The sequence below is a fragment of the Fibrella forsythiae genome (genome assembly GCF_017353175.1).
GTDB lineage: Bacteria > Bacteroidota > Bacteroidia > Cytophagales > Spirosomataceae > Fibrella > Fibrella forsythiae.
This window is the reverse complement of sequence record NZ_JAFMYW010000009.1, coordinates 57,672-173,014: the sequence shown is the minus strand read 5'-3', so window position 1 is coordinate 173,014 and position 115,343 is coordinate 57,672. Positions and strand designations below refer to the sequence as shown.

91 protein-coding genes (2 of these 91 cut by a window edge) are annotated in these 115,343 nt (G+C 54.0%); 52 read left to right on the top strand and 39 right to left on the bottom strand.

The window, feature by feature from the left end; all coding sequences use genetic code 11:
- From J2I46_RS25230 to J2I46_RS25220, 3 genes are all read left to right on the top strand, one after another.
- On the top strand, nt 1-1,500 hold the 3' portion of the coding sequence (locus J2I46_RS25230; protein ID WP_207331863.1) for a glycoside hydrolase family 3 protein. 852 nt of this gene lie to the left of the window's left edge; only the last 1,500 of its 2,352 coding nucleotides appear in the window; its start codon lies off the left edge, out of view; its stop codon occupies nt 1,498-1,500.
- Nucleotides 1,501-1,799: 299 nt separating this feature from the next.
- On the top strand, nt 1,800-2,672 hold the full coding sequence (locus J2I46_RS25225; protein WP_207331862.1) for a TolB family protein: 873 nt from the start codon (nt 1,800-1,802) through the stop codon (nt 2,670-2,672).
- Nucleotides 2,673-2,746: 74 nt separating this feature from the next.
- Nucleotides 2,747-3,580: an ion transporter gene (locus J2I46_RS25220; RefSeq protein ID WP_207331861.1), complete on the top strand. Its 834-nt coding sequence runs from the start codon at nt 2,747-2,749 to the stop codon at nt 3,578-3,580.
- Nucleotides 3,581-3,637: 57 nt separating this feature from the next.
- Here J2I46_RS25220 and J2I46_RS25215 read toward each other — a convergent pair whose 3' ends face one another.
- The 5 genes from J2I46_RS25215 to J2I46_RS25195 form a co-directional block, all read right to left on the bottom strand.
- Nucleotides 3,638-4,555 carry an EamA family transporter gene (locus tag J2I46_RS25215; protein ID WP_207331860.1) on the bottom strand — a complete coding sequence of 306 codons (918 nt, stop codon included), beginning with the start codon at nt 4,553-4,555 and terminating at the stop codon, nt 3,638-3,640.
- Nucleotides 4,556-4,632: 77 nt separating this feature from the next.
- Nucleotides 4,633-5,583, bottom strand: a complete 951-nt coding sequence (locus J2I46_RS25210; RefSeq protein WP_207331859.1) for a helix-turn-helix domain-containing protein — start codon at nt 5,581-5,583, stop codon at nt 4,633-4,635.
- Nucleotides 5,584-5,810: 227 nt separating this feature from the next.
- On the bottom strand, nt 5,811-6,953 hold the full coding sequence (locus tag J2I46_RS25205) for a TlpA disulfide reductase family protein (protein ID WP_207331858.1): 1,143 nt from the start codon (nt 6,951-6,953) through the stop codon (nt 5,811-5,813).
- Nucleotides 6,954-7,144: 191 nt separating this feature from the next.
- Entirely contained in the window at nt 7,145-8,005 is an 861-nt protein-coding gene (locus J2I46_RS25200; protein WP_207331857.1) for an oxidoreductase, read from the bottom strand.
- Nucleotides 8,006-8,087: 82 nt separating this feature from the next.
- Nucleotides 8,088-8,990, bottom strand: coding sequence for a helix-turn-helix domain-containing protein (locus J2I46_RS25195; protein WP_207331856.1), 903 nt, complete (start codon nt 8,988-8,990; stop codon nt 8,088-8,090).
- A gap of 466 nt (nt 8,991-9,456) precedes the next feature.
- On the opposite strand from J2I46_RS25195, the gene J2I46_RS25190 reads away from it, so the two are divergent.
- The 6 genes from J2I46_RS25190 (at nt 9,457) to J2I46_RS25165 (ending at nt 19,101) form a co-directional block, all read left to right on the top strand.
- Nucleotides 9,457-9,648, top strand: a complete 192-nt coding sequence (locus J2I46_RS25190) for a hypothetical protein (RefSeq protein WP_207331855.1) — start codon at nt 9,457-9,459, stop codon at nt 9,646-9,648.
- Between the two features lie 9 nt (nt 9,649-9,657).
- A complete protein-coding gene (locus J2I46_RS25185) occupies nt 9,658-10,437 on the top strand; it encodes an NIPSNAP family protein (protein WP_207331854.1) in 780 nt (259 codons plus the stop codon).
- A gap of 102 nt (nt 10,438-10,539) precedes the next feature.
- The gene (locus tag J2I46_RS25180) at nt 10,540-12,357 is read left to right on the top strand and encodes a glycoside hydrolase family 9 protein (protein WP_207331853.1); all 1,818 of its coding nucleotides are present in this window, start codon (nt 10,540-10,542) and stop codon (nt 12,355-12,357) included.
- A gap of 202 nt (nt 12,358-12,559) precedes the next feature.
- Complete coding sequence (locus J2I46_RS25175; RefSeq protein WP_207331852.1) at nt 12,560-14,509, top strand: sialate O-acetylesterase; 1,950 nt, start codon at nt 12,560-12,562, stop codon at nt 14,507-14,509.
- A 73-nt stretch (nt 14,510-14,582) separates the two neighbouring features.
- A complete protein-coding gene (locus J2I46_RS25170) occupies nt 14,583-17,810 on the top strand; it encodes a PQQ-dependent sugar dehydrogenase (RefSeq protein ID WP_207331851.1) in 3,228 nt (1,075 codons plus the stop codon).
- Between the two features lie 145 nt (nt 17,811-17,955).
- The gene (locus J2I46_RS25165; RefSeq protein ID WP_207331850.1) at nt 17,956-19,101 is read left to right on the top strand and encodes a glycoside hydrolase family 26 protein; all 1,146 of its coding nucleotides are present in this window, start codon (nt 17,956-17,958) and stop codon (nt 19,099-19,101) included.
- A gap of 9 nt (nt 19,102-19,110) precedes the next feature.
- Here the strand turns inward: J2I46_RS25165 and J2I46_RS25160 are convergent, their stop codons facing one another.
- Nucleotides 19,111-19,719: a HupE/UreJ family protein gene (locus tag J2I46_RS25160; RefSeq protein ID WP_207331849.1), complete on the bottom strand. Its 609-nt coding sequence runs from the start codon at nt 19,717-19,719 to the stop codon at nt 19,111-19,113.
- 77 nt (nt 19,720-19,796) lie between these two features.
- Here J2I46_RS25160 and J2I46_RS25155 point away from each other — a divergent pair, with 77 nt between their 5' ends.
- The 3 genes from J2I46_RS25155 (at nt 19,797) to J2I46_RS25145 (ending at nt 22,687) form a co-directional block, all read left to right on the top strand.
- Nucleotides 19,797-20,627 carry a 4-(cytidine 5'-diphospho)-2-C-methyl-D-erythritol kinase gene (locus J2I46_RS25155; protein ID WP_207331848.1) on the top strand — a complete coding sequence of 277 codons (831 nt, stop codon included), beginning with the start codon at nt 19,797-19,799 and terminating at the stop codon, nt 20,625-20,627.
- Between the two features lie 109 nt (nt 20,628-20,736).
- On the top strand, nt 20,737-21,336 hold the full coding sequence (locus J2I46_RS25150; protein WP_207331847.1) for a cytochrome c oxidase subunit 3: 600 nt from the start codon (nt 20,737-20,739) through the stop codon (nt 21,334-21,336).
- 157 nt (nt 21,337-21,493) lie between these two features.
- The gene (locus J2I46_RS25145; protein WP_207331846.1) at nt 21,494-22,687 is read left to right on the top strand and encodes a putative sugar nucleotidyl transferase; all 1,194 of its coding nucleotides are present in this window, start codon (nt 21,494-21,496) and stop codon (nt 22,685-22,687) included.
- Here the strand turns inward: J2I46_RS25145 and J2I46_RS25140 are convergent.
- Entirely contained in the window at nt 22,640-24,142 is a 1,503-nt protein-coding gene (locus J2I46_RS25140; RefSeq protein ID WP_207331845.1) for a lipopolysaccharide biosynthesis protein, read from the bottom strand. The two genes, J2I46_RS25145 and J2I46_RS25140, sit on opposite strands and share 48 nt — an antisense overlap.
- 166 nt (nt 24,143-24,308) lie before the next feature.
- Between J2I46_RS25140 and J2I46_RS25135 the strand changes: the two genes are divergently transcribed.
- The 4 genes from J2I46_RS25135 to J2I46_RS25120 all read left to right on the top strand — a co-directional run bounded on the left by J2I46_RS25135 (nt 24,309) and on the right by J2I46_RS25120 (nt 31,798).
- A complete protein-coding gene (locus J2I46_RS25135; protein ID WP_207331844.1) occupies nt 24,309-24,899 on the top strand; it encodes a YdeI/OmpD-associated family protein in 591 nt (196 codons plus the stop codon).
- A 72-nt stretch (nt 24,900-24,971) separates the two neighbouring features.
- Nucleotides 24,972-25,820, top strand: a complete 849-nt coding sequence (prmA, locus tag J2I46_RS25130; protein ID WP_207331843.1) for a 50S ribosomal protein L11 methyltransferase — start codon at nt 24,972-24,974, stop codon at nt 25,818-25,820.
- 130 nt (nt 25,821-25,950) lie between these two features.
- Nucleotides 25,951-31,122, top strand: coding sequence for a hypothetical protein (locus J2I46_RS25125; RefSeq protein WP_207331842.1), 5,172 nt, complete (start codon nt 25,951-25,953; stop codon nt 31,120-31,122).
- A 79-nt stretch (nt 31,123-31,201) separates the two neighbouring features.
- Nucleotides 31,202-31,798: a 3-keto-disaccharide hydrolase gene (locus J2I46_RS25120; RefSeq protein ID WP_207331841.1), complete on the top strand. Its 597-nt coding sequence runs from the start codon at nt 31,202-31,204 to the stop codon at nt 31,796-31,798.
- A 47-nt stretch (nt 31,799-31,845) separates the two neighbouring features.
- Here J2I46_RS25120 and J2I46_RS25115 read toward each other — a convergent pair whose 3' ends face one another.
- Nucleotides 31,846-36,048: a response regulator gene (locus J2I46_RS25115; RefSeq protein ID WP_207331840.1), complete on the bottom strand. Its 4,203-nt coding sequence runs from the start codon at nt 36,046-36,048 to the stop codon at nt 31,846-31,848.
- Nucleotides 36,049-36,359: 311 nt separating this feature from the next.
- Here J2I46_RS25115 and J2I46_RS25110 point away from each other — a divergent pair, with 311 nt between their 5' ends.
- On the top strand, nt 36,360-36,929 hold the full coding sequence (locus tag J2I46_RS25110) for an RNA polymerase sigma factor (protein WP_207331839.1): 570 nt from the start codon (nt 36,360-36,362) through the stop codon (nt 36,927-36,929).
- Between the two features lie 10 nt (nt 36,930-36,939).
- On the opposite strand, the gene J2I46_RS25105 is transcribed toward J2I46_RS25110, so the two are convergent.
- On the bottom strand, nt 36,940-38,067 hold the full coding sequence (locus J2I46_RS25105; protein ID WP_207331838.1) for an SMP-30/gluconolactonase/LRE family protein: 1,128 nt from the start codon (nt 38,065-38,067) through the stop codon (nt 36,940-36,942).
- Nucleotides 38,068-38,153: 86 nt separating this feature from the next.
- A complete protein-coding gene (locus tag J2I46_RS25100) occupies nt 38,154-38,645 on the bottom strand; it encodes a VOC family protein (RefSeq protein ID WP_207331837.1) in 492 nt (163 codons plus the stop codon).
- A 100-nt stretch (nt 38,646-38,745) separates the two neighbouring features.
- Here J2I46_RS25100 and J2I46_RS25095 point away from each other — a divergent pair, with 100 nt between their 5' ends.
- Both J2I46_RS25095 and J2I46_RS25090 read left to right on the top strand, forming a co-directional pair.
- On the top strand, nt 38,746-39,648 hold the full coding sequence (locus J2I46_RS25095; protein WP_207331836.1) for a DnaJ C-terminal domain-containing protein: 903 nt from the start codon (nt 38,746-38,748) through the stop codon (nt 39,646-39,648).
- 11 nt (nt 39,649-39,659) lie between these two features.
- Nucleotides 39,660-39,950, top strand: a complete 291-nt coding sequence (locus J2I46_RS25090; protein ID WP_207331835.1) for a chaperone modulator CbpM — start codon at nt 39,660-39,662, stop codon at nt 39,948-39,950.
- Here the strand turns inward: J2I46_RS25090 and J2I46_RS25085 are convergent.
- On the bottom strand, nt 39,941-42,091 hold the full coding sequence (locus J2I46_RS25085) for a molybdopterin-dependent oxidoreductase (RefSeq protein WP_207331834.1): 2,151 nt from the start codon (nt 42,089-42,091) through the stop codon (nt 39,941-39,943). The two genes, J2I46_RS25090 and J2I46_RS25085, sit on opposite strands and share 10 nt — an antisense overlap.
- Before the next feature lie 235 nt (nt 42,092-42,326).
- The gene (gene tssD / locus J2I46_RS25080) at nt 42,327-42,761 is read right to left on the bottom strand and encodes a type VI secretion system tube protein TssD (RefSeq protein WP_207331833.1); all 435 of its coding nucleotides are present in this window, start codon (nt 42,759-42,761) and stop codon (nt 42,327-42,329) included.
- Between the two features lie 80 nt (nt 42,762-42,841).
- Here tssD and J2I46_RS25075 point away from each other — a divergent pair, with 80 nt between their 5' ends.
- From J2I46_RS25075 to J2I46_RS25065, 3 genes are all read left to right on the top strand, one after another.
- Entirely contained in the window at nt 42,842-43,297 is a 456-nt protein-coding gene (locus J2I46_RS25075; RefSeq protein ID WP_229379942.1) for a hypothetical protein, read from the top strand.
- Between the two features lie 90 nt (nt 43,298-43,387).
- A complete protein-coding gene (locus J2I46_RS25070; RefSeq protein ID WP_207331832.1) occupies nt 43,388-47,662 on the top strand; it encodes a CusA/CzcA family heavy metal efflux RND transporter in 4,275 nt (1,424 codons plus the stop codon).
- A gap of 257 nt (nt 47,663-47,919) precedes the next feature.
- Nucleotides 47,920-48,810: a cation diffusion facilitator family transporter gene (locus J2I46_RS25065; protein WP_207331831.1), complete on the top strand. Its 891-nt coding sequence runs from the start codon at nt 47,920-47,922 to the stop codon at nt 48,808-48,810.
- Between the two features lie 125 nt (nt 48,811-48,935).
- Here the strand turns inward: J2I46_RS25065 and dnaG are convergent, their stop codons facing one another.
- A complete protein-coding gene (dnaG, locus tag J2I46_RS25060) occupies nt 48,936-51,098 on the bottom strand; it encodes a DNA primase (RefSeq protein ID WP_207331830.1) in 2,163 nt (720 codons plus the stop codon).
- A gap of 261 nt (nt 51,099-51,359) precedes the next feature.
- Between dnaG and lacZ the strand changes: the two genes are divergently transcribed.
- Nucleotides 51,360-54,635, top strand: a complete 3,276-nt coding sequence (gene lacZ, locus J2I46_RS25055) for a beta-galactosidase, LacZ type (protein WP_207331829.1) — start codon at nt 51,360-51,362, stop codon at nt 54,633-54,635.
- Nucleotides 54,636-54,757: 122 nt separating this feature from the next.
- Entirely contained in the window at nt 54,758-56,269 is a 1,512-nt protein-coding gene (locus J2I46_RS25050) for an amidase (protein ID WP_207331828.1), read from the top strand.
- On the opposite strand, the gene J2I46_RS25045 is transcribed toward J2I46_RS25050, so the two are convergent.
- The 13 genes from J2I46_RS25045 to J2I46_RS24985 all read right to left on the bottom strand — a co-directional run bounded on the left by J2I46_RS25045 (nt 56,261) and on the right by J2I46_RS24985 (nt 67,711).
- Nucleotides 56,261-56,479: a VF530 family protein gene (locus tag J2I46_RS25045; protein WP_207331827.1), complete on the bottom strand. Its 219-nt coding sequence runs from the start codon at nt 56,477-56,479 to the stop codon at nt 56,261-56,263. The genes J2I46_RS25050 and J2I46_RS25045 overlap by 9 nt on opposite strands.
- Nucleotides 56,480-56,778: 299 nt before the next feature.
- On the bottom strand, nt 56,779-57,891 hold the full coding sequence (locus J2I46_RS25040; RefSeq protein ID WP_207331826.1) for a serine hydrolase domain-containing protein: 1,113 nt from the start codon (nt 57,889-57,891) through the stop codon (nt 56,779-56,781).
- A gap of 4 nt (nt 57,892-57,895) precedes the next feature.
- A complete protein-coding gene (locus J2I46_RS25035; protein WP_207331825.1) occupies nt 57,896-59,032 on the bottom strand; it encodes a 5-(carboxyamino)imidazole ribonucleotide synthase in 1,137 nt (378 codons plus the stop codon).
- 97 nt (nt 59,033-59,129) lie between these two features.
- Nucleotides 59,130-60,713: an L-aspartate oxidase gene (gene nadB / locus J2I46_RS25030; RefSeq protein ID WP_207331824.1), complete on the bottom strand. Its 1,584-nt coding sequence runs from the start codon at nt 60,711-60,713 to the stop codon at nt 59,130-59,132.
- Nucleotides 60,714-60,780: 67 nt separating this feature from the next.
- Nucleotides 60,781-61,047, bottom strand: a complete 267-nt coding sequence (locus J2I46_RS25025) for a type II toxin-antitoxin system RelE family toxin (RefSeq protein ID WP_310589080.1) — start codon at nt 61,045-61,047, stop codon at nt 60,781-60,783.
- Nucleotides 61,037-61,264, bottom strand: coding sequence for a hypothetical protein (locus J2I46_RS25020; RefSeq protein WP_207331823.1), 228 nt, complete (start codon nt 61,262-61,264; stop codon nt 61,037-61,039). Before J2I46_RS25020 ends, J2I46_RS25025 begins: the two co-directional genes overlap by 11 nt.
- A gap of 19 nt (nt 61,265-61,283) precedes the next feature.
- Entirely contained in the window at nt 61,284-62,285 is a 1,002-nt protein-coding gene (gene nadA, locus J2I46_RS25015; protein WP_207331822.1) for a quinolinate synthase NadA, read from the bottom strand.
- A gap of 74 nt (nt 62,286-62,359) precedes the next feature.
- Complete coding sequence (locus J2I46_RS25010; protein ID WP_207331821.1) at nt 62,360-63,019, bottom strand: Uma2 family endonuclease; 660 nt, start codon at nt 63,017-63,019, stop codon at nt 62,360-62,362.
- A gap of 76 nt (nt 63,020-63,095) precedes the next feature.
- On the bottom strand, nt 63,096-63,929 hold the full coding sequence (nadC, locus tag J2I46_RS25005) for a carboxylating nicotinate-nucleotide diphosphorylase (protein ID WP_207331820.1): 834 nt from the start codon (nt 63,927-63,929) through the stop codon (nt 63,096-63,098).
- A gap of 121 nt (nt 63,930-64,050) precedes the next feature.
- Nucleotides 64,051-65,082 carry a galactitol-1-phosphate 5-dehydrogenase gene (locus J2I46_RS25000; protein ID WP_207331819.1) on the bottom strand — a complete coding sequence of 344 codons (1,032 nt, stop codon included), beginning with the start codon at nt 65,080-65,082 and terminating at the stop codon, nt 64,051-64,053.
- Nucleotides 65,083-65,196: 114 nt separating this feature from the next.
- On the bottom strand, nt 65,197-66,789 hold the full coding sequence (locus J2I46_RS24995; RefSeq protein ID WP_207331818.1) for an McrB family protein: 1,593 nt from the start codon (nt 66,787-66,789) through the stop codon (nt 65,197-65,199).
- Between the two features lie 78 nt (nt 66,790-66,867).
- A complete protein-coding gene (locus J2I46_RS24990) occupies nt 66,868-67,296 on the bottom strand; it encodes a putative toxin-antitoxin system toxin component, PIN family (RefSeq protein WP_207331817.1) in 429 nt (142 codons plus the stop codon).
- Between the two features lie 49 nt (nt 67,297-67,345).
- Nucleotides 67,346-67,711, bottom strand: coding sequence for a hypothetical protein (locus J2I46_RS24985; RefSeq protein ID WP_207331816.1), 366 nt, complete (start codon nt 67,709-67,711; stop codon nt 67,346-67,348).
- A gap of 6 nt (nt 67,712-67,717) precedes the next feature.
- On the opposite strand from J2I46_RS24985, the gene J2I46_RS24980 reads away from it, so the two are divergent.
- The 8 genes from J2I46_RS24980 (at nt 67,718) to J2I46_RS24945 (ending at nt 75,112) form a co-directional block, all read left to right on the top strand.
- Complete coding sequence (locus tag J2I46_RS24980; RefSeq protein WP_207331815.1) at nt 67,718-69,250, top strand: capsule assembly Wzi family protein; 1,533 nt, start codon at nt 67,718-67,720, stop codon at nt 69,248-69,250.
- A 232-nt stretch (nt 69,251-69,482) separates the two neighbouring features.
- Nucleotides 69,483-71,051, top strand: coding sequence for a DUF4394 domain-containing protein (locus J2I46_RS24975; RefSeq protein ID WP_207331814.1), 1,569 nt, complete (start codon nt 69,483-69,485; stop codon nt 71,049-71,051).
- Between the two features lie 176 nt (nt 71,052-71,227).
- Nucleotides 71,228-71,671, top strand: a complete 444-nt coding sequence (locus J2I46_RS24970; RefSeq protein WP_207331813.1) for a MarR family winged helix-turn-helix transcriptional regulator — start codon at nt 71,228-71,230, stop codon at nt 71,669-71,671.
- Nucleotides 71,672-71,675: 4 nt separating this feature from the next.
- A complete protein-coding gene (locus J2I46_RS24965; RefSeq protein ID WP_207331812.1) occupies nt 71,676-72,119 on the top strand; it encodes an organic hydroperoxide resistance protein in 444 nt (147 codons plus the stop codon).
- On the top strand, nt 72,116-73,114 hold the full coding sequence (locus J2I46_RS24960; protein WP_207331811.1) for an NADP-dependent oxidoreductase: 999 nt from the start codon (nt 72,116-72,118) through the stop codon (nt 73,112-73,114). Before J2I46_RS24965 ends, J2I46_RS24960 begins: the two co-directional genes overlap by 4 nt.
- A gap of 176 nt (nt 73,115-73,290) precedes the next feature.
- A complete protein-coding gene (locus J2I46_RS24955) occupies nt 73,291-74,055 on the top strand; it encodes a DUF4145 domain-containing protein (RefSeq protein ID WP_207331810.1) in 765 nt (254 codons plus the stop codon).
- An 83-nt stretch (nt 74,056-74,138) separates the two neighbouring features.
- A complete protein-coding gene (locus J2I46_RS24950) occupies nt 74,139-74,711 on the top strand; it encodes a hypothetical protein (protein ID WP_207331809.1) in 573 nt (190 codons plus the stop codon).
- Between the two features lie 152 nt (nt 74,712-74,863).
- Entirely contained in the window at nt 74,864-75,112 is a 249-nt protein-coding gene (locus J2I46_RS24945) for a hypothetical protein (protein WP_207331808.1), read from the top strand.
- 104 nt (nt 75,113-75,216) lie between these two features.
- On the opposite strand, the gene J2I46_RS24940 is transcribed toward J2I46_RS24945, so the two are convergent.
- The 4 genes from J2I46_RS24940 to carB form a co-directional block, all read right to left on the bottom strand.
- Nucleotides 75,217-75,624 (bottom strand): pyridoxamine 5'-phosphate oxidase family protein, encoded by a 408-nt coding sequence (locus J2I46_RS24940; RefSeq protein WP_207331807.1) that lies wholly within the window; start codon nt 75,622-75,624, stop codon nt 75,217-75,219.
- A 272-nt stretch (nt 75,625-75,896) separates the two neighbouring features.
- Entirely contained in the window at nt 75,897-76,235 is a 339-nt protein-coding gene (locus tag J2I46_RS24935) for a DUF6169 family protein (protein WP_207331806.1), read from the bottom strand.
- 163 nt (nt 76,236-76,398) lie between these two features.
- Nucleotides 76,399-76,584 (bottom strand): hypothetical protein, encoded by a 186-nt coding sequence (locus tag J2I46_RS24930; protein WP_207331805.1) that lies wholly within the window; start codon nt 76,582-76,584, stop codon nt 76,399-76,401.
- Nucleotides 76,585-76,709: 125 nt separating this feature from the next.
- Nucleotides 76,710-79,583 (bottom strand): carbamoyl-phosphate synthase large subunit, encoded by a 2,874-nt coding sequence (carB, locus tag J2I46_RS24925; protein ID WP_207331804.1) that lies wholly within the window; start codon nt 79,581-79,583, stop codon nt 76,710-76,712.
- A 405-nt stretch (nt 79,584-79,988) separates the two neighbouring features.
- On the opposite strand from carB, the gene J2I46_RS24920 reads away from it, so the two are divergent.
- Nucleotides 79,989-80,834, top strand: a complete 846-nt coding sequence (locus J2I46_RS24920) for an alpha-1,2-fucosyltransferase (RefSeq protein ID WP_207331803.1) — start codon at nt 79,989-79,991, stop codon at nt 80,832-80,834.
- Nucleotides 80,835-80,844: 10 nt separating this feature from the next.
- Here J2I46_RS24920 and J2I46_RS24915 read toward each other — a convergent pair whose 3' ends face one another.
- The gene (locus J2I46_RS24915) at nt 80,845-81,645 is read right to left on the bottom strand and encodes a hypothetical protein (RefSeq protein WP_229379941.1); all 801 of its coding nucleotides are present in this window, start codon (nt 81,643-81,645) and stop codon (nt 80,845-80,847) included.
- A gap of 230 nt (nt 81,646-81,875) precedes the next feature.
- On the opposite strand from J2I46_RS24915, the gene J2I46_RS24910 reads away from it, so the two are divergent.
- The 4 genes from J2I46_RS24910 (at nt 81,876) to J2I46_RS24895 (ending at nt 88,183) form a co-directional block, all read left to right on the top strand.
- Nucleotides 81,876-83,060 carry a CaiB/BaiF CoA transferase family protein gene (locus tag J2I46_RS24910; protein ID WP_207331802.1) on the top strand — a complete coding sequence of 395 codons (1,185 nt, stop codon included), beginning with the start codon at nt 81,876-81,878 and terminating at the stop codon, nt 83,058-83,060.
- Nucleotides 83,061-83,417: 357 nt separating this feature from the next.
- On the top strand, nt 83,418-85,064 hold the full coding sequence (locus tag J2I46_RS24905; protein ID WP_229379940.1) for a T9SS type B sorting domain-containing protein: 1,647 nt from the start codon (nt 83,418-83,420) through the stop codon (nt 85,062-85,064).
- 100 nt (nt 85,065-85,164) lie between these two features.
- Complete coding sequence (locus J2I46_RS24900; RefSeq protein ID WP_207331800.1) at nt 85,165-87,648, top strand: OmpA family protein; 2,484 nt, start codon at nt 85,165-85,167, stop codon at nt 87,646-87,648.
- Nucleotides 87,649-87,910: 262 nt separating this feature from the next.
- A complete protein-coding gene (locus J2I46_RS24895; RefSeq protein WP_262898054.1) occupies nt 87,911-88,183 on the top strand; it encodes a DUF3784 domain-containing protein in 273 nt (90 codons plus the stop codon).
- A 112-nt stretch (nt 88,184-88,295) separates the two neighbouring features.
- Here the strand turns inward: J2I46_RS24895 and J2I46_RS24890 are convergent, their stop codons facing one another.
- A complete protein-coding gene (locus J2I46_RS24890; protein ID WP_207331798.1) occupies nt 88,296-89,564 on the bottom strand; it encodes a DNA polymerase Y family protein in 1,269 nt (422 codons plus the stop codon).
- A gap of 122 nt (nt 89,565-89,686) precedes the next feature.
- Between J2I46_RS24890 and J2I46_RS24885 the strand changes: the two genes are divergently transcribed.
- Nucleotides 89,687-90,403, top strand: coding sequence for a LexA family transcriptional regulator (locus J2I46_RS24885; protein WP_207331797.1), 717 nt, complete (start codon nt 89,687-89,689; stop codon nt 90,401-90,403).
- Between the two features lie 91 nt (nt 90,404-90,494).
- Here the strand turns inward: J2I46_RS24885 and J2I46_RS24880 are convergent, their stop codons facing one another.
- On the bottom strand, nt 90,495-91,148 hold the full coding sequence (locus J2I46_RS24880; RefSeq protein WP_207331796.1) for a hypothetical protein: 654 nt from the start codon (nt 91,146-91,148) through the stop codon (nt 90,495-90,497).
- A gap of 93 nt (nt 91,149-91,241) precedes the next feature.
- Between J2I46_RS24880 and J2I46_RS24875 the strand changes: the two genes are divergently transcribed.
- Complete coding sequence (locus J2I46_RS24875; protein ID WP_207331795.1) at nt 91,242-92,369, top strand: lactonase family protein; 1,128 nt, start codon at nt 91,242-91,244, stop codon at nt 92,367-92,369.
- Nucleotides 92,370-92,432: 63 nt separating this feature from the next.
- Here J2I46_RS24875 and J2I46_RS24870 read toward each other — a convergent pair whose 3' ends face one another.
- From J2I46_RS24870 to J2I46_RS24860, 3 genes are read right to left on the bottom strand one after another with little or no spacing between them, the layout of a single operon-like run.
- Entirely contained in the window at nt 92,433-92,840 is a 408-nt protein-coding gene (locus tag J2I46_RS24870; protein WP_229379939.1) for a hypothetical protein, read from the bottom strand.
- Nucleotides 92,841-92,876: 36 nt separating this feature from the next.
- A complete protein-coding gene (locus tag J2I46_RS24865) occupies nt 92,877-93,683 on the bottom strand; it encodes a PD-(D/E)XK nuclease-like domain-containing protein (RefSeq protein WP_310589079.1) in 807 nt (268 codons plus the stop codon).
- A 55-nt stretch (nt 93,684-93,738) separates the two neighbouring features.
- Nucleotides 93,739-94,386: a hypothetical protein gene (locus tag J2I46_RS24860; RefSeq protein WP_207331794.1), complete on the bottom strand. Its 648-nt coding sequence runs from the start codon at nt 94,384-94,386 to the stop codon at nt 93,739-93,741.
- 383 nt (nt 94,387-94,769) lie between these two features.
- Here J2I46_RS24860 and J2I46_RS24855 point away from each other — a divergent pair, with 383 nt between their 5' ends.
- From J2I46_RS24855 to J2I46_RS24845, 3 genes are all read left to right on the top strand, one after another.
- The gene (locus tag J2I46_RS24855) at nt 94,770-95,237 is read left to right on the top strand and encodes a hypothetical protein (protein WP_207331793.1); all 468 of its coding nucleotides are present in this window, start codon (nt 94,770-94,772) and stop codon (nt 95,235-95,237) included.
- Nucleotides 95,238-95,396: 159 nt separating this feature from the next.
- Nucleotides 95,397-96,152 carry a 3-keto-disaccharide hydrolase gene (locus J2I46_RS24850; protein WP_229379938.1) on the top strand — a complete coding sequence of 252 codons (756 nt, stop codon included), beginning with the start codon at nt 95,397-95,399 and terminating at the stop codon, nt 96,150-96,152.
- Nucleotides 96,153-96,258: 106 nt separating this feature from the next.
- Nucleotides 96,259-97,146, top strand: a complete 888-nt coding sequence (locus tag J2I46_RS24845) for a hydroxypyruvate isomerase family protein (protein ID WP_207331792.1) — start codon at nt 96,259-96,261, stop codon at nt 97,144-97,146.
- Nucleotides 97,147-97,279: 133 nt separating this feature from the next.
- Here J2I46_RS24845 and J2I46_RS24840 read toward each other — a convergent pair whose 3' ends face one another.
- Nucleotides 97,280-99,973, bottom strand: coding sequence for an alpha-amylase domain-containing protein (locus J2I46_RS24840; RefSeq protein ID WP_207331791.1), 2,694 nt, complete (start codon nt 99,971-99,973; stop codon nt 97,280-97,282).
- Nucleotides 99,974-100,186: 213 nt separating this feature from the next.
- Between J2I46_RS24840 and J2I46_RS24835 the strand changes: the two genes are divergently transcribed.
- From J2I46_RS24835 to J2I46_RS24815, 5 genes are all read left to right on the top strand, one after another.
- Entirely contained in the window at nt 100,187-103,267 is a 3,081-nt protein-coding gene (locus tag J2I46_RS24835) for a sensor histidine kinase (protein ID WP_207331790.1), read from the top strand.
- A complete protein-coding gene (locus J2I46_RS24830) occupies nt 103,260-104,099 on the top strand; it encodes a LytR/AlgR family response regulator transcription factor (RefSeq protein WP_207331789.1) in 840 nt (279 codons plus the stop codon). The genes J2I46_RS24835 and J2I46_RS24830 overlap by 8 nt, the downstream gene beginning before the upstream one ends.
- A gap of 153 nt (nt 104,100-104,252) precedes the next feature.
- Complete coding sequence (locus J2I46_RS24825; protein WP_207331788.1) at nt 104,253-104,792, top strand: hypothetical protein; 540 nt, start codon at nt 104,253-104,255, stop codon at nt 104,790-104,792.
- Between the two features lie 24 nt (nt 104,793-104,816).
- Nucleotides 104,817-107,384 carry a hypothetical protein gene (locus tag J2I46_RS24820; protein WP_207331787.1) on the top strand — a complete coding sequence of 856 codons (2,568 nt, stop codon included), beginning with the start codon at nt 104,817-104,819 and terminating at the stop codon, nt 107,382-107,384.
- An 8-nt stretch (nt 107,385-107,392) separates the two neighbouring features.
- On the top strand, nt 107,393-109,654 hold the full coding sequence (locus tag J2I46_RS24815) for a LamG-like jellyroll fold domain-containing protein (RefSeq protein WP_207331786.1): 2,262 nt from the start codon (nt 107,393-107,395) through the stop codon (nt 109,652-109,654).
- A gap of 104 nt (nt 109,655-109,758) precedes the next feature.
- Here the strand turns inward: J2I46_RS24815 and J2I46_RS24810 are convergent, their stop codons facing one another.
- Complete coding sequence (locus J2I46_RS24810) at nt 109,759-110,421, bottom strand: phosphatidylserine decarboxylase family protein (RefSeq protein ID WP_207331785.1); 663 nt, start codon at nt 110,419-110,421, stop codon at nt 109,759-109,761.
- A 152-nt stretch (nt 110,422-110,573) separates the two neighbouring features.
- Between J2I46_RS24810 and J2I46_RS24805 the strand changes: the two genes are divergently transcribed.
- The 5 genes from J2I46_RS24805 to J2I46_RS24785 all read left to right on the top strand — a co-directional run bounded on the left by J2I46_RS24805 (nt 110,574) and on the right by J2I46_RS24785 (nt 115,136).
- Nucleotides 110,574-110,969: an HIT family protein gene (locus J2I46_RS24805; protein ID WP_207331784.1), complete on the top strand. Its 396-nt coding sequence runs from the start codon at nt 110,574-110,576 to the stop codon at nt 110,967-110,969.
- 138 nt (nt 110,970-111,107) lie between these two features.
- A complete protein-coding gene (locus J2I46_RS24800) occupies nt 111,108-112,280 on the top strand; it encodes an SDR family NAD(P)-dependent oxidoreductase (RefSeq protein ID WP_207331783.1) in 1,173 nt (390 codons plus the stop codon).
- A 436-nt stretch (nt 112,281-112,716) separates the two neighbouring features.
- Nucleotides 112,717-114,138: an APC family permease gene (locus J2I46_RS24795; protein ID WP_207331782.1), complete on the top strand. Its 1,422-nt coding sequence runs from the start codon at nt 112,717-112,719 to the stop codon at nt 114,136-114,138.
- A gap of 270 nt (nt 114,139-114,408) precedes the next feature.
- Nucleotides 114,409-114,732 (top strand): hypothetical protein, encoded by a 324-nt coding sequence (locus tag J2I46_RS24790; protein ID WP_207331781.1) that lies wholly within the window; start codon nt 114,409-114,411, stop codon nt 114,730-114,732.
- Nucleotides 114,729-115,136, top strand: a complete 408-nt coding sequence (locus tag J2I46_RS24785; RefSeq protein WP_207331780.1) for a hypothetical protein — start codon at nt 114,729-114,731, stop codon at nt 115,134-115,136. The genes J2I46_RS24790 and J2I46_RS24785 overlap by 4 nt, the downstream gene beginning before the upstream one ends.
- A 162-nt stretch (nt 115,137-115,298) precedes the next feature.
- On the opposite strand, the gene J2I46_RS24780 is transcribed toward J2I46_RS24785, so the two are convergent.
- A protein-coding gene (locus J2I46_RS24780) for a flavin-containing monooxygenase (protein ID WP_207331779.1) crosses the window boundary here: on the bottom strand, nt 115,299-115,343 show its final stretch. It continues 1,431 nt past the right edge of the window; the window shows 45 of its 1,476 coding nt (coding positions 1,432-1,476); its start codon lies off the right edge, out of view; it ends in the stop codon at nt 115,299-115,301.

The following is a 115,343-nucleotide window of genomic DNA, read 5'->3' as shown; positions in this document are numbered from 1 at the left end:
ACGGGTAGCAACGAGATCAAGGACGGCTGGGGCTATACGAGCGTCAACGCGATGGTGAAACACTGGCCGGGTGGCGGCTCGGGCGAGGCCGGTCGCGATGCCCACTATGGCTATGGCAAATACGCGGTCTATCCAGGCAACAATTTCGCCACGCATTTCCTGCCGTTTACCGAAGGCGCGTTCAAACTGGCAGGCAAAACGAGCATGGCCTCGGCCGTGATGCCGTATTACACGATCTCGCTGGGTCAGGATAAAAAGAACGGCGAAAACGTGGGCAACAGCTACAACAAATACATCATTACCGACCTGCTGCGCACTAAATACGGCTACAACGGCGTGGTCTGCACCGACTGGAACATCACTGCCGACGAAACGGCCGTCGATGTGTTCCTGACCGGTAAATCGTGGGGCGTCGAGAAGTTATCGGTGGCCGAACGTCACTACAAAATCCTGATGGCGGGGGCCGATCAGTTTGGCGGCAACAACGATGCCACGCCGGTGATTGCTGCCTACCAGATGGGTGTGAAAGACCTCGGTGAAAAGGCCATGCGCACCCGGATGGAACAATCGGCGGTGCGGTTACTGACCAATATTTTCCGCGTGGGGCTGTTCGAGAATCCGTACCTGAATGCCGAGACGACAGCTGGTATCGTTGGTAAGCCGGCGTTTATGGATGCGGGTTATCAGGCGCAGTTGAAGTCGGTGGTGATGCTGAAAAACAAAGGCAACGCCCTGCCCCTCACGAAAGGCAAAACAGTGTATATCCCGAAACGCTTCACGCCTGCCGGCCGCAATTTCCTCGGTATGAACACGCCGGAGAAGCTCGAATACCCGGTCAATCTGGCCATTGTGAAGAAGTACTTCACGGTGACCGACAACCCAGACGAAGCGGATTACGCGCTGGCGTTCATCCGCAGCCCGGATTCGGGTGGCGGTTACAGCAGTGCCGACGCCAAAGCGGGCGGCAATGGGTACGTACCCATCAGCCTGCAATACGGCGACTACACAGCCCAGGGTACGCGCAACCCAAGCCTCGGCGGTGGCGATCCGCTGGAGAAGTTCACCAACCGCAGCTACGACGGCAAAACGAACAAGACCATCAATAGTAGCGACCTGACGATGGTAACCGAGACCTACGCCAAGATGAAAGGTAAGCCGGTGATTGTGGCCGTTCAGATGAGTAACCCCACGATTTTCAGCGAATTCGATAAGCAATCGAACGCGATTCTGGCCCATTTCAGCGTGCAGGATCAGGCGCTCATGGACATTCTGACGGGGGTAGTCGAACCATCGGGCCTGCTACCGATGCAAATGCCTGCCGACATGAAAACGGTGGAAGCACAAGCTGAGGACGTACCCAGAGACATGAAATGCTATGTCGACTCGGAGGGCAATACCTACGATTTCGCCTTTGGCCTGAACTGGAAAGGCGTCATCCACGACAGCCGGACCGCCACGTACAAGAAAGACACGCAGAAAGCGAAACTAGCCAGCAAATAAACGCAGGTACGTTGCTTATCGAAAAGCCGCGCCGGTCGACCCCAGCGCGGCTTTTTTGGTTGTGCGTATGGCTTCGCGCTACGTGTCCTTCGACTACGCGTCCCGGACAGGCTCAGGGTGACAATCCTATTCAAGTTCGTCATCAACATTTGGATGTGAGGTGTAACCCTGAGCCTGTCCGGGACGCGTAGTCGAAGGGTACGCAGCGCGAAGCAACGCACGCAAAAGCAACCTAAAGCGCGAAGCCTATCCACGGAACCACATTCCTCCTACCTTTAACTAATCGCATCATCACGCACATGAAAACAACCTGCTTCACCCTGCTGCTCTGGTTGACCATAACAGCGGCACATGCCCAAAACGGGACGGAGGTATATCTGCTCGACCTGTCTGAAAAAGCCGGAAACGTCACGCTGTCGAATCCGCGCAACGTGTCGAACAAACCGGGATACGACAATCAGCCGTTTTTTCACCCGACAAAGCCGCTGCTGTATTACACCGCTATGATGCCCGAGGGGCAGACCGATATCTGGTCGTATGACCTGCGCAAAGCGACGCGAACACCCGTCACGCTCACGCCCGATTCGGAGTTTTCGCCGACGGTACTACCCGACCAAACGCATCTGTCGTGCATTGTGCAGCGCAAAGCCAACGGCGATCAGGATCTGGTCAGTTACGATCTGACTGACACCGAGAAGACGGAGTCACTGCTGGAATCGAAGAAGACGGGGAAGATCGGCTATCAGGCGTGGCTCAACGCTGATGAAGCGGTGGTATTCGTCTTGGGTACGCCCAACACGATGCATTACCTGAACCGGAAAACAGGCCGCGACACGGTCATCGCGGGCCAGATCGGCCGTTCACTGCACCGCGTTCCGGGGCAGCGGGCGTTCAGTTTCGTGCAGCAGGTGGGCGACGCGTGGCTCGTCCGGTCATACGATCCTGTCCGGAATCAGGTGAGTGATATTGCCACGAGTGAGACAACGTCCGAGCATTACAACGCCTGGCTGGCCAGCGGCACGTTGCTCGAAAGTCGGGGTTCTGAACTGTGGGCCTTTTCGCCAAAAACAAAGCAGTGGAAAGCCATAACCCTACCCGCTGACCTACCCCGCAAGAAGCTCTCCCGCATTGCCGTACACGGCAATCACCTGGCGGTGGTCGTTGATGAATAGATTGGCTAGGTGCATTGCGCAAAACCTTAGGTCTGGCATTTCAGGTTACTAGTAGCAAGCAATCATTACTATGTATGTCTCCCTCTACGCCTGAAAAACCACGAACTGGCTGGCGCACTCGTTTACACGAAGTCATTTTCGAAGCCGATACCGCCGCCGGAAAAGCCTTCGATATTGGGCTGATTGCCAGCATTCTGCTCAGCGTTACCACCGTAATGCTGGAAAGCGTGCCGAGCATCAGAACTGGCTACGGCGACGTACTGACCCGGATAGAATGGTTCTTTACGATCCTGTTTACCATCGAATACCTGCTACGGTTGGTAAGCGTTGAAAAACCGCTTCGCTACACCACCAGTTTCTTCGGCTTTGTCGACATACTGGCGCTCCTGCCAACGTACCTGAGCCTGTTTCTACCTGGTACGCAATACCTGTTCACCATCCGAATTCTACGATTACTACGCGTTTTCAGGATTCTAAAACTGTCAGAATACCTGTCGGAGGCCAGCACCCTGATGGGGGCGCTACACGCAAGCCGCCGGAAAATCAGCGTATTCATCCTGACGGTTCTCCTGTTGGTGGTCATCATCGGCTCCATGATGTACATCGTGGAAGGCGAAGAACACGGTTTCGACAGTATTCCGACCAGTATTTACTGGGCTATCGTCACGCTCACTACCGTTGGCTACGGCGACCTGTCGCCACAAACGCCGCTGGGTAAAACTCTGGCGTCGCTGGTGATGATTATGGGGTATGGTATCATTGCCGTACCAACCGGCATTGTGACCGCCGAGCTGTCGCAGGTTGCCCTGAAGTCGAAGCAGGTCACCTCTCAGGCGTGTCCCAACTGTAGCCAATACGGACACGACGCCGATGCCCTTTTCTGCAAGTATTGTGGTAGTCATTTGTGATCTGATAGCATACCAAAAGCGTTGAAAATCAACAGCTGGCGAGTAACCAGGAAGTGATTATTTATTGCCAGCTCGCTTGATCAACAGCACGGCCGCCAGAATGATCAGGGTAGCAGTACCAATGATGATCGTCAAGGGTTCGTTACCCAACCACCAGCCCAGAATTAGCGCGATAATAGGGTTCACGTACGCATAGGTACCCACCAGCGCCGGGGGCTGCACCTGCAACAACCACAGGTAAGCGGTATGGGCCACCAGCGTACCAAACGTGATCAGGTAAAGCAGCGACAACCAGGACGAGGTAGAGACCTGCTGCACCGAGAAGCCATGCCATTCGCCCACCAGGCCACTCACTGTCACCAGCAAGCTACCACCGACCAGCATTTGCATACCCATGCGGATAGGCACGCTGACGTCTGTATTACGGTCCCGGTATAGCATAGTGCCCACCGCCCAGCTCAGCGACGCAATCAATAGTGCGCCCATGCCGAGGATATAGGTCGACTGGTGGCCCGTTTCCATAGTTGTTTGGTAACTCCCCCAGGAAATCAAGCCCACGCCGACAAGGCCCGCCAGAATACCGCCACTCAGCGACCAGTTTTGCAGCAGTTGTGTCCGTTGCTGCTGGTCGAAAAGAACGAGCCAGATAGGCGTTGTCGCAAAAACGACCGATGTGACGCCCGACGGCACGTATTGCTCGGCCCAGCTAATCGCTCCGTAGTCAACCAGGATCATCAGCACGCCCGCCAATCCGGCCCAGGCCCATTGCTGACGGGAAGGGAACTGCCGACTACGCATCAGGCCAAATCCGAAGATGAGTAGTCCGGCAATAACGAACCGGGTGCCCATCATCAGAAAAGGCGGCAGCGTTTTTACGGCCCAGGAAATAGCCAGGTACGTTGACCCCCAGATCAGGTAGATGGCCGCAAAGGCAAGCAGAATCAGAACACGGTTATTGGCGGATGTTGCTTTCATCGATTGACGAACCGACTCGCTATTGAGTACGGACAGCCAAAAGTAAAGAGCCTGCCTACGGGGAAGCTATGCCAAAATCACTTATTCGCGAATTGCTGGCGATACGCTGATGGGGTTAACGCGAAAGCCGATTTAAAGCGTCGTCCGAAGGCGCTGTGATCGTCGAATCCCTGTTCCAGCGCTATTTCGTGAACCGGTCGTTCGGTAACCAGCAAATTATCCCGCGCCCGTTCCAACCGCCGCCTGACCAGATACTGATGCGGTGAACAGTGGAAAAGCGCTTTAAAATGACGCAGCAAATGGTTTTTCGACAGCATCGCCGTTTGGGCAATATCGTCGAGCTGAATTATTGTGGCTGCCTGATCATCGATGTATTCCCTGGCCAGGTGTAAACGCCGGTACAGCTCCAGGCGAGTTGCCATTTTTACGCAGGCCAACGAGCGAAGATTGCGGGTCAGCTTTGACTGGTACGTATTCAGCAACAACGCCAGCAGGTGATGCAGGTATTCTTCCTGTTCAGCTTGCGTGAGCGATACGCCTTCCAGTCTTGTTTTGAACGCCGTTACCGCCTCACTGAACGACGCCTGCGCCTGATAAACCTGCTCAAAAAACCAGATCGACTGGTCACTTTTATACGTTGGATTATCCAGCAATACCGCATCGGGCGTGGTATACGCGGCAACAACCTGGTTAAAGAAGAGAGGATCAACGTAGATCGTAAACGAGTTGACCCAGTCGTTCGATTGAATGCTGCTGGCGTGCGGCTGATTCGTGTTGACCACCAAAAACTGATTCCCTCTGACAGGAATCTTGTTTTTATTCACCCAATAATATTCGACCCCGCCGAACGCAAACTTCAGAGAGAACCGGTCGGCATGCATGGGCCAGCTACACAGCTTACTGACCGAGTTGATAATGGTATTTCCGCCGCCCTGCGCTTTCAGGGCCGTGAATTCGCCAACCGACTGTTCGTGCGTGTCAATGACCGACTGGATATACATGGCGTCGACGCGTTTGTTTCTGATCAAATCAGGATACGGTGACCAACGTACCCAGCTATAGCGAGAACCATGGCCGTTATCAATCGGCTTCAATAATTAGGTTAGAAAGGGCCGACACGTTAGTGAATCCCGATTTACATGCTGACAAAAAAAGCGGTCACACAACCTGATACAGTTGCGTGACCGCTTTTTTTGTCATCCCGACGGCAGGAGCGGTTCGCCGTTGCGGGATGACAAAAAAAGGATGAAAACTGCTAGGGTTTAGCCTGGAGCAGTTCGCCGAGTTTTTTGCCCAGTTCTTCGCCCCGGATATTTTTCGCCAGGATCTTGCCGTCGGGGCCGATCAGGAAGTTCTGCGGAATGGCGCGCACCCCGTAGAGTTTGGCCACGTCGTTTTCCCAGTATTTCAGGTCAGACACCTGCGTCCACTCCAGGCCGTCTTTATGAATGGCTTTCAACCAGGCTTCTTTCGCATTGGGACGGTCGAGCGACACGCCGAGTACGGTGAAGTTTTTATCTTTAAACTGGTGGAAGTTCTTCACTACGTTCGGGTTTTCCTGCCGGCAGGGTCCGCACCAGCTGGCCCAGAAATCGACCAGCACGTATTTGCCCTTGAAATCGCTTAGCGCTACGGCTTTACCCAGTGTATCGGCCTGCGTGAATGCAGGGGCCATAGCACCTACAGACGTTGCCTTGATCGAGGCCAGCACTTTGGCATACTCCTGCCCTGCTTTGCTGGTTTTAACCTTGTCTGACAGGCCATCGAATACGGGGCCCACTTCAGCATATTCCGGCGCATAACCACCGTAGGACTTTATGGCGTCGAGGCTGACCTGGCTGTTCGGATTGGCCTTGATGAATGCTGCCTGTATTTTTTTCTGATCACCCTCCAGCGCTTCGTACCGCTTTTCGATACCGTCGCTAAACGCCTTGTCTTTACGCTGCTCGGGCGTAGCCGCCTGGTACTCTTTCATGAGCGCGGTCATCTGATCGGTCGCTGGCTTCAGCGCAGCCTTCAGCTTCTGCTCGTCGGCGTTCAGCGGCGTACCGCTCACGACGGCGTGCAGGGCCGAATCGGGGCTACTCACCGAAATAGTACCCGGTTCCAGGTACACGCTGAGGCCGTTGGCGCCGGTCATCTTTTTCATCCCCACGCCCTGATGGTCGATCAGGAGCATCGCTTTGATCGGGTCAGCTACGGTGCCGGAAAACGTAAAGGTGCCGTTCTTGATGTCGGCCGAATCCAGTTTAACTGCCCCCGCCTCAACGGTACGCAGGTAGGCTTTGGCGGGTGTGTTGTATGGGCCTACTTTACCGGTCAGTTTGTAGGCACCCGTTTGTGCAAAGCCCGCCAGCGGCAGTATAGCGCAGGCCAGCGAGAGTCCGAAGTTTTTCACAATCGTTTCGTGGTTGATTCAACGTAATAATAACGGTTGATTCTGACTGGTTTAGTAGTTCGGCCAACTTTTTATGCGACACAGTTCCCCACAGGTCCTTTCCTGACTTCCTTTTCCGATTATAGCCAACTACATTGGCGTAGCCCTTACGGAACTACGCCAGGGCAGACAATACCACAGGGCCTCGTTGTTTATTGAGCAGCAGCCTGCACATTGAAACCGGTTGACACGGTCATTTCTTTCCAGTTTTCCAGATCCTGCTGAACAGCCTGAATCTTGGCCTGAGCCAACTCGTACGCATCCTGACCCAGGAATAAATGCAGAGGCGGAGTAGGTACGCTGGCAATATCAATCAGGGCAACAACGGCTTTCTCCGGATCGCCGGGTTGGTTGCCATTGATGTCGGCCTGATGCGCCTGCTGCGTAGCCCGAACGGCCTGGTACGCGTCGATCTGGCGGGAAGGTACACCCAATGAACTGGCCGACAGGAAATCAGTGCGGAAGTAGCCGGGCGACACGATGGTTACGTTGACACCAAACGCGCTGGCCTCGGCTGCCAGCGATTCCGAGAAGCCTTCAACCGCAAACTTGGTGGCGCAGTAGATGCCAAATCCGGGGAAGGCACCGGTGAAACCGCCAATCGATGAGATGTTGATGATATGACCTGACTGCTGGGCGCGCAGGTGCGGCATCACCTGCCGAATGACGTTGAGCGAGCCAAACACGTTAACATCGAAGTTTTCGCGCGCTTCCTGGTCGGTGAGTTCCTCCAGACTGCCCAGTAGGCCGTAGCCCGCATTGTTGACCACGACGTCAATTCGACCAAACTGCGCTATGGCTGCCTGAACGGCCTGCTCAACACTGGCTTCCGTTTTCAGATCGACAGCCAACGGCAAAAACTTGTCGGTGTCGACACCGGCGGCCCGCTGCAGTTCGTCCACGTTTCTTGATGTAGCGACGACCTGGGCTCCCTGGGCCAGTAACTGTTTAACAAGTGAAAGGCCAAGCCCCTTTGAAGCACCCGTAACAAACCAAACTTTTTGCGTATCCATAATTTTGCTGATTTAACGAGGGCAAAATTAGGGTGGCCTGCAGGGGCCGCACTTACCACTTTCAAACGGTTACTTACCAAATTCAACCATTTCGAAAGGCAGAGGGCGTAAGATGGGTTCTTTTCTTGAAGAAATAATTGAAATGAGCAGGCTCGTCGAAACCCAGGCTGTAGCCGATCTCGGAAACAGTCCAGTCGGTATGCTTTAATAATGCTTTGGCTTCAGTGGCCAGCCGTTCGGCGATATGATCGGTCGTGGTTTTGCCGGTAGTCTCCCGAATAGACCGATTCAGGTGGTTGACATGAACCGACAGATTCTGGGCGAAATCACTGGCCGAGCGAAGTTTGAACCGTTGCGAAGGCGACTCAATCGGAAACTGCCGCTCCAGTAATTCGGTAAAAACGGCGGTTATTCTGGATTTGGCATCTACATGCTGATGCACCGTTTCGGAGGGATGCATTTTCAGCGCGTAATGAATCAGTTCGGATACGTAGTTACGCAGCAGGTCATATTTGAACTGATAATCAGAATTGATCTCGTCAAGCATTTTGTCAAATAACTGACTAACATACTGATTCTGCGTTTCATTCAGCGTATAAGCAGGCCGGCCACCTATGGCAAAGAGGGGTAAGTCATTGATATTCCCCCGTAGCTGTTCCGTAAAAAAGGCTTCCTTGAAAATGCAGAAGTAGCCCGTTGGCTGATCAGACAGCGTTTCAAAGGTGTAGGGAATTTGCGGATTGAAAAACATCAGCGTCGGATTACTGGCCCTGATACTTTTGTCGGCGTAATGGTATACGCTCTCCCCACGAATGAGCGAAACTTTATAAAACTCCCGCCGACTATACTGGATCGGGACTGAATGCGGACCAACGCAGTCTTCCAGCCGAAACACATTGAAGTGGCCGATATCCCGTTGCAGATTGGCGGGTAACCAGTTGAGTTTCTCTTTGTAGAATGCTTCGAGCGTCTGCGTTTTCTCCATAAGCCAAAGTTACGTAATTCAAACCAGGCCAGCCAAACCCGTCTCGCTCCTGATCTTCACAACCCTGGGTGCCAGGATCAACAGTTCATGTTGCGCTACTGCCTCTGTTGCCAAAGATCGACACCTGCTTTGTGTGGGTACGTCAGCAAGTTGGCGGCCGCCGACCAATTGACGTTTTACTCTACCGTTTCATGCCTGTTTTCAGGATCAGCGGGAAGGCAATGGCTTGATCGGCACTCCACATGCCGCTTTTTTCAACAAACTACTTAAGCCTTGCGCATCCCCTTACGCCAGGCGGAGCTTCGTTCCCCGAAATCAGCAGCTTAGGGTTTTCCCTTGATTTTGGCAGAACTAGGGTTTACGGTATGAACTTAACCCTAAATCAGTCCTATTTTTGCTATTAATAATTCTATATCAATTAGTTACGAAGCCGATCAGCTGCTTTGTTCCGCTCAACCAGTGCTTCATGAACTGCCTTCTTCCGCCCGTTCAACCTCCTGGTGCAGCCATGACGGCCATGGGCATGCAGACTGGTGTACCGGCTATGATTTCCTACGGCTACAGGTTGAGTATACAGGCAGTTATGGCGGTCTTTTGCTGGTCTACGAAACGAAACCCACCGCATTGGCAGGGTACCCAGACTGGTTACGCCGTATAGTTACAATCCATGAAAAGAAGACAATTTGTAGCGGCCTCTCTGGCTGCTTCCGCAACCCTGACCACGGGTCAGGTTCAGGCAACCACTGCGCCGAATGCGCCACAAAAGCAGGTACTCGAATTAAGGGTCTACGAATTTCGGTTCAACCTGTCACAGGCTAATCTGGAAAGCTATCTGAAAGAAGGCCTGATACCAGCTCTGAACCGGCTCGGCGTAAAAAACGTGGGCGTGTTTGGCGAAATGGGTAAGCCTGAGCCAGCCAAAACCTACGTGCTGATTCCGCATGCCTCGTGGGAGGCCTACGGTAGCTCAGCCACCCGGCTATCAGCCGATTCGTCGTATGCGCAGGTACGTGCCAAATACGATGCCTTGCCACCCGAAAAAGCACCTTACGTCCGTTACTCGACCACGATTCTGAATGCGTTTGATGCCTTACCCGCCATCGTGATTCCCAAACAGGAGAGCCGCATTTTTGAATTACGTACCTACGAAGGCTACTCGGAAGATGCCGTTCGTAGAAAAGTGAAAATGTTTAACGTAGACGAGCTGCCCGTCTTTTACAAGACGAAACTCAACCCCGTGTTTTTCGGCGAAGTCGTTGCGGGTGGCAATATGCCCTGCCTGACCTATATGCTTACGTTCAAAGACATGGCCGAACGCGACGCCAACTGGAAAGAATTTGGCAATAACCCTGACTGGAAACGCATGTCGGCCGCGGCAGAATATGCTAATACCGTTTCACAAATTGTCCGGGTTTTTCTGGAGCCTCTCCCCTACTCGCAGGTGTAGGGCCTGACCTGGTCGACCAACATGTGCTTTCTGATCAGAGACGAACTCCCGTCGACCAGGTCAACACCACTTGCATACCAAAACACCTCTACAACCTGACGAATGAATCAATCAGTGACTTTTCTCCGCAACCAGCTCCTGATCGGCTGTTTGTTTGTTGCCCAGCAAATCAACGCGCAGCCAACAGCCGCTACCGGGTCGTCTGATCGCGTTCGACTGAACCAGATCGGGTTTTACCCGAATGCGGCCAAAGTAGCCATCATCGTAGACGAACAGGGAGGCTCGGCCCAACCCTTCCAGGTGACGACTCCCGACGGCAAAAAAGTGCTGTTCGCTGGTATGCTGAGCGAGCCACGTAAAAATGCCATTTCCGGCAAGATGGCGCGCACGGCCGATTTTTCTGCCCTCCGCACCACAGGTACATATGTAGTGAACGTACCTGGCCTGGGCCACTCGTACCCGTTTACAATTAAGCCATCTGTTCATCACGACGTGGCAGTTGGTGCGCTTAAAGGCTTTTACTATCAACGCGCTTCGACCGAGTTGCCGGAGAACTATGCCGGGCAATGGCATCGGCCAGCCGGGCACCCCGACAACCGCGTGCTGATTCACCCGTCGGCAGCGTCGGCCAGCCGTCCGGCCGGTACGGTGATCTCGTCGCCCTGGGGTTGGTACGATGCGGGCGATTACAACAAGTACATCGTCAACTCGGGCATTTCGATGGGTACGTTGCTGTCGCTCTACGAAGACTTTCCCGACTATTGCAAGACCCTGACGACCAACATTCCCGAGAGCAAAAACAAGCTCCCCGATCTGCTCGACGAGTCGCTCTGGAACCTGCGCTGGATGATGACCATGCAGGACCCGGCCGACGGAGGCGTGTACCACAAGCTGACCAACGCCAAATTCGATGGCATGGAGATGCCCGACAAGGTAAAGCCCACCGAGCGGTATGTCGTGCAGAAAAGCGTAACTGCCGCCCTTGACTTTGCCGCGGTGATGGCGCAATCGGCCCGGGTTTTCAAGGCATATAACCGCGAGCTTCCCGGCCTGGCTGATTCCTGCAAAGCTGCCGCGGTGAACGCCTGGAAGTGGGCCAAACAGAATCCCAACGCACTATATAATCAGGATGCGATGAACAAGGAGTTCGAACCCGACGTGGTGACCGGCACCTACGGCGACCGCGACGCCAGTGACGAATGGATCTGGGCCGCTGCCGAATTGTACCTGACCACCAAAGACGACACGTATTACACCGCCGTCAACTTGTTCCCCGACGATAAAACGCCGCTGCCTTCCTGGCCGCAGGTACGTACCCTGGCGTATTACTCGCTGGCCCGCCTGAGCGATCAGCTAACGCCACGCGGCAAGCAGGATATGCCCAAGTTGAAAAGCCACATCACCCAATTGGCCGATCAGTTCCGGCAGGACGTTGATAAACAGGCTTTTCAAACGCCAATGGGCAAAACGGCCAGCGACTATATCTGGGGCAGCAGCGCTGTTGCAGCCAATCAGGGCATCGCACTGATCCAGGCATACCGGCTTACGAACGACGAAACGTACCTGAATGCGGCGCTCGCCAACATGGATTACCTGCTGGGTCGCAACGCCGTTGGGTATTCGTTTGTGACGGGCTTCGGTAGCAAAACAACCATGCACCCGCATCACCGCCCCTCCGTGGCTGATGGCATCGAGGCGCCCGTTCCGGGCCTGTTGTCGGGTGGCACCAACGCCAACGCCGCGCGTCAGGACAAATGCGCCGGCTACACGACAACCATCGCCGACGAAGTCTATCTCGACAACGACTGTTCGTACGCCTCCAACGAAATCGCCATCAACTGGAACGCACCGCTTGTCTACCTGGCAAACGCGCTGGAAGCGTTGCAAAGTAAGGTGGGCGGTAGTACGGCGAAGAAATAGGCTTTTGCTGTTGACGCGCTGTGCAGTGAGTTGCTGACGCGTGGCCCTTCGACTCCGCTCAGGGTGACAATCTCACTCAAGGTCGTCATGAACATACCTGGGTTTCCTGTCACCCTGAGCGGAGTCGAAGGGACACGCGTCAGCAACTCACTGCGCACTACACAGCACGTGAAAGTATACAGACGATACCCCATTCCCCGAAATGAAAACCCGTTTTCCCCTCTTCCTTTTTCTCCTCATCAGCGGAGCCGCCTTTGGCCAGGTACGTATGGCACGGTTGTTTACCGACCACGTAGTGCTGCAACGGCAAAAACCGATTCCGGTCTGGGGATGGGCCAAGCCGCGTGAAGCCGTGACCGTGACGATGGCCGGACAAAAACAGCAGGCCAAAGCCGACGATTCTGGTAAATGGCTGGTCCGGTTTGCGCCCCTCGAAGCGGGTGGTCCGCATACGCTGGCAGCAACGGCTAAATCGGGTTCGGCCACGGCGGGCGACGTGCTGATTGGCGAGGTGTGGCTGTGTTCGGGCCAGTCGAACATGGAGTGGACGGTGAAGCAGTCGGATAACTTCGCGAAAGAAAAAAAGAACGCCAATTTCCCGCAGATCCGCCACCTCCGGGTCGATCATGAGCTGGCTTTGACACCACAGCAGGAGTTGAAAGCGGGAGCCTGGCAACTGGCCTCGGCCGAAACCGTGGGCGACTTTACGGCGGTCGGCTTTTTCTTCGCCCGTGAACTGTACCAGAAGCTGAACATCCCGATCGGGCTGGTGCACTCGTCGTGGGGAGGTTCGCAGGTAGAAGGCTGGATCAGCAAAGAAGGCATGATGAGCAACGACGAGCTTCGGCCCACGATCCAGAACCTGCCCACCAACTGGTCCGCCGCCGACAGCATTATTGACCTGAAGCTTCGCAAGAACCTGCAGGTACCCACCAACCTGACCGCCGCCGATGAAGCCAAGTACCTCGACCCCAGCTACACGTTTGCGGGCTGGCGTAAATCAGATGCCATTGGTCAGTGGGAATGGAAAGACATGCGCGGCTTCATGGGACAGGGCTACATGGCTAAAATCGTGACGCTTCCAGAGGAAATGGCGACCGAACAGACGACCCTGGCGCTGGCCGAAAACGACAGCCCCACCAGGGTTTACATCAACGGAAAGCTGGTATCGGAGGGTACCGTTCAGGGTGTGCGGAAGCTGACCATTCCGGCAGGTACGTGGAAAGCCGGTGAGAACAAAATCGTGGTAAAGCTGGGCAACATGGCTAACCCGAACTGGTACGGCGTGGGTCTGAAAGGATCGGCCGCCGACCTGTATGTTGAAGACCCGTTGCAACGGATCAGCCTGGGCGGCGAGTGGCGCCTGATGCCCTCCTTTGCCGAAAAGCACGAGTACAAACGGTTCATGAACAACGTAGCCATCAGTATCTACAACGCCATGATTGCTCCGCTGGAGCCGATGGCGATGCGCGGCGTATTGTGGTATCAGGGCGAAACCAACGCGGGCCGATCGTATCAGTACCGGCAATCGTTTCCACTGCTGATCACCGACTGGCGGAAGAAATTCGGTCAGGATATGTCGTTCTACTTTGTCCAGCTAACGGAATACGGAGCGAACAACAGCAGCAATCAGGGCAGCGGCTGGGCCGAACTGCGCGAAGCCCAGACCATGACGCTGAGCCTGCCCAAAACCGGTATGGCCGTGATCACCGACGTGGGTAACCCGAAAGATATTCACCCCACCAACAAGCAGGACGTTGGCCACCGCCTGGCCCTGAACGCCCTGAAGCTCGATTATGGGCAGAACATCAATTACAGCTCGCCCATGTACGAAGGCGTGACGTTCGATGGTAATAAAGCTACCGTCACGTTCAAGCATGTGGGCAATGGGCTGATGGCAAAAGACAAATACGGGTACGTAAGAGGCTTCGAGATTGCCGGCGAGGATAAAGTTTTTCACTACGCCACGGCTGCGATCCAGGGCAATACCGTTATCATATCAAGCCCGAAGGTGCCAAAACCTGTTTCCGTACGGTATGCCTGGTCTGATTCGCCGGATGACGCCAATCTGTTCAGTTCAGACGGCCTGCCCGCCAACTCGTTCCGCACCGATACCTGGCCCGGCGTAACGGCTAATGCCAGGTTTGATTAAGACCGTTGTCACTCGCCACAGGCAAGCGACAACGATAAACCGCGTAAATACAACCAACTTCCCTGTCAACTTTATGACTACTAGTAAAGACTCATTTCGTCCATTTATCGCCTCAGCGTTCAGCGCGTTGCTGCTTGTGCTGCTGATGAGCTGGACCAGCAAAAAGACCGACAAGGTGCTGATCTTCTCGAAAAACGTGGATAATCAGCAGGCGGCGGCAGCGGCGGCAGGTACGTTGATGACCCTTGCCGAGAAAGCAGGCATCGACGTCGACACCACGACCAACGGCGACTATATCACGGAAGATTCGCTGAAGAACTACCGGGCCATTATTCTGCTGAACACATCGGAAGATGTGCTCTTCACGAACCAGCAGGCCGACATTGAACGCTTCGTGCAGGCGGGTGGCGGACTGGGCTTCATCAACACCCCCGGTTTCACGAAATACCAATGGGCCTGGTACCAGGATATGCTGGCGGCCAACCAGATTCAGCCCTCGAAAGCCCCGTTCTCTATCGGCAAACCGTTCGACGGGGGCCGTGTGTTCTATATGGCAACGGGCGCCAACGGCTTTGCCGATGAGAGTCTGGCGAAGTCATTGGTAGAGGGAGTCAAATTCATTCAGGAAGGCTCGGCGCTGAACTACCGCGCCGCCCATTCGAACCGCGTGCCGGAGGAAAACCGCTTTACGTCGACCATTCTCGAATCGTTCATGGACGAGCCGATCGAGATGGAAGTGCTGTCTGACGGACGGGTGCTGTTCGTGGAGCGCAAAGGCATGATCAAACTGTATGACCCAACGGCTAAGGCGACGAAGACGATCAATAAGCTGCCCGTTCATATCACCGGTAACTACGAAGACGGCCTGCTGGGCATGGAACTCGACCCCAAATTCGACCAGAACCACTACGTCTACCTGTACTATTCGCCAGTTGGCTCGAAGCCCGTGCAGAACCTGTCGCGATTCGTCTTCACCGGCGACAGCCTGAACATGAGTTCAGAGAAGGTGGTGATGCAGGTGCCCGTTCAGCGCGAAACCTGCTGCCATTCGGCGGGTAATGTCTACTTCGGACCAGACGGAAACCTCTATCTGTCGACCGGCGACAACACCAGTTCGAAAGAATCGGATGGTTTTTCGCCGCTCGACGAACGTCCGGGACGTGCGCCGTTTGATTCGCAGAAATCGTCAGGCAACGCCAATGATATGCGCGGCAAAATCCTGCGTATCCATGTCGAAAACGATGGTTCGTATACCATTCCAGATGGCAACCTGTTCCCGAAAGACGGGTCGCAGGGCAAGCCTGAAATTTATGTGATGGGTGCCCGCAACCCGTATCGGATCTGGGTCGACAAGCGCGGCTTCCTGTACTGGGGCGACGTTGGACCTGATGGCGGCGTGGCTAGTGAACGTGGTCCAAAAAGCCAGGACGAGTGGAATCAGGCGCGTAAACCGGGCAACTTCGGCTGGCCGTATTTCGTGGGCGATAACAAACCGTACGCCAAATTCGACTTCGCCACCAATAAGACCGGTGCGCTCTACAACCCCGATCAACCCATCAACGATTCGCCGAACAACACCGGCACCAAGAACCTGCCCCCCGCGCAGAAAGCCATGATCTGGTATCCGTACGACAAATCGAACGAGTTCCCGATGCTGGGCACCGGGTCACGGTCAGCCATGGCCGGGCCGTTTTATTACGCCAATGAGTACAAGTCGGCGGTGAAATTGCCAGCCTATTATACCAACAAGCAGTTCATCTACGAATGGGCCCGCAACTGGATCAAGGTGCTGACCTATGCCGACAACGGTGACCTGAAACAGATCGAATCGTTCCTGCCTACTTCGTTCGTGTCGAAGCCTATCGACATGAAATTCGGCAAAGACGGAGCCATGTATGTGCTGGCTTACGGCATGAACTACTTCGCCCGCAACCCCGATTCGCAGCTGATCCGCATTGAATACACGGAAGGCAACCGCCGCCCGGTGGCAAAAGTAAACGTCTCGAAAACGGTTGGTGCGGCTCCGTTAACGGCAGTGCTATCAGCCAAAGAGTCGTTCGATTATGACCGGGGCGATAAGCTAACGTACCTGTGGGAGTCGGGCAACGGCCAGAAATCAACGGCGGTGGCACCCTCGTTCACCTACGCTAAACCGGGCGTGTACAAGCCGAAACTGACGGTTACCGACGCCGAAGGACAAAAGGCTACGACGGAACTGACCATCAAAGTAGGCAACGAAATGCCGCAGGTCGACGTGGCGGTGAAAGGGAACCGCAGCTTCTACTTCGACAAAACGCCACTGGCCTACACCGTATCGGTGAAAGACAAAGAAGATGGTACGCTGGCCAAAGGCATCACGCCGAAGCAGGTGAAATTCGCGGTGGATTACCTCGCCGAAGGCAAAGACCTGGCCCTGTTGACGTCGAACCAAAATGGCGATGGCTCAGTGAAAAACCTGCGCGGCAAAGAGTTGCTGAACAACAGCGATTGCAAAGCCTGCCATGCTATGAGTGCCAAATCAATCGGCCCCGCGCTGATGGAGGTGTCGAAGCGCTATCATCCGGCGGGTGAATCGGCGGTGGATATGCTGGCGAAGAAGATCATTACGGGTGGTAACGGTAACTGGGGCAAGAACGTGATGTCGGCGCACCCCCAGCATACTGAAGCCGAAACGGGCGAAATGGTCCGGTACATCCTGTCGCTAACCGATGCAGCCCCGAAGAGCCTGCCTTTGCAGGGAACGTACCCACTGACGCAGCACTCGGGCGGCAACGAAACAGGCAGCTACGTCATTTCGGCGAGCTACACGGATAAAGGCAACCCGGTTACCGGTCCGCTGACGGGTCGTAAACTGATGATCCTGCGGAACCCACGCGTACAGGCCGAAGCGTATGAACTGGGCACGGGCGTTGACCGGAAACATCAGGACGGCAGCACCCAAAGCTGGATCGGCGACATTAAAGACGGTTCGTTTATCGCCTTCAAAGGCATCGACCTGACTACTATCGGCGCGCTGGATATCAGTGCCGCCACGGTAGCGTCGCGTGGCGGCCGCATCGAGATACGTACCCAGTCGCCAGCGGGTAAGATATTAGGCACGGCGACCGTATCAGCGGCCAATTCTCCATCGGGTGTGAAGGGTCCGGGCTGGCAAACCGTAACGGCACCGATTGCTCCTACCAGCGGGGTGCAGGACATTTACCTCGTCTTCCGCAACGATGAGGTCAAAGACAAAAACATGCTCCTCGTCGACTGGATTCTGTTCAAGAAAGACAATTCCTCGTCGGTGTCGGGGCGGTAGTAAGTCCTTTTGTCATCCCGAATAATGAGGGATCGTGGCGTTCCTCGCGAATGTGCTTGGCACTATTGATCAGAACGCCACGGTCCCTCATTATTCGGGATGACAAAAAAATCAACGTCACTAAAAACTTCCTCTTTATCAATCAATGCGTGCCCTCCTCTTTACTCAACTTGCCTTACTCGTAACCATCATTAGCCAGGCGGCGCCGAAGCCCAAACTCATTGATCAGAACGCGACGACGGAAACGAAAGCACTGTATCACAACCTGGGCAAGCTAGCCCGGAAGCACATCATGTTCGGGCATCAGCACGCCACCGAATACGGCCACGGCTGGACGGGCGACGCCAATCGCTCTGATGTAAAATCGGTGAGTGGGTCGCACCCGGCGGTGATTGGCGTTGATTTCAGCGGGTTATCCGGTCGGCCAGCGGAAGCGATTGAGCGCACGAAAGCATCGTTACGGAAAGACATCGCCGCCACCTATGACCGGGGTGGGGTGACGACAGTGGCCTGGCATTTCGCGAACCCTGTGACGCCGAAAACGGGTTTTTACTGGAAAGATTCGGTGTCGGCTCCGGCTGTGCCTGACCTTATTCCGGGTGGGTCGCACCACCCACAGTACAAGGACATTCTGAAAACGGTAGCTGACCTGGCCAACACGACAAAAGGGGCTGACGGCAAGCTGGTTCCGATGCTGTTCCGGCCTTATCACGAATTCGACGGCGGCTGGTTCTGGTGGGGCAAACCACACTGCTCGAAAGAAGAGTTCACGGCACTCTGGCGCTTTACGGTAACGTACCTGCGCGACAGCCTGCAGGTGCATAACTTCATCTACACGTTCTCGCCCGACTGCCTGTTTCGCACCGAAGCACAATACCTGGACCGTTACCCCGGCGATGAGTGGGTCGATATGGTAGGCGTTGATAACTACGCCGATTTCGGACGAAACGGCCAATACAACATAGAGGCGGGCATTACCAAGCTCAAGATCGTGTCGGACTACGCCGAAAAAGCAGGTAAACTAGCCGCCTTCACCGAAACCGGGCTGGAGTCGATTCCCAACACAACCTGGTGGACTAACACGTTGCTCAAAGCCCTGAAAGCGGAAAAAATGAAGCTGGCGTATGTGCTCGTTTGGCGAAATGATACGCGCAGCCCAACACACTTTTACGCCCCCTACCCCGGCCAGGCCAGCGTAGCCGACTTCATGCAGTTTTATCAGGATCCGTACACGCTGTTCGAGGCCGACCTGCATCATGTGTACCGCCGCAAGAAGCTGCTTTTCTTTTAGTTTCCCGCCCTACTTAGCAACGAGTGGGTTGTTGATGATAAGCGAAATAGCCATACCGGCCACAATACCCGACACAATCAACGTCCAGCGGAGGCGGCTACTCTGGATAATGTTTAACACCAGGTACGTTATAGAGAGTACGATACCAACGATGACCAGTTGCCCGAGTTCAAGGCCGATATTGAACGCCAGCAATGGCTTGATGATGTCGGCTTCGCGACCAAGCAGACTTCGCAGGTAATTTGAAAATCCCATACCGTGAATTAGGCCAAAAGCGAGCGCCAGCGCGTACCGCCACGGCTGTTTCTCTTTCCGGCTCATGGCCAGCGAGCGCGATTTAGGTTCCTGGTAGAAGAAGTTGGTGATGGCTGTGATCAGAATGGTGACCGGAATGAGCAGTTCGATCAGCGCCGTCCTGTAGGTGATCAGGTTCAGCGTGGCCAGCGCCAGCGTAATCGAGTGCCCGATGGTGAAGGCTGTGACCAGAATGAGCACCTGCCGCCATTGTCCCAGTGTATACACGGCGCAAAGGGCGATAACGAACAAAATATGGTCGTAACCGCTGGGATCGGTGATGTGATCGAAACCGAGGCGGAGATAGATAAAGAAGTCGCTCATACCGGCAAAGGTATACACCGGCGGCACAGGGCCAAACTGCCCGAAAAAGACCCGCGTTCCTGCCTTATCTTCGCCCTATGATTGCCTTTCCTGCCTGTAAAATCAACATTGGTCTGCAACTGACCGAACGTCGGCCCGACGGCTTTCACAACCTGCTGTCGGCATTTTACCCCGTTGGCTGGTCTGATGCGCTGGAAATCATTCCTGCCTCGACATTCGCCTTCAGTACCAGCGGCTTGCCCATTCCGGGCCGGGCCGCCGACGATTCGGATGCTGTATTGGCCAATAACCTGTGTGTGCGGGCCTACGAACTGCTTCGGGCCGATCATGCTCTGCCGCCGGTTCAGATGCATTTGCATAAAGTTGTTCCCATCGGTGCGGGCCTCGGCGGTGGCTCGGCCGATGCTGCAGCCACGATCAACCTGCTCAATACCCAATTTGAGTTGAACCTGACGGTCGATCAGCGCGAAGCGTACGCCCGGAAACTGGGCAGCGACTGCGCTTTTTTTATTCAGAACCGTCCACAGTACTGCGTTGAGAAAGGGGATGTGTTTGACGAAATTGCCCTTGACCTGACGGGTTATTATAGCCTGCTCGTATACCCCGATCTGGCTATTTCAACCGCCGAGGCCTATGCCGGTGTAACACCCCGCCAGCCTGCCATACCGCTCCGTACCTTGCTGGAAAGGCCAATCGAGACGTGGCGGGGCAACGTTCACAATGATTTCGAGGATAGTTTATTCCCAAAGTACCCCATCCTGGCCAGCATAAAACAGCATCTGTATGATCTGGGAGCTATTTATGCCAGCATGAGCGGCAGCGGTTCAACGGTCTACGGCATTTTTTCGGCACCACCGGAGAGAAGTGATGTTTTTTCGCGTTATACGGTCTGGAGTGATAAATTATAAATAGTTTGCTGTTTACTGTTTACTGTTTTCCGCTGCTCTGCTCAAAACACAAGTGTTATAGACAGCAGAGCAGCGGAAAACAGTAAACAGTAAACAGCAAACAGACAATATGAGTCGACTGACAAAGCGGCGGGAGCCGTTCCGGTTTATGGTGTGGCTGGGTATTGGGGGTAGCGTATTGCTGTTCACGGTCCTGCTGGGAATATACATTGTTCGGCAAACCGGTCCCGGCTGGTCTGATGTCGCCCTGCCCAACGTGTTCGTAATGAGTACGCTGGTTATTCTGTTGAGCAGCCTCACACTACATAACGCCAACCGGGCATTCAGGCACGAACAGTTTTCGGTGTACCGGATCAACATGGCAACGACGCTGGTGTTGGGTACGTTATTTATTCTTCTACAGGGCTGGGGCTGGCGACAGATGGCCCGGGCGGGGGTTGGTCTGGAAGGGAACCCCGCCGGCGGTTTTGTCTATATCATCTCCGGGCTTCACCTGCTGCACATCCTGATCGGTCTGATCTTCATTACCATTACGCTGCTCGAAGCACTGCGCCGACGCGCCTACGTCGAATCATTTGTTTACAGCGTCAACCCGCCTAATCAGCTAAAAATCAAGCTCGTCACCCTCTACTGGCATTTCGTCGATGTGCTATGGGTCGTTCTGTTTGTCTTCCTCCTCTTCCACCACCGCGTCGACTGGCGCTTGTAATGGCTGTTTTGATAGGGGTTGATCTGTTTGATCCCTTGGTAGATGTGTAGGGGCAACCACGATAGGTTGCCCCTACACATCTACCAAGGGATATTTGATTAATCAACACAGAAACTAACTAGGTCAAGGAAAGCAGCGTCGCCTGTATCTTTGCCCTATGAATTATATTCTCTTCGATGAGCCAACCATTCGGACGGCTTTACTGCCTTTTACCTTTACCCGACCGGTAGCTGATATTCGTATGGGTATCTGGACCATTACCGAAAAATGGGAAAATTGGCTGAAAAACCCGGTTTCTCACCTGACAGAGTCTTACCTACAACCAAAATTCCCTCACGTTGCGGGCACGGATAACCTGTACATCAACGGGGCTGTTTGTCCAACAGATGCACTGGTCGCTGCCATTCGAACCCTGACCGACGGGCAGGCGCTACTCACTACAGATCAGACCCTGATTGCCGTTCGCACCAGTTACAACCTCGATAAAGCACCCAACGCAACCGGTTTTTTTCCTGTCCCAACGCCCGAAACGCCTGTTATCCTGCGGCAATTACCCGACATATTCGCCTTGAATGGCGATCAGATTCGGGCCGATTTTGCCAGGATAACAGCCGGACGTACCTCTGCCCCGATGACCGACCCGCATACGGCGGTATACGGAGCCGAAAATCTATTTATTGAGGAAGGTGCCACGATCCGGGCGTCGGTATTGAATGCCGAAGGCGGACCGATCTATATTGGTAAAAACGCCACCATTAGCGAAGGTACCACCATGATCGGGCCGTTTGCCCTGTGCGATAATTCGACGGTGAACTGGGGCGGCAAAATGCGGAGCAACACCACCATCGGTCCATTTTGCAAAGTGGGCGGCGAAGTGGGCAACTCCGTTTTCTTCGGTTACAGCAACAAAGCGCACGACGGTTTTTTGGGCAACTCAGTCATTGGCGAATGGTGTAATCTGGGGGCCAACGTGAATAACTCGAACCTGAAAAACGACTACACCAACGTAAAGCTACACAGCTACGCTACCGATCAGCTGGAAGATACGGGGCGGCTGTTTTGCGGACTGATGATGGGCGATTTTACTAAATCAGGTATCAGTACGCTGTTTAATACCGGCACCGTGGTGGGTGTCAACGTGAACGTGTTTGGGGCGGGGTTTCAGCCCAAGCATATTCCCTCCTTTTCGTGGGGTGGTGCTGCCGAAGGCTTTTCCGATTACCGCCTCGACAAAGCCATGTACGTGGCCCGCGAAACGGTTGGCCGACGTGGATTACCCTTCGGGTTGGCGGAGGAAGCACTGTTAACGGCGGTTTATGAGGCCACGCGAGGCCCACAAACGAACCAGTAAGGCGTTCAGGTCGGGGTATAGGCGAAGAGCCAGCAACGTACCCAGATACACCACCACAATACCGGCCGACCGTGCAGCAATATCTGTGATGACAAGTACCTTACTCCCAGCTAGATAAGGTGGTAGCGAAGCCAACAACCAAACCGCAGCGCCGAGCACTACCACCGCACCATTACGCCAGCTAAACGGCTGAAAACCAAATACGTACCAGACAAATCCGGTTCGGGCGGCGTTGAACAGCACCGTAGCTATAACTGCCCCAATGGCCGCCCCTTCTATACCGTAAGCACGTATCAGGCTTGGCGTGATGGCAATCGTGATGATCACCATACCAATGTTAAACGCCGAATCCCAGGCGTACCGTCGCGACGTACCCAGAATTTGCCCGTTAACGCCCGTTGCCATGTCGACCAGTTTGCCGAATCCCAGCCAGAGAATGACAAAGTAGCCCGCTTCATAAGCAGGTTTTAAAAATTGGAAAATATTGGGCAGGTTGGCGGCGATGCCTACGAAAGCGAGACAGCCAATGACCAGTTGGCTGAGACAACTTTTTTGATAGACCGACCGAATCGTGGCCATGTTGTTAGTCTTCCACGCATCAGCAATCACCACCCCCGACACCTTGTAAAGCATTGTAGCCGGGGCCGCAATAACCGACCCGAATGCAGCACTGATCCCGTAAACACCGGTGCTCGACAAGCCTTTCATCTCGTTTATCATCAGTTTATCCACATGTTGGATAACCTGTGTTGATAACCCCGTCATCAGGGTGAGTCCGGCGTAGCGAAACAGCGACCGCCGCAAATCGGGTGGAAAGTTGAGGTGGCGGGGCGCCAGCATGAAGTGCCCATCACGGATCAGGCTGGCCATCATGAGCAGCAACGAAATCAGGTACGAACTCAGCCAGCCAGCCAGCATCATGGGGAAACTGATCAGCCCCTGCCAGTAGGCGAGCACAACGCCAAGAAAGATAAACCGCTGTAAAAAATCCTTCAGGAACGTACCCGTTACGCTGTCGTAGAGCAGGCGGGCGTAATTGTCGAACAGGTTGAAAAACAGGGTGGCGAAGGTCAGCGGCAACAGCAATAGGTAGTACTCTGAAAATAGGGCCGACTTCGCCTGATTATCCGCCTGAATCTGGTCTTTAAACACCAGCACGGCTGCTGTTGCCAGAGAAAAGCCAATGATGGACAGGCTCAGCGACAGCAGCAAAAAGCCACCGTGGCCGCGCTCGTAGTTTCGGAAATACGGAAAATACCGGCCACCAGCTCCGTTAATACCCAGATTGGCAAATTGCGTCAGGATGATGGCGTAGCTCATCAACAACTGAATGAGGCCATTCTGGTCCGGTTCCAGCACGGTGGGTAGTAACAGCCCGGTCGTTAGAAACCCGACAAGGATACCCGCGTAGGAGAAGCCGGTTCCAAGTATAGTCTGGCGTTGAATTGAACCCATTAATGGAGGAAGGGGGAAAGGGAGGAAAGGGGAAAGGGAGGAAGTGGGAAAGGGGAATGCTCTGCCTAAGGCGACTATATGATTAAGCGAACCATTTCCCTTTCTTCCATTCTCCCTTTCCTCCTTCCTTTCCGTAAATTAACGGCAAAACAACGTACCTATACCAATGGTCCATACAGACGGGGTTCCGATCGTTGCCATTCATAGCCGGGCCGAATGGCGCAACTGGCTGATGGCCAACCACGCCAGCTCGAAAGGTGTGTGGCTGATGAGCTACAAGGCAGCCACCGGCAAACCCACCATCACCTACGCCGAAAGCGTTCTGGAAGCGCTCTGTTTCGGCTGGATCGACAGCAAACCTAATAAATTCGACGACGAGCGATCGCTCCTCTACTATTGCCCCCGCAAACCGCGCAGCAACTGGAGCGGCCTGAACAAGGTCCGCGTGGCCCAACTGATCGAGCAGGGGCTGATGACACCCGCCGGGCAGCGCATGATCGATCTAGCCAAAGAAACCGGCACCTGGACCGCCCTCGACGAGGTAGAAGCGGTGATCATTCCTGCCGATTTGCAGGCAGCCCTGGCCGCTACTCCCCCGGCCGAAAAACACTTTTCCGCGTTCCCTAAATCAGTAAAGCAGGGTATTCTGCAATGGATTTTGACGGCCAAACGTCCCGAAACCCGCGCTAACCGGATTTTGGAAACGGCCACGCTGGCCGCGCAGAATATTCGCGCCAATCAGTTCGTCAAGAAATAATTACTAAGCGCAGGCGGTTACGCTTCTGGCGCTCAAATCGGTTGGTTCTGCTCATCACCGTACCTTTACGGTATGAACTACATCGAACTACAGCTTACGCTTTCGCCCGACTTTGCCGACATCCTTACTGCCGAGCTGGGCGAACTTGGTTTTGAGTCATTTACTGAGACCGACGAGGGCCTGAACGCTTACATTCCTGAGGACGATTTCGACGCCGACGAAGTGGCCGAACTGATTGCTCGTTATCAGGCGCAAACGGCAATAGCCTATACCGTTACTTCGTTAGAAAAGAAGAACTGGAACGCCGAATGGGAACAAAACTACCAGCCCATCGAAGTCGTTACAGAAACAGCGTCGGGACCCGAATCGGTACGGGTGCGGGCGTCATTCCACGAACCAGACAACGCGTTTACGTATGACCTGCTGATCAACCCGAAAATGTCGTTCGGAACAGGGCACCACGAAACAACCCACATGATGATGCAACACCAGCTTGGCCTCGATCATGCCGGAAAAACGGTGCTCGATGTGGGAAGCGGAACCGGCATTCTGGCGATCCTGGCGGTGAAACTCGGCGCAACCGACGCGCTGGCGTTCGACATTGAAGAGTGGGCGGTAGAGAATGCCATCGAGAATGCGGCGCTGAACCACTGCCCCCAGGTACGTGTCTTTGGCGGCACCATCGAAGGCGTGCCAGCCAACGAGCGGTTCGATATCGTATTGGCAAACATTAACCGAAACGTATTGCTGGCCGAAATACCAGCCTATGTTTCTCATTTACAAGAAGGTGGCCAGTTGCTGGTGAGTGGCTTTTACGAACATGATGCACCCGACATTATCCGGAAAGCGGTTGAATCGGGCTTATCGATAGGTACCCAACTGACGCGCAACCAATGGGCGTCGGTGCTGTTTATGAAATAGTCGTTATGCTACGTTGTCAGTAAGCAGTCATTTGTCGCGAAACACCGAATGACAATCAACTACGGCACCGCGTAACGACCACCTAATGACAGCGTAGCATAATGACGCCACGCACAATGACTTTTTCACAATGAAGCGAATAGCCTGTTTACTCTGCTTACTACTGCCTTTGCTGGGGCAGGCCCAGAACGTAAAACTGTCGGACAAAGCAGACCAGTTTCTACCCGACCTGCAAAAGCTGATGGCCACCGGTGGGCCAGCGACGTTGCAGGTCGAGAAGGATTTTGAATCGCTCTGGGGCGAATCAACACTGACGGCGTCGCAACGCGACCGGCTCGTGGCGCTTTGCCGACAGATGAACCAGAAACGCTATCAGCCTGCGGCTCATTTTTCGCCGCTGCTCGCTTCACTGTATCATATTGTTTACACGGCCAAGCCAGCCGTGAACGCCCCCGATATTGATAACCTGCTGACGGTGGCCGCAAAGCAATTTGCCCTGAACGACCCGAAAGCGTTTGCCCGCGTGATGGACGCCGCTCGCGCGTTTCTGCAACATCGCGAGCTATACGCAGCCAAATTCAACAAGACGTTCCTGCTCGGTGGTACGTTCTCCTTCCGCTGGATCGACAAAGCAGGCGCCACCGCGCCCGAGGGCACCACAGGTACGTCGCCTGCCACGTCGGAAACGGCAACCGTAGCGGCGTCTTCCAACTTCGACGGATGGGATGCCCCCGTGGGCATTGATACGACCAGACCCAGAGAGATTGGCGTGCTGTATAAACCCATTCAGCGACGCCCCATTCCGGCGGCAACGGGGGCAGTTGTTACGCTCAACAATGCGTTTCTGGCCATTGTGGCCAACGGCGATTCGGCCCTGGTAAACAGCACCTCGGGCGATTTCATCCTGAAAGAGGGTATCTGGGTAGGTAAAGGCGGTACGTTCTCCTGGGCCCTGCAGGGGCGCGAAGACAGGTACGTTACCCTCACCAACTACAGCATGGTAGTGATGAACCCACGCCTCCAGGCCGACGACGTAAGCCTGACGATGGAGAAAGGGGCCAAACCCATTCTGGGAGTGTTTGAATACCTCAGCAAAAAACGGTTCAGCAACGTACCTGACCAGTATCCGCGCTTTGCCTCGTACCGAAACAACGAAGTCATTCCCGGCCTTGGCTCGGGCATCACGTATAAGGGCGGCCTGGCGCTGGCTGGTCTGCAACTGGTTGGGGCCTCGGCCGATGGGCAACCTGCCCTGCTTACTGTGGCCGATCGGGCGGGCAAGACCGTTTTTAAAGCCATTAGCCGCAAATTCGAGTTTCGCGATTCGTTGATCACCGCGCCGGTGGCGCAGTTTACGGGCTACATCGACTCGGCCGATTCAATAACCCACCCGGCTGTTCAGTTCAAATTCGACAAGACCATGCGTGTGGCGTCGCTCAGCCGCATTGATCGCACGGGCTATGGGCGCGTACCGTTCTCCGACACGTATCATAAGTTTTTCATTCAGCCCGAAGTAGTTCGCTGGGACGTACCCAAACAGAAGGTCGATTTTTACCAGATCGGGGCCAAGCGCGAAGTCCCCGTCCGGCTCGAATCATTCGATTATTTCCAGCCACAACGTTACTCCGACATTGCCACCGACTACGGTTTCCACCCGTTGCAGATCATCGGCAACTACATCACCAAAACAAAACAGCAGTCGTTCCTTGATGATGACATTGTTCGGTCGGTGCCCAATGTGAATGCACAGGCCTTGCGCGGATCATTGGGGCGGATGCTGCTGGAAGGCTATCTGGAACAGGACGAACGCACGAAAATGCTGCGCCTGAGCCGCAAGGGAGCGCTGTATATCCTGGCCTACAACGAGAAACGCGACTACGATAATTTCGAGGTCAAGTCATTCTTCAACAGTAACGACTCGGTTCATAACGCCACCATTGATCTGGGCAGCAAGGAAAAATTCCTGACGGTTCGGGGCGTCGATCGGTTCACGATCAGTGATTCGCTGAAGCTATACGGCATGCCAAGCAACAAAACACTGCGCATTGGCAAAGGCCGGTCGCTGGTGTTTACGGGGCAGATGAAATCGGGGAATATGCGCTACAATGGCATCGACCTGGCGTTTGATTACGACAAGTTCGCGCTGAACATGAACAAGATCGAGTCGATCACCTTTACGCCGCAAAAACTGGCCGATCAGGGGCGCACCGACGAGATTGGCGGCGACATCAAGTACGAAAAACCGGGCTCCGTTTTCTTCGCCACCGCCGATAACAAGTCGGGGAAAGTGAAAGGGAAGAAGACCACGCAGCGGCTGGTGATGCCCGAAGGCATGACCGTGTACTTCGACCAGGAGGAGCGCGGCGACCGGCGGTATAATCGGAAGGTATTCTTCAAGATTCCGGCCATTGATAACGACAGCGTGGGTAAAGGTGATATTTCGTTCGTAGGTACGTTCCACTCCGACGGCATTTTCCCGCCCTTCCAGACCGAGCTGAAAACCATGCCCGACCAGACGTTGGGCTTCACGCACAAGGCAGCAACGTACCCACTCTACGGCGTACCGGCCTCGACAGTGAAGCTAACGGGCGAACTGATCATGGATAAAACCGGGCTTCACGCGCCGGGCGAGTTGGTGCATTTGGCCGCGACCTTGTCGAACAAAGAGATCTTATTTATGCCCGACTCACTGGTGGCTAGCGGCGAAACGGGGCAGATCGTAGAAGCACAGGCAACGAAAGTGGCGGTGGCCAAACCAAAGAAAGGCCAGAAGGTGGTAGCGCAGGCGGCTCCGTCGCAAACCTATTATCCTAACGTAGCCCTGGCTAATTTCGGGATGAAGTGGTGGCCCAAGGCAGATAGCATGGTCATCAACACGCAGAAGAACAGCTTCACCTTTTTCAACGGCACTACCAAACTGGAAGGCAACCTGCTGTTACGAGCTACGGGTCTGTATGGAAACGGCCTGCTGACCCGAACCGACTCGGAAGTGCAATCAGAAAGCATCAAGTTTGGGAAAGATGGCTTCCAGGCCGATAATGCCAAGCTTAAAATCCAGTCGATGGCCGATATCAAGGGTATTGCGCCAAAGCCCGTCTTGCTCGGTAATGGTATCGACGTTGATTTCGATCAGGTAAAAGGCATTGTCGATCTGGCCATTAACCGCGATAACCGGGCCATTGACGATACGCTGAGTTCGAGCATGGAATTTCCATACGCCGCTTACCGCACCAACATCAGCAAGGCGCAGTGGAACATGAAGGGCAAAACGATTGCCATGAAAGGCGACGTAAAAACCTCCACATTTACAGCGACCGGCGAAGAGCAGGAAGGACTGACCTTCAACGCAGGCGCGGGTTTGTATGACGTCGACAAAATGACGCTGAACATCAGCGGCGTGTCGTACATCAACTCGGCCGATGCGCGTATTTATCCCGAGAAAGGGCTGGTGACCATCCGGCGCAACGGCGATATGCAACCGTTCAAAAATGCCCGGCTGGAGCTCGACACCGTTTCGTTGTTCCACCGCCTGCGAAATGGTAACATCCAGATCGCGTCGCGTACCCGTTTCTCCGGCGATGCCACGTACCTTTTTGCCAAAGCGAAAGGTGATACATCGGCAATTAAAATGGGCAGTTTCGAGTTTAAAGAAGCCGCCAAAGTGGCAGCTGCACCGGGTAAGTCAGTTGGAAAGACGACGGGCAAGAAAAAAGCGTCTGCTGCCAGCACACAGCCGCTGACCACGTACTACACCGTGGCCCGCGCCGATATTGACGAGAACGATAAGCTGATGCTGACCTCGAAAATGCAGTTCAAAGGCGACATTCAGATGAAGGCTCCCGAAAAGGATCTTGGTCTGGATGGTTTCGTGAAACCACTCCTGAAAAAACGACTCGACCTTGTCAGTGGCTGGATTCCGTTCAAGGCCAACGTGGTTGAAACAATCGACATCCCGGTTGATGATAAGCTCAGGAATGAAGGCGGGCAGTTGCTGGTTGCCGGTATTCAGAGTCGCTTCGGCAGCCCCGGCATTTACCCGTCGTTCCTGTCGCCCAAAGAAGACAACCGCGACGATGATATCTTCCGGGCAACGGGCGTCATGCGCTACGACGAGAAAGAGAAAACCTTCGTGATTGGTCCGAAAGTGGGCACCGAAGGGCTGAATGACGATTTCGAGAGCAATTTCCTGTTCAACGACGACAAAGGCATTATGACCTTCCGGGGGGCCATGAACCTGATGAGCAGCAAGCCAAACACATACCTGCTCGCCAGTGGGTCGGCCCGGGTCAACGTAGACAGCGCCGCCTACCGGATCAATGCGCTGCTGGCCATGACGTTTGCCGTACCGGAGCAGATCAACGCGGCCATTGCGGCCAAGCTGGTAGAGGGCAACCTGGAAGAACAAAACAGCGAAGCAGCCGACGACGACCTGAACCGACTGTCAGACAAGTTACTGCCATTGCTTGGTCAGAAAGCGGTAGATGACTATCGGAACAAAGCGCAAAACCAGCATGTATCGCTGGCGCTGGCATCGCCGAAACTGAATTCTGCGCTGGTGCTGGCCAATACAAACCTCCGCTGGTCTGAGAAGTTCAACGCTTTCTACAGCATTGGCAAACTGGGTGTATCGAATCTGCAAAATGTGGACATCAACGCCCAGATGGACGGGTATATCGAAATCCGTAAAGGAGGCAACGGTGATGAGTTGAGCCTGTATATGGCCGCTTCCGATGAGGTGTGGGCCTTTTACGATTACCACCCAACGGGCAATGGCGGCGCGGGACAACTGGCAATTATTACATCAGACCAAGAGACAAACGACAAGCTCACGGCCCTGCTCAACAATAACAAAAGCAAGTCGCTCCTGTCTATTGTTCCAGCTACTGAAGACGAGAAAGCCCTGTTTGTAGAGCGTTATGAGTCGCAGTATCGCGTGCGGACGAAACCGGCAGCTAAAAAACCTGTGGCCAAAACACCGGCCAAGCCAACTGCCGCCGAGACAGCCGTTGCCAAAGAAGCCGATGGTTTTGGTGGTGACGAAGAGGCGGCGCCCGTAGCAAAACCGGCTAAGGGGGTAAAAGCGACCAAACCAACCTCGAACCGCGCGACAGCAAAAGCAACCGATCCGGCCAAAGACGTAAGCACAGATGATGCCGAACCAGCTGTCAAAAAGCCGACAGTGGCTAAAGGCAAATCCGCAGCGAAAACCGATACGACTAAAAAAGCACCGGTGGTTGCCAAGAAGGAACCAGTGAAGAAAGAGCCGAAAAAAGATAAAGAAGACGAAAAAGAAGGCTTCTGAGTAGGCCGTTCAGGGTCTGACGTTTTAGGGTTGGGTGGCCGAAAAGGAAGGGCACTCAACCCTAAAACAAACTCATATTATGATTCGATTCTTCGTTGCATTTCTCGTCTCGGGCCTGTTTTTGGCCATGGCTCCGGCTAAAAAAGTAACGCTCTTCAACGGCAAAGACCTAACAGGCTGGAAGATCTACGGTACCGAAAAATGGTATGTGGCCGATGGTGAACTGATCTGCGAAAGCGGCCCTGACAAGCAATACGGCTACCTGGCCACCGAGCAAACCTACAAGGATTTCGATCTGTCGGTGCAGTTCAGGCAGGAAGCCAACGGCAATAGCGGCGTCTTTTTTCGGTCATCGATCGAAGGCACCAAGATCAGCGGCTGGCAGGTTGAAGTAGCCCCTAAAGACCATGATACCGGCGGCGTTTACGAATCATACGGCCGGGGCTGGCTGGAACAGATTCCACCCGAAAAAGAAACAATTCTGAAACCAGGCGAGTGGAACACGCTCCGCATGCGCGTGCAGGGCGACCACGTACAAACGTACCTGAACGGCAAACCAATGGTTGATATGCACGATGCTAAAATCGGCGCGGCCAACGGGTCCATTGCGCTCCAGATTCACGATGGTGGCGGTATCAAAGTACGCTGGCGGAAACTGGTGCTGAAGCAACTATAGGTATTTGTTAGGTAGTCATTTGCTGCGCTGTCATTAAATGACTACCGCTAAGCTTCGTTCTGTTCGCTGATGCGCAGGCTTGGATATATACCAAAACGCTGTTGATATAGCCGGGAGAAATACGATACCTTCTGAAAACCTACTCGGTGCGCCACTTCCTTAACGGTCTTATAGCGACTTTCCTCAATCCATTCGTAGGCCGTTTGTAGCCTCACTTCCTGCACAAACTGAATAGGTGACAAACCAGTTAACGTCTTAAGGCGACGATAAAACTGGCGTTGGCTCATGTTGGCGGCCTCAGCCAAATCAGTCACCTGAAACCGATTATCGGTCAGTCGGGCTACTACCTGCTGCTGAATATCCTGTAGCCAGGTCTCATCGGGCGGAGTTACGTTCGTTTCGTCAGGCTCGTCGCTTTCCAGCTCCTGAACGGGAGGCGTAATCCAGAAAGCGCGTTCATGGGCGCGATCAAGCAGGTTTTGAATGCGCGTCAGGAGTTCGTCTTCGTCGAATGGCTTAGTCAGGTAATCGGCCACGCCTAATTGGAGGGCGCGCAGACGGATCTCCTGACTAAACCGGGCGGTGAGCATAATAACCGGAACTGGTCGCCATGTGGGCTGACTGCGTACTGTTTCCAGCAGTGTCATACCGTCCATTTCAGGCATCATCATGTCTGTCAGAATAAGATCCGGTAGTGAATCAACCGTTTGTTCCTCCAGCCACTTCAGCGCTTCGAACCCATTACGGCACCAGTGATAGTTATACTGGGGAGTCAGCAGCATCTGAACGTAGCTGGCCATATCCGGATTGTCCTCCACAAGCAATATCATCTCCCGCTTCACCGATGGCTCTATCAGTTCAACTTGCGAAGCACCTGTATACTGAGTATCAACTTGATAATCAGAGCTTATATCAGGCAATAAGGCGGCTAGTTTGGGATAGGTAACCGTAAAGGTGCTCCCTTTATCCAGCACACTATCGATGAGCAGTTCACCCTGCCACAATTGGCAATATTCGTGGCAAATGGCCAATCCAATACCCGTACCGCCCTGCAACGGCGCGTTTGGCCTACCCGACTGGTAGTAACGCTCAATCACATGAGGCAGGTCATCGGGGTGGATACCGCAGCCGGTATCGGCCACAGACAAACGTACCTGATTACCGGCTTCAATCAGCCGAATCGTGATTGTTCCCCCTCTGGGTGTAAAGCGCAGGGCATTCGCTACGAGATTACGGATCACCGTTTCGAGCTTGGGTACGTCGAGCAGCATACCAATGGGCCGGTCAAGCCCCACGATATCCAGTCTGATGCCGGCAAAACTCGCCTGGGTATTAAACGCCGTCACTGTTCGGGCAACCACGGCTCGCAGGTCGGCCGGTTGCGAGTCGAGTTGTAGTTGACCTGCTTCGAGCTTACCTAGCCCGAGCAGGTCATTAACCAGTTCCTGAAGCCGCCGGGCGTTTCGTTCCATGGTTGCCAGCAACTGTTCAGTTGTTGTATCGGCGGTTCGTTTACTCAGGTACGTTAGCGGGCCAAGCAGCAGGGTCAGCGGCGTACGGAACTCGTGGGTGACGTTGGCAAAGAATCGCGATTTAAGGGTAGCATTTTCCCGTAGTTCAGCCGCCTGTTGCTCAATAATGGCTTTATCTTCCTCGATCCGAGCCGTTCGGTTGGCCACTTCCGCTTCCAGTCGAATAGTTTCCCGCACCAGCAGCCGGTTCCGCCAGCGGAATAGGGCTACCGTTCCGCCGACAATGGTAAACAGGCAAAGGAGCATGAACCACTGGCGTTTATACAGGGGCGGCTGCACGACCACCGGTATCGACAGGGTATTGGAAACCCACTGACCGTTAATACTCTGCATGCGAACCTCGAGTTGATAACTCCCCGACGGCAAACCGTTGATTCGCAGGTCATTCTGTTTTTGGGTTGCCCAGGCATCCTGCCAGCCATGTATACGATACCACAGCCTGGTCTGTCCCAGGTAGCAGTAATCGAGCAAAGCGAAAGACAGCAGGAAAGCCCGGCTCGACGAGGCGATCTGAACCGGCTGGCCTGCCTGATAGTCGTCCAGGTGATTTTCCATAATTCCAGTCTGGCCATTGAGTTGCTGAAACTGGGTGATAACCAGGGGCGCATTGGTGGAAGCACTAGTCTGAATTTGATTAGGCCAGAACGCCGTAATACCGTTTAGTCCGCCTAAAAACAACCGCCCATCAGGTGCCTGATAATTCGCAGTAAAATTAAATTCCTCATGCGTGATTCCGTCTTTGGGCAGGTATGTCCGGAAACGCTCGCTCCGCTTATCGAAACTCACCAGACCGTAGTCGGTGGTAAACCAGAGTCGATTTTTGTTGCGCCGGAGCTTCGGGTTAGGGTGATCGGTGTATAAGCAATAGAGAGTAGCGTTCAGCAATCCGCTTGCCTGCGTATACTGCTTGTAGCGCCCTATAGCCCGTTCCCATCGTATTAGCCCGCCCCCCCGCGTAGCCAGCCAGTAAACACCCGGCTGGTCAGGATCAATATGAACGTAGGTGATATGGTTGAACGGCAGGTACCGGGGCGCTGCCTGCTCTGTACTGTACCGGGCCGCTATGCCCCGCAGGGTATCGAGCAAATACAGGCCTGACGAAGCCGCTACCCATATCCCACCAGCCCGACGATCCGGGAAGAAGCCATTGACCCGGTTCTCGGCCAGTTCCGGCCAGCTGTTGTATTTGGTGAATAGCTGGTTTTTTTTCCGGGATACATCGAAGTAACTGATGCCCTGTTCGTAGCCTATCCACAGGTTACGCCTTCCGTCAACGCTGATCGCCCAGCATTCATTTTGCTCACCCCGCAGCGGATACTGTACAACCGTTTTCGTAGCTGGCCTCACAAGCGAAAGCATTGACCGGGCCATCCAGAGGCTATCTTTTCCGGCAACGACTATCGGGTGCTGGTAGAATAAGTTCGTTTGCTGGTTCTGTTTGCCAGATAAGGTTGTCTTACGCGCACCGGTGGTCAGATCAATCATCCAGTTGTTGGCCGCATTGACCAGGAGCGAATTGCCCACCTGCACGATACCGCGGGTGGCTACATCGGAATACCCGATCGAGCCCGGAATATTGTAGAAGTAGTGGCTAAATCGATTTGGAGTCAGAGAGAGCAGCAAAACGCCGTTATTAGACCCTACCCACACCCCCCCGGTCCGGTCTACGAGCAAACTACCCAAGAAGAGGATTTTCGCCACAGGAAAATCAGAGGCAGTCAGGTTATACACAACACCTTTTGTAGGGTGCCAGGCAAACAGGGTGCCTTTACCAAAGATCCAGAACAGATCGTGATACGCATCATACACCACCCGTGCACTCCTCAGCAAGGCTGAAGCGGGCTCACCTTCGGTTAGCGCAAAAAACGGGCTTTGGGGGAAGTGGATAGGTATGTTTGCCAGCTGATTGTTCGCATCAAGCCGATACAAGTAGCCCGAGAGTAGTTGGTTCGTCACCTGCGGAAGCTGGTCGGGGGCTTCCGTTCCCTGATATTCATGGTAGAAATAGCTATTTCCCTGGGCATCGGTACAAACCGGTCGAAGTGCTTTGGGAAACGGAATCGTTCGTTGTACCCTTCCCTGCGAATCCAGTTCGATGAGCGAGTGATGAACTCGGTTGGTGTCACGCACCGATAGCAGCAGTGATCCTTTCTGGGTACTGCCAACATGGGCCAGCCTGCTTGCCGCAGGCAATGAATAAATGTCTGTTAAGACTGGTTTATCATCGTGGCGATATACATGGCCCTTTTCCTGATACACGATTAAACGACTCCCCTTCGCAACGGGTATGCCCCGCTGCCCAATGGGTTCGGCCGGGTAAAAATGCCCCTTCCCATCGGCGGAACGCGTACGTATGGTAAACAGAACAAGCTGTTTCTTCTCAGGGATCCATTGTTCTATCCATTGATCCAGGAATGAATGCGATTTAAAGAACCAGAGCCTGCTTGTCTGATCAGAACTGATTCTTTCGATAAAAAAAGGCATTTGTTTCCGCGATGCGCGTGCGTAGTCGGGCAATGGCCAGAAGCGGCTACCATCAAACCGGTAGGCATTGTTGAGGGTACCGATCCAGATGAATCCCTGCGCATCCTGCTCAAGACGTGTAACTGATCGGTTAGGCAATCCGTGTTCAACGGAAAAATGACGTACCTGTACCGAATAAGATGGGTTATCCGGGCGCAACTCCGCTACAACATGGCCAGTAGTATGTTGAGCCATGCCAGTACGTAGGTTGGTCAGACAAACCAACATAACCAGCCATTGACGGATGTATGTATTCAATCGATTTCCTATCTGGTGCTTTTCAGGGTGTAAAAATACCTAATAAGATAACCAGACCAATTATTTTGGCCAATTCGGGGCCTATGTTGGCCAAAATGGGTACGTCTCCTCTATCGTACTTTGTGAACAAGAACCTGAATCAGCCGCCTTATTTCATAAACTATATCACCACGTATTAACTAAAAACGGCAAGGCTTTGCTTCATTTCATCAATAGCTACTGTTTACGCTTGTATGTCCACCGTAAAAATGACAATCCAACTTTCTGATCAGGAGCTGATTAACCGTTTTGTTATCACCGAAGACCACCAATATTTCACACAATTGTATACCCGTCATCGCCAGCGGGTGTACCAAACCTGCCTGCAGTACACGGGTAACCCAGACGACTCTGACGACTTTGTACAGGAGATTTTTCTCCGTTTGATGAAGAAACTAGGCAGCTACAGGGGCGACGCCCTCTTCACTACCTGGCTCCGTACCATCACCACCAATTACTACCTGGATCAGCTCCGCAAGCGCAAGCGTGAGCAGGCCTTATGGTGCAGCTATGAACTCGAATTAACGGTAGGCCCCAAGTGGGCAACCATCGCCGACGACTCGTACACCCACACCCACACCTATGAGCGAACGCTCAAACAATTGCCCGTGATGCAGCGCGAATTATTGTACAGCAAATATGAAGCGGGTATATCGATCAATGCTATTGCTGTCCGGCAGGGCTTAACGCCAAGCGCAGTTAAAATGCGCATCAAGCGGGCTCGTGAAATGGCTAAGCACCTGCACAAAAAACTACAGGAGGAAGAAGACTACCTGTAACTGACCGGGCCTACTTCAGGTCGATATACGACATGGTATGCACTTCGTCGGCATTCCTGTTGACAAACTTCTTTTCAGGCTTATCGTAATTACTGATGTACAGCCGCCTTCCTTTCAGCAATACTTCGGCTGGCTGGTCAAGACGGCCATCTTTCCCGTCAGTGTTGCCATTTTGCGCCAGGGTATTTAGCGTACCGTCGGCCAGATTAATGGTCATGATGGCGTTGTCGCGGGAGTTACAGAAATACATGGTGTTGGTGGCCCGGTCAATGATCAGGCCATCAACGCAGTTATTGGGTTTGTTTACCTTCAGCACTTCTTTCGACGCAAATGTCCCGTCAGCTTTCAGCGTCACTTTATACAGCGTACCGTCGCCAAAGGACCCTGTATACAAATTTCCCTGGCTATCGTAGTCCATACCATCGGCACCGTTGTCAAGGCCTGTCTCGTTCACTTTCGTCGTGAACGTTGTCAGTACGTGCGGGTCCATGGTTTTGGGTTTCAGCATAATGGGCGAACCTGACGCAGCTTTGGTCAGCTCATCGAGTGTGAAACGGAATATAGCGCTCCCGGTTGTATCGGTCGGCATATCCCACTGGCTGTCAGTCAGGTACAGCGTATTTCCTTTCCAGACCACGGCATTACCCAGAGCCAACCCCGTTACCACGGGTTTAATGGGGCCTGCTTTACCACCTTTCATACTGATACACATCAGCCGCGACTTATACTCCTTGCTGTTTTCGTACTGGTTTTCGGCATAATACAGATTACCGTCGGGGCCGAATGCCAGATCCATCGGGCAGGCGTGTTTGGTATCGGGCTGGGCAGGCAGGTCGCTGACAAACTGCACCGAATCACCCACTATTTTCAGCAACACGCCTGGGTACGTATTGTCGGCCAGGTTAGGCACAGATAGGTACACGGTGCCGTCGGGTGCCAGCGCCAGCCCATCGGGGGTATTGTATTTATCGGGAAGAGTAGCCAGCAACACCGGATTACCTACTGAGGCAACTGTCTCTTCGGTAGGGTTGGCAGCCGTTGCCGTAGTGTCGCCTGACGTAGTAGCGTCCGATTTTTTTTGCTGGCAACCGGTCATCAGGCTCATGCCAAGACATCCTAAAAGAAAATAGCGAATCATGTTTACGTTGAGTTTGTCGATCAGGTCGTAAACAGCCTGCGTTCTGCTTTGTTGAAAAGCCTTAGGAACAGGGCATAATCGGGTGATTATGATGCCGCTTCGGCCAGTAGCCCATGCAGATCAAGTGATCGGGTATACATCTCGATCTGTCCGTCGGCCGTTAGTGGCCATTGCTCGCGCGGGCGATCCCAGTACAGTTCGACCCCATTCTGGTCGGGATCGTTCAGGTAAATGGCCTCCGATACGCCGTGATCAGACGCCCCGGTGATGGGGTATTTCGCCTCGATCAGCCGTTGAAGGGCTATAGCCAGATCGCGGCGGGTGGGGTACAGAATAGCGGTGTGAAATAGCCCCGCTGCCCGGACGGGTGCCGGAGGCCCCCCTTTACTTTGCCAGGTATTAAGGCCAATATGATGGTGGTATCCACCCGCCGAGACAAACGCCGCCTGATCGCCATACATGGTTATCAATTCAAAACCCAGCAAGTCGCGGTAAAAGGCCAATGCCCGGTCCAGATCGGCTACTTTCAGGTGAATGTGCCCAATGCGTGTTTGAGCGGGAATAGTGTATGGAGTCATAACAATCCGGTAACCTTCAGTGAGCCAATTACGTTTCTAGGATGATTGGTTATCATTACGCTATGACCATTTAACCCATTTATACACTCTTCTAGAAGCAATGGATTATATAGATTACTATAACGTGCTGGGGGTTTCCAGGACAGCCACGGATGAGGAAATAAAAAAAGCATACCGTAAGCTGGCCCGAAAGCTGCACCCCGACCTGAACCCCAACGACCCGGAGGCCAGCAAAAAGTTTCAGCAGCTCAACGAAGCCAACGAAGTACTAAGCGACCCGGACAAACGCAAGAAGTACGACCAGTATGGCAAAGACTGGCAGCATGCCGAACAGTTTGAGCAGGCCCGTCAGCAACAGCGTTCGTACCAGCAGGCGAGCGGCGCTGGCGCAGGGTACAGCTATGCCGGCGGCTTTGGCGATGATAGTTTCTCTGATTTCTTCTCGTCGATGTTTGGATCAGACAGTGGCACTGGCGGCGGTCGTCGGCAGGCCAGATACCGCGGCCAGGATTATGAAGCGGAATTCCGGCTGAACCTGCGCGATGCCTACACCACGCATAAGCAATCGATGACGGTTGGCGGCAAGACTATCGGCATTACCATTTACGCAGGTATTGAAAACGGACAGAAGATAAAGCTGTCGGGCTACGGTGCTCCCGGTGTGAACGGCGGACCAAATGGCGACCTGTATATAACCTTCACCGTTGATGATGACCCGCGCTACAAACGGCAGGGAAATGACCTGCATGTAACGGAAGAAATTGACCTGCAAACGGCCCTGCTCGGTGGCGATAAGATCGTGGAAACGCTGTCGGGGCAGGTGAAAGTACCCGTAAAACCAGAAACGCAGCCCGGCACCAAGGTTCGTCTGAAAGGCAAAGGATTCCCGGTTTACCGGCAGGAAAATGCCTTTGGCGATTTGTACGTGCAATGGCAGGTGAAACTCCCGACCAACCTGACCGACGAGCAAAAAGACCTGATCCGTGAAGCTCTAACCCGTTAACCGACCTGATTATGCCGACCAATGACCTGATTCCGACCAACGATTTCTGCGTCTACCATCACGTCGAAATCACCTTTCTATACAACCTTGCCAACCGTGGTCTGATCGATATTGTTACCAACGAACAGGCCACGTACGTACCTGTCCATCAATTGACTCGACTGGAGAAAATGGTGCGCCTCCATCAGGATCTGGCCATCCACCCCGATGATCTGGATGTAGTCTCGAACCTGCTGGAGCAGATAGAGCAGCTTCAACGTCAGCTTACCGGCCTTCAGAATCGGCTGCATTTTTACGAATAAACGGGCATGACCCCTTCCACCCGAACCGGCACGCCCGACAGTGCGGCATTGCCCGTCAGCACATCGGCAAACGCTTCGTCGGTTAGGTCGTTGACACTGGCTCCAGCGTGTTGCCGGGCAGTGTTCATACGGGTGCCGGGGCGGTTATGGCCGTAGCCGTGCGGCATACACACAACACCGGGCATAATGTCGGGCGTAACGTCGGCGGGCAGTTCGACCTCGCCTACGCGTGAACGTACCCGGACGGTCTGACCGGTAATGATGCCCAGACGGGCGGCATCGTCCGGGTGGAGCATCAAGGTGCACCGGTTGCGGCCTTTCACCAGCACGTGCGCATTGTGCATCCATGAATTATTGTCGCGCAGGTGACGGCGACTGATCAGAAGCAACTGATCATCACCGGCAGGTACGTGCCTGTCGAGTACGCGCCGGGTACGTTCCAGATCGGCCAGGAACACGGCTGGTGCGGCATTGATCCGGTTATCAGGCGTTTGCAACCGGCCAGGCAACTGTGATTGAAGTGGCCCCAGATCGATACCGTGCGGATTCTCACGCAGTTGGTCGAGGCTCAGGCCGGTGTTGGCGTAGGGGCCAAAGCGCAGGCCCATATCGATGGTTTTGGCGGGGTTCTGCAGTTTCCATTCGTCGCGGGGGATGCCGCTCAAGCGGAGACGCAGGTTCTCGAAAATTTCCCAGTCGTACAGCGTACCGGCGGATTTCGGAACCATCGGTTCTGAATAACGGGCTGTGTTCCGAATGGCCAGTACGTGAAACGTGAGGTCATAATTAGCCGTTTCAACACCGGTCAGTGGCGGCAGAATATAGTCGGCGTGCCGGGTGGTTTCGTTCATGTAAATATCCACCGATACCATGACATCGAGACCGGACAGAGCCTTATCGAGGCGGCGGCCGTTGGGCGTCGACAGTACCGGGTTACCACAACTGGTCACTAGTGCCCGCAATTGCCCATCGCCGGGCGTTTCGGCTTCTTCAGCCAGGCAGGCCACCGGCAATTCGCCCATAAATTCAGCTTTGCCACTCACCCGACTCTGAAATCGATTGAACTTGTTGTACACAGACCGAGCTGCGCCGGGTCGTGAAGCCAGCGAATCAATGGCCGGTGAGGTAAACATCATACCGCCCGGCTCGTCGAGGTGGCCTGTCAGCAGGTTCAGCATGTTGATCAGCCACAGACACAACCCGCCAAACTCCTGCGTCGACACCCCTACCCGGCCATACAGTGCGGCGCGCGGCGTACCGGCAAACTCGCGGGTCAGGCGGCGCAACGTATCGGGTTCTATCTTCGTCAACGCGGCTACCCGTTCGGGCGTGTACCCGGCAACGGCATCGCGCAATGCGTCGAGGTTATCAGTGATGCCGGACAGGCGACCGGGGTTGACCAGGTTTTCGGCAAACAACACCTGCGTCATAGCCAGCAGCATGAACACATCGGTACCGGGGCGGATAAACTGATGTTCATCAGCCCGTTGTGCTGTTTCCGTACGGCGCGGATCAATGACCACCACCCGACCGCCGCGCTGCTGAATGGCCCGCAACCGGGTCGATACGTCGGGTGCGGTCATGATACTACCGTTCGACGCAATCGGGTTTCCGCCCATGATGAGCCAGAAATCGGCATGGTCAATATCAGGTACGGGCATCAGCAGCGGATGGCCAAACAGTTGCCAGGCCGCAAAATGGTGCGGAAACTGATCGACCGACGAGGCCGAAAATACCGTTCGTGTACCCAGCGCTTTCACAAAACCGGGCATACTCAGAAACGAACCGGAATTATGAACCGTTGGGTTACCCGCATAGACGCCAATGGCGTTGGGGCCGTAGGTGTCACGTACCTGGCGCAACCGGTCGGCCACTTCGTCGAGTGCCTGCTCCCAGTCAATCTCCTGCCAGTCGGTGCCAACCCGTTTCATGGGGCGCCGCAACCGGTCTTTATCGTCGTAAATATCTTTCAGGGCTACCGCTTTCGGACAGATATGTCCCCGACTAAACGGATCGGCCGGGTCACCGGCAATGCTGACAATTTCGCCGTTGCGGTGCGTGATGGTGAGGCCGCAAATGGCCTCACATAAATTACAGGCACGGTAATGCGTTTGCAACGATTCATCATTACGGGCAGACATGATTCAGGGTGGTTTGTTGTAGCCGTGGAAGGTACAAAAAAGGCCTAAGCCAATGCCCATCGTGACGCTAACTTTATGGTCCCAGTCAGGCAGAACGGTATGTTGACCCACCGGTTACATCGCCGATCGTCGGGCCTGGCTCCGCTACATCCGGCCCCGCGTGAAAGACGGTGCCGAATAGGCCCGGTTCTCTATCGGCAACTGAGGGCGCGGCTTTCTGAACCGATACGTCTTGTCAGGCAAAGCTTTGACCTGCACCGTGACTTTCCAGCGGCCAGTTGTTGTCGTGCACGATCACGCCTACCGCTACCCGTTGCGGGCTCAGCCGTACCTGCAGTTGCAAACTTCCACCGCCGTTGTTGCCCGGCATGAAAACGGTTTGCAGGCCTACGCAATAGGCATTGAAAAACGATATGGTCTTCAGTGTAGCCCGGGGGGCATCCTGCATGAGAATGATGCGACCGTCTTCCTGCATGGTGGGCGAGAACATCCATTGCAGCAGGAAAGGCTTGTCGGAACCGGGCGCGCTCATGACGCACTCGATGGTGCCACCAAGTGTGGGCGAGGCCGGTCGACCCAGCGAATCGGTTTCCTGATGCATGCTCAGGTCGTACCGCAAAAGCGGATACTGTTCACCTTTCACTTCCAGAAATGCAGAAAAAGACGCCATACCCGTTTGTGTATCCGTTGAGAAGCAATCGCACGATTTCCCAACGACGCTAGATAGTCAATTGTTGCCATTTAATCTATATGCTTACAAGTCTGATTGAGCAATCGGTAGGTACGTTCCCGCTTACGCTGTACTTTTGCAACATGAAATCCGCGTTGGCTCTTTTTCTGGGGGTACTTATGCTGGCCGGCAGTCTATTTCCGCAGACCGACGTGGAAGAAGTCTTTAAAATACCCGGCCTGGTATCTCATTACCAGATGCACAAGCAGGCGGCAGGTGCTGATTTCAATTTCTGGCAGTTTCTGGACCTGCATTACAACACGGCGTCTAAGCACGCCCAAACACCACATGAGGGCACCAAACTGCCCATGTACAATCACCTTTCGGTAGGTTTCGTCTTCATCATTTCGCAATTACACTGGCTCCCCTCAGCTTATTCGGGCCTGATTCTGCACGTACCTACCCGGTTCTCCTACGAGAATCTGTACTCCTTCCAGTCAGCATCCTGGCTGTTTCAACCGCCCCGGTTAGGGTAACTCCCCGTTTCGATTAATAGGCCATGCTGACCTGCGTTTCTGATGCGGGCTCGGCTTGCTGGCCTTTATCTGTCAACGAGTTATCCGATTATGCTGCAAAAAATCATTCAGTTCAGCGTCCATCAGAAATTGATGGTGGCGCTGGGTGTTGTGGCGTTGATTGCCTGGGGAAGTTATGCCCTGCGCCAACTGCCCATCGACGCCATTCCCGACATTACCAACAATCAGGTTCAGGTCATTACGCAGGTACCGTCGCTGGCCGCGCAGGAAACCGAACAGTTCGTCACCTTCCCCCTCGAATCGACGCTCAGGAACGTACCTGGCGTCACCGAAATCCGGTCTATTTCCCGTTTTGGGCTGTCGGTCATCACCGTAGTGTTCGACGACGAGACGCCTACTTTTCAGGCCCGGCAACTGGTTACCGAACAACTCAAAGCCGCCGAAGCCGAACTAACCGCCGGGACGCCGCAGCTGGCCCCGATCACCACAGGACTCGGCGAAATTTACCAGTACGTGATCCGGCCTAAAGACGGTTTCGAGACCAAGTATTCGGCCACCGAACTACGCACGATACAGGACTGGATCGTAAAGCGGCAACTGGCGGGCGTACCCGGCGTGGTAGAGGTCAGCAGCCTGGGTGGTTACCTGAAGGAATACGAAGTACAGATCGACCCCGAGCGGCTGCGGGGCATGAACACCACCCTGACCGAGGTGGTCGACGCGCTATCGGCCAACAACGCGAACACAGGCGGCAGCTACATCGAAAAGGGGCCGGAAGCGTTCTTCATTCGTGGCGAAGGCACGGTGAAAACGCCCACCGAAATTGGGCAGATCGTGGTCAGAAACGAAGGGCCAACGCCTATTCTGGTGCGCGATGTGGCGCGGGTCGACATTGGCCACGCGGTGCGCTATGGGGCCATGACCCGCAACGGCCACGGTGAAGTCGTGGGTGGTATCGTGCTGATGCTCAAAGGTGCCTCGTCAGAGAAAACGATCGAAGGCGTGAAGACGCGCATTGCCGAGATCCAGAAAAGCCTGCCACCGGGTCTTACTATCGAGCCCTTTCTGGACCGTAAAGTGCTCATCGACAAGGCTATTCATACCGTAGCCAAGAACCTGCTCGAAGGCGGGCTGATCGTGATGGCCGTGTTGCTGCTGCTCCTGGGCAACTGGCGGGCGGGGCTGGTGGTGGCGTCGGTCATTCCGCTGTGTATGCTGTTTGCCCTGGGTATGATGCACGTCTTCGGCGTATCGGCCAACCTGATGAGCCTAGGGGCTATCGACTTCGGCCTGCTGGTCGACGGGGCGGTGATCATCGTGGAAAGCATGATTTTCCAGATCGTGCATACGCAGGCGGCACGTACCCAGTCGATGGACGAGATCGCGCTGGACTCGTCGAATCGGCTGATGCGGTCGGCCCTGTTTGGTCAGCTTATCATCCTGATCGTGTACGTGCCGATTCTGTCGCTGACGGGAATCGAAGGCAAGATGTTCCGGCCCATGGCCCTGACGGTTGGCTTTGCCATTGTGGGAGCCATGCTCCTGTGCGTCACCTACGTACCCATGATGGCCGCCACGCTGCTGCGGAAAGACATCAGGGAAGAAGGCACACTGGCCGACCGGATCATGAAATTCCTGTACCGGCTGTATGCGCCCCTGCTCAACGGAGCCCTGCGCTGGCGGAAGACCGTGTTGGCGGCTTCGGTAGCATTGCTGGCCGGGGCCGTCTGGCTGTTTACCACAATGGGCGGCGAGTTTATTCCCAACCTCGACGAAGGCGATATTGCCATCAGCCTCACGCTGAAACCAGGCTCGTCGCTCTCACAAACGGTGGAAACGACCCGCCGTATCGAAACGATCCTCAAAAACGGCTTTCCCGAAGTCAATCAGGTCATTTCCAAGATCGGTACCGCCGAAATACCGACCGATCCCATGCCCATCGAAGCGGCCGACGTGATGGTGCTGCTGAAAGAACCCGGCGACTGGACCACGGCGAAGACAAAGGAAGAACTGATTCAGAAGATGGAACGGGCACTCAGCGTATTGCCCGGCCTGAACCTGGAGTTTACGCAACCCATTCAACTGAGGTTCAACGAGTTGATGACCGGCGTGAAGTCAGACATTGCCGTGAAGATCTACGGCGAAGACCTGGGTACGTTGTTTACCAAAGCGAATCAGGCGGCGGCGAAACTGAAATCGATTCCCGGCGTGGGCGATCTGAAAGTAGAACAGATCAGCGGACTGCCCCAGATGCTGGTGTCGTATAATCGGGCGCGACTGGCGCAGTACGGTATGTCGGTCGCGAGCCTGAACCGCATTCTGAAAACGGCCTTTGCGGGCGAAACCGCCGGGGTTGTCTTCGAAGGCGAAAAGCGGTTCGACCTCGTCGTGCGCCTCGACAGCACTTACCGGCAGGACATCGACAACATCCGGCAGCTGTACGTCGACCTGCCAAACGGGCAGCAGGTGCCGCTGGAACAACTGGCTAGCATCCGTTATCAGGACGCTCCCATGCAGATCTCACGCGATAACGCTCGTCGGCGTATCACCATCGGGATTAACGTGCGGGGGCGGGATGTGGAGAGTCTGGTTGGTGAGATGAAGGCGGTGCTCGAAAAAGACGTTCCCTTGCCGGCCGGTTACAGCTACACCTTTGGCGGGCAGTTCGAGAACCTGGTGAAGGCTAAAGAGCGGCTGGGCGTGGCGGTCCCGCTGGCGCTGGTGCTGATTGGCCTGCTCCTGTTTTTCACCTTCGGCTCGTTCTCGCAGGCGCTCATGATCTTCACGGCCATTCCACTCTCAGCCATTGGCGGGGTGCTGGCGCTCTGGCTACGTAGCATGCCGTTCAGTATTTCGGCGGGTGTGGGCTTCATTGCGCTGTTCGGCATCGCCGTACTCAACGGTATTGTCTTAATCAGCTATTTCAATCAGCTTGAATCAGAAGGCGTTGCCAATGTTCTGGAGCGCGTAAAACAAGGCACAGCGGTCCGTTTTCGGCCGGTAGTGATGACAGCCGCAGTAGCCTCAATGGGCTTTTTACCCATGGCGCTCTCAACTTCTGCCGGGGCTGAAGTCCAAAAACCCCTCGCTACCGTGGTTATCGGCGGACTGGTATCGGCCACGCTACTGACGCTGGTTGTCTTGCCGCTGCTCTATAGTCTGGTAGCAGCCCGAACCCGTAAAACTCAACAAAACATGACACCAACTCTGGCACAAACCCTAACGGCGCTTCTGGTCATCACCGGGCTATTGGGCTGCTCATCGACACCCGAAAAAACAAAGGAAACTACGGCAACAGCCCCGTCGAAAGCGGCTGGTGCGGTCACAATCAGCGAAGCCCAGTTCCGGGAAACGGGCATTCAATTGGGTGGACCCGACACGCTCACGCTGGGCGAAACCATTCAGGCCACAGGCAAGCTCGAAGCCCCGCCCGACCAGTGGGCCATTATCAGCGCGCCTATGGGCGGTTTTGTGCGATCGGCAAAACTGGTGGAGGGTGATTTTGTGAGAAAAGGTCAGGTGCTTGCCGTGCTGGAACACCCCGATTACGTGAAACTTCAACAGGAATATTTGCAGGCTATTGCCCGCAGTCAGTTTGAACGGCAGGAACTGGAACGGCAGACAGAGTTGAACCGGGAAGAGTTTGGTGCCAAGCGAAAACTACAGCAATCGACGGCAGACGTTGAATCGACGCGGGCGTTGCTGACCTCACTGGAAGCGCAACTGGCGCAGCTACACATTCCGTTGGAATCGCTACGCAAAGGGCATATCAGCCGGACAATTCCCTTGCTGGCCCCCATCAGTGGGTACGTCGATAAAGTAAACCTACGGCTTGGCCAGTTCGTGGGTACCACCGACATGCTGGTGGAGATTGTGGGTAAAGAGCATCTATACCTTGAATTACGGGTCTTCGAAAGTGATATCCGGCAGATTCGGGAAGGGCAGCAGGTACGTTTCACCGTGCCTCAACAACAGACTGGTGAGATGAAAGCAACGGTCTACCGCGTTGGTCAGGCGTTCGATGCGCAAAGCAAAACCATACTTGTCCACGCCAACCTGACCGCCGGCCAGTATGATCGCCTCTTTGCGGGTTCCTACGTGCGCGCCACGATCCTGGCCTCCCCCCGGCAGGTGGTTGCCCTACCCGACGATGCCTTGGTAAAAGAGGGCAACCAGACGTTTGTCTACGTTCGTGAGCCGGGCAGCGCGTCGGGTACGTACCGATTCGGTATGGTCCCGGTACGTACGGGAATAACCCAAAACCACCGAACGGAAGTTACATTACCAGCCACCCTTAATCCGTCGGCTATTGTTCGGCAAGGTGCCTATTTCATTAGCGCCGAGCGGGTTAAAACGGCGGGGTGATGCGTGGGTCGGTTGGCTTCGCGAGCCAGGTTGCTGACGCGTGGCCCTTCGACAGGCTCGGCGCCCCCGGCTCAAGGTGACACCGGGGTGGCGGACCACTCCCACCCAAGTTGGTCATCAACAGTCGGATGTGTATTGTCACCCTGAGCTTGTCGAAGGGCTTACAGCGCGAAGCAGTGCACAACAACGCGAAACCACACACAGAAGCACAAACATCAACACATACTCCACGTCAATTCACACAAAAACTCAACAAAATGGAAGCACCCATTAAACCACATCAGGCTGAGCGGGGCCAGAAATCAACGCTGGTAGGCATTGCCGTGAATATCGGGCTGGTGCTGGTGAAAGGAACCGCCGGGTGGCTGGGCAACTCCTACGCCCTCATCGCCGACGCTATGGAATCGGGCACCGATATTGTCACCTCGATCTTTGTCTGGTTTGGCCTACGTACCGCCGCTAAAGCACCCGATGAAGATCACCCTTATGGCCACGGAAAAGCCGAACCCATGGCGGCGATCGTAGTGGCTATGGCGCTGGTAGGCGCGGCTATTCTAATTGCCGTACAAAGCATCAAAAACATTCAGATTCCGCACGAAACACCCGCACCGTTCACGCTGGCGGTGCTGGCGGGTGTTGTGGTTGTGAAAGAAGTGCTGTTCCGGCGCGTTGCCAAAGTGGGAGCTGAAGTAGAAAGCAGCGCCGTGAAAGCCGACGCCTGGCACCATCGCAGCGACGCCATCACGTCGTTGACGGCTTTCGTCGGCATTAGTATCGCTCTGATTGGTGGACCAGGTTACGAAAGCGCCGACGACTGGGCGGCGTTGCTGGCCTCGGGCTTTATCGTGTTCAACGCGTATCTCATCTTCCGCCCTTCCTTCGGCGAAATCATGGACGAAGCGCCCGCCGGCGATTGGCGCAATGAACTGGCAACCATTGCCATATCGGTGCCCCAGGTACGTGGCATCGATAAATACCGCGTTCGCAAAACGGGCTTCGAGTATTTCGTCGATCTTCACGTACAGGTGCCCGGCGACCTGACCGTGAAGCAGGGGCATGATATTGCTCACGCCGTAAAAGCCGCCATTCTCGAAGCGAAACCTGCCGTGTACGACGTGCTTGTGCATATCGAACCGGTTAAGGTGTAGCGAACCGTGATTGTTGTGCTGTGTTTGCGCTTTAGAGAATTGCTTCGCGCTTGTGGCCCTTCGACTCCGCTCAGGGTGACAAGCGCGAAGCAATTCTCTAAAGCGCCAGCTCCGCGCAGCTAACTCTACCCCGAAATAACCGTACCTAACAACCGGGCAATTTCTACGTCGACGCGTTTGAAGTGCATGTAATCGGCCATGAGCTGATCCGATTCGGCGGGGTCTTTAACGGTTCGGATCTTTTGCAATAGGTCGTGCATCCGCTCTTCGGCGATCAGCTTTTTCAGGCGGAGAATGTTCCCGTAGGCTGCTTCGGCCAGTACGCCGATATCTTCTTCTGAGGGCACAAAAATGTGGAACTTATCCTGCCACTGATTACTGATTTCGTATCGTTGCGTAGTCAAGCTAATTGCCTGGTATTGAAGCCCATTCGACTGCTGACTGGTCATGGGAGCTTCGCTGACGTTCGGGCGCTGATGCATAAAATCCTCGGCGGTCAGCGTTTCGCCCCGACTGAACGCTTCGCGGTAGAGCGTCAGAATCAGGTCGTAAGGTGCGTGCTGGAAATCGATGTCGCTCAGCTCACTCAGGATATAGTGGCAGAGCGTAATGCCCGGTTCCAGTTCGCGGGTGCCATAGTTCATCAGCAGCCGAATACATTCTTCTTCCTGATATGCCAGCGGTGGCCGGGCAGCATCCGGTGTTTTGAGACTTGGCGTAGGTTTGGCCCCGCTGGCTCCGGACGACGTTTGGCCTGCTCCCGGCTGATCAGCAGGTACGTTTTCCTCTCTGGGCGCGGGCGAAATACCGGCTTCGTCGAGGAAATCGTTGAAGAAATCGTCGGGCGGGAAATCATGGGGGCCGGGTCGGTTTTGGGCTGGCGCAGCACTACGCTGGGTTGTGTTGCCACCATCACGCGCGGCGTTGCGGGCGTCGCGTTCCTGCTGCCGTTCGTAGTCCTTGACCTGCGTGTCGTGCTGTTTACGGATCAGGCGGTTGCTTTCCGAAATCAGCGTTTGCTCATCGACACTCAGTTGGCGGGCCGTGCTCTGAAAAAAGACCTGCCGTTTGATCGGGTCGGGAATACGGGTAATGCTACCCACAATTTCCGTGATCACCTCCGCGCGTTTGAACGGATTGTCGCCCGCATCTTTCAGCAGCGCTGCCGTTTTAAACGCAATGAAATCCTGCGTATGCTGACTCAGGTACGCCTTGAACGCTTCGGCGCCCACTTTGCGGACGTAGCTGTCGGGGTCGTCGCCATTGGGGAACGTGGCCACGCTGACGTTCAGGCCCTCTTCCAGCACCATATCGAGCCCGCGCAGGGCCGCTTTCACACCCGCCGCATCGCCATCGTACAGAATAGTGACGTTCTGTGTGAACCGGCTGATGAGCCGAATTTGCTCGATGGTCAGGGACGTACCTGACGAGGCCACCACGTTTTTTATCCCCGCCTGATACAGCGAAATCACGTCGGTATAGCCTTCTGTCAGGTAGCAAACGTCTTCCTGCCGAATGGTCTGTTTGGCCTGAAAGATGCCGTACAGCACCTGACTTTTGTGATAGGCTTCCGTTTCGGGTGAATTGAGGTACTTCGGCGCTTTCGGGTCGACTTTCAGAATACGCGCCCCAAACGCAATAACCCGGCCCGACACGTTATGGATCGGGAACATGACCCGCCCCCGAAACCGGTCGAAAACCTTTCCACTTTCTTCCCGCGTAACGGTCAGGCCCGCCTTGCTAAGCAATTCAGGATTGTAGCCTTTGGTCTGTGCATCGTTGAGCAGCGCGTCCCACTGGTCGGGGCTGTAGCCAAGGTCGAAAGCGGCAATGGTGGGGTCGGAGAAACCCCGTTCACGAAAGTAGCTCAGGCCAATACCACGCCCTTCGTCGGTTTTCAGCATGTGATCCTGAAAGAACGTCTTGGCATAGTTAAGAACGATATACAGACTTTCGCGCTCGGTGTGCTTTAGTTGTTCTTCGGGCGTAACCTCCTGCTCCTCAATCTCGATGTTGTATTTTTTGGCCAGATACCGAAGCGCTTCGCCGTAACCCAGGTTCTCCACATCCATCACAAACCGGACGGAGTCACCCGCTTTCCCGCAGCCAAAGCACTTATAAATCTGCCGCGCCGGATTGACGTTAAGCGAGGGTGATTTCTCGTTATGGAACGGACAACAGGCTATGTAGTTACTCCCACGCCGTTTCAACGACACAAAATCGCCCACCACTTCCAATATATCGGCAGCCTGCCGAATTCGCTCGACGGTCTCTTCAGGAATACGCATAGACGAAGATACAAGTCGTAAGTCAGAAAAGCTGGGGAGTTTCCCCTCACCGCAGCGGCGGACCGTCCCCAACCCCCTCTCCCACGTTGGGAGAGGGGAGTTGCTGTAGCGTAGCGCTGCTAATCGGCGAAGCTGCTGTAGGGTAACTCCCCTCTCCCAACGTGGGAGAGGGGCTGGGGGTGAGGGGAAACTTCCCGACTTATGACTCTTATTCCTATCTTCCCGCTTTGTTACTGGATTGCCTAACCTATACCATTATTCATGAGTAATTTCTCCCTCCGTATACCTGGCGTCGCTTTAATTTGGCTGACGCTACAAGCGGGCGTGCTTCTGGCGCAAACAGCCGACGTGCCTTTTTACGAGAACCCGAGAGTATTCAGTCAGAACACCGAAACGCCGCACACCACGATCTGGCCGTTCGCTACGGAGCAGCAAGCCGTAGCGAATGACCGGGGTACGTCGCCACGTATTCAGTCGCTGAACGGGGTCTGGAAATTCAAATGGGTTAAAAACCCGAAACTCGTAACGGCCGATTTCAGCGCCCCGGCCACCCGCGATCAGGAGTGGGATAACCTGCCCGTACCGTCGAACTGGCAGGTGGTGGGGGCCCGCGAAGGACGCGCGTATGACCGGCCCATTTTCACCAACATCATTCATCCGTTTCCGGCCAAGCCACCGCTTATTCTGGCCGACACCAATGCCGTTGGCCTGTACCGGAAACGCTTTACCATCCCGGCCGATTGGGCCGACCGCGAAACGTTTCTGCACTTTGCGGGTGTACAGTCTACCTGCCGGGTTTTTCTGAACGGCAGGTACGTTGGTTACCACGAAGACAGCATGACGCCCGCCGAATTCCGGATTACCGACGCCCTACAGGCTGGCGAGAACATACTGGCGGTAGAGGTCATCAACTGGTCTGACGCGAGTTACCTTGAAGATCAGGATTTCTGGCGCTTATCGGGCATTTTCCGGGATGTGCTGCTTATTAGCCGACCGAAGCTTCACCTGCGCGACGTGCAGTTGATCACCGATCTGGATGAGCCTGCCTATAAGAGCGGTACGCTTAAAATGACGGCTTACGTGCGTAATCTGGTCAGTCAGCAGATGCCTCGGTACCGACTCAAAACTACGCTCTATGACCCAAAACAGCGAGTTGTCTTTACTGAAACACTCGGATCAGAAACGGCAGTAGGCTCTGAGCAGGAAGGTATTTTCCGATTTAGCAAAGCCGTAACGGAGCCGCTGTTATGGTCGGCAGAGGTGCCGAATCTGTACACGATGACACTGCAATTGCTGAACCCGGATGGTCAACCAATGGAAGCGGTCAGTCAGAAAATCGGGTTCAGAGAGATGGTGATGCGGGGCGGGCAACTGCTTATCAACGGGCAGCCGGTCACGTTCAAAGGCGTGAACCGCCACGAATTTGACCCCAACACGGGCCGCGTCATCAATCGCGAGAGCATGATCCGCGATATCAAGCTGATGAAGCAATACAACATCAACGCCGTGCGGACGAGCCATTACCCGAACGTGACCGACTGGTATGACCTCTGCGACGAATATGGCCTGTACGTGATCGACGAAGCCAACATTGAAAGCCACGACCTCTGGCAAAAAGGCTATGACATTGCTGACAAGCCCGAATGGCGCGACGCCTTCGTGGCGCGGGGACGGGCCCTGGTGGAGCGCGACAAGAACCACCCGTCGATCGTGATCTGGTCGCTGGGCAACGAAACGGGGATGGGTCAGAACTTCACGGACATGGCCACGATCATTAAACTGGTTGACCCTACGCGTCCCATTCACTACGAAGGCCGCAAGCCCTATACCCAGAACACACTCAGCAGCTTCGATATCATTGCCACCATGTACCCATCGGTCGACGAGATGGTGAAGCTAATGGAAAAAGACCCCACGCGCCCCGTAATCGTTTGCGAATACGCGCACGCGATGGGCAACAGCGTGGGCAACCTGAAAGACTACTGGAACGCCATCGACAAGTACCCGCGCCTACAGGGCGGTTTCATCTGGGACTGGGTCGATCAGGGTCTGAACCTCCGCGATAAGCAGGGAAATTCATACGTCGACCATATTAACTACATCGACGGGGCCAACGCCTGCGACGGGCTGGTGAATCCCGACCGGACACCACAGCCGGAGTTGAATGAGGTGAAACGGGCTTACAGCTACGTGAAGTTCATCCTGCCCGAACCACTCTCGGCCACGCAGACGAAGGTGAATCTGAAGAATACCTACGATTTTCAGTCGCTCGATAACCTGAAACTCGTCTGCAAACTGATGCGCAACGGCGAACTAGTGCAGCAGGGAACGGTTCCCACCTTAACTGCCCGCGCCGGACAGACCATTCAGGTAACGGTGCCCTATAGCATTCCGACCGTTCGGGAGCCGGGCAGCGAGTATTTTCTGGTGCTGAGCCTGCAATTGAAAGAAGCTACGCCCTGGGCCGCCGCTGGTCATGAAGTAGCCGCCGACCAATTTCCCATTCAAACTGACATTCCAATGCCGCCGGTTGTTGGCGTATCGCGCATTCCGGCGTTGAAATCGGCCCCAACCGCCACCGGGCTATCCATACAGGGCACCGATTTCGGATTGCTATTCAACAAAACCACGGGTGGTATCAGCCAGTGGCTCTTCAAAGGGAAAGACCTGCTGGCAGGCCAGAAAGAGGCTGCGGGTGGTTTATTAACCCCTGATTTCTACCGCGTTCCGACGGATAATGACGAGGGTGGTGGCGCGGCGTCGTTTGCCAGCCGCTGGCGGAAAGCAGGGGTCGATCAGCCAACAGTGACGCCAGTTGATATGCGCGTCGACAAGCTGGGGACGCAACGGGTGCGGGTTACGTGTGTCAACGACCTGCAGATGACAGGCGGCACCATTCGCCAAACAATTGAATACCTGGTTTACGGAACCGGCGACGTACTGGTATCGACAACCTGCACGGCAGGTACGTTGGCAGCAGGCACAGGCCTACCGCCCCTGGCCCGCGTAGGTATGCAACTCAGCCTGCCCGCCAGCATGACCTCGCTAACCTGGTATGGACGGGGTCCGTTCGAGAGTTATCAGGACCGGAAAGACGCCGCGTTTGTGGGGCTCTATTCGGGCTCCGTGGCTGACCAGTTTTTTCCGTACACGATGGCGCAGGAAAACGGCAATAAAACAGACGTTCGCTGGGCGCACCTCACCGACGGGGGCAATCCGGCAACGGGGCTGCTCATCATGGCCGAACCCAGTAACAACGGACCGGGCCTGTTGAACATCAACGCCCGCGATTATACCGACGGAGCCCTACTGACGGCCAAAAATCCGCACGCGCAGGCTGTAGAGCATGGTAACACAACGGTAGTCAATATCGATTTCCAGCAAATGGGCCTCGGTGGCGACGATAGCTGGTCGCCACGTACCCACGCCGAGTATCAGCTACCCGCCAGCCGAACCTACACCTACAGTTTCCGCCTCCGCCCCACCGATTCACGCATTGATCGTAAATCGGTCATTAACATGGTCTTACCGAGGTAATCAGTTTACTGTTTTCTGTCTACTGTTTTCTGTTGCGCTGCTGGTTAGCGACACGCGATATAGCAACGCAACAGAAAACAGCAAACAGAAAACAGTAAACTATAAAACTGTAAACTTGCACTATGACTTCTGCCGAATACCGCCAACAGGACGCTTTAGGCCTTGCCGATCTGGTTCGGAAGGGCGACGTTACGCCGCTCGAACTGCTCGACGCCGCCATTGCGCAGGCGGAAGTACAGAACCCGGCCATCAATGCTGTTGTAACGCCGCTGTACGAGCAGGGGCGACGAATGCTCGACCAGTTGCCTGATGGCGAAACGGCGAATGGTATGCCGTTCCGCGGAGTGCCTTTTCTGCTAAAGGACCTGGAACTGGAATGGGCCGGAACCCCCATGAAATCAGGCTGCAAAGGTTACGCTGGGTACGTGTCTACGGCCGATAGTTATGCCGTAGCAAAGTACAAAAAGGCGGGTCTGATCTTTTTCGGCAAAACCAACACACCCGAATTCGGGCTGACACCCTATACCGAATCGCAGTTGTATGGCCCAGCCCGTAACCCCTGGAATCTGGCTTATTCGCCGGGTGGCAGTAGTGGCGGTTCGGCGGCAGCGGTGGCGGCAGGCATTGTCCCGGCGGCATCAGCCAGCGATGGCGGCGGCAGCATTCGTATTCCAGCGTCGTGCTGCGGTTTGTTTGGCCTGATGCCGTCGCGGGGTCGGGCGTCGCTGGGCCCCGGTTTTGGCGAAATGTGGCAGGGCGCCGTACGAAGCCACGTGGTGTCGCGTACCGTTCGCGATAGCGCCGCTTTTCTGGACGTGATTGCAGGTACGTCGCCGGGCGATCCGTATACGATGGGTACGTCGAGCGAGTCGTTCCTGAGTCAGGTGGGAAAGCAGCCGGGCAACCTGCGGATTGCACTGACCACGCAACATCCATTTCCAAGTCAGCAGACTCATGCCGAATGCGTCATGGCCGTTCAGAAAACAGCCAGGCTGCTCGAAAGCCTGGGGCATACGGTCGAAGAAATTGCCCTGCCGTATGACCATACCGTGCTAAGCGACATGTACCTGACGATGGTGCTGGGCGAAACTGGTGCAACCATCCGCGAACTGACCGACTACCTGAAACGCCCTGCCCGCCGCGACGATATGGAGATGAACACGTGGGCATTGGCTCAAATTTCGGAAGCCTATTCGGCCGCGGATTTTGCCTATCAGAAGCGCAAGTGGAACACCCTGGCCCGCCGGATGGGACAACTGCACGAAACTCACGACCTGCTACTAATGCCCACGCTCTCGCGCCCACCTATTCGCATCGGTGAGTTGCAGAATACGCCCGCCGAGAATCAGTTGATGAAGCTAGTCGATGCCGTGGGTGGCCTGAAGCTGTTGAAAGGCAGCAAGCAGATTGACCAACTGGCCGAAAAATCGTTTGGCTACATTCCCTTCCCTCCCATTGCCAACATAACGGGCCAGCCGTCGATGTCGGTACCGCTACACCAGTCGGCCGATGGCTTGCCCGTTGGGTCTATGCTCACCGCTGCACTGGGTAACGAAGCACTTCTGTTCCAGGTGGCGGCGCAGTTGGAGCAAGCACAGCCCTGGGCGGGCAACTGGCCGACAAGTCTAGCGTAAGCTCTTCAGGTACAGCCCTTCCACCCGTTGCCGGGCCCAGTCTGTCTTGCGCAGAAACGTCAGGCTCGATTTTATGCTGGGGTTATTCTTGAAGCAGTTGATCGGAATCCGTTCGGCCAGTTCGTCCCAGCCATAGCGCTCAACGAGGTGCTCGAGAATAGTGGCCAGTGTGAGGCCGTGAAGGGGGTTATTGGGTTGCGATTCAGGCATAAGGATCTGATAAAGTTGAGAGCGATGTTGCCCCCATGTATAGTTTCTCGGCGATGTACATTACTGCTTGCAGACCTCTGTTGCCTCCATTAATTAGTGAACAGAAGGTTACGTTATCTGGTACAGTGATCGGCCCGGTTAATCACCCCGGCCACGTCCGATCGGCTGGATGTCTCTTCTATGCCCGAAGATACGTCGTCGTCTAAGGCCGCATTTTGGACAGATCACAGGCTTATTCGGCTTACCAGCACCCGGAGCGGAGTTGAGGAGGAAAGCAACCTGGCTCCCCCAGCCGCCCCCTACAGTTTCCCAACGAATTGGTCCAGGAAGGCTTTGGCGAAGGCAGAGGCGCGCAGGTCTTTCTGGAGTTTCGGGTTGGTTCTGAAAAAATCGAATCTGGCATAGAACGGGCTATTAAGATGCTGCGAATTGGCGAGGATGATGAACGTCAGGTCTTTTTCCGGCACCTTTATCAGCAACGACGAATTGCCGGTCCACAAGCCCGTGTGCCAGAGCAGCTTAACGCCTTTTTGGTGTTGCATAAACCACCCGAGGCCATACGGCAGCGTTTTGCCTTTCGGCGAAACTGCGGCCGTAAACATACGCTTCCAGGTATCGGGCTTAAGAAAGAGCCCATCATCAATGGCGGTTGCGTATATGGCCAGGTCAGCCACGCACGACATCAATCCCGCCGAGGGGCCGAAATAGGTGGGGTATGCCACAGAAACGAGTTGGTTATTCTGCCAGTCATACGGTTTAGCCACGCGCTTCTCGAAAGCGGCCCGGTCGTAGCCCATTAGTGCAAAATCAACAGTGTCGGCCAGGTTAGGGGCCGTGTGTTGCAAACGAAGCGGGAGCAGTATATTTCGGGTTAACAGTTGCCCAAAAGTTTGGCCCGAACTCTGTTCGATCACCTGTTTTAACTGACCGAACATATCGCCGTTGTAGATAAAGCTGTAGCCCGGCCTGAAGCCGTTCAAACTATGACCCTGTGCCGTATGGGTAAGCAGATGCCGGACTTTAATGCGCGGATCATTGCCCCAGCGAGCGCCGAGGTTGATACCGTATTTCGTTACCGGATCGTCCAGACTCACCTTTCCCGCTTCAACCAGTTGCATCAGAACGAGAGCCCCGAAGGTTTTAGTGACCGACGCCAGATGATACACCGTATGCTCATCCGGCACAATCCTGTTGGCTACATCGGCGTAACCCAGTCCTTTGTGCCAGACCAATTTCCGGCCATGTACAACGCCTACCGATAGCGACGGAATGTGATACTGCTGGCGAAGCCGGTCGAGTTTTGCAGCAAAGGCTGTTGTATCTGACAGGTCGATGGTCGTGACCTGAGCGGTGGCTGACAGGGAAACCGTCAGCGTATACAGCCAATGAACCAGACAGGCCACCGTTTTCATACCCCTATACAGTCACGACCCGAATGCTTTTCTGAACCAGATCGGCCTTTTCGCGAAGCCCTTCCAGCGAAGTGTCCAGCACCGTTACATGGCCCATTTTGCGACCGGGGCGGGTTTGGGCTTTGCCGTAGAAAAACGGCGAAACACCTGGCATAGCCAGCAACGTACCCAGCCCCTCGTAGTGCGCCGGACCCGTGTGGCCGGCTTCGCCCAGCAGGTTCACCATGGCAGCGGGGCCGTGGGCGGTTGTGTCGCCAAGCGGTAAGTTCAGAATGGCCCGCCAGTGCTGCTCAAACTGCGAGGTGCGGTTGGCCCGGATGGTGTGGTGACCACTGTTGTGTGGGCGCGGCGCCACTTCGTTGATCAGCACGTTGCCCTGCTTATCCAGAAACAGCTCCACGGCCAGCAGGCCTACGATGCCGTAGGCGTTGGCTACTTGTTGAGCGATGGTCTGCGCCTGTTGCTCTACGTCGGCCGAAATATCGGCAGGGGCAAACAGATACTCGACCAGATTCAGCTCGGGGTGAAACACCATCTCGACCGTTGGGAAGGTACGTACCTCGCCGCGGGCGTTGCGGGCCACGATCACGGCCAGCTCTTTCTCGAAATCAACGGCTTTCTCCAGCACGCCCGGCGCATCAAAGGCTTTGTCGGCATCGGCGGCGGTGGCAATACGCTGTACACCACGACCATCGTACCCGTCGCGACCCAGTTTATGGAAAGCGGGTAGCAGATCGGGTTGTTCGGCCACAAGTTGGGCCACGTCGGCGCGATCTTGGGTCAGTACGAAGTCGGCGGTGGGAAGGTTATGGTCGCGGTAAAACTGTTTCTGGGTACGTTTATCCTGAATCTGCCGGATCACCGACGGCTGTGGATACACGCGTTTCCCTTCGCGTTCCAGCGCTTCCAGCGCATCAACGTTTACTTTCTCGATCTCGATCGTCAGCACATCTACCGCCTGCCCAAACTGGTAAACAGTGTCATAGTCCGTTAGCGAGCCGACGGTAAATTGCGTGCAGAGGTCTTTGCAGGATGCTTGTGGATCAGGGTCGAGGCAATGAATGACCAGATTCCAGTCGATACCCGCCTGGATAAGCATCAGGCCCAACTGCCCCCCGCCGAGAATGCCAATTTTCGTCATAATAAATAGAGTTTCCAGTTTCCAGTTTCAGGTTTCAAGCGGAGCACCGCAGCGGCGGACCGCTTGAAACCTGAAACTGGAAACTGGAAACTGGAAACTATTTCAAATTGTCAATATTGTAATGCAGGCCCCGGTTGTCTCGGCGGGCCATGGCGGCTTTGATCACCAGGTATGCTACCTCGATCATGTTGCGAAGTTCGGTGATCGGCACCGATACTTTCGACTGACGGTACAACTCTTCGTGTTCAATATAGAGCAGTTCCAGCCGGTCCATTGCCCGTTTCAGACGCCGGTTCGAGCGCACAATGCCCACGTAGTTCGACATGATCGCCTCCAGTTCGCGCTTGATTTCTGTAACGAGAACAAGCTCTTCGGGATGCGTGGTGCCACTATCGTCCCAGGCGGGGATGTCTTCGTGTATGGTCGTCCGCTCAAACTCCTCGACTGATTTCAGGAACGCCCGGTGGCCAAACACAATGGCTTCGAGCAGGGAGTTCGACGCTAGTCGGTTGGCCCCGTGCAGGCCCGTGCAGGCACATTCGCCCACGGCGTAAAGGTGATGAATGTTCGTGCGCCCGAACTCGTCGACCCGCACGCCGCCGCACATGTAATGCTGGGCAGGAACAACGGGGATAAAGTCTTTCCGGATATCGATGCCGAGCCTGTCTTTGCAGTAGGCCGTAATGTTCGGAAAATGCTCAATGAACTTCTCGTAATCGCAGTGGGTCACGTCGATGTATACGTGTTGCGAGCCGGATTTTTTCATTTCCGAGTCAATGGCGCGGGCCACGATATCCCGTGGTGCGAGCGACAGGCGCGGATCGTAATTCTCCATAAAGGTTTCGCCCTTTATGTTTTTCAGAATACCGCCAAAGCCGCGTACTGCCTCCGAAATCAGAAAATTGGGTTTTTTACCCGGTTCATACAGCGCCGTGGGGTGGAATTGAATAAACTCCATGTCCTTGCAGATTCCCTTCGAGCGGTAGGTCATCGCGATACCGTCGCCGGTGGCAATGACCGGGTTGGTTGTGTTAGCGTATACCTGCCCGATACCGCCCGTAGCGACCATCGTTGTGCGCGCTAAAAACCGGTCTACCTTTCCCGTGTTGGTATCGAGCACATAGGCACCGAAGCACTCGTTGTTGCTGTCGTAGCGATGAACGGTTTCACCCAGGTGGTGGCGCGTGATGAGGTCAACGGCGAAATAATGCGTAAATACCTCAATGCTTGGGTACTTCTTTACTGTATCGAGCAGGGCGCGCTCAATTTCAGCACCGGTCACATCTTTGAAGTGCAGGATCCGGAAATCAGAATGGCCGCCTTCTTTGGCCAGATCATAGTCGCCATCATCTTCCTTGTCGAAGCGGGTGCCGTAGTCGATCAGCTCCTGAATCCGTTCGGGGGCTTCGCGCACCACAATTTCAACGATGTGGCGATCGCTCAGGAAATCGCCGGCCACCATCGTATCGTCGATGTGCTTCTCGAACGTATCGTCTTTCGACCACACGCCCGCAATGCCGCCCTGCGCGTATTTGGTGTTCGTTTCGTCGGCCTGCACTTTCGTGATCACACCGATGCGGATGGGTTGGCTCAACTCATCATAATGACGGGCCAGCTTGGTGGCGTAACTAAGCCCCGCAATGCCGGAGCCGATAATAAGGTAGTCGAATTGATGGGGCATATTGGGTTAGGGTATATTCTGTCTACGAGCATTCAAGTCGTTGGCGGAGATCGTGTCTGCTTCGCTCTTATCGTACATCGGCCAGCAGATAAACCACCTCGTCAATTATTTTGACGCACGAAATGACTCTTGCACCCCCGCTTTTGCCTTTACTTTTGCTTTTTATAGCCAGACGAATCTTGTAGCAACCCTGCCCTAACGACTCACCTTGTTGAGGGTCGTTGCTTAATGAGTCAATTAGTGCAGCCAAATCATCTTTAAAAGAGGCGTATTTTTTTCCAAGTCGCTTTGCATCCCGCAACGCATCTGGGGTCGCGATGACTTCATAGCTCATTCAATAATTCGCGAGTTGATATCAGCTTTATTTTTCCTTCCTGATGAAGCTGCACATCCTTCAGACCCTTCTCAATACTATCCAGAATTTCGCGCTTCTGCATCTGTTTCGGCGTTTCTTGGCTAATTACCTCGAATTTGATTTTCGTTCGTTTCAAAAATTGCTCCACGAACTGCTGTTCGTCGGCATTTCGTGGTCTTATCTGCAATGTGCTCATGGCAAACTTGGTTTAAACGTTATTTACTCATCTCCAGCATCCGCAGTACCGAGGCTTCGGCTTTTACGCGGACATCCTCAGGTACGTGAATTTCGGGGAGTTCGTAATACAGCGTGTTGTACAGCTTTTCGAGCGTGTTCATCTTCATGTACGGGCACTCCGAGCAGGCGCAGGTATTGTTCTCGTTGGCCGGTGCCGGAATGATCTTTTTGTCAGGAACCGCCTGCCGCATCTTGTGCAGAATACCGGCTTCCGTACCTACGATAAATTCCGTTTCGGGCTGCTCGACCACATAGTTCAACAGCGCAGTAGTTGACCCTACGTAGTCGGCGTGAATCAGAATATGCTCCTGACATTCGGGGTGGGCGATGAACTTGGCATTAGGGTATTTGGTGCGCAGGTCGTTCAGTTTTTCCAGCGAAATGTCGATGTGCACGATGCAGGCACCGTCCCACAAGACCATATCGCGGCCCGTCTTTTTCGAGACGAAACGGCCCAGATTGGCATCGGGGGCGAAGATGATCTTCTGATCGGCGGGCAGGCTCTGCACGATCTTCAGCGCGTTCGACGACGTGACGATAATATCAGACAGCGCCTTGATCTCGGCCGAACAGTTGATGTACGACAGCACGATATGGTCGGGGTACTGCGCCTTGAATTCGGCGAACTTATCAGCAGGAGCCGAGTCGGCCAGAGAGCAGCCCGCATTCATGTCGGGGATAACCACCTTCTTATGCGGCGACAGGATTTTGGCGGTTTCGCCCATGAAATGCACGCCGCAAAAGACGATCATATCAGCCTCCGTAGCGGCCGCCTGCTGACTCAAGCCAAGGCTATCGCCCACGAAATCGGCCAGGTCCTGAATGTCTTCGTCGACGTAGTAGTGGGCCAGGATGACGGCATTCTTCTCCTGCTTCATCCGCCGGATACCGTCGATCAGTTCCTGCTTATCTTTTGGTGCCGACCGGCTAACGTACCCGATCTGGCGAACCTCTTCTTCAATAGTGAGTGGCATTGTCATAGTCTGACGAACGTATAATGAACAATGTAAAATGTATAATGACGCATCCCGGCGGATGGCAATAGAACTCTGCGCTATCCAAGTAATGACCGAAGAGCGGAAACTTTGGCTTCAGTGTCAAAAAGTGCTTTAACGGGAATTGTAAATTTGGGCAGCACCGCACTGCTTACTGACTGCCCAATTCGGAACGTACCCAGTGCGGCGTATTCTTGCGTGTCAGCGTCAATACCGAACGGTTCAATAGTTTGCCGGGTAGGGTCAATAATCCAGTATTCAGTCACGCCGTGGGCAGCATAGTCTTCAAATTTCACGTTCCGATCGTTTTTCTTCGTACTTTCTGAGAGCACCTCAACGATTAAATCCGGCGCGGGGTAGTACAATAATTCGGGCGTGAGCGTGGCCGCTTTCGCAGGGCCGAAATAGCAAATGTCTGGCTCGTAACTATTGCGGGTTAACTCGACCAACGCTTTTTCAACGACTACAATACCTACCTGGTTACTGGTTACAAACATGTCCAGCAACGTACCCAGCGCCATGACAGCAGCATTCTGCCGGTGTAGCGCTGGCGAATGCACCACGATTTCTCCGTTGATGAATTCGGTTTTCATATCTTCATCCATCCATTCGTAGAATGCGCGACGGCGGTTCTGTTCTTCGTTCAGAATCGCCTGCACCTGTTGAATAATTCGGGGTGCCTGCGACGATTCCAGTAATTGAGCGGCTAGTTCAGTCATGGTAGTGAGAAGGAATGAACAGTAAACAATGGAAAACGAATAATGGCTCCGTACCTGGAATCAGGACGGTCTTTGACTAATACGCCTTCAAACTTAGATCCAGGCTCTTCACGTGGTGCGTCAGCGCGCCCGACGAGATGTAATCGACACCGGTTTCGGCGTAAGCGCGGAGGTTGTCCATGTTGATACCACCCGAGGCTTCAGTGATGACCCGCCCGTTGATGAGCCGGACCATGTCGCGGAGGTCGGCGGGGGCGAAATTGTCGAGCAGCATCCGGGTCAGGTGACCAACGGCAAGGGCTTCTTCCACTTCGGCGCGGTTGCGAACCTCCACTTCGATGGGCAGCTTCCGACCCGTATCGGCCAGGTACGTTACCGCCTGCTGCACGGCTTTGGTCAGGCTACCGGCATAATCGACGTGGTTGTCTTTGATCAGGATCATGTCATACAACCCGAACCGGTGATTGACGCCGCCGCCAATTTTCACGGCCATTTTCTCGCAGATACGGAAGTTGGGTGTGGTTTTGCGGGTGTCGAGCAGCTTGCAACGCGTGCCCTCCAGCACCTGCACCATCTTCCGCGTTTGGGTGGCAATACCGCTCATTCGCTGCATGCAGTTCAGCACCAGCCGTTCGGCGGTCAGAATGTTGCGGGCGTTACCAGCCACCGTCAGTACAATGTCGCCGGGTTTGATGGGGTCACCGTCGCGCATCAGCACATCGACCTGAAAGGCGGGGTCTACTTCCTGAAAAATGGCAAGCGCAACTTCCACACCGGCCAGAATGCCGGCTTCTTTCACTAATAATCGGGCGCGTTTCTGTGCATCGGCGGGAATGGTGCTGAGCGAGGTATGGTCGCCGTCGCCAACATCTTCAGCCAGCGCTAGTCGTATGAATTCGGGTAGTGTCATTTTATGAAGTTTCAAGTTTCAGGTTTCAAGTTTCAAGTGCTTTGCTCATCAACCAATCTGGTAATCGAGCAAAGCACTTGAAACTTGAAACCTGAAACTTGAAACTATTTTTTCCGCCAAATTACGGTTTCAGTACGACTTTAATTAATCCTTTCTCTTTTGCATAAAGGCGGCTGAACCAGTCGGCGCCTTCGGTAAGCGGCGCTTCGGCGCTGAGAATGGCTTCGACATTTATTTTTCCGCTCGAGATCAAACTCAGGGCCGCTTCGTATTCGCCGTTAATGGCGCACGACCCCTGCAGCCGTAACTGCTGCGTCACGATGGCCTGTAAGGGTATTTCTATTTTAGGACTCAGGTTGCCAACCAGCGTAATGGTGGCTCCTTTCCGGACGCAGCTGATGGCGGTCTGCACGGTTGGCGCAATGCCCACCACTTCAAATGCGACATCGGCACCACGCCCGTGAGTAAGGGCCTGTACCTGCTTAGGTACGTTGTCAGAATCAGCCCGGAAGGCGTGGGTAGCACCGAGTTGTTGCGCCAATGCCAGCCGGTCATCATCGAGGTCGATGGCGATGATCTGCCCGCAACCAGCCAGCTTCAGCGCCTGAATCACGAACAAACCGATCATGCCTGCACCTACCACTACGGCCGAATCGTTGACCTGAATGGGTGTCAGGCTCAACGCGTGCAATGCCACAGCCACAGGCTCGACTAATGCCGCCTGCGTGAAACTGACGCCTTCGGGAATGGCGTAAAGGATATGCTGCGGCACCGTGACAAACTCTGCAAACGCGCCGTTCCGGTGGAATTGCGGGGTAGAAACCCCCACCACTTCGCGGCCGTCAGACAGGTTATACATCCCCCGGCGGCTATACCAGTCATCGAGTTTATAGACGGTCGAATCGAAGGTGACGCGGTCGCCCACGGCCCATTCGCGCACGTCGTCACCGATCTCGGCGATGATGCCGGAAGCTTCGTGGCCCATGACAATGGGCGGAATGCGGCGACCGGTGCTGCCATCCATGCCGTGCACGTCGGAACCGCAGATGCCTACGGCCTGCACGCGAATCAGCACATCAGTAGGGCCGGGTTTAGGGTTAGCTACGTCCTGTAGCTCGAAATGGTTGTATTCAGTTAAAACGAGCGCTTTCATGGAACAAAGAGTGAAAGAGATAAAGAGCGAAAGAGTGCTTTCACGCGTGCATTGCTTACGCGCTACGTACTCGAAGCAGCAACTACATAACCATAAACCGGATTGGTTTGGCTTTTACCCTCGCTGATAAATTCGGGAGAAGGCCTCGGCAGGAATCTGACCGAACGTACCTGAGAGCAGGTTCGGGTTCAACTCGTAGGTGGTTACGTCGGGCTGTTCGTCGGGCGATTCGCCGAAAAGGTCGCGCTCCATCGGGGCCGAATACTGCTTTTTCGTCCAGACAAGGCGTTGATCGGGTGTTTTGCCCCAGGCGCGGTTATCGCCCAGCACGAGCTGAATCTTCCGCCAGTCGTCGTAGAAATATTCCTGGAGCAGGGGGATGATTTTGTCGCGGAAAACGAGGCACAGGTCCGCGTGGGTTTCGATGCCCATCAGGTAGGCGTGGCCGATGAGGTGATCGCGGTCGAACAGGTATTCGATGCGTTCGTTCATCACCTTTAGCAACGTACCTAGCTCAATGCTGTCTACTTTCCCCAGCAGATCGTACTGCGGGGCCATTTCCTGAAACGAAAAGCGGCGGCGAAGGGCCACGTCGAGCAGGGCTATGCTGCGGTCGGCGGTGTTCATCGTGCCCAGCACATAGAGATTGGCCGGCACGCCGAAACGATCCTGCGAGTAAGGAAGGGTGAGCCAAAGTTCGTCTGTTGCGCCAAGGCGTTTGCTGGGTTCGAGCAGCGAAATCAGATCGCCGAGTACCTTCGCTACGTTGGCCCGGTTTATTTCGTCGACCAGCAGTACGTGGGCGGGGGCACTGGCCAGCTTCCGTTGCCGACGGTCGGGCTGGTCGTTCAGGCAGTCGGCCATGGTGCCGTAACCTGCTTTCTGAATCGCCGTCAGACAGGCCCGGTAGAAAATGCCTTTCCTGATTTTGTAGCTCACCTGATTACCCAGCACTTCGGGCCGGATTCCCTCCACAAATTCCTCGTAGCCATATGATGGGTGGAACGTCACCACGTCATGGTCAAACGCGTGCATGAGCTGGCGGGCGCGGTATGTTTTGCCCGTACCGGGCGGGCCGTATAGGATCAGGTTCGTCGGAAAGTCGGGCCGGGCGGGTACGTAGGCTACCTCATCTTCGGCTACCGCGTCGGCGTTATCGCCATGAATGCGTCCGTAGGCAAGATCGGGGTTTTCGGCTACCCGCAACAGATCGGTCAGGAAGCCTTCGTTTTCGGCGGCGGCAAAAATATCGGCGTTATGGCGGGCCACATGCGGACCCCGTTTGGCCGTTTCGACCAGTTCGAGCAGGCAGTCTTCCCAACAACGGCGCAGCGTCTGGTTATAGAGCAAATGCGCGTTGCTATGCCCAACGATCACCGATACGTAATCCGCTTTTTCGGTGATGGGCGCAAAATCGACCTCTGTTATTGACCGCAGCGTTTCCTGCGCATCGCGTTTGACGGTGAGCCAGTATTCAGCCTCGCCGTTGCGGGGCCTGTGCAGGCGGAGGGCCAGGAAAAAGTTAACATCGGCCGAAATGGCTTTGCGGTCTTTACGTACCGAAAACGACAGACGGGGATCGCCGTTGGGTAAGTTGACAATGTCGATCAGTTCTTTCAGTAGCCCAAAAAAACGCCGTACGGCTTCGGGTTGGCCGATTTCGCGTATACGATCAATCAGGATTTGGGATGGTTGTTCAGCAATCATGCCTGACTAAGATACGCAGTATTGGTCAAATGTCTGCGTGTTTGTTGGCACCAAAACCAGTAGACGTTCAGACTGGAGTCAGGCGATGTATTGCTCGTAAAAGGCGCGTGGGCTTATAATCTCCGTATTGCCGATCCGTTTCAGCGGCAGCAGGTGCTTTTCGTCGTTGGTGATCAGTAAGTTCGCGTTAATGAACAAGGCAGCTCGAAGCACGTTATTATCGTCAGGGTCAACCGAGTCGGTGGGGAGCCGATTGGTGGGGTCAACAACAACATGGCGCTCTCGTATTGCCTGGCTGATTCGCTGACGACGTTCGGCATGGTACTTAAACTTATTCTCCATTTTTTCGTCCAGCTCACTCAGTATCCACTCTGAAGTGTACAGATCGGCATACAGAACGCAGAAATCGTAAACTTTTGCGGAAAATCCCGGGAAGACGAACGTAGAGATCAGTACGTTCGTATCAAACACTATCCGTGTCTCGAAGTCAATGATGGAAGGCTGCAAGTGAGGGCACTACAGTTTGTTACTCTTGTAGAGAGCGCAGAGGAAGGTATTACGAAATTTCTCGAAAGATGTCCTCCTCAGACAAGAAACCAGCAGATGCAGCTGTCCCTCTCAGATCTTGCCGTAACTGATTGACGGTTTCGATATGAAGGTAATTTTTCACGATTTGGTTAATCAACTGTTCCGACGACATATTTAATGTGCTTGAAGTTGTCTCCAAATTTTTGAGAACAGTTTCGTCAAACTCAACAGTAATGCTCATCAGCTTATCAATGCTCTTGTTGTAAAGTAAATATCCATCTTTCAAACGCAAATTCCAATCAAACAGTTGTATCTGCTTCGCTGAACGTACCTGGGTATCTTTCTCAAAACCAGTCACCTTTATTTTGCGTAGTATAGAGGCCACATTCAACATCACTCGATGCGATATTATTTACTCACGTTTCTTCTCATACAGATTATACAGAGTTTTTGCCCGTTGCGGGCGCAACCTGCCGATAGTCTGGCAAAGGGACGTATCGGCGGTGTTGCCGAAGTTGGATGTCTAATCAGTAGCATCGCGCAAACGCCGTTCTGGCTGCGCACGAATCAATACGGCATTGTACCACTGGGTGGATCGGCAGGTACGTTGCGGGCTAGTGCGTTTCGGGATTATGGGTCCAAATCAACGCGGCGTTCAATGTCGAGTGGCAAACCATCGCGGTTCGATTGGGGGTTTGGGCTGGCTGTTGTCGGCAACACCGGGCCGGTCGATTTACTGAACACAAACCTGAATGATGCCCGGCAGGTATTGTGGCCGGAGGTATTTGCCAAGGTGCGATTCGGACAATTCGAACTGTTTGCCGGTCGGCGGCGCGAAGTATACGGGCTGGGCGATACCACGCTGACATCGGGTTTTGTGGCCTGGTCGGGCAATGCCATTCCGTTTCCGAAAGTGCAGCTGCACACGCCCAATTTTGTGCCGGTAAAGTGGTTGCGCAATTCGGTGGCGTTTCGGGCGGGTTATGCGCATGGCTGGTTCACGCAACCCAACATTCAGGGAGCCATGCTCCACCAGAAATACCTGTACCTCCGCTTCGGAAAGCCAACCGCCAAACTAACCTTCACGACCGGTCTGAACCATCAGGCACAGTGGGGTGGCCGGGCCGACTACCTGCGCAATACGATTTATTCGGTTGATGGACAACTGCCCAATACACTTCGGGACTATGTAGCCGTGATACTGGCCCGTTATCCTGATGCGTTTGCCAATGATCGGTTTACGGAGTTCGACGGCTCCAATCGGGTAGGAAATCACGTAGGCAGTATCGATTTCGCTTTCGACTGGAAAGGCGCACGGCATAGCTGGCAACTTTATCACCAGCACATTTATGAAGACGCGTCAGGGATTGCCTTCCAGAATGTACCCGACGGACTAACCGGCCTGCGCTGGCTGAACCGAAAGCCGGACCCAGGTACGTTCCGCCTGACACGGGTAGTAGTTGAATGGCTAACTACGACCGATCAGTCAGGGGATACGTTCGATTTTAAACGACGGTTTCAGGGGCGGGACAATTACTTCAACCATGGTCAATATGTGCAGGGCTGGAGTTATCAGGGCCGTACTATCGGTACGCCGTTCGTTGCCCCCCGAACAACGTTTACTCAGGCTGTAAACGCGAATGAGGGCGGTGGCTTTTTCCCGAATAACCGGCTCGTGATGTGGTATGCCGGGGCTGAAGCGCTGGTTGGGAAAACAATTCGGCTAACAGCCCGGCTGGCCTGGAGCCGCAATTTCGGCGGGTACGATCAGCCGTTTCCGGTTGTTTACCAGCAAACATCGGCTATGCTGGCAGGTCAGGGGCGCTTACCCCGGCTGCCAAACGTGTGGCTTACGGCGTCACTGGCTTTGGATAAGGGCGAGCTGTACCCCGACGCGGTGGGTGGCTTCGTCAGTTTGCAAAAACGGTGGTAAGTGTATAGAGTACGCTTCTAAAACAGAAGTTAAACGTTGATGAGGAGCGCTTTTGTCATCCCTCCTGTCGTCGGGATGACAAAAATGGCTCGTTCCGATCAGTGTTCTCCACCCGTTTAATCAGTTCTTTAATTTTATTTTAATCTGGCAAATCCAGGCGGCTGGGTACGTCGTATGAATGAAGTCGGCAGTAGCCGAGCGGCATTTTCATTTAGACACAAACTCAACCGCTATGTTTTTCAATCGCTTACCCATCAAATCGTTTGTGGCGGGCCTTGCCCTGCTCGTAACCGTTACCAGTTGCGATCACCGCACCGAACCTGATCCGGCTACGCTGCCCGACCAGATCGTTTATGCACTGAATAGCTCGAACCAGTTGCTGCAGCTGAACATCCGAAGCTCGAACACGCCCATCGCTACGACAACCATTACCGGCGTAGACTCACCAAATGGCGAACGGATCGTATCGATCGACTTTCGGCCGGCTACGGGTCAGCTGTATGGGGTGAGTAACATGAGCCGCATTTTTGTGATCAACACCATGACCGCCGTGGCCCGTCCGTTGACCACAACGGCGTTCTCACCCGCCATTTCAGGTAACATCGTTTCTATCGATTTCAACCCAACCGTCGACCGTATCCGGTTGGTAACCAACACTGGTCAGGACTTGCGCCTGAACCCCGAGACAGGTGCCGTAGTGGCTACCGATGGAAACATCAACGGCGTTACGGGCGCTGCCGTAGCTGGTGTTGCCTATACGAATAACGTGGCTGGGGCTACGACCACAACACTGTACGACATTGATCCAGCCACCGATCGTCTGTACATCCAGAATCCGCCCAACGCCGGTACGCTGATCGACGTGGGCCCCCTTGGCCTGAACATCACCGATGCAGTTGGCTTCGATATCTCTTCGACCGACAACACACAGGGCTTAGCTGCCGTACGGTTCAACGGCGCGTCTGAATTGCAGCAGATCAACCTCACAACGGGTCGTTTGCAGAAACTGGGGAATCTGCCCGGTACCATCATCGGACTGGCTATTCCAACCTCTCCCGTTGCCTACGCTATCGACGGCGGAACGAACAACCTGCTCATTTTCAATCCAATGAATCCGAGTGTTGTAACAACCAAGACGCTGACTGGCTTGCAGGCGGGCGAGACGATCCTGGGTATGGATGCACGGCCGCTAAATGGTCAACTGTTCATGCTTGGCAGCACTAGCCGCCTGTATGTAGTGGGTGTGAATGCAACAAACGCCTGGACTGCAACACAGGTTGGAATGACAGGTAGTTTTACCTTGTCGGGAACAGATTTCGGTTTTGATTTCAACCCCACTGTCGACCGCATCCGGGTAGTGAGCAATACGGGTCAGAACCTACGGCTGAACCCCACGGTCATGCCTACTGAAAGTGCGCTGGCTGCCACTGATGGCACGTTGACCTTTGCGCCATCGTCAGGAACGCCTAACGTATCGGCAAGTGCTTACACGAACAACTTCGCGGGCGCAACTACTACAACGCTGTACGATATTGATGTTCGCACGGGCGGCGCGATGCTGTATCGGCAAGTGCCACCTAATGACGGTGTACTGGTAAACGTTGGCTCACTGGGCGTTGATGTAGACGGTGTAAACGGTTTTGATATTGGCGGTACAACCGGTGCTGCTTACGCGTTACTCCGGTCGGCTGGCGTTACGAAAGTGTACCTGATCAACCTGACAACGGGTGCCGCCACGGCTGGCGCGTCGATACCAGGTAGCCCGGCTCCGCGTGGCTTCACGCTGGGGTTAGGCTTCTAACGACTAGATAACGTACCTAAAAAGGCCGGTACTGATCCTGATAAGGATTAGTACCGGCCTTTTTATTTATGAATAACTTGTTAACAATCAGGATCTTGTGAATAAATGTGGTTTTGCATCGAAACTTTGTTTTTACTTATCTGTTTATTATATTGCACACAATACAATTGTGGTAAATGAAAAAACTACTGCTACAAAATCAGCTCTGTTTTCCGCTCTATGCTTTATCGCGGCAGGTGACGGCAGTATATCGGCCATTACTCGACAAGCTGGAATTGACGTATCCGCAGTACTTGGTTATGCTGGTGCTGTGGGAAGCCGACAACAAAACGGTGGGTGAACTTGGCGACAAACTGCTGCTGGATTCAGGTACGTTGACGCCCCTGCTGAAACGGCTGGAGCAGAAAAAGCTTATTACGCGCCAACGCAATCCGGCCGACGAGCGGCAAGTGACGATCACGCTCACCGAAGCTGGTCGTGACCTTCAGGCATTGGCCGCCGATATTCCGACGCAGTTGCAGGCCAGTTTTCAGATAGACGATCAGCAGGCCATTCAGTTGCGCCAACAGCTCACTACCCTTTTACAGCAACTTTCACCAACAAACGAGAGTAATCAATAAGACCATGTTTCAATCCTTGTATACTGCCCAGGCTACGGCCACTGGCGGCCGCGACGGCCATGTAACCTCATCTGACCAAGTACTGAACCTCGACGTTCGCGTTCCTCGCGAAATGGGTGGCTCGGGCGGCGCCTATACCAATCCTGAACAGCTATTCGCCGCCGGTTACGCGGCCTGTTTCGACAGCGCCCTGAACATGATTGCCCGAATGACGAAAGTAAAAACCGGGACTACTACCGTAACGGCCGATGTCAGCATTGGCAAGCTGGAATTGGGTGGTTTCGGGTTGGCCGTGGCGCTCAACGTGAACGTACCTGAGGTTGAGCAGGCCATTGCTGAAGAGTTGGTCAACAAGGCGCATCAGGTTTGCCCGTACTCGAACGCCACGCGCGGCAACATTGATGTAACATTGACCGTAACAAACCACGCGGCTGCGGTACAGGCATGAGTGATCAGCAAATAGTGCTGGCATCACGTCCCAAGGGGATGCCTGATGCGTCAACGTTCCGGGTCGAGGTCCTCGCGTTGCCTGACCTGAACGAAGGCGATGTGTTGATCGAACCGACCTACTTCTCCGTTGACCCCTACATGCGTGGCCGGATGAACGCCGGCAAATCGTATATCCCCCCGTTTGAAGTAGGCCAGCCATTGGCCGGTGGTGCGGTGGCTAACGTTGTCGACAGTAAGTTCGACGGACTTAAGGCCGGTGATCTGGTAACGGGGAGCCTTCCCTGGGCCACTCGGTCGGTGTTGCCGGGCAAAAGCCTGAAAAAGATCGACGCCAGTCTGGCGCCACCAAGCTATTACCTGGGTATTCTGGGCATGCCCGGCCTGACGGCCTATTTCGGTCTGCTCGACATTGGCAATCCGCAACCTGGCGAAACGGTCGTTGTATCGGGCGCTGCCGGTGCGGTGGGAATCATCGTCGGACAGATCGCCAAGATCAAAGGTTGCCGCGTGGTGGGCATTGCCGGATCGGATGATAAAATAGCCCTGCTGAAAAACGAGTTCGGGTTCGATGCCGTAGTGAACTATAAAACGGCTGGTAATCTGGTCGATGCCATTGCCGAAGCCTGCCCGAACGGCGTCGACGTATATTTCGACAATGTAGGCGGCGAGGTGTCGGATGCGGTCATCAGGAATCTCAATTTCCACGCCCGGATTCCGCTTTGCGGTCAGATTGCCCTTTACAACGAAACCGATGTACCCATGGGACCGCGTATTCAGCCCATGTTGCTGACACGCAGTGTGTTGATGAAAGGCTTTACCATTGGTAATTACCAGCCCCGTTTTGGCGAAGGCATGAAGCAACTGGCGGCTTGGGTTGGCGAAGGAAAACTGCACTACAAAGAAACCACAGTGAAAGGCTTCGATAAGCTACCGGAAGCGATGCTTGGCCTCTTTTCGGGACAGAACACCGGAAAAATGATCGTTGAAGTATAACACCTGTCTGATCATATGATTTGAAAAGGCCAGTTTGCGAAAGCAGACTGGCCTTTTCACTGTACCATCTTTTCTGCAAAATAGGTACGATTTTGGCTAGTTAGGCTATATAGTAAATAGATTTAAGTATGTTAATTTGCCGTACGTAATCTTGTTACTTCAGCCTTTCTCCGCGCATGTTAAGACATATACCTCAACAGTGTTATGTTGTCCAAACCATCAAAGACAATTATAACCTGCCTGTCTCGATCGATACTACGTGTCCACACTGCCGCAGGCGGGTCAATCTGTCATTGCCGTGGGATAATCCGAAGACATATGTCGTTGAGCATTGCCAGGCCCATTGCCCAGCCTGCCAGAAATCAGCTACACTTATTCTGATGACCGATAGCACCACGGATAAGGGGGTGCGGTCGGGGAACCTGTTCATCACGCCCAACGACGATATTCGGCAACCGCTGACTGGCGTGGCCGAAACGAACAAAATAGAAGAAGGCCTGAAACGGGCTTATTTCTCGACCATCAATGTGCTGAATGCGCAGGAGTGGACGGCCACCACCATTTTGTCGCGGCGCGTATTGGAGGGCATAACCAAATCGGTTATTGCTGAAGAACACAAGAATAAAAACCTGCCCACCCAAATTCGGGCCTTGCTGACTCAAATCGACTTGTCGAAACCTATTTCTACGCTGGCCGATGCCATCCGGCAAGGAGGTACCATTGGGGCGCATTTCGATCTGGAAAAGGAACCTAATCAGGAAATTGCCTCGCTCATGGTCGATCTGCTCGACGATCTGATGGAATACATATTCATTCTCCCCGGCCGTATTCAGCAGTTGCACGACAAAATGGAAAAGCTGTCGGGTACGAAACCGGTGGTAGCGCCTCCCCATGCTGGCGTCAGTTTGAACGGCGCTGCCAAATCGGTCAAGGCGGAGTGACGTGGCTAGTTTTATAATCAGCTCTGTGGCAGGTAGTCTGAGCTCGATACCAAACTAATAGTGAGCCATACTTTTGCTTGAGCATGATAAAAACGATACTCTTCGTCGTTGCCTGCATCTTTTGCTCGAATCTGCGGGCTCAACAGCGGATGATCCTGAATATTAACCCCTCTTCTGATGCACGTGCGTCAGTCGAACTTCAGATCAGGGAGCACCAGGTAGTCCAGCTCGTTTTCAATCAGTCGGGCACCCGAGCACCAGAAAAATCGGCATTTTCGTGGGTACAGGATAGCACCAGGATTGTAAATGTGCGCAGGCTTGGACGATACTTTCAGCAGTTTACCTTCTCAGACACGATCAACCTTAAGGCCGAGCAAGCCCTCAATCTTTTGAAAGCGTTTACCGAAGTGTATGCCAACAGAGACAACTTATCAAAACTGGAAGACGATCGGCTCATGCTTGACGGTATGCCTAGTTCGCTCATAATTCCGGTTGGTCCAGCCAATCAGTATACGATCGCTTATCGACCGCCAGTTTTAAAACAGGCCCAGTCAGTAGATCGATTGGTTAGGGAAATCATAACTGCCTTGAAAATGAAGTCAGGTAGTCCCGCAACGGTAAACTACTGTATGGTAATAGATCACTATCTGAAATAACGATTATCTACTGACCGAACCAGTTTCTTAGTAGCGCACAATCAACGTTTATGAAGCTTATCAGTGCATTAGCTATTTTGATCACCTTATGTGCTTGTTCAAACGAGTACGATTCGACCGAAGGAAATGTAAAGGTCAATTTCCATCCTGTCTTGACTCAATATAAAGACGCTACTTATTACTGGTATCTATACACTGCCGATGGATATCCGACACTGCCTCCTGTCAGGAAGGGGTATATCGGGCATGCTGACTCATTTAGTAACGGTCGCGTTACGGTCTCAATCAATGATTTACGTGAAGGGAACTACGTCTTTACGTATTACCTCAACGACTCTTTGAAAACCAGCTCAGTAGGTGTATCGGTTGGCACAACGAAGACATACGTCCTGAAAAATTAAAGGATTATGTTCGGTATAAGTCCGACGCAACTACATATCATATCGGTTAAAAACAAAATTGGCGCAACGCACCTGAATCATTCAGGTGCGTTGCGCCAATTTTCTTATTCCCAGCACTCTCCGCTGGTGGTGGTCACTTTGAGCAAAACGATGTTAGGGTCGTCTTTGCCTTCCGGAAACCAGTCCAGCAGTGAATCGGTCCACAACTGGTTGACTTTATCCTGATCCGTAATGATTTCTGCCTGTCCCGATGTTGCTACCGACACGTGGGTTTCGGGATTGGAGAACCCAAGCGCTACGCCGGGTTGCTGGCGGATGTGACTCACCTTGTTGGAGTCGTTATGGGTAAAGAACCACATGGTGCCATCGGCATCCAACTGGTGGGTGGCCATGGGCCGGGTACGTAGCTGGCCGCCCTTATCCTGGGTGGTGAGCATTGCTACGCGTATTTGGTCAATGTTGCGCTTGATGGAATCGAATTCCTCAGGGCTAAGGTTAGAGGGAGCAGACATAAAGTGTGAGCTATCAGTGAATACAGATAAGCCCACAGAAGGTCAAAAGGTTTTGCCGCGAACACAGTGTTGGTAAGCTACCGTGCTTTTCAACTCAGCAAAAAACAGAATCGGCCAACGTACCTGAATGATCCAGGTACATTGGCCGATTCGTTTGGCAACTAAAAAGCCCTACCGGCTCATGTACAGGTTTCGCTCGGCGTGGATCTCTGAAAGAAACCACATAGAAATCACATGGCTGTGGCATTAATCGATTCCTTCGCCAGCCGATGTTATTTCGCCACGTTGTAACCGTCCATCAACTGATTGAATGCTGTAATGACGGCCATCTTATTGGGGTTATTAGCTTTAATAATAAAAGCACAGTGATACAGCACACCGTCCTTTTCATCGAGTACAGCCTGATCGGCGCGGAAATAATTGTTGGCGTTGAAATGGTCGTACCACCGGTTGAATTTGTACCAGCGCGCCTTCTCCCGCCGGTCAGACGTATCACAGATATAGATGGTGATCGTCAGGGCACTGCGGTCATAAAAATCCTTGATGATGGCTGCCACAGTGGGGGCAGTCTGCGCATCGAACGGCGGATTTTTGCCAGTTGGTGAATCCACCACTTACAGCACCAACTTGTAAATATGTTCGCCAAAAGCAAAGTCGTCACCCAATGCGTAAGGACTGGGCTTGAACTTGACTTCATATCGAAATTCGTTTGCTGTTTCAAAAATGTAGGCGAAGTCCCTTCCACCTATGAAGAGATAGGGGTAACTGGATGGTTCAGGACTGCTTGTCTGCATTGATGTGCCTTAATTCAGCAAATTTTGCCTTGTAGGATGGGTCTGACTGGTACCGCTCCTGCATTTCCCGCTCTTCGCGACGTTTCTCTTCCATGTGCCGCTTCAAAAAAGCAACAAGTCGTTCATGCCTTTCTTCAGCCGTCAATTCCTGTTGAACCGCTTCCATAGTTTTCACCGGTTTATTGTTGTTGGATCAAATATAGCCATTTGCCTTAAAACAAGTTAGCCGCTCGAATCGGTTCATGACCAATTGCAAGCGACTAACACTAAAGAGATTAACACCTACAAGCCTTACCGGCTCAGGTACAGATTACGTTCTGCGTAGACCTTCTGGAAGAAATCATCGGTGAGGTCGTCGATGAAGTAGATGCCTTCGCCGGTCGATTTCATTTCGGGGCCTAACTCCTTGTTGACGTTCGGGAATTTGCTGAATGAGAACACCGGAATCTTAATGGCGTAGCCCTTTTTCACCGGGTTGAATGTGAAGTCGGTCACCTTAGCACCCAGCATCACTTTCGTGGCGTAGTTCACGTACGGCTCCTGGTAGGCTTTGCAGATGAACGGCACCGTGCGGCTGGCGCGTGGATTGGCCTCGATCACGTATACCTTCTCGTCTTTGATGGCGAACTGGATGTTGATCAGCCCTTTCGTTTGCAGCGCCACGGCAATCTTCCGGGTGTACTCTTCGATCTGCCGAATCACGTTCTCGCTTAGGTCGAAGGTAGGCAGCAGGGCATACGAGTCGCCCGAGTGGATACCCGCCGGTTCGATATGCTCCATTACACCGATGATGTACACGTTCTCGCCGTCGCAGATCGCATCTGATTCGGCTTCGATGGCGTTTTCGAGGAAGTGGTCGAGCAGGATGTTGTTGTCGGGAATGTCGCTCAGGATCTTCATCACGTGCTGTTCCAGCTCCGTTTCGTTGATCACGATCTTCATGCTCTGACCACCCAGTACATAGCTGGGGCGAACCAGCAGCGGGAAGCCCAGATCACGCGACAGCTCGATAGCGGCTTCCGACTCGCGCACGGTACCAAATTTCGGATACGGAATGTCGAGGTCATGCAGCAGGCTCGAGAACCGGCCCCGGTCTTCGGCCAGGTCGAGGGCGTCCCAACTGGTGCCGATGATCTTGATGCCGTAGCGGGTCAGTTTCTCGGCCATTTTCAAGGCTGTCTGGCCACCCAACTGCACAATCACACCCTCGGGCTGCTCGTGCATGATGATGGCGTGCACGTGCTCCCAGAACACGGGCTCGAAATACAGCTTGTCGGCAATATCGGGGTCGGTCGAAACGGTTTCGGGGTTACAGTTGATCATGATCGTTTCGTAACCCGCCTCTTTCGCGGCCAGTACGCCGTGTACGCACGAATAGTCGAACTCGATACCCTGACCGATCCGGTTTGGACCAGAACCCAGAATCACGACCTTCTTCCGATTTGACCGGATCGACTCGTTACCCGGCAGATCCGAAACAGGCTCGGGCCGGTCGAGGGTGATGGGCAACTGGTTATTGAAGGTCGAGTAATAGTAAGGCGTCTTTGCCTCGAACTCGGCCGCGCAGGTATCCACACACTTATACACCCGGCGAATGTTATGGTCCTGCCGGTATTTGTAAATCTTGCTTTCCCGCACCTGGAGAATATGCGCCAGCTGACGGTCGGCATAACCTTTCTGTTTGGCCGTACGTAGCAGTTCAGGAGGCAGATCGTCGAGGTCGTATTTCTCAATCTCGCGCTCCAGCTCGATCAACTCTTCAATCTGGTGCAGGAACCAGGGGTCGATGCGGGTCAGCTTCCGAATGGTGCTGAACGACATACCCGCCTTAAACGCATCATAAATGTGGAACAGGCGGTTCCAGCTTGGGTGTTCCAGACTCTGTTTCAGTGCCGCTATATCAGACAGTTCCCGTCCGTCGGCACCGAGGCCGTTACGCCGGATTTCGAGCGACTGACAGGCTTTTTGCAGGGCTTCCTGAAAATTCCGGCCAATGCCCATGGCTTCACCCACCGATTTCATTTGCAGGCCCAGCGACCGGTCGGCCCCCGGAAACTTATCAAAATTCCAGCGGGGTACTTTCACGATTACGTAATCGATAGCTGGCTCGAAGAAGGCCGACGTAGTACCGGTGATAGGGTTGATCAGCTCGTCGAGGTTATAGCCAATGGCCATTTTCGCTGATATCTTGGCGATGGGGTAACCCGTTGCCTTCGACGCCAGCGCCGACGATCGGCTCACGCGTGGGTTTACCTCGATAACGATGATATCGTCGGTTTCGGGGTTCACCGAAAACTGGATGTTACACCCACCCGCAAACTGCCCAATGCCGGTCATCACCCGGATCGACAGGTCACGCATTTTCTGGTAGAGCGTGTCGGGCAGGGTCATGGCCGGGGCTACCGTAATGGAGTCGCCGGTGTGAATGCCCATCGGGTCGAAGTTCTCGATCGAGCAGATGATGATGAAGTTGCCGTTGCCATCGCGAAGGAGTTCGAGCTCGTATTCCTTCCAGCCCATGACGCTTTGCTCTACAAGCACTTCATGTACGGGCGAGGCATGGAGGCCCGCCGTGAGGGCCTTGTCGAAATCTTCAGGTACGTTCACGAACCCACCACCGGTGCCTCCCAAGGTGAACGAAGGGCGAATAACGAGCGGGAAGCCGATTTCCTGGGCAATTTCTTTGCCTTCCAGAAACGACCGGGCGGTGCGGCCTTTGCAGACACCCGCGCCTAGTTCGAGCATTAGCAATCGGAATTTCTCGCGGTCTTCGGTGGTTTCAATCGCCTTGATATCCACGCCGATGATCTTCACGTCGTACTTCGCCCAGATCCCCACTTTATCGCAATCGATAGCCAGATTCAGGGCTGTCTGGCCACCCATCGTCGGCAGTACTGCGTCGATTGGACGGCCCATGGCCCGGTGCTTCTCCAGAATCTCGACGATCGACTTTTTCTCCAATGGCAGCAGATACACATGATCGGCGTTGATCGGATCGGTCATGATCGTGGCCGGGTTGGAGTTGATCAGCGATACCTCGATACCTTCTTCACGAATAGAGCGGGCGGCCTGCGAACCGGCGTAGTCAAACTCACACGCCTGACCAATGACGATGGGGCCGGAGCCGATGATAAGTACCGAGCGGATGTTGGAATTCTTGGGCATGATACGAGCCTAAAAGACAGATGGGACGACGGACAACAACGAGCCGATTCAGTCCATTTCCCCTTGAGGGGTATGGGCAAAAATCCCGCAAAAGTACGGGGTAATGGCAGGCAAACCAATGATAGTCTTCATTAAATTCCGGAGAACCACTGGCACTGGTTCACCAAAATGTGCGGTGTTGCCTATACGATAAGCCAGATCAGGTAGCTACAGCGACAAAAAACGATGCCTGCTATACTAGATTCAGAAAGACGTCGCTTCTGAATGGCTGCGAATGAGCTATAACTGCATCGCATTCTGAAAAGCTCAAACCGCCCCCTTAACTTTGAGCACGCTGAGAGATAAAAAGGTCGTTTACCGCTGTATGGTGACGCGAATATCTAACTATATCTCAAGCGATTACGTATGATTGTTAGCAGTATCACGTCTGGTTTAGGCAACCAGTTGTTTCAATATGCCTTTGGCCGCGCTCTGTCGCTCTACCATAGCGTTCCGCTCAAGACAGACCTGTACTGGTTTCAACACGAACAGAACACGTCGCACCGGAAATACGGGCTGACTCACTTTAACATACAGGCTCCTGAAGCCACCTGGCAGGAACTGGACACCTATATTTTTGCCGACACAAAATGGCATCGCCTCACCAGGCCATACTATAAACGCATACGTATTGAGGAGCGTAGCAACAAGTATGACGCCAACGTATGGAAATTTCCGAAACACACGTATGTACTCGGTTTCTGGCAAGCCTGGCGCTACTTCGCCGATTATCATGCGCCAATTCGGGAGGAATTTCAGATCATAACGCCCCCTTCCGACCAGGCTGCCCGATATCTGGACCAGATGAGCCGGGGTACATCCGTATCTGTTCATATCCGGCGCGGCGATTACCTGACAAACCCCACATTCAACACGCTGACACCCGAGTATTACCAGCGGGCCATTAGTTACCTGCAGGAGCGCTACGAATCACTAAACTGGTTTGTTTTTTCAGATGACATGCCCTGGGTGCAGGAAAACATTACCCTACCTGAATCAACGACGCTGGTAAAAGGCCTGTCAGACATCGATGATTTCAGGTTGATGAACGCCGCCCGGCACTCGATCATCGCCAACAGTACGTTCAGCTGGTGGGCGGCCTGGTTGAAAGAAACAGGTGATCACGTAATCGTTGCGCCCCAGACACCGTTCACGCATGAATGGTTGTGGAGCGGCGACGATCTGTTTCCGCCCCACTTTGTTCGGCTTTAGGCGGAACAGGCTAGAGGGGGAAGTTTACACCAAAACGGTACATATAGGCATACGAGACGAAGTGGTGCGTAGCGCGGCCAACCCGGTCGGCACCAATCTCGGCACCGGTATACTTGGCGAAAGCCAGTTGCCCATCGCCCTGGACAAAAAAACGACGGTAGATGTTGAGTTTCAGCCCGGCGTTGGTACCTGCCACCCAGCCCTGCGGGTGAAAGTGCCCTTTGCTATCCGAACTGCCAAGTATGGTTGAGATGGTGACCGAATACAACATACCGGCCCCGAGTTTGGTAACAACATCCAGCGAGAGGTGCTTGCCTTGCCAGACGGGCCATTTCTTTACCGCACTGACCATCAGATAGTTGTTGCCGTTTGTGTGTTGCAAGTGCAGAAAAGAGGGCGTCAGCAAGGTATCTCTGTCAATGGCCTGTCCCCGGATGTTACCCTGTAGGTGCACTGTCTGGTAATCGTCGACGGTGTATTTCAGATGGTCCCACGAGAGCTCGACTCCCCAGCCATTCCCCTTCTTGAAAAAGTAGCCGCCGTTCATCTGATACTGCGGAATGGTCAGGTACGTAATGCGCCAGAAATCGTGCATATCGGGCGATTCGTGGGCGTGCGCGTTCGCTATGGTAAAGTCATAATTGTCTGTTGTGGTATTCTGAAAACGAATCGTACTGCGCGAGTAAGCTTCATGGTTATATCCCCAGGAAACGTAGGCTGTGCCTTTGTCTGGCACCGAAATAGTGGATTGGGCAATACCGGACTGCGTACCCAATAAGACACACAAAACAACTACTAGAGCTGATTTCATAGAGGTTGGTAACTGGATCGGTGGGTAAGTAATACGCGTAACTCAGCCTATAAAGAGATAAGGCATACTAGTCAGTTCCTATCAGTACGTATTAAGTAATCATTCATGTTATGGCGGGAAATAACCACATTCTCAGGATTGGCGCCGGTGTTTTGTGCGCAGGTCCCGGCCAGAAAGGGCCAGCGTGTATGGGCATATTCTTGTACTCTGGATTGGCGTAACTTGCCTGCATGTCCAGAAATCCTGTTACCGGGCCCCTGTGCGGCCTACGAATCCTTGATCTGACCCGGCTGCTGCCCGGCCCGCTCGGGACCATGCTAATGGCTGATATGGGCGCTGAGGTACTAAAAATTGAGAACCCCAACAGCCCCGATTATGTACGTATGTTTCCGCCACACATCAACGGTGAGTCGGTGAACTACCTGGCTTACAATCGATCCAAAAAGAGTGTGCTGCTCGACTATACCACCGAGGAAGGGCGTAACGCTTTTCTGAAACTTATCGACACGGCCGATGTGCTGGTTGAGCAGTTTCGCCCCGGCCAGCTTGACCGGCTGGGACTGGGCTACGAGGCGGTTCACGCCCGTAATCCGCAGCTCATCTACGTGTCGGTAACGGGTTACGGACAAACAGGGCCTTACGCGCACCTGGCCGGGCATGATCTGAACTACCTGGGCCTGTCGGGCGTGCTGAGCCTGACGGGCGAACCAGACCAGCCACCGGTCATACCCGGCGTTCAGCTGGCCGATATTGCCGGTGGCTCATATGGCTGTGTGATGGCTACGCTGGCAGCGGTTTATGCCAGGCAGCAAACCGGCGAAGGCCAGCACGTAGATGTGTCGATGACCGACTGCGTGATGCCGTTGCTATCGGTGGCCTACGCTATGTTCGCCGGCACGGGCATAGTACCCGAGCAGGGCCGGATGCCGCTGTCGGGCGGACAGCCCAACTATGGCGTGTACCGCTGCCGTGATGAGATAGATCCAGACTCGGGTAATGCAGTGTTCAGGTACGTTGCTCTGGGTACGTTAGAGCCGAAATTCTGGCAGAAGTTCTGTGCAGTTATGAATCGGCCTGACTGGCCTGGCTTTATGCTTCCTCAGAGTTCCGATGAGGCTGATCAGTACCGCCGCCAGATTCAGGCGCTGATTAGTGAACGTACCCAATCAGAGTGGGTACAACTCGGCATTGAGTACGATCTGTTGATTACGCCCATATTAACGCTCGATCAACTGGCCAATGACCCGCATCTGCACGCCCGACGAATGATTATTGCCCAGCAGCATCCCGTGGCGGGGCCAGTGGCCGCGGTTGGGGTGCCCATCAAGTTCTCGGCTACGCCTGCCCATCCTGCCTGGCCAGCTCCGGTGCTGGGTGCAGACACAGCCGACGTGTTGGGCGAACCTACCGCCTGAAGGTAATTTATTTTAGACTGGGATACATGTGACTTATTGCCTTTATGTGGTCTTAAGAGATAATAGTCTAGTAATCTACATGGGTTAAATTATCCTTCTCTGGCATGATTTATGAGGTTCTGGCGCACCTAAATCAGATTGGTTTTTACAGATGCATTCAGGTAAGAAAAGAGAGGTAAACCAGCCCCTAACCCCGTAAAAAGGAGATACGCTGGCTATAGTCAAGCTTGGCATGAAATTTCGTCGTACAAGCAAACGTGAGTATAAATCATGAGTTGCTTGGTGAAAACGTATACATTGAACGCTATTAGGTTTACGATACTATGCTTACTGGCGCTGATCCCATCGATATGGGCCTTGGCATCGCCAATCGGCACTGGTCCTTTATCGCTAACCTGCCAGACCCCAGGCCCGCCTATTATCACTGGCGAACGACCTAAAATCTGCCAGGGAGAAACCGTAAAGCTTACGGCAACGGGTTGCCTTGGCACCGTTATCTGGTCGACAGGAGAACAGGGAGCGGGTATTCGGGTAACGCCCTACCAGACCACCCGCTACACGGCAATCTGCCGCCTGCCGGAAGGGTGCCTCAGTTGCTTCGCCGATGCCTACACCGTTACCGTTGGAACCCCCGAAGCACCGAAGCTAACGACAGATACACCCACTCTTTGTGCCGGTGATGCAGCCACGATTACTGCCGCCAACTGCGCCGGTACCATTCGCTGGTCTGATTCAACCCTGACCGGCGCTACGCCTACGGTACGGGTACAGCAAACTACCGTTTATCAGGCTACCTGCCTGCATGAAGGTTGTGCCAGTATACCCTCGGTGCAACTGGCGCTCCAGGTGGCTACCCCCAACGTACCTACGCTGGTGCGGGTAACGGGTGAAGGTGAGTTGTGCGCCGGTCAATCGGTTCAACTTGCTGCCAGCGAATGTGCCGGTCAGGTACGTTGGTCAGATGGGGCAGTTGGGACGAACCGTACGTTTACGCCAAGCCAGAGCATACGGCTACGCGCTATATGCCAGGTAGGTACGTGCCGGAGTGATAGCTCCAATGTATTAATGCTGGCGGTCCAGCCCGCCCGCGCCACACCGCTAAACCAGACCCTGGTACAGAATACCTGTCCGTTCCTGACGGCCGATCTGTCTACCGCCATTGGGCCATCATTTCAGCCATCGCTGGCGTATGTATTCCGAACGGGCCCTACTATTGATTCGCCTGAAGTAGCCGCGCCGGGTGCCGTGTTGGCTGGTATGTACTACGTGTCGGCCAGAAACCGGGCAGGGTGCCTTAGCCAGCCCGTTGCGGTGTCAGTGCTGATTACAACGTGTGCCAACGGAATTGCCCCCTGTCTGAGTAGCCCGCATCTGGTCAGCCTTTCGCTCGATTCGCTGGATCAGAAGCGGGGCGTTGTTTGTCTGAAAGCCCGGCTTCGGGGTGTTGGGATAGATGCCATCAGGCTCGATTCTGCCTGGACCTGTTCGGGTACTGGCCTGTTTACCGATCAGAAGACGTTGCGCCCCCGATACGTTGCTTCTGAATCAGACCGGCAGCGCGGCACCGTGACGTTTGCACTAATAACGCCCGATCCGGATGGAGCCGGACCCTGTGTAGCAGGAATGGCCAGGCTGGCCGTCACCCTCTCGCAAACCAATACACCAGCTACTACCGATAGTACAAATCTGGTCGTCAAACAGCCTGATGTTATCGATGGAGGAAGTATATTTATACCCGAGGGTTTTTCACCAAACGGTGATGGCATAAATGACTACTTTGTTGTTCAGGGAACCCCCAGAGGAGCCACCGTTGACCTGGAGATTTTCAACCGGTGGGGGCACCGGGTATATGCAGATACCAACTATAAAAACGATTGGGGAGGGCAGACAAATCAGGGCATCAACACGACAGCGAACCAGGGGCTGCCCGATGGCACCTACTTCTACGTAGTTCGCATCAGCGACGGTCGTGAGTATGTCCGGTTTTTAACAATAGCCCGATAGCCAGCCTCCTATCCGACTAACTATTTAGACAAACTCGTTACCTGAAATGCCGGTCCGCCAACGACCACGACGAAGCGAGATTAACACCGAATTAGTACTTATGAGACGGCTATATTATGTATTTGTTTGCTTGCTCTTACTTGGCAGTAGCCTGGCAGCTGCTCGTCCTGTGCAACAGCCCGACTCCCTGTTGATTCAGGCTGATCGGATGCTAAGCTACAAAGCCTATGGGCGTGCCATTGATTTGTATACGCAGCTACTGAACGACCCCAGAATTGTGTCTGCACAACGTAGTGGCATCCAGGCCTCGCTGGCGCAGGCATACCGGGCAGTAGGCGACAATGTAAAGGCCGAGCGTATGTTTCGGGAGTGGCAGTCGGCTTTAACGCCCGGTCAGGAGAAACCCGTGGCCGTGTTGGCTTACGCACAGACGCTGGCCAGTAACGGCAAATTTGTGGAGGCCCAGGAACAGTATGAAAAATATCAGGCCTTGTATGAGCAGCAACGTACCCGGCGGCTGGCATCAGTTCCTACCGCCGCCAGCGGCCGACCGGCCGGAGCGCGGGGCGAGGCTGTGCGGTATCAGCTCGAAGACCTTAGCCTGAACACCGTCAATGAAGAATTCAGCCCCATGTTCTACCGGGATGGCCTGGTGTATGTAGCAGGCAGTAAGGGTGGTTCAACCATTGAAACAAGCGGTAGTGGCGGAGGCGCCGGTTACCTCGACCTGATCTACGTACCTAACCGGTCGCAACTGACGGCCAAACGGCGAATAAACGCTGAAGGCGAGGTCATCGACACCAAGAAAGAAGCCGCAGCAGCCCGGCTGTCGGCGGGGCCACGCCCCGTTGGTAACGATCAATATACAGCGCCCACGGCCAACGATTCGCGAACATCAGCCACCTTCCAGGGCGGCATTAATGTGGCGCAGGGACTTGGGTATGATAAAAGGCCCGTGAACCCCAGCAAACAGTTTGCCCAGTCGCTCAACACGAAATACCACGAAGGCCCCGCCACGTTCTCGGCCGATGGTTCCCAGATCATTTTTACCCGCAACAATTACAACAACGGTAAGGCGAAGACCAGCGAAGAAAACGTTAACAAGCTGAAGCTATATACCGCCCGGCAAATCAACGGTACCTGGTCTGACATAACCGAGCTGCCCTTCAACAGCGATGACTATTCGGTTGGGCACCCGGCCCTGTGCAAAGGCCGTGATGGTACACCCGATCAGCTGTTGTTCTTTGCGTCTGATATGCCTGGAGGCCTGGGCGGAACAGACCTCTATGTGTCGCGCTGGCTCAACAACCGCTGGAGCGAACCGGTCAACCTGGGGCCAACGATCAATACGAAAGGCAACGAGCTGTTTCCTTTTGCCGATGAAAACGGAAACCTCTATTTCTCAACGGATGGTCGGCGGGGCGTGGGTGGCCTTGATGTTTTTTACGCGGCGATGGACGGCCCGGCCGTTCGGGCGGTAGAGACGATCGACGCACCCATCAATTCGATAGGAGACGATTTCGGCCTCATCACAGACGGAGTCCGCCAGACGGGTTATTTCAGCAGTAATCGGAATGGGTCTGATGATCTGTTTCGCTTCACCCGCGAAAGCTCCCTGTTCGGCTGCCGAGACCTCACCCTGCGCATCTTCGATGTAACAACCGACATGCCCATTGATAGTGTGGTAGTCACTGCCAGGGGCAAACGCGTGGGCCAGACCGATCAGGTGCTGATGGCCGACAAAAATGGCCTGGTGAAATTATGCGTAGACGCGGAAAGTGATTACCTGTTCACCGCCTCGCGCGACGGCTACATCAACAGCACCATTGGTTTATCAACCCGTGATCTTACAGATGATCAGCCATCCCGGCTCGAGATGTCGATGATGCGACCTACCGTCATTGTAGATACCGTGTTTGTGGAGGCAACTAAACCCTCGCGCCCGCTCACCAGTTCCCGTGTGCGGGGTACGGTGCTGGGCGAACGGGACGGAACACCCATCGAGGGCGTTGTGATGAAATTACGGAACGACTGCAACGGCCGGATAGAGACGGCCGTTACCGACACCAACGGTATGTACGAATTCGATATCATGGAGGGCTGCGATTACACCCTCACTGCCAGCAAGCCAACTTACGGTACCAGCACCAGTAAGGTGAAAAAGGTGGCCAAAAAATCGAAACCCAAAGAATTGGTGGCTATGGTCAGAATGTTGCACGTAGGCGATGTAGTCACGACCGACAAGATCTATTATGATCTGGGCAACTCAACCATCCGCCCGGATGCCGCCCGCGAACTCGATAAAATGCTGGCAACGATGCGGCGATATCCATCGCTGGTGGTCGAAATTCGGTCGCACACCGACAGCCGGGGCGATGCTGGTCATAACAAAGAGCTGTCGACCCGGCGAGCAAAAGCCGTGGCCGATTATTTGGCGTCGAAAGGCATTAGCCGCAACCGGATGCTGGCCATCGGCTACGGCGAATCGATGCTGGTCAACAACTGCACCGACGGCGTAATCTGTACCGAAAACGAACATCAGCGCAACCGACGCACCGAATTCAAAGTACTGGCCATCAAATAGCTGGCTGCTTCGTTCGCAAGTGCCAAACCAGATACGTTCACCACTGCGTGCTTCGCTGCCAGGGTGTGCAGATAAACAGCATATTTGGTGTAACTCTGGCTTACATTTGGTAGCTCACAAGGCACGAATGGTGCAAGCGTGTTGCAAATGATTATAGGAGATGGCCGGAATGGTTGCAAATTGCGTTGGTCGGCAGAAGATTATCTGGTTGTAAATAAGTTAATGAGATGGTAGCAACAGTAGTTTTACTATCGTTGGGGTATTGTTCATCGTCATGGGTGCCATAATTGTGAAGTTCAGGCTGGCTAATTTGATTGCGGGCTATGACCCCGGCCTTGTTAAAAACCGTAAAGGGCTAGCCATCTGGATGGGAAAATGTGCGATGATGACGGGTTTGTTAGCCCTGGTAATTGCGCTGATGAATTACCTGTTCCTGTCTGCTACATCGGATCTGTTCGCCTTTACTGCTTTCATGATACTATCAATGATCAGCGGCGTAGTAGCATTGGCGGGTGCTCAAAGGTATTACAAGTAAGAGGCCCTGATGACGTACCTGACCTTGTTCAATCATTGGCCTGAGCGGGTATTACGCATGAATACAGGCGCAGAGGGCGCTGATAAACACTTGTAGAACTACTCGTATAGCCTCACCACTCGTGCAGATCCTTGATAGAACCGAACCCGATAAGGTCTTTTACCGATTCGCCACGGAGCTCAGTAGCGCGGATGAGGCTGTTTTTACCAAAACGCTCCTTAATGGCGTTTAGCGTTTCCCTGAACTTATCTTTGCGGGTATTATCCTCAAACAGAGTATATTGCACACTCTCGGCTGGCATAAAGTCGCTGACACCCATGCCAATCTGCCGAACATCGGCGTTGAGCAACGGGCCGCATTGATGGGCCTCCTGATAGCGTTGCATGCGGCTGCACAGCAAATCGAATAGCTCAATGCCATCCTGCATCGGAATACTGAATGTCAGTCCGTCCTCGTATCGTTTACCGTTGCTGTAACGTACCCAGCCCTGCAACCGGCGGCAGAATACTTTTTGATGCACCATGCGTCGTTCCAGCGTCAGACAGAGCGTACGCAGAATCGTTGTCATCTGTTCAAGCGATTGCCGCTGCCCGGTCGAGACAGAGCGGATGGCCTGCATTTGTTTATAGGCATGAGCCGCCAGATCAACTTCGCCACCAAAATTGAGCCGCAGGTGCCAGTGCCAGCCGATAATGCTTTTACAAACAAGTTTTAATCGATCGGGCGAGGCATAGCGGAGTTCGAGCGGCGAGTTGATAGTACCGGCTTGTAGGCGGGTAGCCATAGCATGGCCAATGCCGGGCAGGTCGGTGAGAGCGAGTTTACCCAGCACCTCGTCGATGTTGGCGGGCGAGATCGTGACCAGCCCGTCTGGTTTCTGAAGGGTCGAGGCCAGCTTGGCCAGGAAGGCGTTGGGCGCAATGCCAATCGAACAGCGCAGGTAATCGCCCACGTCGGTACGGATAGCGTGCTTGATGCGCTGTGCTACCTCGGGCATGCTCTTGTAAGCAAGCTGATAACGCGTCAAGTCGATAACGGCTTCGTCGATGCTTTTTGGAAGTACATCGTCGGAGAAACGTTTGAATACACTGATGAGTTTGACGTGGTAGGCTCGGTAGCGGTCGGGGCTTGTCTCAACCGGAACAAGCTCGGGGCAAATGCTCATGGCTTCGTCGAGTCGCATTCCGGTTTTTACGCCCCGTAATTTGGCTTCGATCGATGGCGCAATGACGCAGCCACGAGCACCGGTATACACACATACGGCGATTGGCCGCCCCCGCAGCCAGTAGTTATCCTGCTGTTCGCAGCTGGCGAAAAAGCTGTTCATATCGACAAAAAGCACCGTTGGCTCAAGATGGGTACGCAGGCGGTTGTCATTCATGAAATATCAGCTAAAACTCATAGGGTATGCTTTCCTTTTGATAGTAATTTGTTGTAAACTTGCATTGAACGGGTGCAATATATTTTACTTACAACACACTATCCAAATTTTATAATATAAAAATGGAAGACTGTGCCATAAACATCGAGGCAGTGGAAACAATTCAGGATCGGCTCAAGCAGGTATTTGATGCGCTGGGAATGACCATCTATCAGATTTCCAAAGACTTAGGCGAGAATCCATCGAAGTTTTATAACATTCTGAGTGGTCGGGCAAAACCATCATATGATACAATAATGAGTTTACTGGCCTGCTACCCGCAAATTCGGGCCGATTTTCTGCTGCGCGGCATTATGCCCGTTCTGGCCGACGGTACCGATGGGGGTAATAGCAAGTTTATTGTAACCGATGAGAACCTGATCGAGGTACCGTTTGTCCCTATTAAGTTTTACGCCAGCTTCGTGGAAACCTATACAGAAGGGTTCCGCAAGATGGACATGGATACCTACCGGGTTCGTAGTTCGTCTGTTCGGTCGAACAAGCCGGTGGTTGTGATCGAAATTTCAGGGAATAGCATGACGCCCCAGCTTGGCAACGGTGCCAAAGTACTGGCCGAGCAGGTTGACCAAAGCAACTGGGAATACCAGTCGGGCGGGATTTATGCAGTCATGTACCGCGATTATTTTGTGGTGAAACGCATTCGTGACAACGAACTGATGACCAAACGGTACCTCACGCTCCACTCCGACAATCCGCTGGGGGGTAGTGTCACGGTTGGTCATAAAGACCTGCGCGGCATCTGGAAAATCATCAGCATCGTTGATTCGCCAGTGGAGTAACTAAGTCGATAGTCGTAATTCAATAGTGGCGCTGCCGTATCACCAGATTGGGATATAGCAGCGCCACTATTGACTTACGACTATCGACTCGTTATAAAATTCCCTTCGCGAAATTGAGTACGCCACCCAACTGCTGTTTTACGGCCGGTTCGGCGGCAGCACCACCGAGGCCACCCAGCTTGCTAACTCCTGATAGTGCCGTGCTGATGAGCGAACCACCCGTAGAGGCTGCCTGACCACCCAGCGAGGGTAACCCTCCTTTTAGCAGGTTCAGGCCACCTGTAAGAGCTCCTGCCGAGCTGAGCAGGCTTCCGCCACCACCAAGCAGGCTACTGATCTGATTGGCCCCCAGCGCCATTTTTACGAGCGAAACGGCTTTGGCCAGCATATTTCCCGATACAGCCCCACTCGCCACGCCTGGAATCAATTGCTTCAGCGCACCAGTCTGACTCATTAGCTTCTCTTTGAAATCGCCTTTGCTGATAGCGGCTTGTGCTTCGGCGGCGGCAACGCCCTCGTTGAGGCCGGTCACTGCTGCAGTTTTATCGCCATTTGTGCTGGCAATAACGGCCTGGTCGAGCTTGTGCGCAACAGAATCGGCAGCAGAAGGTACGGCCGGGGCCGGCGTAGCTGTTGCAGGTACCGCTTTGGGAAGTGTACCAAGTTGAGCAACGGCGCTAGCTGTGCTTAAAAGCAGGCAAGCTAGTGTTAGTTTTGGCCGTCTAAACAGGTTGTGTGTCATCATGTGTTTGGTAAAGAAGGCAAGGTTGCCGATCTGTTTCGACAAAACCATCCCGAGTAAAGACTTTTAACCTACTTTTTAGTAACGACTTATCACATGAAACGCTTCGCTTTTTTTGCCGCCCTCATAGCCGTTGGCATGGTATCGCGCACCCAGGCACAATCTACTTCACCAACCGACCGGCTCTATGTGGGTACGTATTCAACGCGGGGCAGCGAGGGAATCTACATCGTTCAGTTCGACCGGAGAACGGGCGCGCTATCCCTGGCTGGTTCGGCCAAAAACAGCCAGAACCCTTCGTTCCTGGCGTTGCACCCGTCAAAAAAATACCTCTATGCTGTGAATGAGGCAGATGGTGGTGCAGCCGGAGCCAATACCTATTCGGTAGATAAGACTACAGGTACGTTGCAATTGCTAAATCAGCAGGCGACAGATGGCGCAGGACCCTGTCATGTCAGCATCAATAAATCGGGAACGATGGCGTTTGTATCGGCCTACGGTGACGGCGTGTTCACAGCCTTGCCCATTGCCACGGATGGAAAGCTGGGTTCGCTGGTTGAACGGGTCAAATATGCCGGCAATAACCCGGCTAACCCCCGCCAGGATGCACCGCATGCCCACTCGGCCACCGTTTCGCCAGATGGCAGGCACGTATACGTTGCCGATCTGGGCAACGACCGGGTTTATATCTATAACCTTGGCGGAACGAAACCCGTACCCAATGCCACGCCGTTTGTAACGGTGAAGAAAGGCTCAGGCCCGCGCCATATGGCGTTTCACCCCAACGGCCGCTTTGCGTATCTGGTTGAAGAGTTGACCTCATCGATGGCTGTGTTTGCCCGCAACCCTAAAACGGGCTCGCTCACACTGCTCAGGGAAGGCATTGCTACGCTCCCGGCTGGTTTCACGGGCAACAACACATCTGCCGATATTCACATCGACGCCACGGGGAATTACATATACCAGTCGAACCGGGGGCATAATGCGTTGGCGGTGCTGAAGATCGGCAACACGGGTATACCTACGCTGATCGGGCACGTACCTACGGGTGGCAAAACGCCCCGCAATTTCTGGATCGATCCACGCGGACAGTTTGTGATCGTGGCTAATCAGGAATCCGATAACCTGGTGGTGTTCCGGCGCAACGCCAGTACGGGCATGCTTACCGCCGCTGGTCAGGAACTAAAAATCCCCGCCCCCGTCTGCGTCATCTCAGGGCAATAAAAGGGGGGAATAGTACGCAGATTCAACGGATCAGCTCCTTAAATCTGCGTACTCTTATTCGGTTCAATCAATCCACATCACCTTATCGTAGGCGATTTCGTAGTTGATCTCTTCAAGTGGAAGCGTATCGACGAACTCACCGGATGGGGTTACCCGAACGCCGTGCCAGAGGCCATTGGCATCGCGCAGCAGAATGCGGTAGCCGTAGAGCGGATGATACATCGCCTCATCGGTGCGGTGGTCCCAGCCGGTTTCCAACTCAATGGCGAAACCCACCCGACTGATCACCTCCCGCATCTGATCAAGCAACGTACCTGCGATGCTCAGATCGTCAATCCAGAGCACCAGATTATCGGTCCCCCAGTCGAACTGAATCGGCGATGGCCGTACAGACAACAGCATCGCTTTCAGCGCGGCGGTGTCGGTCAACTGAGCCACTAAAGGGGAGGTTGATGGCGTTGTTTCGTTCATAGTCTGTTGTTTCTATAGAACAAAAAACCGCACTGATTAATCCGTTAATCCGTTGGTTTCCTGCCACTTTTTAAGCCAGAAGCGGTATTTTTTCCGGCCATAGTCAACGAATCCCGGCAGTGAAGTAGCATCAACAGCGAAGAGGCGATGCGGCTTGTCTTTCATCACGCCCACAAACACAAATCGGAACCGTCTGGTGGTGGCCCACTCGTGTCCATCGGCGAAGCGAAGGCTGTCGAGGTAGAAGGCCGCCTGCCGGTCGTAGTCGTAATCGTAGCAGCTTTGCAGAAACTGCGCCTGGGTACGTGCCGATGTGGTTTTAAAATCGAAGATCAGCGTGTTCTGCCGTTTCGGGCTGGTATACACCAGATCGAGGCGGGACTTGCAGGCCAGTTTCGTGGTGGGGTCGGTGAACAGCACAACTCGCTCGCGTTCCGCTTCGGCCGCTTCCAGCCCTGTGCGTCCACGTTCAGCCATCCGCAGATACCGGCGGCAGAATGCGTCGTGGCGCACGGCATCCATCAGGCCATCGAGCTTATTCTGTTCACTACTGGTTAGGCGGCTGTTGGTCAGGTCAGGTAATAACTGCTCCAGCACCGTTGCTACTGACTCAGGCTCGAGCAGGTGCTGGTGAAATGCCTTGCCGAAGCTGCGGGTGCGCTCAGTAGCCCAGCGACTTGCCGCCAGTTGATAGCCTACCTGTTCTTCTTTGATCCGGGTCAGGTCTGAATTGGAAATACGCGGCAGCTCGCGGTAGTCAAGGCCGGCGTCGCGGGTAGTCAATACCCGTCCGGGCGACGAAGCCATCGGAGACGGCTTGTCGTATTGCAGGGATGGAGTCATACGTGAGTAGGGAGGCCCTCACCCCCGGCTGGGGGTGAGGAGAACGCTTAACTTATTAAACTCCGGCGGCCAGCAACCCTGAGGTGGGCTCGTCAATGGCGTGGGCAAACGGGTTGTAGTAATTGAACGCCGTTTTTATGTTTGCGATGTCGGTTAGTGTTTCCTGCCGGAACACCTTGTAATCCTGAGCAAATTGCTTGAGTTCGGCTGATTTCTCCGGATTGGCCATCTTGTAGGAAAAGTTGGCGATGTAATAAACCCCTTTGGGCTGAATTTTATTATTCTCTTTTTTCTCGGCCACAGCCGTAATAACTACGTCGGCCAGGGTGAGGTCGTCGTAGTACAATGGCTCAATAAGCCGGAAAATATTATCGACCGAATAGCCGTGAAAAAGTACGGCTGATACGCAGTTTTTTTCGTCGATGAAAAAGAGTTCTGCCCAGTTCTTTGTGCCCATATTCAGGATGTTATCCGTAAAAATGCGCCAGGCAACCGGCTGGAACGTTAGCGTGCGGCCGAGCTTCTCCGAGCCGTTGATATTGAACACACCTTCTTTGGCATCGAACCGATATTGGCGCGGATGACCCTCCAGATACTTGTACCGACTGACCACCTCACCCGTACCCTCGTGAATCATTTGGTACGGTTTAACCACCTGAGCGTTTTGAAATGTCTCGATTGTGTTCTTGTTTTGCGTGTTCATTAGTATTTGTTGTTTACTGTTCGAGCAGGGGGTCCGGTTGAGACCCCTTTTGCCTTTTATAGGGGTGTTGTTTACTGGTTTAAAGATACGCATAGATAGTCAAATAGAAAAATATAGTCTGCGTTTTTTATCGCATAAGACGCCTCAAGTCTGCCTAGTTACACTCCCCTCTGTTTTACCCCTTAATTGTTGCCTGATACTAGCCCTAAATGCCTTCAAGCACCCTTATCGGGTAGGCTGGCCCGCTAAAAAACAAGCCAATCGCAACACTGTTTTACTTGTAATATACCTTATCGGAAGAAAGGCCCGAAACAACGATTTTCGGCTGTCAAAACAAGTCGTGAACGGTCGGGGTTATAGAGGCAAACAAATCCCTCAACGCTATGGCAACCAAATCGCCTTTCGACCCCGATAACGTCGACCCCGAGTATTACTCAAAAAACCCCAACCAGCAGGAACAATCTGATTATGGGCACGAATCAGAAGGGGTCGGTACCAACGCCTATAAAGACAGCACCGCCGGTGCCGACATGGACGACCAGAATCGTGACTATGTGGCCAACACGCGGGCTGAAACATTTGGCGACAACAACCCGGATGCACCCGCTGGCGAAAGCCTGGGTACGTATCAGGAATGGGATATTGACCCGAATAAACTGAACCCGAATCATGTTGCCCCACGCGGCATGAGCGATGGCGAAGCAAAACATCTGGAAAGTATTCCCGACAACCCGTCAGACGAAGCGTTGTTGCACCGGGGCGATGCAACGTACCTGGAGCAGGGCGATGATCCAACCCGCCAGTATGACCCGCACAACAAGGGGTACGACGATAAAGCCGGAAAAGAATAGTAGGCAGGCAATCTTGTCTGTGATAAAAAGGGGCGTTGCGCCGGGAATTCGATTAGAATTCTCTGGGGCAACGCCCCTTTCTTGTGGGTAAAAGCGCAGTCTCAACCACTTTTGTTGACCAGACGTATTGACACAGTTGAAACCAACGTCTTTTCTTCGATGAACCTCACTCAATTAACTACCGGAGGAGCGGTTGCCCTTGCGCTGCTCCTGAACGTACCCAACTCCATCGCCGATCGTAACCCGGTGGCCAAACTTCGTTCTGATTCGCCCGAAACACGCCTTGTGAAGAAAGGAAAGTGGGAAACCCTGTTCGACGGCAAAACGCTGGCGGGCTGGCATACGTACCTGAAAATGGGGCAGCCTGTTTCTGATAAATGGACGGTTGATGATGGTGCCATTCACCTAACCTCGGGCGGTGCCGGCGATCTGGTGACGGATAAAGCCTACGGTGATTTCGAGTTGGAAATGGAATGGAAAATTGCTGAAGGCGGTAACAGTGGAATCATCTTCCACGTCTTCGAAGACCCGAAATTCAAAGCCACCTACCAAACTGGCCCCGAGATGCAGGTGCTTGATAACGAGCGCCACCCCGACGCCAAACAGGGCCGTGATGGCAACCGGACAGCCGGGTCATTGTATGACCTCCAGAAGCCCGTTACGCCCAATGCGGCCAAGCCAGCCGGTGAATGGAACAAAGCCAGGCTGGTGATCAGCAAAGGCAAAGCCGAACAATACCTGAACGGAAAGAAAACCGCCGAATACCCGACCTCTGGCCCCGAGTGGGACAAAATGGTATCGGAAAGCAAGTTTAAAGGCTGGGAAGGTTTTGGTAAATACCAGAGTGGTAAAATTGCCCTTCAGGACCACGGCAATCAGGTGTGGTACCGCAACATCCGTATCCGCGAATTATAATAGGTGAATTAGTGAATGAGCAGATGAGCGAATGCTTGGATGTTTCTTTCTCTGTTCAACCATTCACCCATCCGTTCATTCACAAAACCACTCATTCAGTAGAACTATGCACCGCCGTCGCGCTCTTCGAAACTTAACTGGTACTGCCCTCTCGTTAGGCGCCGTGCCTTCTTTTGCAAAACTCATGAAAGACCATGACCCTACGGCTCCCGTAGAAGCAGCAGTGGCCGCCCTGAAAGGGAATATCAACCACTCGGTGTGCCGGTGGTGTTATGATAAAATCAAGCTGGAAGACCTTTGTCAGGCGGCCAAGTCGATCGGTATCAAATCGATTGAACTGGTTGGGCCCGACGAGTGGCCTGTCCTGAAAAAATATGGCCTTACTTCGGCGTTACCGTGGGGAGCGGGTAAAGGTATCAATGATGGTTTCAACGATCCGAAGTTCCACGATGAACTGGTGGCCAGTTACGAGGCGATCTTCCCAAAACTACAGGCAGCCGGTTTAACCACGGTGATCTGCTTCTCGGGCAACCGGCGGGGTATGTCAGACGCTCAGGGACTTGACAACTGCGCCGTTGGGCTGAAACGCCTGATGCCGAGTGCTGAAAAATATGGCATCACTATGATCATGGAACTGCTCAACAGCAAGGTGAACCACAAAGATTACATGTGTGACCACACGGCCTGGGGCGTTGAACTCTGCAAAAAGGTAGGTTCAGACAAGTTCAAGCTGCTGTATGATATTTACCACATGCAGATCATGGAAGGCGATATCATCCGTACCATTCAGCAGCACCACCAGTACATTGGTCACTACCATACCGGCGGTAACCCGGGCCGGAATGAGATTGACGAAACGCAGGAGATTTACTACCCGGCCGTAATGAAAGCGATTGTGGCCACTGGCTTTAAAGGCTACGTTGCCCAGGAGTTCATTCCTAAACGTGACCCGATCACTAGCCTCCGCGAAGCCGTCACGCTCTGCGACGTATAACGTACCTGGACATAGCCCCCAAGAGAACGGCCCGCAACGTATAGCTGCGGGCCGTTCTCTTGGGGGCTATGTCCAGGTACGTTATACGTCGCAGGCTATCCCTACGGGCTTTCCCACCGGGCTTCGGCCAGTGCTATTGCACCAGTATGCGCTCCGTTACCTGCCGAACACCGTCAGATGCCCGGAGTAGGTACGTACCTGCGGGCTGCGCATGGATGGCCAAATCGAACGGATTCTGTCCTTTTCTGGCCGATAGACTTTGCCGACGAACGGCTCGGCCAGTGGCATCAGTCAGGGTTAGGTCAATGGCGGCATCGTCGGGGGTGCTTACCTCACCATGTATGGTATCGTGAACCGGATTAGGCGTCACACTCAGATAGAGGGCCTGCGGGTCGATGGTAACGGCTTCGATCTTCGAATACGTAGTCGATCCGTCCAGGTCAGTCAGCTTCAAACGGTAATAGAACGTACCTGAGCGTTGGCGGCTGGCATCGTCTGACAAGGCATCGATAGCCTCATAATCGGCGGGGCCACTCGTAGTACCTTTCGGCAACACCGTCTGCCGATCCGTAAATGTATGGGCGTCGAGGCTGCGTTGTACGGTATAGGCTTTAAACGTCGTTTCGTCGGAGGCGCGCCAGCTTAACTGCACCTTATCGAGGCCCGCTTTAGCCCGGAAGTTCACCAGCGTTACCGGTAAGGCAATGACCGGGTTAGTGCCACGTACCCAGACCGAGTAGCTCTTGGCGGGCAGGTCGATATAAATCCGGCTGTTGCCGTCAACCACCGCCGTTGGGAAGGCCGAATTACCCAGAATATCCGTGAATGTAGTCCCCTGCGTGATGCCATTCTGAATGGCAATGGCATGATCGACCTGCATCCGGCTACTGCCGAAATTGATCGCCACGATCACATCTTTACCACCCACTGCGCCTGTGCCGCTGAGTTGATAAAGCAGCAGCTTCGTATAATCTGAGCCGTTGATGAAGTTGTTTGGAGCTCCGGGACCGTTGCCCAGTCCACCGTAGTGGTTCAGGTAAGCCACACTCTGCGAGCCATTGATGTACGTTTTCAACACCTGGATCAACCGATCGATCTCCGTTTTGTGCCCCGCCCGATCGGCCGCCTGCTGCGGATGCCAGCCATAGCCAACTGTGGTGCCGTTATAGACCGTGTTGGGCGCAGGGTAACCGTAGTAATCGGGGTAAAACACCAGCGGCACACCCAACTGATTATTAGTCAGCAGGTACGCGTAGGCCAGATTCCGGTTTTTGTTGACAAGGGCACTGTTATAGCTCACATTACCCTCTTCGCGGAAATCGTGATTGTTCAGGAAGGTAACGATGTTGAAACCGCTCATGCCTTTCCCGTTTTTCAGACCCGTAAAGATCACCTGCCGCGGACTTTCGTTACGATCGAGCGCCCCTTTCAACGCCGCCCGCAACGAGAAATCGAACACCTTCACGTTGACGTTTGATACCCCTTTCGACGCCAGACTGGCCTGTACGGCATCGACCCATCCTTTCATCTCGTCGAGATTTTCGGCGTACCATTCCCCAACAACCAGATTCGGCGTTTTGCCCCGTGCTATCATCTGCTGAATCATGTGCGCCACAAACTCCGGCTCAAAATGCTTCACGGCATCCAGTCGCAGGCCCTTCGATTGCAGGTAATCATACGCCCAGGCCGTCCAGTCGACGAGGGCGGTGCGGGTGCTTGGGCGGTTGTGGTCGTAATCGTAGAAATAATCGAGGCTCTGCATCGAATATTCGGGCCCAAGGCAGGTGGTCTGCGACCAGCCCGCCAGGCTGTTTCCATCGAAATTGGGCCGGAATCCATCCCAGTTCAGTGCGCCCTGCCCGCTGGGCATAGCCGTAAAATCGGTGTAGGTCTGAAATTCCAGTTTATAGCCAGACCCAAACGGGTCGAGGTAATTAGCCCGTTCAACCGGCGCAATGGGGCCGCTCCCATCTGCATCGTAGGTGATACTGATGGGCAGATGATCGGAATATTCGGAGTTGTAATTGATGGCCTGGAGGAAAACCCGGTCACCCGCCGCCGTAAATTGGCTGGCAGTCAGCACAAACGTGTAGGTATCTACATCGCCATTGCTATTGATTTTGGTCAAATAATTTCGCCCCAGTTCAACGGTATACGGATCGGCCGGATCAGTCGTCAGGTCAACTACGCTGCTGTTTACCGGCGACCAGCGCGAGCCGCCAATGACGTTCGTGGTCGCGTAAAACATATACTGCGCCCCGTTGAAGATATTCCCCTTCGATCGCATCTGGATCGTATACGTACCTGCCCCCAGCCCTGTGCTGCCGCCAATGGGCAACACCATCTGCACACGATCGGATGGAAACGGCCGTTTGAACCCGCACGACGCGCTGTTGCCGCTGACATAGGTGGTCATGTAGTCTTTTACGGCCGGGTTTGTCTCAGGTGCGCCACCATCGCGGTGGTTATACACCATGTCGGCCACGGGCGTCATTCCCTGCGCCGTCATTTCATCAACCATCGCCTTCAGTTGCAGTTTTGTACCGGCGTTGGTCACGGTATTATCGGTACCGATATACAGATCGCGGGGATCGTAGCCACCGCTGTAGGCTCCGTTTCCGGCGAAGGGCGGGTACCAGACATGGGTAAATCCGGCCTGCGAGAGAGCCGCCGATTTCAGCCGAAGTGTGTCAGCCCAGGTACGTCCCTGCGGTGGTTTGGGAAAATCCCAGTAAAAACCCTGCAACATCACCTGCTGCGCCAGTACATGAGCAGCGCTGGCCAGCAGACTCCATAACGTGAGCGATAGTACGTAGAGAGCTTTCATAAATACGTTCGTTTTGTCCACAAAAATGAGGATAAAATACAGATTACATAAAAAATAGGGATAAAGCCGAGACCAGCCTGGTTGTCGCGTCCAGCAAGTGTCGGTCATGCCTACCAGCCCAGAGGTTTCATAAAACGACCTGTGTGTTCGCTGATTCAGGCCGTTTATCGGTATGCGTTAGGCCAGCTAAAGGTAACTAACTAATTTGCCAGTATGGCAAATTCCCTGCGAAACGGCGTCATCAACCTGGTAATACTGCTGGTCTTTTCTAACCGGCTGCTGGTAGCGCAGCATTATCCGGCGCGTACATACACCCTACGTGACGGACTACCGCAGATGCAGATCACCTGTAGCCTGCTCGACAGCCGGGGATATCTGTGGCTGGGCACCAAAAATGGGCTTGCCAAATTTGACGGAGATCATTTCGAAAACTATTCCCGAAAAGATTACCACCTGAACACCAATTACATCCACGGCATCGTGGAAGACCGGCAGCATCGAATCTGGATTTCAACGCCGCAGGGACTGGTCAGTTTCGACGGCGCCACCTTTCGGCCTTTTCCGTTTCCGGACCGTATGCCGAAAGTCCCTACCTACATTCAGGCAGATGATTCAGGGCGAATCTGGCTACTCAGCGGGTCGGCCGATATACCAAAGCCGTTTTACTGTTTCCAGCATGGCACCTATACTCTGGCCGCCCGCTTGATGCCTCCGCTGGGTACCAAAGCCGTTAACAGTATTCTGTGGGATAAGCACCTCAAACGGCTCTGGTTACTAACCGAACGGGCAGCAGGCAGCACCAACCAGGAGGTCTACTACATCGCCAATGATCAACTCCACCAATCGGCCCCGGTACCGGTGTCACCTGAGTTAACCGTCTCGCTTTTAAGTGCTTCCGGTCGGTCACTACTCCTTCTTCACGATGAAGCCAACAACCAGACGCGCTACCTTACGGCAACAGCCAATGGCGTATTCAGGCCGTTTCTCCAGTTTCGGGAAGGGAGTTGGACGGTAGTGAGCCCAATTGACTTTACGGTCTATCTGATGAGCCAGGGCACGGGTGGCACCGCCATAACCTACCCGAAGGGAGCCAATCACGTAACCATGATTTACAAAAGTAATGGTGGCAACAATTTTCCGCTGGCGGGCATCTGCCGGGACCAGAAAGTGTATTTCGGTACCGAAAAGGGCGTATTGGAAATCATTGATAACGGCACGCGGTACTTCGACGAAGCGGAGGCTCCCTACGTATGGAGCGTGGTGGAACGGGCCAACGGCGATGTGTGGTGGCTTAATTACGGCGGAGCACCACCGCAGCGCTACGGAGCGGATGGCCACATAAGCCCGCTAAACGAACCAGCATTACAACAGCTTTTTCTAAGCGAGCGGCCCACCCGAAAAGTAGCCTGGCATAATTATTATTTTCAGCCCGCCTACAGCCGCGACAGCAGCACCCTTTACTTACCGCACGAAACAGGCTTAATTGCCCACCAGGGACGTACCTGGCGCTTTATTCCCCCCACTGAAATAGCCCTTTCTACCTATGTTGACCAGCGGACAGACCGGCTTTTCGTGGGCACTACAGGTGGATTCGACCTGTTTCTGAATGAGAAACGAATTCGCAGGCTAACGAAGGAATCGGGCTTTCACGATTGCTCCTTCGGCCTGGCTGCCATTGCTGATACCGAGCCCGACGTTTATTGGCTGGGCAGCGGCCGGGGGTTAACCCGCTACAATTTCAGAACCGGCCAATCCGAGCATTTTCTGGAAAGCAACGGCAAACTCCCCATGCAGGGAATCATTGACTTTTGCCTCGACAAACAAGGCACCGTCTGGATGGCCGGCAGGGGTGGCCTTTGCCGCTATGACCGGGCCAGCCACCAGATCATTCAGGTTGCTCAGGATATACTACACAATGTAATCTCCTTCGTGGGGATGCTCACCGACAGCACCCTGGCTATTGGCGACACGTACGGCGTTTACCTGCTTGATCTGAACCGATACTATGCAACTGGTCATGTGGTGATGCGGCTACTGAATCACCGTACGGGTTTTATGGGTATTCAACCAGGGCAGGCTGGTTTTTATAAAGACCGACAAGGCCGCGCCTGGATCACCTCGGGCACGGTGCTCAGCTACATAGATACCCGGCAATTCAGGTACCAGCCGCAGGCGCTTATGCCGATGGTGCGTAAGCTCAATAACCAACGGCTGCCCTTCGCTTATGCCGACTCGGTATTCAGCCTGCCGGGCAACCAGACCACCGCCCATGTGACCTTCGAGGTATTGGGCGACAACCGCCCCGACAATACACAGTTTGCCTGGCAACTCGATAATGGCCCCTGGTCGAACTGGCAGACGGAACCGTTCACCATCCTGCGCGACTACAACGGCGGCGAACATACCGTTCGGCTAAAAGCCCGGTCGGGGGGGCTCAACGAAGCGCGGGAACAGATTACGTCTGTTCGGTTCAACGCCGCTATCAGTTGGTATAACAATCCCAGCTTCCGGCAGAAACTCCCGTTCCTGGCTTTTTGTCTGCTGGCTTTTGGGCTGGTGCTCACCATCTACGTGGCCGATAATTCACAGCAGACCAAACGGATAAAGCAACTATTGCAGGAACGGGAGAAAGAAGCTCTGTTTTTAAGTGCTCAAACGCTTCAGTCTCAATTGAACACGCATTTCATGTTTAACGTGATGGTGCCCCTTCAAAACCTGATCCTTAAAAACAAGCCCGAAGCCGCCGCCCATCTGCTGGTAGAGTTCTCTAATCTGGTACGTAGCTTCCTGAATTCGTCGGCTGTCAGTACTGAACGAAACGCCATCCACCACGAAATCACCCTGGCCGACGAACTGATTTTGCTTCGCAGGTACGTTGCCTTTGAGCAACTGCTCTACCGCGACAAAATTACGGTTCATGTTGATGCTGATAGCGTAGACGGCAAACTCAACCCGGAGGTGATTACCCTTCCACCACTGCTGATTCAACCTTTTGTCGAGAACGCACTCAAGCATGGGCTGGTCCATAAAGAAGGGCCTGGCAACCTCTGGATACGGTTTGTAGGCGTAGGAGAAACACTCATATGCATCATTGAAGATGACGGTATTGGCCGCGATCAGATGCGGACGATCCACGCGCAATCGGCCAAAGCGTATAAATCGCTCGGAACAAGCCTGGTTCAGCAGCGTGTCAATTTCCTGAACAACCTAGGGTACGCTATCGCCATTCAAACCGACGACCGCCTGGGCGGTGGCACCGTAGTAACCATCACTATTGCCCGCACCGATGAATAGAACAATCGCCATCATCGAAGATACCATTGATAACCTGGAGGTTATCGAGTTCTTCCTGCACAAACACCGCTCTGCGCTCACGGTGGTTGGCAATGCACGCAGCGTCGACGACGCTCACCGTCTGATTGCCTACAAACGACCTGATATTGTGCTGCTCGACATCCAGATCATCGGAGGCACTTCATTCGACGTGCTGGCGCGCCTCAACGAAGACGGCATCCCCTACCCACAGCTTATTTTCATTACGGCCCACGGGGTGCTGGAAAACGCTACCAAAGCCTTACGGTACGCTGCCCTCGATTTCATCACCAAACCAATCGACGAACAGCAACTCAGCGAGGCCATAAACCGGGCCATAGCCCAACTAGACGCACAGGAAGGATTGCTGGACGGGGTGCGCAGCATTCTGGAACAGCAACGACGCGGCGACCCCTTCGATCAGCTGGTGATTCGCCTGGTGGCGGGCGTACGGCGGCTGGTCAACGTGCGCGATCTGGTGTATTTCGAGGCCCAGCGTGAACTGACATACGTGTACTTGGCCAACGGCGAGCGGCTGGTGGCGGCTATCAACATCGGGTACTACACCCGCATGGTTCAGGATGACCACGACTTTCTGCTCATTCACCAGAGTTACCTGGTCAATAGCCAGTTTATCGACGAATTTGACCCGCGCAAGGGTGAAATACGCTTAAAGAACGGACAACGGCTAAGTACATCCAAACGGGGAAATCAGCTGGTCAGAGACTATTACGCTAAAAAAGAAGAGCGTAGTTCCTCAGCGGGCGTACTCATCAGGCTTCGGCAGTTCTTCAGTCGAAACGGAGGTAACTAGTGGCGCTCCAGCCACTTATTCGCATAACTTACCTATTTGTTATGAATAGTAGGTACGTTGTTGTAGCTGGTTGGCTGATGTAGCCGAAAGTAGAGACGTTTGACATAGACAAACCCGAATTAGCCTGTTCCGCTTTATCCATTCCACCGCTCTATGTACTCACGCTACGCATGGCCCCGGCGCCCTCAACGATTAATCAATTATTTGCTTGTTGGTATTGGTTTACTGGCCTGTACCAAAGCCGACAACCTGACTCCACCCGAACCAGACGTTCCGTTTGCTGGCTCCTGGACCTTCGTGAGCTATAATCTTGTGAATAGTGAGACCGTGACGGATGCGGCCGCACAGGCAGAAGTGCGCAGGGTTATGGCCTTACTGCCAACGGTCAATACCGATGCCTGTAACCGCGAGACCGTCTGGACATTTGCAGTCGGCGGGCAATTTACCAATGCCTTCAAACCGGCCTGCTACAACCAGGACAACTTTGTGTTGGGCGGGTACTGGGGCGAGATAAACCGCTGGAAATTAACCAATACCAAATTAACGGTTTGGCGTGAGGTGGCTGGTTTCTCGCCCATCGAACGTACGGTAACGGCTGTAGTAAAAGGCCGGAGCCTTACCTTATCTCAGCCAGCCAGTAGTGATCCTAAATTCGGCTCCCTCGCTACCCAGTACGTTTTCGCCCGCCTCTAACGTACCTAACCACTTACACCAAGCATGCATTCGTCTACTAATCAATTGGTTAGATGGGGTTTCTATGCCCTTCTGAGCAGTACTTTATTTGGCAGTCTGCAAAGCTGTACCACCACCAAAGCGGTGTACACCAACCCACAGACCGCATCCGAACATGGTGTGGAGGTAATCCGGGCTACGGCACGTAATCGCCTGCAGCAGACTGGCTTTGCCAAAGCAGCACCCTACATCTTCACGGGTATTGGTGGTGGATACGGGGCCGTTTCGGGCATTGAGGTTGAAGACAAAACCACCGGTAAAAAGGAAAACAGCAAAGCTGTTGGGGCGTTACTGGGCGCACTGGGCGGCGGCCTGCTGGGGTACTGCATCACGGCCTGGTCTGACGTAGACGGAGCCGACAATGACCGGAATTACATCGATAAACCTGTAGCCAACACCAATCAGTTCAGTTGGTTGGCAGCGCTCAACCGTGGACGATCCAACAAGCTGGCATTGCTCAACGGGATGAGCAACGATGGGTACGTGACACTGGTAAAAGCAACCGATTACTGGCTATACGTGATTGCCGACCAGCACGCCTACGCTCCTTTTCTGGTGTTAAACGAGACGCATCAGGCATTTCTGAATAACAATAGCCCAAAAACGGCCACCACCAGCCAGTTGCAACAGCTGGTAGCCAAGCGGTTACCGGGTTACCGGTTCGTAAGTCAGCAAAAAGACAACAGCAGTTTGCTGATCAGAGAAGACGCCCAGCCCAGCCAGATTACCTGTACCAATCGGCAACTTCTGGATGGCTTCGTTCTGGCATTCCCCAATGCAGATCCGGCTCCTATGTTCGATCGGTCGATTCCGAAGCTGACAGATTCAGATCTGGCGTATAGCCTTGAGCGGTACGAGACGAACCGACCAGTTTACGCACTAATTGCTCTGCCATACATACAGCGAGCCAGCAGTTTCACGGATGCGCTGAGTCGCTACAGAAGCCTGAAAAATCCGCCAGACAATCTGGTTGCACCGGTGTTGGCCGAAAAAGTGAATTCTGTTCAGTCGGCGTCTGTGTTTCTACGCACATTTCCCGACAACACTCAACTTCATAATAGCCTGTTCGACCGCCTCTATACGCTCATTGACCGGCGCGAATTGCCCGATCTGATTCGGCTATTACCCAACGCTACCAGCCAGAAAGCAGCCCGGCAACGCTACGTAGTTACGGCCACACACCTCCCTGAGTTGATCGAGGCCATTGACCGCTACCCTGACCCTGCCTATGCCCGCACCGCCCAGATCACGACCAGTGTTGAGAAAGCCCGGGTGTTTGATGACTGGCTGCAGCAACAAGGCCGCGAGTTGCTGGGGACAGCCAAAACCACTACGCTGCGTACCGAGCTACAAACCGCTGTCTTCGGGCAATTGGTTGATCAGGCATCAACCGACCGGATCAGCCTTCAGAATACAAAAACACGTATCGGCGAAACAACCTGGCTGGTTGCCGAAGCGCGTAGCCAGCTAGACCAGAAAATCGACAAATACGAGTCGGCGTTCCGGTGGCACGAAGCCATGACCGACGCCCGCCAAACGCTGGGCGAGGCGGCTCCCTTTGCCATGGCCATGGCCGCCCCAAACCACGAACTCACCCTGGCGCTGAAGCCTGAACTGGAACGGCTGACCCAGAAGTTCATAACGATTGAAGAAGATGCTATCTGGACGGCCATGGGCAACCGATCACTACTGGATGGGCTGGCCGAATCGGCAGATGGCGTTAAAAACGGAGGCTCCCGGAACATCTTCGTCATGGGTTTCCTTAAAAACACCCTGGCGTTTCCAATCACCGTTGAGGTACGTTCGACGCTCAACTATTTCAATACCAAGCGGCTATCGTTCATGTCGTCAACTTCGGCTAAAACCTGGGCTGAAACCTATTACGTGCAGGTGCCGGCCGAAAGCAGGGTGCCGTTTATGGTTATTTACAAGGATTTTCGCACGGGAGGCACCGTAGGTAAAGGGTTGTTTAGCGCCGGCGACCAGAGTTACCTCAATGAAAAACAACCCTACAGTTTATCGTTCCGCTACTTCGATGGCCCCATTACACCCGATGTGAAAGCCCGGCAGCAGAAACTGATCGAGACGGTTGTGAAAAACAAAGGAAACGTGGAGATCAACGACTCGGCCGAACAGAAAGCCGAGCGCGACCGGGAACGCATTACAGCAAAGGCTCAACGCGACCGGGAGCGGCAGGAGGACGATGCGCGCACTGAACAGGAGCGGCAGGAAGAAGCCCGAAAAAAAGCCGATCGTGCGTTTGACGAAGATACCAGGGCGTATGAATCGGATGTGAACGACTGCATGGTCAGGTACGCCAAAAAGCTCTCTGAAGTCACCACCCAGAATGAGCGGGACCCGATCGATCAGATACTGGGCCTCAACAATATCCGCACGTATTACCGGGATCCGAGCTTTTGGGGCACTAACCTGTATATCGTTGAAGATGATAAGGGCATCTGGAAAACAAACTACAAGCAGGGTGAATTTGTCTCGAAAGACGCTGCGCTCCGGGCCGCCTGCGAAACCTATTTCAAAAAACCAACCCGTTGATAACGCCCATGCAACCCACGTTTCGCCGCTACATATCCTGGACCAGCCTGCTGATCTTGGCCTGGTGCCTGCCACAATGTAAACCCAACACCACAGCCCCCGTTACGCCCGCCACCATACCCAATCCAGGACAGGTTGGCGCCACCGTTCAGGTTGATCTGCCGGGGCAGGTCGACCTGAGCAAGATTCGGTTTGTGGCGGGCCTCAACGTAGGTACGTTAACTAAAAGTGGCGGGCGGCAGGGTGCCCGGCAGTCGGGTACGTATGGTGAGTTTAAAATTGGTCTTACCCAGAATGCTGTTCAGGTGATCATGGGCCTCGACGCGGAAAACAGGCCGGTCTGTATGGCACAGGTAAATACCAAATACGATAACCCAACCAGCCTCAGTATCAACGTCCAGACTACGGCCAACACCTTATTGCTGATGTCGCCTACGCTGCTGACGGCCGACCCCGACGACAACAAAACCATCCGCGACAAGGTGCAGGGGTCAGCCACCGCCCGCAAGCTCTACGATGACCTGACCAATTACATGACCGGCGTTACCACGGCCTCGTTTATACCCAACCTGCTCGACCCGCTTAACCTCAAACGGTTCGACCTGGTGAAGGCCTGGCAGGAGCTGGACGCCCAGTTTTTCACCCGGGTGACGCTTCCCGCCGATGACGTCAACGGAATTCGGTTCAATACCTTTTCGGAGGAAAAAAGTACAGGTAAACTCACCTTCCAGTTTGAAAACTCGCGGCGGCGGTGGGTAATGATTGCAGTCGATAAATACAAAAACGGCCAATTGAGCCAATCCGACGCCTTTGACCTGACCCGCGACGCCGATTTTACAAAGTACCTTGTTCCCTCGCCCGACGACTATGGCATTGTCGACATTTACAACCGCTATGCCAACAAGCAGCGAAATGTGTATGCTTCACCAACGCTCACCAGCGAAACCCAGACCTTCGATCGGGTCGATGTAAACCTGTACAGTTTGGGGTTCCGATCGTTTCCGAAAGGCTCAACCGCTGAGCAGGATAGGGCGTTCCGCCGCATGATGCTGCCAAGCGCCTTGTCGGCGGCATTCAACGGTGTTATTCCACTGATGGAAATGTTGATCGGCTTCGACATAAGTGCCGAGAGCTTCGTTGGCAAGAAGATAGAAGGCAGCAATCGTAAGCTGTTGATTAACCTGCTCGACTCGTTTATTCGTGATCAGACCGTTCAGACAGACTGGCGGGAATTACTGTTTAACAATGAACAGGTCGACGAAGATTTCCTGAAAAAACTGCTGCGAAAAACCGGCGAAAGCGCCTATGATTTCTTCGCCGACCCTGATAACCAGACCCTGCTGGTTTCGGCTATGCGCGAGTGGGCCCGCGACCTGATTGTAGGCCAGGCCAGCGAACAGTTGGTACTTGACAGGATTAACCAGTTTTACAGCAATGCATCGCCCTGGTTGAAAGCATATGATCTGCTCATTAAAGGCTATAACATCGCCGATTTTGTTTACGACATCAGCACGGGGGCTTCGGTGATGAGCTACCCGTATTTCCCGGGCGCTACCATTGAGCTCGACAAGGGGCTGCTGCTCAGTTTCAGCTTTGAAAACAGTCTGACACCTGGCGGGTCGCTAAAAGCAACGCCACAAGTAACAGGCACCCTTACCTATGCCGATGGCGTAACGGGAAAGGCAATGGAAGTGAAACATACAGGTTATCTGGCCAGCGGAGCCGTGGTGCCGGTCAACACCACCCTCAACAGCCTGTGGACAACCTCTTACTGGGTGAAACGCAACGTACCTGACAACACGAAACGCACCGAAATCTATACCACCTACGACAAGGATGATGGCTCCTGGCTAGCCTCCGGTTTTTTTGCCGCAGATGCCTTCAGTACCGGCGGATACGCAGACCGGGCGAGTTGCCGCACCAGTTACGATTACACCCCGAACGACAACGTGAACGGGTACGTCCATGTGGTATCATCGTTTGGCAATGGCTTCGAACGTACCTACTACAATGGTAAACTGGTCAGCTCTATGCGGTGTGATTTCCTGACGATGAATCGATTACAAACACTGTATTTCGGGTTCGATCCACATAACGGCGATTATCAGTATGATGGCAAGCTCGATGAATACCGCCTGTATAACCGCACCTTGTCTGAAGCCGAGATCAACGAACTGTACCTACGGGCCAAACGGAGCGGACGCACTACCGCCAGTCAGCCAGCATCCGTCGGGCAGTCAGCACCGGTAACGCTGATGGGCAATCGGTAAACCGGGGCAGGCATCTGCGGGTTTTTCCTAAAAAAAGCGGTGGTTCGCCTCATGGGTAGAACCACCGCTTTTTTTAGGAAAAACCCGCAGATGTGCCGTACAGGCTACTTCAGTTCAGCTACAACGGTAACGCCTCCTTTGGTTTTCTGGCCCATAGTCACGTTGATTTTGGCATCGAGCGGCAGGAACAGATCAACCCGTGAGCCGAACTTGATAAAGCCCATCTCTTCGGTCTGTTTCACGGTATCGCCTTCGTTTACATACCAGATAATCCGCCGCGCCAGGGCACCGGCAATCTGGCGCATCAGCACTTCGATGCCGTTCTCCTGCTTAATGACAACAGTTGTCCGCTCATTATCGGTGCTCGATTTAGGGTGCCAGGCCACCAGGTACTTGCCGGGGTAATACCGAAAATAGCTCACAATGCCCGACAGGGGGTTGCGGTTAACGTGTACGTTCAGCGGCGACATGAAGATGGATACCTGCCGACGTTTGTCTTTGAAATATTCACTCTCTACCGTTTCCTCGATCACCACAACCGTACCGTCGGCGGGAGCGATCACCAGCTTTTCGTCCAGCGTATGCGCCCGTTTGGGGATGCGAAAAAACTGCACGATCAGCAGAAACAGCACCAGGCTAACAAGGCCCAGCAGCCACATAGCTGTAGAGTTCTGACGGAATAGGAAATAGTAGGCAGACAGGTTAAGGCCCAGCAACACCAAGGCTGTGGTCAGCATAATAGTGGTGCCTTCGCGGTGAAGTCGCATAGTCAGTTTGTTAAAAGGAAAAGGCAAAACTACAGTTGAATACACAATGAACAATTCATAAGATCGAGTTGCTTACCGAATCAGTAGGAATCTAGCGAAAATTCGAAATTTGTTGCCCCATCTTTGCAGGCATAAACTCATACCGCTGCCTTATGGCCTCAATCTTCTCACGCATCATTGCCGGGGAAATTCCCGCCCACAAAATTGCCGAAACAGACCAGTTTCTGGCTTTTCTCGACGTTATGCCTACTACACTGGGCCACACGCTGGTGGTGCCCAAGCAGGAAGTAGATTACCTTTTCAACCTCGATGATGACCTGTATGCCGGTCTGATGGCCTTCGCAAAAAAAGTGGCCCCCGCTATCGAGAAAGCGGTGCCCTGCAAGCGAATCGGCGTGGCCGTGATTGGCCTGGAGGTTCCCCACGCCCATGTTCACCTGATTCCGATGAACTCGCTGGCCGACATGGATTTCACCCACAAGATCAAACCCAGCCAGGAAGAACTAGCCGAAACCGCCGCAAAAATCCGGAGCCATCTTGGCAGTTGATCGTGCCCCGTTAGCTGCGCTGCTCAGGTACGTTCTTTAGCGGAGCCGCTGGTGTTGGTCACTGTTCATTGATAACTGAAAAAAACCCTTTTCTGAGTAGGCTGTTGTTTTAGGTGAGTAATCAACTAAATCTCAACAATGGAAACTCAGAACGGAAAAACAGCCCTTGTAACGGGAGCTACCAGCGGTATTGGTCGCGAACTCGCCAACCTTTTCGCCAAAGATGGCTATAACCTCATTCTCGTAGCCCGCAGCGACGACAGTCTGCAACAACTGGCCCAGAGCTACGAACTTCAGTTTGGTGTTAAAACCACACTCATCGCTAAAGATCTGGCCAGCGATAAGGCCGGCCAGGAAGTATACGATGAAGTGAAGCAACAGGGCCTTCAGGTCGATGTGCTGGTGAACAACGCCGGTATGGGTGAATACGGCATGTTTGCAACCGAGACCGACTTGCAGAAAGAGATCGACATCATTCACATCAACGTGATTGCGCTGGTGAAGCTCACTAAGTTGTTCCTGAAAGACATGGTGGATCGCAACGACGGTAAGATTCTGATGCTGGGTTCAGTAGCCTCGGTCATTCCAAACCCGCTGATGGCCGTATATGGCGCTACCAAATCATTTATCTATTCATTCTCAGAAGCGTTGCGCAACGAGATCAAAGACACAAACGTGTCGCTGACCGTACTGATGCCCGGCGCTACCGATACCGATTTCTTCAATAAAGCCGGTGCCTCAAACACCAAAGCACAGGAAAAGGCGCGCGAAACACCCGCTGCCGACGTAGCCAAAACGGGTTACGATGCCCTGATGAGCGGCAAAGACAAAGTGGTGCACGGCACAGCCAATAAAGCTTCCGTAGCCATGGCCCACCTCCTGCCCGACTCAGCCGTGACCAGTTCATCGCGCCGCGACATGAAGTCTACTAATGAAGAAGAGGAATCACACAGCATTGCGATGAGCCTGGGCATTGCCGCACTGGCCATTGCCGGTCTGGTTGTCTTGTCGGCCTGGAAGACCCACAATGCCGCCGAGCGGGAATACGACGAAGCCCGCTACCGGTATAAAGGCAACCGCCTGAAAAACAGCGCCTCAGATAAAGCGGCTAGTTTGAAAGATAACCTGGCCGATAAAGCCAGTCGCCTGAAAGATTCAGTAGCTGACAAAGCCAGCTCGTTGACAGATAGCGTAACCGACAAAGCCAGCTCGTTGAGAGATGGTGTAGCTGACAAAGTTGAAAACCTGACGGGTAAGGCCCGGAGCAGCTTTGGTGATCTGAAAGATACGGTGCTGCATGCGGTGAACTAAAGCAACGTATAGACAGAGCATTCGGGAGCAGCGAGTATGACGGGTGGCTCTGCTCTGTAAAAACAGACGGGCTTGCTTATATAAACCGGAGCGGCCCATCGGGCCATACTATCGGTAGTTTATAAGTAAGCCCTTATAAAAGCAATACGCTATAACAGCACGCCGGGTATGATTGGCAGGCTGTTATAGCGTATTGTGGTTTCAGAGAATCCCAGTTAGAGCGTCAGGGCGTTTTGGTTTCCTTGTACCGGAACAGCAGGCCGACAGAACCGTATGAGGTTGACCTTGTTGCCTCCCAATACCTTTCCAGGTATCGCCGAAGATCAGGAAGAAACTCTATATAGAAACGGCAAATTGAGGCTACCCGCACTTGTTGAGGCTCAATGTTCACCGATCCTCGCTATCTTGGACACTGGACTTTAATCGTTACGCCGTTTTGACACCTGCTTCTGCCGGGCCTTCCTCGCCTGCCACCGAATTAACTAACCGCCCTAAGATAGGGTTGCTGTCGGCCATCATCTTTGTCATTAGCTCCGTTGTTGGCACGGGGGTGTTCAAAAAAGTGGTACCGATGTCGGCGGAATTGGGATCGCCAACGCTGGTGCTGGCGGCCTGGTTCCTTGCCGGGCTGGTCAGCCTCGCAGGTACGTTGAGCAACGCTGAAGTGGCCAGTATGCTGGCCAGCGAAGGGGGTGAGTACGTCTATTTCCGGGTCATCTACAACCGTTTTTTCGCGTTCCTTTTCGGCTGGACCAACTTCGCCGTTATCCGCACGGCCTCGATCGCGTCTATCGCCTATGTGTTCGCCCAGTCGGTCAATTCGCTGGTAGCCTTGCCGGTCACGCCCGCATCGTGGGCCGAGGTAAACGTGCTGGGCCTGCATCCGCTCGATAACCTGAGCGTAAAACTCCTGGCCATTCTGCTCGTCTGGGGACAAACCGCCTTCAACATCCGGGGTCTGAAAACGGGCGAAGCCATCAGTCGGTTTCTGACCGCCATTATGATTGCCGTAATGCTGGGCTTCATCGTATTTGGCTTGTTTTCGAGTGTCGGGAGCATAGAAAATCTACAACCGGTTGATACGGGTCTAACCGGCAAGTCATTGATCAGCGCTATGGCACTGGCCTGTCTGAGTGCGTTCTGGCCCTACGAAGGCTGGAACACAGTGGGCTACATTGGTGGCGAGATCGAAAAACCATCACGCAATCTGCCCTGGGCACTCACGATAGGTACGTTGTCGATCATGGGCCTGTATCTGCTTATGAACCTGATTTACCTGTATGTGATGCCGGTACATGATCTGGCCGCGCTGAAACTAAGCCCCAACAGCATCGCGGCCGTATCGGTGGCGGAGTTGATGGGCGGGAAAACAGGGTCGCTGATCATCTCGTGCCTGCTGCTGGTAACGACCTTCAACTGTTGCAGCATCACCATTCTGATGGCCTCACGTCTGTTCTACGCCATGTCGAAAGACGGACAGTTTTTCAGACGTATCGATTACATGCACCCTACATTCCAGACACCATCGCGCTCGCTGGTGCTGCAAGCCGCCTGGACTACCCTGATGGTGCTCTCCGGCTCGTTCGATACGCTGACCGACATGCTGATTTTCGCGGCCTTCATTTTCTACGGGGCCACCACGGTGGGTGTGTTTGTGCTGCGCCGCCGGATGCCCAACGCCGAACGTCCTTACCGCGTGATTGGCTACCCGGTGGTACCGGCGCTGTTTATCGCTTTCTGCGCTTACCTCGTCATCAATACGCTCATCAACCGTCCTGAGGAAGCCCTCGTCGGCCTCGGGCTGATGGCAACCGGCGTTCCGTTCTACTTCTACTGGAATCGAAACAAATCGGCTTGAGGAAAAGGGGTCATTACCCGTACAAGTACGCGACGGCTCTTCCTGAACTACCCGAAAACGCCTTTCACAAGAAGGCGTTTTTTTACGCTAAAACGATGTCTCTGAAGCCGGTACGTTTGTAGCGTCGGTGGTTCTCTTCCGACAGGATTATCAGGGCAGGGTTTTCTATTTGCTCCCGCTGAATAGAATCCTGTCAAAAAAGGACCACCGACAAGGAGCATCCGAAAATCCTTTAACCGAGTAGGAATCGTATCCTAAACCACAACCAACATGGATATGAAAGCTGCCACCTTCACACTCGACGTGAAGGGCCTTGAATTACCCGAAGACGTTCGGCAAGAGATCAGTCTGGCGCTGAACAACACATTGATGCGGAAGCTGGGCGAAATAAACCTGACCGGTAAAACCAATGGGGGCGCTGCTGCAACGGGCGGTAACGGGCTGTTCGGCAAGGTGATCCGCATCGACGGTGGCGACTGGTCACGCCTGATCAACCGCCACGATTTTGGCCCTATTTTCCAACGTACCCTCGACAATAAGCAGGTATTAGGAGCGGGGATCGAGCAGATCAATCAAACGCAGGTTGGTAAATGAACTCGCGGCCAAAAAACGGGCCTCTAACGACCGAATCACGGCCGTTATGCCCGTCGGCCCCGCTTCGTGAGGGGTCGCAGCTATTAGGATTAGTGCGGCAGGAAGGCGGCATTCGTTTACTAGCCGAGCCACTGCCCGTTACAGCCGATTTTGTGGAGGCCGCTACTGCTACCGGCCCCGCCGAAGAACGGTTTCGGTTCGTGAATAAATGTGTTGAAAAAGGCTGCACCAAATGGGGAGCGGGTGGTTGCAGCGTTGTGGCAAGCGCCCTGGAGCGCCTTCAGGCCACACAGGCGGCTATTTTGCCCAGTTGTGGCATCCGCCCGTCGTGTCGATGGTTCATGCAGGAAGGAGCCTCGGCCTGCCACATTTGCCCGCAGGTGACGTACCTGAATTATGAGTAATGCCGCCATAAGCAACGTACCCAGCCGGAACGATCAGCGCTCTACAGACCATTTATTGTCAATCAGCCTACGATAAACCGCAACGATCCCATAGGTGGAGTTTGCCGCAGCCCCGTACGGGTGCCTGCCTAACCGGTCGTTGAACAGGCATCACCAATTTCATCAGGACACTTTACGCTGGAACGTTAGTACGCCATCGGCAATTCG

Coding starts and splice junctions, on each gene's coding strand:
- J2I46_RS24880 (WP_207331796.1), bottom strand. CDS start 91,148: ATGATGACACACAACCTGTTTAGACGGCCAAAACTAACACTAGCTTGC.
- J2I46_RS25070 (WP_207331832.1), top strand. CDS start 43,388: ATGCTGCAAAAAATCATTCAGTTCAGCGTCCATCAGAAATTGATGGTG.
- J2I46_RS24845 (WP_207331792.1), top strand. CDS start 96,259: ATGCACCGCCGTCGCGCTCTTCGAAACTTAACTGGTACTGCCCTCTCG.
- J2I46_RS25145 (WP_207331846.1), top strand. CDS start 21,494: ATGAATTATATTCTCTTCGATGAGCCAACCATTCGGACGGCTTTACTG.
- J2I46_RS24870 (WP_229379939.1), bottom strand. CDS start 92,840: ATGAACGAAACAACGCCATCAACCTCCCCTTTAGTGGCTCAGTTGACC.
- J2I46_RS24815 (WP_207331786.1), top strand. CDS start 107,393: ATGCAACCCACGTTTCGCCGCTACATATCCTGGACCAGCCTGCTGATC.
- carB (WP_207331804.1), bottom strand. CDS start 79,583: ATGCCCAAGAATTCCAACATCCGCTCGGTACTTATCATCGGCTCCGGC.
- J2I46_RS25100 (WP_207331837.1), bottom strand. CDS start 38,645: ATGACTCCATACACTATTCCCGCTCAAACACGCATTGGGCACATTCAC.
- J2I46_RS25020 (WP_207331823.1), bottom strand. CDS start 61,264: ATGAGCACATTGCAGATAAGACCACGAAATGCCGACGAACAGCAGTTC.
- J2I46_RS24855 (WP_207331793.1), top strand. CDS start 94,770: ATGGCAACCAAATCGCCTTTCGACCCCGATAACGTCGACCCCGAGTAT.
- J2I46_RS25090 (WP_207331835.1), top strand. CDS start 39,660: ATGCCGACCAATGACCTGATTCCGACCAACGATTTCTGCGTCTACCAT.
- J2I46_RS25010 (WP_207331821.1), bottom strand. CDS start 63,019: ATGACTGAACTAGCCGCTCAATTACTGGAATCGTCGCAGGCACCCCGA.
- J2I46_RS24910 (WP_207331802.1), top strand. CDS start 81,876: ATGTCCAGAAATCCTGTTACCGGGCCCCTGTGCGGCCTACGAATCCTT.
- J2I46_RS24800 (WP_207331783.1), top strand. CDS start 111,108: ATGGAAACTCAGAACGGAAAAACAGCCCTTGTAACGGGAGCTACCAGC.
- J2I46_RS25025 (WP_310589080.1), bottom strand. CDS start 61,047: ATGAGCTATGAAGTCATCGCGACCCCAGATGCGTTGCGGGATGCAAAG.
- J2I46_RS25150 (WP_207331847.1), top strand. CDS start 20,737: ATGAGTCGACTGACAAAGCGGCGGGAGCCGTTCCGGTTTATGGTGTGG.
- J2I46_RS24970 (WP_207331813.1), top strand. CDS start 71,228: ATGAAAAAACTACTGCTACAAAATCAGCTCTGTTTTCCGCTCTATGCT.
- J2I46_RS24835 (WP_207331790.1), top strand. CDS start 100,187: ATGGCAAATTCCCTGCGAAACGGCGTCATCAACCTGGTAATACTGCTG.
- J2I46_RS24915 (WP_229379941.1), bottom strand. CDS start 81,645: ATGAAATCAGCTCTAGTAGTTGTTTTGTGTGTCTTATTGGGTACGCAG.
- J2I46_RS25175 (WP_207331852.1), top strand. CDS start 12,560: ATGAAAACCCGTTTTCCCCTCTTCCTTTTTCTCCTCATCAGCGGAGCC.
- J2I46_RS24955 (WP_207331810.1), top strand. CDS start 73,291: ATGTTAAGACATATACCTCAACAGTGTTATGTTGTCCAAACCATCAAA.
- J2I46_RS24980 (WP_207331815.1), top strand. CDS start 67,718: ATGCGATATTATTTACTCACGTTTCTTCTCATACAGATTATACAGAGT.
- J2I46_RS24820 (WP_207331787.1), top strand. CDS start 104,817: ATGCATTCGTCTACTAATCAATTGGTTAGATGGGGTTTCTATGCCCTT.
- J2I46_RS25050 (WP_207331828.1), top strand. CDS start 54,758: ATGACTTCTGCCGAATACCGCCAACAGGACGCTTTAGGCCTTGCCGAT.
- J2I46_RS24995 (WP_207331818.1), bottom strand. CDS start 66,789: ATGATTGCTGAACAACCATCCCAAATCCTGATTGATCGTATACGCGAA.
- J2I46_RS25085 (WP_207331834.1), bottom strand. CDS start 42,091: ATGTCTGCCCGTAATGATGAATCGTTGCAAACGCATTACCGTGCCTGT.
- J2I46_RS24860 (WP_207331794.1), bottom strand. CDS start 94,386: ATGAACACGCAAAACAAGAACACAATCGAGACATTTCAAAACGCTCAG.
- nadB (WP_207331824.1), bottom strand. CDS start 60,713: ATGCCCCATCAATTCGACTACCTTATTATCGGCTCCGGCATTGCGGGG.
- J2I46_RS24900 (WP_207331800.1), top strand. CDS start 85,165: ATGAGACGGCTATATTATGTATTTGTTTGCTTGCTCTTACTTGGCAGT.
- J2I46_RS25140 (WP_207331845.1), bottom strand. CDS start 24,142: ATGGGTTCAATTCAACGCCAGACTATACTTGGAACCGGCTTCTCCTAC.
- J2I46_RS25155 (WP_207331848.1), top strand. CDS start 19,797: ATGATTGCCTTTCCTGCCTGTAAAATCAACATTGGTCTGCAACTGACC.
- nadA (WP_207331822.1), bottom strand. CDS start 62,285: ATGACAATGCCACTCACTATTGAAGAAGAGGTTCGCCAGATCGGGTAC.
- J2I46_RS25035 (WP_207331825.1), bottom strand. CDS start 59,032: ATGACGAAAATTGGCATTCTCGGCGGGGGGCAGTTGGGCCTGATGCTT.
- J2I46_RS24940 (WP_207331807.1), bottom strand. CDS start 75,624: ATGTCTGCTCCCTCTAACCTTAGCCCTGAGGAATTCGATTCCATCAAG.
- J2I46_RS24830 (WP_207331789.1), top strand. CDS start 103,260: ATGAATAGAACAATCGCCATCATCGAAGATACCATTGATAACCTGGAG.
- J2I46_RS24785 (WP_207331780.1), top strand. CDS start 114,729: ATGAACTCGCGGCCAAAAAACGGGCCTCTAACGACCGAATCACGGCCG.
- J2I46_RS24865 (WP_310589079.1), bottom strand. CDS start 93,683: ATGACTCCATCCCTGCAATACGACAAGCCGTCTCCGATGGCTTCGTCG.
- J2I46_RS24805 (WP_207331784.1), top strand. CDS start 110,574: ATGGCCTCAATCTTCTCACGCATCATTGCCGGGGAAATTCCCGCCCAC.
- J2I46_RS25120 (WP_207331841.1), top strand. CDS start 31,202: ATGATTCGATTCTTCGTTGCATTTCTCGTCTCGGGCCTGTTTTTGGCC.
- J2I46_RS25000 (WP_207331819.1), bottom strand. CDS start 65,082: ATGAAAGCGCTCGTTTTAACTGAATACAACCATTTCGAGCTACAGGAC.
- J2I46_RS25195 (WP_207331856.1), bottom strand. CDS start 8,990: ATGGAGAAAACGCAGACGCTCGAAGCATTCTACAAAGAGAAACTCAAC.
- J2I46_RS25065 (WP_207331831.1), top strand. CDS start 47,920: ATGGAAGCACCCATTAAACCACATCAGGCTGAGCGGGGCCAGAAATCA.
- J2I46_RS24985 (WP_207331816.1), bottom strand. CDS start 67,711: ATGTTGAATGTGGCCTCTATACTACGCAAAATAAAGGTGACTGGTTTT.
- J2I46_RS24930 (WP_207331805.1), bottom strand. CDS start 76,584: ATGGAAGCGGTTCAACAGGAATTGACGGCTGAAGAAAGGCATGAACGA.
- J2I46_RS25165 (WP_207331850.1), top strand. CDS start 17,956: ATGCGTGCCCTCCTCTTTACTCAACTTGCCTTACTCGTAACCATCATT.
- J2I46_RS25190 (WP_207331855.1), top strand. CDS start 9,457: ATGAACTGCCTTCTTCCGCCCGTTCAACCTCCTGGTGCAGCCATGACG.
- J2I46_RS24875 (WP_207331795.1), top strand. CDS start 91,242: ATGAAACGCTTCGCTTTTTTTGCCGCCCTCATAGCCGTTGGCATGGTA.
- J2I46_RS25185 (WP_207331854.1), top strand. CDS start 9,658: ATGAAAAGAAGACAATTTGTAGCGGCCTCTCTGGCTGCTTCCGCAACC.
- J2I46_RS24920 (WP_207331803.1), top strand. CDS start 79,989: ATGATTGTTAGCAGTATCACGTCTGGTTTAGGCAACCAGTTGTTTCAA.
- J2I46_RS25115 (WP_207331840.1), bottom strand. CDS start 36,048: ATGGCTCAACATACTACTGGCCATGTTGTAGCGGAGTTGCGCCCGGAT.
- lacZ (WP_207331829.1), top strand. CDS start 51,360: ATGAGTAATTTCTCCCTCCGTATACCTGGCGTCGCTTTAATTTGGCTG.
- J2I46_RS24890 (WP_207331798.1), bottom strand. CDS start 89,564: ATGAATGACAACCGCCTGCGTACCCATCTTGAGCCAACGGTGCTTTTT.
- J2I46_RS24790 (WP_207331781.1), top strand. CDS start 114,409: ATGGATATGAAAGCTGCCACCTTCACACTCGACGTGAAGGGCCTTGAA.
- J2I46_RS25180 (WP_207331853.1), top strand. CDS start 10,540: ATGAATCAATCAGTGACTTTTCTCCGCAACCAGCTCCTGATCGGCTGT.
- dnaG (WP_207331830.1), bottom strand. CDS start 51,098: ATGCGTATTCCTGAAGAGACCGTCGAGCGAATTCGGCAGGCTGCCGAT.
- J2I46_RS25040 (WP_207331826.1), bottom strand. CDS start 57,891: ATGAAAACGGTGGCCTGTCTGGTTCATTGGCTGTATACGCTGACGGTT.
- J2I46_RS25215 (WP_207331860.1), bottom strand. CDS start 4,555: ATGAAAGCAACATCCGCCAATAACCGTGTTCTGATTCTGCTTGCCTTT.
- J2I46_RS25200 (WP_207331857.1), bottom strand. CDS start 8,005: ATGGATACGCAAAAAGTTTGGTTTGTTACGGGTGCTTCAAAGGGGCTT.
- J2I46_RS24950 (WP_207331809.1), top strand. CDS start 74,139: ATGATAAAAACGATACTCTTCGTCGTTGCCTGCATCTTTTGCTCGAAT.
- J2I46_RS24960 (WP_207331811.1), top strand. CDS start 72,116: ATGAGTGATCAGCAAATAGTGCTGGCATCACGTCCCAAGGGGATGCCT.
- J2I46_RS24810 (WP_207331785.1), bottom strand. CDS start 110,421: ATGCGACTTCACCGCGAAGGCACCACTATTATGCTGACCACAGCCTTG.
- J2I46_RS25105 (WP_207331838.1), bottom strand. CDS start 38,067: ATGATTCGCTATTTTCTTTTAGGATGTCTTGGCATGAGCCTGATGACC.
- prmA (WP_207331843.1), top strand. CDS start 24,972: ATGAACTACATCGAACTACAGCTTACGCTTTCGCCCGACTTTGCCGAC.
- J2I46_RS24840 (WP_207331791.1), bottom strand. CDS start 99,973: ATGAAAGCTCTCTACGTACTATCGCTCACGTTATGGAGTCTGCTGGCC.
- tssD (WP_207331833.1), bottom strand. CDS start 42,761: ATGGCGTCTTTTTCTGCATTTCTGGAAGTGAAAGGTGAACAGTATCCG.
- J2I46_RS25095 (WP_207331836.1), top strand. CDS start 38,746: ATGGATTATATAGATTACTATAACGTGCTGGGGGTTTCCAGGACAGCC.
- J2I46_RS25075 (WP_229379942.1), top strand. CDS start 42,842: ATGCTTACAAGTCTGATTGAGCAATCGGTAGGTACGTTCCCGCTTACG.
- J2I46_RS25225 (WP_207331862.1), top strand. CDS start 1,800: ATGAAAACAACCTGCTTCACCCTGCTGCTCTGGTTGACCATAACAGCG.
- J2I46_RS24825 (WP_207331788.1), top strand. CDS start 104,253: ATGTACTCACGCTACGCATGGCCCCGGCGCCCTCAACGATTAATCAAT.
- J2I46_RS25045 (WP_207331827.1), bottom strand. CDS start 56,479: ATGCCTGAATCGCAACCCAATAACCCCCTTCACGGCCTCACACTGGCC.
- J2I46_RS25110 (WP_207331839.1), top strand. CDS start 36,360: ATGACAATCCAACTTTCTGATCAGGAGCTGATTAACCGTTTTGTTATC.
- J2I46_RS25125 (WP_207331842.1), top strand. CDS start 25,951: ATGAAGCGAATAGCCTGTTTACTCTGCTTACTACTGCCTTTGCTGGGG.
- J2I46_RS24885 (WP_207331797.1), top strand. CDS start 89,687: ATGGAAGACTGTGCCATAAACATCGAGGCAGTGGAAACAATTCAGGAT.
- J2I46_RS24965 (WP_207331812.1), top strand. CDS start 71,676: ATGTTTCAATCCTTGTATACTGCCCAGGCTACGGCCACTGGCGGCCGC.
- J2I46_RS24975 (WP_207331814.1), top strand. CDS start 69,483: ATGTTTTTCAATCGCTTACCCATCAAATCGTTTGTGGCGGGCCTTGCC.
- J2I46_RS25135 (WP_207331844.1), top strand. CDS start 24,309: ATGGTCCATACAGACGGGGTTCCGATCGTTGCCATTCATAGCCGGGCC.
- J2I46_RS24850 (WP_229379938.1), top strand. CDS start 95,397: ATGAACCTCACTCAATTAACTACCGGAGGAGCGGTTGCCCTTGCGCTG.
- J2I46_RS25160 (WP_207331849.1), bottom strand. CDS start 19,719: ATGAGCGACTTCTTTATCTATCTCCGCCTCGGTTTCGATCACATCACC.
- J2I46_RS25220 (WP_207331861.1), top strand. CDS start 2,747: ATGTCTCCCTCTACGCCTGAAAAACCACGAACTGGCTGGCGCACTCGT.
- J2I46_RS25170 (WP_207331851.1), top strand. CDS start 14,583: ATGACTACTAGTAAAGACTCATTTCGTCCATTTATCGCCTCAGCGTTC.
- nadC (WP_207331820.1), bottom strand. CDS start 63,929: ATGACACTACCCGAATTCATACGACTAGCGCTGGCTGAAGATGTTGGC.